The organism is Gracilibacillus kekensis, assembly GCF_900143085.1.
Lineage (GTDB): Bacteria > Bacillota > Bacilli > Bacillales > Amphibacillaceae > Gracilibacillus > Gracilibacillus kekensis.
The window spans coordinates 519045-634387 of the sequence record NZ_FRCZ01000001.1 but is presented as its reverse complement, the minus strand read 5'-3'; the positions used below and the strand labels follow the sequence as shown (position 1 = coordinate 634387).

Below are 115343 nucleotides of genomic sequence, written 5' to 3'. Positions count from 1 at the left end.
CGGAGTTCCTGCAAAAGAAAAAAGAAGGGTTGATAACGATGAGTGAGAGAATATTATTGTCACCACCTCATATGAGTGGAAACGAAAGGAAGTATATTGACTATGCGTTCGATTCTAATTGGGTTGCACCATTAGGTCCAAACGTAGACTCCTTTGAGAAAGAAATGGCTGATTATATAGGTGTATCAGATGCAACTGCGGTTAGTTCGGGTACTGCAGGGATACACCTAGCTTTAGAACTCTTAGAGGTGAAAAAAGATGATCTCGTTTTTTGTTCTAGTTTAACTTTTATCGCATCAGCAAATCCCATTCTCTATTTAAAAGCACAACCAGTATTTATTGATTCTGAACCAGAAACCTGGAATATGTCACCAACAGCACTAAGGAAAGCCTTAGAGGATGCGGAAAAAAATAATAAACTGCCAAAAGCTATTATTGTGGTGAATTTATATGGCCAAAGTGCAGATATGAATGAAATATTAACTATTTGTGAGCAATATAATGTACCAATAATTGAAGATGCGGCTGAATCTTTAGGTGCAGAGTATTATGGTAAAAAGTCTGGTTCATTTGGTACAATAGGGATCTTTTCCTTTAACGGTAATAAAATAATAACTACATCTGGTGGCGGAATGATGGTTTCGAATGATAGTTATTATATGGAAAAAGCAAAATTTTTAGCTACACAAGCAAGAGATAAAGCAATACATTATCAACATAGTCATGTTGGATATAATTATAGATTGAGTAACATATTAGCAGGGGTAGGAAGGGCTCAACTAGAGGTGCTAGACTCCAGAATCGAAAGACGTAGAGAAATTTTTAACAAATACAAAGGTGAACTAACCCAAATTAATGGTATAAAGTTCATGCCAGAACCTAAGGATTATTATTCTACACGTTGGTTAACTACTCTGACACTAAATCCTCAATTAGTTCGTAAAAATTACATGGAACTAATTGATTTATTGAATAAGGAGAATGTAGAAGCTAGACCTATTTGGAAGCCACTACATGAACAACCATTGTTTAAAGATAACTTATACTATCCTCATTCTACTGACAGTTTTTCTAACAAAGTTTTTGACACAGGTATTTGTTTGCCCTCTGGATCTAGTTTGACAAATGAACAACAAGATAAGGTCATTGATATCATCAAAACGGCATTAACTTAATTTCTGAACTGTATTCGACTTTTTGTATTTGAGTACAAATAAGGAGGGTGTAATATTTGAACGTTTTTATTGTTGAATCTCCGCTTCAATTATTAAATGCTATGGAAGCAAAGCAATACTTTCAATTACCAACAGAAACATGTACATTATTACTTAATAATGGAGAAAATCCAAATTCTATGAAGCAAATGTTGAACCTAACGGATAATTCCGAGTGGTATAATGTTGAAAAGGTAGGTTTTGGATCAGGCAAAATAAGTTGGTTAACAAGGATTTTCGGGATGAAGAGGCAGATAAGGTCTTATGAGAAAATTGATAAAATTTTTATTGGAGACTTTAGATCTGATGCGATACAGTGTTTCATAAATTCCTTCTTGCAATCTGATTTATTTGTTTTGGATGATGGGACTGCAACATTAAAAATATATAATAATTTGACCAATCCGAATCGAGTAAAAAAAATAACAGGCTTGAAAGCTTTTTTTAAGAATTTAATGAGAAAATTGTTGGGTATCGGAAATATCTCAAAAAAAATGTCAAAAAGAGAAATGACATTCTTTACTTCTTATAATTTAGAGCCGATGAAAAATATAAGAATAATTAAAAATAATTATACATTTCTGAAAAAGCAGCAGGAAAATAAATCAAAAGTAGATAATCTCTTTTTTTTGGGTTCTCCTTTGACTGAAAAAAGAATAATTAAAACAAGGCAAGAGTATTTAAACCTGTTAAAAAAAGTATTGCAACATTATGATTCAACTAAAGAGTTCTTTTATGTACCACATAGAACAGAAAATGATGATTTCCTTTATGAAATTGAAAATCTCGGATTTCGAATATTAAAACTTGATATTCCTATTGAATTTTATTTGGTGAAAAGTTACGAAATTCCAAATCATGTTTCTTCTTTTTATTCAACAGCACTAGGTAACTTAAAATCTCTATTTGATGATACAGTGGAAATAGATTCTTTCATGATCGATGAATCAATATTGAATACTAATAATAGAGAAGAGATAAAAAAGATTTACGATTATTATTCAAAAATTATTAATGTTTATAAAGTATAGAAAAATAAATTCCCAAAAATGTTTAAAAAATCTAAATTAGCAAGTTAAAGAGTTTAATAGAAAAGTGAGGAGAATACTATTGAATAAAGTGTTGAAGCTTCTGTTTATGTGTATCATTGGGGTTGTAGCTCTTTCGATTAGTAGTACAAATAATACTGTGCACGCCAGTGGTCCTGGGCTAATATCTGTAAAACTAGTGAACTATGTAAATAATCAAACGGAAATTAATTTTGAAGTTAATGGGAATTACTATATTTATAATTCCAATATAGACCTCAAAAATGGGGGTTCCTATACAATAAACAAAAGTGGTGAAAAGCTAATATTAAAAGAAGGATCAAACGTACTTGGTACTTTTACTGAAGAACTTACGTTTAGACCAGAAAGATATAATCCATATCATTATTTGACTATCTTTGAATCAGTTCGATATGGACAAACTTTATCGTACTTGGGCGAAATGACATTTAAAGCCGAAGGAAACTATATAAGACCATACAATAAACTATTTGTTGAAGACTATTTAAAAGGTGTAGTAGGCTATGAAATGTATCCATCATGGAATATTGATGCTTTAAAATCTCAGGCTCTAGCAGCAAGAACGGTAGCATACAGCCATATTGACAGCACTAGTAGTATTCTAGATTCTCAAGCGAATCAAGTATATGCAGGAATTCCTCAAGGATCAATTTATAATACTGCTATAAAAGCTGTTGGGCAAACTAGAGGAGAAGTTTTATTAGATGCAAATAATCGGACAATATCAGCGGTTTATTCTGCATCGAACGGTGGAAGAATTCTTTCTAATGAAAATTATTGGGGCACAGAAAATAGTTGGCACCCTAATTTAACAAATAAGGAAGATATTTATGATAGATTTAGTCAAAATCCATATAATGATTGGAGTTTTCCCATTTCGAAAGTCCAAATAAGTTTCGCGGGGAAAAGTCTTGGTACACCAGAACAGTGGTGGGATGAAATTCGTGAATCGGATTATTCATTTATGAGGAATTTGAAGGCTAAATTATATGGAACAGTTATAGATAAAAAATATGAAATGAAAATCATAGATATCAAAGCTCTGAATTTTGATAAAATAGATTTAAATCCTGATAAGGAATATATGGGAACCATTAAAATTCAATATATATTAAAAAACTTGGATAATAATAGTTATAGAATGACTTCTAAAGGAAGGGTCTATTTATTTGAGACTGAGGTTAAATATCCTTTGACAGCATTTAGATCCATGATCGGCACTTCAAAAATGAAAAGTATTAACATTAAGCAACTATCATTACAAGATGGTAAATACATCTTTAACGGTGGTGGATTTGGTCACGGTGTTGGTATGAGCCAATGGGGTGCTCAAAATATGGCCCAAAATTATAATAAAAATTATAGAGAAATATTGAAACATTATTATAATGATATTTCAATAAAATACACTAGTAAAATACCAACAAAAATTAGTATTACAGATATAAAAACGGACAAGCCTTCTCCACAAAACAGTTATTCTAATATTCAATTTACCGCAAATACTAGTGGTGGATATCAACCAGAATATAAATATTGGGTTCTATACAATGATGAGTGGCATCTATTAAAAGATTATTCGGATTCGAATAGCGTTAGTTGGAAGCCCCAAAAACCAGGAGAATACACGATTAATGTTCACGTAAAAGATAAATACTCTTCAAGCCAATATGATGATTATTTAACAATGAATTACACAATAAATTCTACTAGGGACCCTATTATTTCAGATTTTAGTTCGAATATCCAAAGTCCTGTAGGTACTGACACTAATATTGAGTTGAAGACAAATGCTTCTGGTGAGAATGCATTACAGTATAAGTATTGGGCAGAAAATCTTAAAACCGGTAAATGGGAATTGATAAGGAACTACTCGAATGATCCTAAAGTAGTATGGACTCCGTCTAAGGCTGGTAAATATAGATTGGTGGTACATGTTAAAGACGTAGAATCCCACAAAAGTTTTGATGTATACAAAACAATTAACTTTGAAGTGAAAGAAAATATAAATATTGATTTTAATAGCTACACTGCTGACAAACCGAGTCCACAATCAGTTAATGAAAGAATAATACTTAATGCAAAGGCGACAAGTACTAATCCTGTAGAATATAAATTCTGGCAAGAGAATGTAGATACAGGAGAATGGATCTTATTACAGAATTATAGTAGTGACACGAACATTGGCTGGGAGCCTAATGAAGTAGGAAACTATAAACTAGTGGTTCATGTAAGGGAACAAGGATCCACTAGGCCATATCAAGCGTATAAGGTTCTTAATTATGTTATAGAGAAGCCGAAGCCAAGTATCACATTGTTTGAAACGGACAAAACAAGTCCACAACTAGTAAATGAAGCAATTAAAGTCACTTCAAATGCGACATTTAAAAACCCAGTAGAGTATAAATTCTGGGCAGAAAATTTAGATTCAGGGGAATGGACCTTATTACAGAATTATAGTAGTGAAACGTCTATACAATGGAACCCTAGCGTTGCAGGAAACTATCAACTTGTGGTACATGTTAGAGAGCAAGGATCTACAAAACCATATGAAGCTTACAGAACTATGCATTATGTGATAGATAAGTTGGAACCAATAACTACAACGATAGAAGTAGATAGAAAAAGTCCACAACCAGTAAATGAAAGAATAATAGTAAATGCAAAGGCAACAAGTGAAAATCCAGTAGAGTATAAATTCTGGCAAGAGAATCTAGATACAGGAGAATGGACTCTATTACAAAACTATAGTAGTGACACAAATATAGGATGGAAACCGAGTGTTGCAGGAAACTATCAACTTGTGGTTCATGTTAGAGAGCAAGGATCTACGAAACCATATGAAGCTTACCAAACTTTCAATTATGTCATAGTAAAGCCGAATATTAGTATCACATCGTTAGAAGCTGACAAGTTAAGCCCACAACCAGTAAATGAAAGAATAATAGTAAACGCAAAGGCAACAAGTGAAAATCCAGTAGAGTATAAATTCTGGCAAGAGAATCTAGATACAGGAGAATGGACCTTAATCCAGAACTATAGTACTGATACGAATATAGGATGGGAACCGAGTGTTGCTGGAAATTATAAACTAGTAGTGCATGTAAGAGAGCAAGGGTCACAGCAACCCTATCAAAAATATTCTTTCATAAAATATCATATTACTGAGTGAGGTTTAACGAAGAGGCTCATAAAATAAATATTCATTTATATTTCATTAAACCTATCCAATATTTAGGTTCTAAACAAAAGGAAGGCCTTCTTTATTCCTATAAAGGAGGAACCTTCCAATTTTGAAATATAATCAAACAGCAAAGGTTATGAAAATCTTACTGACACTTTTATGTGATATATACGATAGATACATAAGAAAGTAAGTACTGTTCTATGGAGACTTCTTTCATTAGAATCTTGCGAACGGTTGCCATCTCCGTGATAAAAATGTGAATAGATATCTGGGGAGTGAGTAAATTCTATAATCTTTTAAATTCGTTTGATCAGAAGGAATTGGAATCTATCAAATCGTTCCGCTATTAACCTTTCATTATTCATATGTCAATTTAACTTGAACAAAACTCAAATATCATATTAAGTCAAAAAAATTAAGGAGAGATCGTAAGATAAGTAGAGAAATACTAATTAACATCGGGAGTGAACTTAATGAAATATAAAAAAATAATAATTACCTATCTTTTTGCCTTTATTTCCTTCTTGGTGATAGGAATTCAAGTGGAGGCTTCAAAAAGAATAGTGATTGATCCGGGACATGGGGGATGGGATCCTGGAGCAGTTAACTATAACGTGCAAGAAAAAGACATTAATCTAGAGCTTTCCAGGTTGATTAAAGATAGACTAGATCCTTTTACTGAAGTTATTTTAACAAGGAATGGTGACGAATATCTATCGTTAGAGGAAAGAGCTGATTTTGCAAACGTAAAAAATGCTGATTTGTTTTTAAGTATCCATCATGATTCTAACTATTATTCTAGTGCACAAGGTATTAGTACGCATTTTAGTTCATACAGAGCTAACATTCAGAGTGATGATTATTATGTCAAATATAATGGGAAAACGTATGATTATTTATACGAGAAAAAAGTAAATGGAGAATCCTATATATTTTATAGTGATAATGGAAAAACGAAAAAAGCACATGTGAATAATATTATCGTTTATGATAAAAAGCCTTTTCATAGTGTAGTACAAGAAAGCCAACAGCTATCATTAGATATTGCTGATGCTTTAGCTTCATTAGGATTTAAAAAAAGGTACACCTCATCAGGTAGTAAAGATCATAATTTGTATGTAACTAGACATACAAACATGGCGTCTATACTAATAGAAAATGGGTTTACATCTAATTTAGAAGATTTATTTAAAATTAAAAATAATCAAGAACAAATGGCGCTAAAAATAGCTAATTCCATAATTAATTATTATAAATTGGGTACTCCTGTAATAACATCATTTGGAGCAGATAAAACAAGTCCACAACGAGTAGATGAAAGAATAATCGTTAATGCAAAAGCGACTTCTGGTGAACCTGTAGAATATAAATTCTGGCAAGAGAATGTAGATACAGGAGAATGGACTTTATTGCAAAATTATAGTAGTGACACGAACATAGGGTGGGAACCAAGCGTTGCAGGGAATTATAAACTAGTCGTTCAAGTAAGGGAACAAGGATCTACAAAATCATATCAAACATATAAATCGCTCCATTATGTAATAGAAGATCCAAAACCAACTATTACAAAGTTTGAAGGAGACAAGGCAAGTCCACAGTCTATAAATGAAAGAATAATAGTCAATGCAAAGGCGACAAATGAAAATCCAGTAGAGTATAAATTCTGGCAAAAGAATTTAGATACAGGAGAATGGACCTTAATTCAGAACTATAGTACGGATACGAATATAGGATGGGAGCCGACTATTGCAGGAAACTACCAACTGGTGGTTCATGTAAGAGAACAAGGTTCAACAACACCATATCAATCTTATAAGACTCTTAATTATGTGATCAGTAAGCCGAATATAACAGAGTTTGAAGCAGACAAGGCAAGTCCACAGCTAATAAATGAAAGAATAATAGTCAATGCGAAGGCGACAAGTAATAATCCAGTAGAGTATAAATTTTGGCAAGAGAATTTAGATACAGGAGAATGGACCTTAATTCAGAACTATAGTACGGATACGAATATAGGATGGGAGCCGAGCGTTGCAGGGAACTATAAGCTTGTGGTTCATGTAAGGGAACAAGGGACCACAGAACCTTATCAGTCGTATAAAACGCTCAATTATGTAATTGAGAAGCCGAAACCTGTTATTTCATCGTTTAAAGCAGACAAAGCAAGTCCACAACCAGTAAATGAAAGAATTATGGTCAGTGCACAGGCGACAGATTCTAACCCAGTAGAGTATAAATTTTGGCAAGAGAACCTAGATACAGGAGAATGGACGTTAATCCAAAACTATAGTAGTGACACAAACATAGAATGGAATCCAAGTGTTGCTGGAAACTATAAACTAGTTGTCCATGTAAGAGAACAAGGATCTACAGAACCATATCAGGTTTATAGTACTATCAGTTATACTGTAGATAACCTAGAGCTCAGCATCACATCGTTTGAAGCAGACAAAGCAAGTCCACAGCCAGTAAATGAAAGAATAATTGTTAATGCTAAGGCAACGAGCAAAAATCCAGTAGAGTATAAATTCTGGCAAAAGAATATAGATACAGGAGAATGGATCTTAATTCAGAACTATAGCAGTGATACAAATATTGGATGGAAACCAAGTGTTGCAGGAAACTATAAACTAGTAGTTCATGTAAGAGAACAAGGTTCTACCAATGCATATCAAGCATATGAAGTATTAACATATAAAATAAACTAATAAATTATAGGTGGGTATATATGAAACCCACCTATAATTAGTGTATAGTATAATAAAATCTAATAAGGAAACAATAAATACAGGAACAATTAACTATTTAAATTAAGGTAAAAGTATCTTAAAATAAATTAGATTCACATTTCAAACTAAAAGTATATTTGAAGTGATTATATAAATAATAAATAAGTTAATTTATTAAATTTGGAGGACGAAAGAATGTTCCAATTAAAAGATGTACTAAAAACGATATGGAAAGGCAAAATAGTTATTTTATTAATTATTCTTGTCTCTATAGGTCTAAGTTTTGTTGTAAATGAATTCTTGAAGGAAAACACGTACTCTACTTCATTGAAATTAACATATAATTTTCCAAAGGGAAATTATGAAATATTAAATGAAGAGATTAACGAAATAGTGAGTACTCAAAACTTCACGGATATCATAACTTCAGATGATTTAATGCAGCAACTGATTGAAAATACAGATTTACAAATTAGTGAAGAAAAAATAATAAACTCAATTAGCATTAATAACTCTACAGAAAATAAACTGTTAACTATTACTATAAAAGGAAAAAATCAAAACCAAAATGAATTAATTTTAAAAGAGATAACAGAACTAACCCAAAATTATGTAGGTACACAATTAGATGAGCTATTAACAGAACAAATAAAGGAATATGAACAAAAAGTTGAGAGTGATATGTTGAATGTAACAGAAGCTTATAATGAATTTGAAGATAGTAGTTTCCATCAAAACGAATTGTTGAGCTTATCTTTTATAAAAGATGCTTTAATAGGCGAAATGACTGTTAATATTTCTCAGGAGTTATTGGCTAGTATAAATAACTTAACACCTTCTGAAAAGATAGCTTTTATAGAAATAAGCAGTAAAATCACAAATCATATCAATTCTTATAAAGAATCTTCAACTCATTATACAGACCTTTTAACTTTAAAAGAAAATGGAATTGAAATGCTTGAGATTAGTGATAACCAAATGGAGTCAGTTGAGAGCTCAGTTGAGGATTCTTATATATATTTCATATTCACATTTATCGGTTTCTTTTTGGGAATTTTCTTAGTCCTATTTATGAAATTTTTCAAAGAAGAAATTAGAGTAAATAAGAACAGTTAACTTCATCTAATCTACACAGAATTAAAATAATATATAGAAACCTGAATAAAATAATGAGTAATTGAATAACCTTTATCACAGTGAATAACCGTCTGTAATACCCCCACTTAAGAACGAGAAGAACTTGTGAAGATTTACTTAGAGGGGGATAAAGGTTACTAACATCCTGACAAATAGTTATCTAAAAAAGAAAAAATGAATGATAGATTTAACTTGCTTTCAAAGTTAGTGTGGTAAAGTTATATAGGCCAAAATTTCACTTATTGAAGAAGTGTAACTTGTTGGGGAAAGAGAGCTGAGTAGGCAAATTATCGAAGGAATTAATATGGTTTCATCCTCACTTCTAACTCATCGCTTTAAAATTCGTGTTCGTGTTATAGCTTGAATACTTGAATAGCTGAGGGTCTCTTTTAGTTCCAATGAATCTATTCTATAAACATTTTATTTTCGAAAAATAAAATTATAGTTGAAAAGAAATTATCATTCTAGTATAATTACTCAAGTACTCGAATGATAGGAAATATAAAAAACAAACTCTTTAAAATAAATTGTTAATAGTGATTTGGAGGATAAAAATGGTTTTTATAGCATTATTGGTGTGTTTTTTAATTACGACACTGCTTACTCCGTATGTAAAGAAGTTAGCACTTAAAATGGGTGCAACAGATCAGCCTGATAAAAGAAAAGTACATGAAAAAATAATGCCCAGATTAGGTGGACTAGGTATATATATAAGTATAATTATAGGAAGTTTACTCTTTCTACCTAAGGAAAAAGAGACTATTTTTATATTGGTTGGGGCAACGCTAATTGCTTTAATCGGTGTATTAGATGATATATTTAGCCTTAGCCCAAAAGTAAAGTTTTTAGGTCAAATAATTGTTGCTATCCTAACGATATTTGGTGGTATTAAAATTGAGTTTCTAACACTACCATTTGTTGATAGATTAGAGTTTGGTATAATTAGTATTCCTCTGACTATTCTTTGGATCGTAGGAATAACTAATTCAATTAATTTAACAGATGGATTAGATGGTTTAGCAGCCGGAATTTCTTCCATTGCCTTACTTACGATTTCAACAATGGCGTTATCGATCGGTAATACATTTGTGGCTCTCTTAGGATTTATCGTTGTAGGTAGCACACTAGGCTTCTTGCTTTATAACTTTCATCCAGCGAAAATTTTTATGGGGGATACAGGTTCTTTATTGCTAGGCTACATGATTAGTATATTATCCATTATGGGGCTTTTTAAGAATGTAACATTCTTTTCCATACTAGTTCCTATTATTATATTAGGTGTGCCAATTTTGGATACTTTATTTGCCATAATTAGAAGGATTCTATTGAAGAAACCTTTATCAGCACCTGATAAATTGCACTTACATCATTGTTTACTACGTCTGGGATTTACTCATAGACAGACAGTTCTTCTGATTTATGCTATGAGTTGTATCTTTAGTACAGCAGCAATAATTTTTACTAGATCTACCTTATGGGGATCAACTATTACATTAATATTCTTATTGATCGCGATTGAACTAACAGTGGAGTTGACTGGATTAGTAGGGAAAAAGTATAAACCTATCATTAATTTTCTTTCGAGATTTCAAAGTTAGATAACTAAAAATATACTTTAGTTGAAGCACACGACTGTGAAGCGAAAACTTATGATTCGTCATAAATACAGCACTGCTTGGAGAAGCACCCTTTACTAGGAGTGCTTCTTTTTGTGATATTTCAACTTTATTGGGATATAATAAGGAGATTATTTAGACAAAGGAACACACATCACCAGAAGAAAAGTTATCTAATCCAGGTTTTACTAACTCTGTGGGACAGTTTATAATATGAGTTTTGAAGGTTTGGAACAACAATTTGCTGCGAATGGATATTATACCTTTTTAGCAGAACTGAAAACAATTTTTTTGATTTTTGGTGATGAGAGTGTATTTGTATTTAAATTATTGACCTTTTTAAGCTATTTCTTTTCAGGTTTGTTTTTGTATCTGATACTAAGAAATATAAGAGAAATTGGATCCACAGCACGGCTATTTATTGTTTTATTTTTTATTACATTTCCTGTTAACTCGGCTAAGATTAGTCTAGTAATAGTTAATCATTCAATAAATCACTTTTTATTCTTTTTTGTGCTATGGTTATTTACGATATTCTTGAAAAAGCGGAGTATTATTGTTCGAATTGTGTCTTTATCCTTATTTTTTTTCTTTTTTTACTCCCTCTTTATTAGTATTTTATATTATAACCATATTTATCTGTTATATTTTAATAAAGATTCTATTTGGAATGTTAAGAACCTTATTAAGATAGTTGCTAAGCACACCGTTTTTTTTATTCTACCTATTTTATATTGGGTATTTAAAAATAATGTATTTGTTACGACAGGTTTATATAAGGAATACAATGAAATAGGGCCTATTAAATTAACTAGCTTATTTAAAAATATACTTGATAGCTTTGATTATTCATTTATTGAAGTGATAAAGTGGTCTATTCCAAACACTATCATGGAATGGTTGTTCATGTTTATCATTTTGCTATTGCTGATTACCTTTATTAAAATTAAATCAAAACCAACAATAGGTTTACCAATATTTATAAGAAATTTATTCTTTATAGTACTAGGGGTTGTTGTATTTATAGCTGGTACCTACGCATATCTAGCGGTTGGAAAAATGCCAATGTTAAATGATTGGAATAGCAGACAACAAATACTAGTCCCCTTAGGGGCGAGTCTTATATTGTATTATTTTTTGTCATTGATATTCGATATTTTCCATCTTCAATCAAAAGTAAGAGTGTGTATTTTCTCTGTCTTAGTAAGTATGTTTATTGTTACCAATATAGGAGTATATTACGATTTTGAAAAGGGTTGGTTAAAACAAAAGTCATTAATGGAACACTTTGGGGATGCTGAGATTTTTGAGGAAAATACAACCTTTATCTTTGATGATCAAATACTTTATTTAAATGCAAATAATAGAATATATCGTTTCTATGAATACACCGGTATGTTTAAAAAGGTTTTTGGTGAAACTAGGAGACTTGGGCAAAGCAAAGCGATCAAAATAGACATGTATAGAATGAATAAACTAAAGCACTTCTTATATTTTAATATCAATAATTATGAAATGAGTGAAGAAAAGTATATAGTGGTAAAAGAAGGTTCTTATAAGTTGAATTTTCCAAACTATCTTAAGCTTAAATTCAATAGCGTGTTTAATAAAGATATCTATAAAGAAAATGTGAAGGATATTTTGATGCTTGAAACGGAATCTATCTCTAAATAAAGTGAGACTTATCAGGGAGTTAGCGTCTGTAATACCCACTGATAAATTAATACACGGTCCCGATCATCAGAAGTTAAAGGACGAAGCAGGGATTAATTTAAACAACGAATCGACTAAAATATATAGATAGCAACATAATAATGAGTATATAAAATCTGTCATTGACAAAACTTATTCAATATAAAACGAATTACAATTTAAGTGGGTGGATCCTATGTATAATATTCTTGAACTCGTGATAGCATTTGTATTATCTGCTGTAGTCGCATTTGCTACTACACCAATAGTGAAAAAGCTAGCAATAAAAATAAATGCAATAGATCTTCCTGATGAAAGAAAAAAGCATGAAAGGATAAGAGCGCGACTTGGTGGAATTGCTATCATCTTAGGAGTAGTTGCTGGATTATTATATATACAGCCACAACACCCTTATATGTTAGCTATAATACTTGGTGGTTTGGTTATAATTGTCACTGGTATTATAGATGATTTAATAAGTTTAAAAGCATATCAAAAACTTATTGGACAATTAATTGCATCTGTTATTGTGATGTCTTCAGGACTTTTAATTGATGCAATAACTATTCCATTCATTGGTCCTGTAGAGCTTCATGGATTTTCCTATCCTTTGACAATTCTTTGGATTGTGGGTGTTTCTAATTCAATTAACTTGATTGACGGATTAGATGGGCTTGCTGCTGGAGTTTCTGCTATTGGTTTAACAAGCATATTAATCATGGCGATTATGGATTACCAACTATTAGTGGTATATCTTTGTATTATAATGATAGGAAGTTGCTTAGGCTTTCTTTATCATAATTTTTACCCTGCTAAAATATTCATGGGTGATACAGGAGCATTATTTTTAGGTTATGCAATTGCTGTTATTTCAATGTTAGGGTTATTTAAAAATGTAGCTTTATTCAGTTTTATTATACCTATAATTGTAATTGCAGTACCAATATTTGATACGCTATTCGCTATACTCAGAAGGTTAATAAATAAACAAAATATTGGTGCTCCAGATAGAAAACATATTCATTATCAATTAATGGATATAGGGTATAGCCATCAAACTGCGGTATTAATTATATATGCATTTAGTGGTTTCTTTGGGATTATGGCTATTATCTTTAGCAGCACTACGATGCTAGTATCATTAGTTATTTTTGGATTGATTTTGTTAGGGATACAAATAATAGCAGAGCTTTCTGGAGTAGTTTTAAATGGACAAAAGCCTGTACTAAGTAGTATACAAAGGCTATTGACAAGAAAATAATATAGAGATCGATGAGGATATACAAATGTTAATGGATATACAGTAATATTATCGGATTAGCAAAGGTGATGGTTTGTTACTTTTATCATGCGTGTAAATAATTTTAAAACAACAAGGTATTTCGGAAAACGCCGTAAAGCATTGGGGCAAATATGCAAAGAAAAAGATACAGAAAATGTTGAAGGAAATGGAATATGTGTGCTCTTGACGAGATGCTGGGCTCACTTCAGGGGCGGGAGGCTATTCATGTCGGGGTATTAGCTGTTCTTCGTAAGAAAAGTTCTCAGTTTCACAAGATATAGGCTGATATTCCGTGAACAAACAAAGTCGACAAGCATATTCCACAAAGCGTTTCTTCCATTGCTTCAGCATTATCATGAAGTCATACTAAATCATATCATTACCGGTCTTTAACAATCAGGTGTACGTTTTTATTATAATATAGTAAAATTATATTAGGGTTAGTGAAACTTATCAGTATGTTAGCGATTGTTATCCCTTGCTTAGCTCCTTTGATATACTCGAATCTTGAAGGGGAGTCTTTCCGTCGGTAGCACTGTGATAAATGAAGGTGTATGGACATGATGATAACTTTTACGTATATAAAGGCAGATATTTAGCTAAAGTTCTAGTTCCGTCTACGGTGTGAATAAAAAGTACCCTTCGAGAAGACGGATTTTGTCAATCATACTGTTTCTTTATATAGATCTACCTAAAATCTAATGAATTAATGGCACATACTTATAGCCACTTTATAACATTCCCTCGACGGGTTTACGTTTCTTTATGGGAAGGCTGAATATAGCGTATTATGTATTTGCAGATAAATATGTTGCCGATAAACCGATCAAAATAATTAATAACAGTGATTTGAACAATGATTTTTACTATGGCTTTACCTGAATTGATGATATCGTAGAAGGGATCGAGAAATTAATCCCTTATGTACCAGCAAGTGGTGTCCTACATAAGATTTATAATATTGGAAATAATATCCTATAGAAGTTCATGTATTTTGTTACTTCATTAGTAAAGGCTGTGAGCAAAGCGTAAGGTCGTAACGTTGTATTCAAGAAAGAATTCGAACCTATCAAGTTTGGTGAAGTTCCCGTAACTTACTCTTCAACAGACTGCTTGTAAGAGGACAATTGACTTTATACCAAAATCACCTATTAAACAAGGCTTACAAACAGAGGTTATTATAGTTTTTGCAGGTGACTGACAATATCTTTGACTTTGAACTGGTCAATTTTGTAAAAAGAGATCATGACATCAATGCCGATAGTATCACGACCCATGCGTTAGACGATCAGGAAGAAATGAAACGTACAGGTATTGCAGAAGTGAATGTGGATAGGATCGTCACAACATTAGAGGAGAAGCAGGCATTGCCATAATTGAATTTTGCTGTATCCCCTTTTTACATATATTACCCTCAATGAAGCAATATATAGCAGAAGGGACCAATCCTGATGAACTAGGCATCTTTTTCCATGGTTATGGTTAATTCAGCGCAAAAAGGTACACCTTATCGATTTGAAGGCTTACGATATGAAATTGGAACGATTGATAGTTATTTTAACGTACAACAATTATATTAAAGGGGAAATGAACGATGAAAATAGCTGTAGCAGGGACAGGATATGTAGGGTTATCGAATGCCGTTTTGTTAGCACAACATAATAAAGTAATCGCAATAGACATCTTAGAAGAGAAAGTAGCGATGATTAATAAGAAGAAGTCACCAATTGTGGATGAAGAGATTCAACATTATTTAGAAACAAAAAGGTTGAACCTAGTGGCAACGACAGATGTAAAACGCGCATATGAAAAGGCTGAATTTGTCATTATCGCTACGCCAACGAATTATGATCCAGATCGTAACTATTTTGATACGAGTACGGTTGAAAATGTGATTGAGACTGTATTGGAGATAAATCCAGAAGCAACAATGGTGATTAAATCTACTTTACCAGTTGGATATACTTTAGAATTGCGGGAAAAATATAATACAGATAATATTATCTTTTCTCCTGAATTTTTACGGGAGGGTCAGGCGTTATATGATAACCTGTATCCATCACGAATTGTAGTAGGAGAAAGATCAGAGCGTGCAGAAGTATTTGCAACATTGTTGGCTGAAGGTGCGATCAAAGAAAATATTGACATTCTTTATACAGATTCTACCGAAGCGGAAGCTATCAAATTATTCGCGAATACATATTTGGCAATGCGTGTGGCCTTTTTTAATGAATTAGATACATATGCAGAAGTTCGAGGGTTGAATAGTAAGCAAATTATTGAAGGAGTAGGGTTAGACCCTCGTATTGGAACACATTATAATAACCCATCATTCGGTTATGGTGGTTACTGCCTACCAAAGGATACCAAGCAGTTATTAGCTAACTATCAAGATGTGCCAAACAATATTATGGCTGCGATTGTGGATGCGAATAGAACGCGTAAAGATCATGTTGCTGATAGTATTCTCGCCGAAAATCCCGATGTCGTAGGTATTTATCGGTTAACGATGAAGACAGACTCCGATAACTTCAGACAGTCGGCGATTCAAGGTGTGATGAAACGCATTAAAGCAAAAGGTATTGAAGTTGTCGTCTATGAACCAGCCTTACAAGACAATGATTTTTATGGCTCACGAGTAGTGAAGGATTTCCATGCGTTTAAGGAAGTGGCAGATGTGATTGTCGCTAATCGTTTGACAGATGATATTAAAGATGTAGCGGATAAGGTATATACTCGGGATTTGTTTAGTAGGGATTAAAAAGTAGGGGGAAGGGAGGGAACTGTCCTTATTTTTCACTTATTTTGTCATGCATCCTCCAAATGCTGCCTTGTTCTATTATATTATAAATAAAAAAGATGTGACTAATATGATATGTCAAAATTGGAGCTTATAAATTGGAGATTTTATCTTCGCAATCATTATGTTATGTTTTATTATTTCATCGTTGCTATAGTACTATTCATCGTGTTTCGTGCGAAATGAAGAAAGACATAATTAGACTGAGTCGAAAAAATTTGATAAGCTATTTAATGAGAAAATAATCTATCATAAAGAGTTAATTATAATGAATCAATAAATGTCCAGTATCTTCATAAGGTGCTCTCAAAAGCTGAACTATAAAATACTTTTAAGGTCGATTATTTATTTTAGCTAGAAAATTATGTTAATAATCACGTTGTTCTTTATATAGAATAACATCAATTACTACTTTTCTTGGAGGAATAGAGATGAAAAAAGTAAGAAAGGCTATTATTCCAGCTGCAGGACTTGGTACAAGATTTTTGCCAGCAACGAAAGCAATGCCGAAAGAAATGCTTCCTATTGTAGACAAGCCTACTATTCAATACATAGTGGAAGAAGCTGTCAAATCAGGAATTGAAGATATTATTATTGTAACGGGCAAAGGGAAACGGGCTATTGAAGATCATTTTGATCATAACTTTGAATTAGAAGATAATTTAATGAAAAAAGGAAAATTCGAGTTATTAGAAAAAACAAAACAACCAGCACAAGTTGATATCCACTATATTAGACAAAAAGAACCTCTAGGACTTGGGCATGCGGTATGGTGTGCACGTAAATTTATAGGAGATGAGCCTTTTGCTGTTTTGTTGGGGGATGACATCGTACAATCAGAAATACCATGTCTAAAACAAATGATAGAACAGTATGAGTCGACAGGCGGATCGATATTAGGTGTCCAACAAGTACCAGATAATGAGACCCATCGATATGGAATTGTAGCACCCACGGAAAAAATTGGTAATCTTTATTCTATTAAACAATTAGTGGAAAAGCCAGAACAAGGTACAGCACCATCTAACTTAGCAATTATGGGGCGTTATGTGTTGTCACCAAAAATATTTGGCTATTTAGATTCACAAAATGTCGGTGCTGGTGGAGAAATACAGTTAACGGATGCCATTCAACAGTTGAATCAAACACAAAGCGTCTTTGCTTATGATTTTGAAGGTGAAAGATACGATGTCGGTGAGAAGTTAGGCTTTGTGAAAACGACAATTGAGTTTGCTTTACAAAATGAGGAAATTGGTGATGAAGTGAAAAGGATACTTCAAAATCTCTTAGAACAATCCGAACAAGAAACAAGCTATCCTAAAAGCTAAAACTTATCATATAGAATATAACAGCTTTTCTTTTAGAAGATGAAAAGTAGATTGTTGTTATGAATGATGAAAGCAATGAATAGATATGTATTTTTTTGGTTAAAATGGATTAAAAGCTATTGTCTTCTTCTAGGAGTAAGAGACAGATTCATATGCTTTTAGCTCTTGGTCACCAGTCAAAGAAACTCGAGCCAATTATATCTAGGGTTTATCATTAGGTCGTACACAACGTCCTTTTTAAAATCCTTGGGGGGCGCGTTTCGAGTGAAGTGCTCTCGAAAACTTATCCCATGGAGAATGAGAAAATAAATGGAATTATAGGGGAACTATTTTGAATCGTATTAAATGGTCAACAACCAATGTTAAATAGATTAAGGAAACGGAATATTTAAAAAGAAGAGCCAACATTTTAATATGTTGGCTCTTCTTTTGCTTGTGAATCTTCAGTTGTTTGAGTTTTAGGTTCTTCTAACTCTAAATGTACCTTGAGTTCATGTTGCGCTTCCGCTAGTGATTCCTCATCAAGAATGTAATAAGAATAACTTCCAATATATTCGCTAGCACCATCAAGAATTACTTCATCAATATTTGAAGTGCGAAAATCAGAATACTTTTTTAGAAAGTCAATTCCATCACTTATCTTAAGGTTAGTTTCCACATTACCTCCTAAATCTTTGGCAAGATCATCAACCTTTGTAATAGTAGATGCAGAGGTAATTTCTTTAATGATAGCTTCAACTACTTGCCTCTGTCGCTCATTTCGCCCAATATCACCTCTAGGGTCGTCTAATCTCATTCTAGCATATGCTAATGCGTAACGACCGTTTAGTTCCATTTCACCTTCATAAAATTGAAGTTTCTCCGATCGACCATAACTTTTTTGTTCAAAATAAAATGGAACATCTACTGTAATACCATCTAATGTATCGACTATACTTTTAAAACCTTCAAAGTTTACTGTTGCATAATAGTCAATCGGGATATCAAGTAATTTTTCAACTGTTTTAATTGTTAATTCCTTACCACCAAAGACAAAAGAGTGATTTATCTTGTCTTTCCCTTCTCTCCGAGGAATCTCTACATAAGAATCACGTGGAATACTAAGTAGCTTTAATTTTTCATCATCAGGGTTAAATGTTGCGACCATCAAGGTGTCAGATCTACCATTTTTACCACCTGATGAGTAATCCTCAACTCCCATCAACAATATAGATATAGGATCCTCGCTAATTGTGACTACTTCTTCACGATTATCAGATTTTTCTCCTCGGTCTAGTTCTTCATATGTTTCACTTGCTGCTTGATATGTCTCATATAAAATATATAATCCAGATCCAACGCCTAAGACTAAGATAGCTCCGAATATAAGGAAAAAAAGTTTTAGTCTTTTTTTGTTTTTTTGTTTTTTATTTCGTTTTCGTATTTCCTTGCGTTCCATATGTATTCCCCTTAATTGTAAAATTATTGACTTTGTCTATTATAAAGAATGTTCTATCTTTTGGCAATGTTGTTGCGAATGTTATCAGTTATTGTAACAATAACGTAATAAATACCATTATTATTACACACTTATTCACGATAATGTATGCTATGATTAAAAATGGTGAAATTTATTCTGAAATTGGAGGAGCACGTTGTGGAACAGTTAGAGAAGGACAAGCAATATTTATTAACGATATTGCAAAATGCATACACTAACGGCACGAAAGGTGCAAGTGTTGAAAATATCATAAAAGAAATGAAAAAACAATTGCCAAAAATAATAAAGTCAAATAAGTGATAAAAAGTGTCTATTTAGATGCTTTTTTTTAATAGAAAAGTATAGAAGTACTTCCTACCCTGCGCCTAGAAATTATAAGTCAAACGACACCTTTCTCCCTCCCAAACAGATTATAGAAATGAAGGGAGGTGTTCATATGGCTTCAGCGGAACGTATTGATTCCAGACTGCAATTAACATTTGAAAATGGAGTGGATCCTACTTCAGGTGATCCGATTTATAAGTCGAAATCCTTTAACAATGTCAAATTGGATGCGACAGCGGATCAGCTTTTAGCAATTACAGAAGCAATCACTCCATTGCAACAGCTTGTCCTTTATTCGGTAAAACGAAATGACACAGAATTAATTACAGAAGATTAATTTTTCCATTAATAAACGAAGGAGGTGCCATAGATGAAAAAGATCGAATTGAAATTTGAAAATGAGGAAGGGAAAACAGTAACAATCGGATTAGATAATCCTGTTGAACCTGTGGATGAAGTTGCTGTCAACAATGCAATGGATACGATCCTTGCTCAAAATGCCTTATTTTCCTCAGGCGGAGATCTAGTTGCCAAGAAAAGCGCCCGCATTGTCGAACGTAATGTAACTGAAATAGAAATTTAACAGAGTAAGGGGGGCTTATACAGCTCCCCTTTTTCTTAACGGGATATTGGCTTCGCTTGACGGGATAAGTTACTCCCTTCACGGGATTTAATGGTCTGTTCACTGGATAAGATTACTTATCCAGTGAAGAGCTAAACTTATCCTGTGAACAGGAAGTCATTTTGAAAAGGAGTGGAAAATATGGATGAGACATGGATATCTTTAATCACGGATGTTGGGTTTCCGGTTGCGGTCACTTTTTATTTGTTGCATCGCATCGAAACAAAATTGAATACATTAATTGAATCCATCGTTGCCTTGCCTGAAAAAATGCGCTAACTCACAAATTAACCTCAGCTAACATCTGGTTAGCTGAGGTCATTAAAGAAGGTTGTCAGACGGTCGGTTCGAATGTTTGGCAATCTGTTTCTTTCTCATTGGCAGCACTTTTTCCGGTATGGCTGACGACATAGATGCTACTTGCTATACATCTATTGCCCTCCGCCCAATACTTACAGTTGTTAACCTCACATTTAACGTCTTTCGCCATCTTACCCACCTCCTATAAAGGTAGTGTAAGTCATCTCCCATAAAAAAATGTATGGGTAATCATGGAAGGTTATTTCTGTGGATATTTTGCCAAAATTTCTGCGATTAAAGGATTGCCGCCAGACTGATAATAGTAATTGGATGATTGTTTATAATGCTGTAAGGAATGATAAATATCACCGAGAAGCGCATAACAAAAGTCGACTTCTACTTGATCACCAGCTCGCGTAAAGTAGGGGATGATTTCTTTCTTCATTTTGTGTTGAAATTCCAGAGACCAGCAAGTTTGCTCAAGGATTTGCTGTAAAATATATAATTTATAGGTGTATTTTTTACTTTGATTTAATTGCAGACCACCATTAATGTAAACGATTGCATTTTTAGGATCGCCAATTACAGCAAAAGTAGTAGCTCTCAAGTATAAGTAGGCCATTTTTAAAGCAGGCCGTTTTTCACTATATATCGCATTTCTGCTATATTTTAATGATATCTCATAGTCCTTAATGAAAAAATAGGCAAGGGCAAGTATATATTGGATAAAGGTTTTGTTCATACTTTTAGGGTTGTTTTCTAAAATGTGATGAAGAGATTCAATGGAGCGATGGTAGTAGCCAAGGTGCATATCGTTTATGATCAGAATCACTCGAGACAGTAGAATGTTTTCTACATCCATTGATTCCTGAAATAATTCGATAGCTTTTGTAGCATTATGGTTGGAATCGGAAATTTTAACTGCTTTACTGTAGACAATGGCATGATACAAGTAGATATCACCATCTTTTTGATAAGTTTCCTGGTTAAGTTTCTTACTAACATGGAGATGTGCTAAACAATTTTTTAGTTCATCCTGTAACATATAGAACCTAGCTATCGTCTTATTATATTGATAGGCTTTTTGAGGAGTAAAATGGTATGCTTTCTCTTGGATAACATCAAAAAGAGAACGTGCTTCCTTAAGATTGAAGCAAAGTAAAAAGTGCTGGAAGCTATGAAGAAGGTAGATACTCTCATAATTTATATAATAACTGTTCGGAAGTTTCTTTATTTGTTGATAACAATGCTGCGATTCAGCGATATTGTTACTGGCGATGACTTTTTGCCAAGAGGATAATTGTACATATGTTGGATGTGTTTCATCATGAACAAGTTCATTAATATGCAGTATGCTTTGGATGGCTTTTAGTAGGTGCTCTGGAGGGTGATACTGACCTGATTCAAGTTTACTGATTGTTGCCGCAGAATAACCTGCCATTTTTCCTAATTGCTTCTGGCTCAAGTTCATCTTTTCCCTGTGATACTTAATTAATTGACCTATTTCATACACTTACTTCATCTCACTTTCAAATATTTTTATGGTACTATTTATATAATTCGATAGTATCACCGAAAATCCTGCAAAATATTTGAAAAAAATCATTTATTTACATAAGATTTCAACAAAAAACCCAAAAATAATCAAGAGCAGTAGAATAATAAACGTTTTGAGTCCCATTAAAGGAACGACAAATAATAGCCATGGTACCAAAATAAGAAAACCAACAATCATGATCAAACAAAAATAGAGGAATGCTTTCATGATATTGCTCCTTTTCCCTTTCTTATTATAAAATATGATAAAAGCCCAGAAGCGTGATTTTTGAGATAAGCCTGTGTATGTTTTATAATGAAAGGCTAAGGGGGAATACTTATGAAAAAAATAAATATAACGGAATATCGCGAAGCTACCTATCCAATCGATGATATGTTCTTAAGTCGTTGGTCACCACGGTCGTTCGCCGATAAAGAGGTAGATGAAGCTACATTAATGAGTGTGTTGGAAGCAGCTCGCTGGGCACCTTCGGCAAGCAACAAACAGCCCTGGCGGTTCATTGCTGCGAGGACTGAAAAGGATCGCAATAAGTTCAATTCTTTTATCATGGATGGAAATCGTGCATGGAGTGATAAAGCAACAGCTTTTGTTTTAATCATTTCAGATACAGATGCAGGAGGAACACACGCGTTTGATGCGGGAACAGCATGGGGTTTTCTTTCATTACAAGCAATGAAAAAAGGTTTAATCACACACGCAATGGGTGGATTTTATCAAGACCAGGCACGTGAAGTTCTCAACATACCTGAGCATTATGACATCCATGCCGTAGTTGCTATTGGATATCAAGATGAAAAAGAAAGACTAGAAGAGAAATTCCAGGAAAGAGAAATACCATCCACCAGAAGACCACTTACAGAAACAGTGATGGAAGGTTCCTTTAAATTCTAAATTTCAAGTCCAAACATGGATTTTCGTTAACGAAAATCCATGTTTTTTTGTTTTGTTGACTTACTACATTGCAAGATGTAAGAAGGAGTAAGTGAAATGCAAGAAGGGCGGCGAATCTGCAAGAAGGAGTGCTTGAAATGCAAGAAGAGCGGCGAATTTGCAAAAAGGATCACTTGATTTACAAGAAGAAAAGCAGCTTATCATTTCGATGTGCAAAATGGGCTATAGTAGAATTAGTTGGAAATACGTAATACTGACAACCCGGTTGTTAAGATGTATAAGTTTGTGTCCCTATGAAAAATGTGATATCCTGAAAGGAACATATGTTCTTTAAGGTAAATAGGTAGGTGCTTTTATCAAACTAACTAAGCCTCATGATAAGTTTTTTAATATAATTTAGTGTGTAGAGAAAACATTTCCTAAAGGGAGCGATATCGTGATGACCTTGGCAGAACGTTTGGAACAAAAGGGAAGAGAAGTAGGAAGACTAGAAGGAAGAAAAGAAGGCGCTACTAATGCTCTAGTAAAAACAGCGGTTAAGCTCATTGCAAAATATATAGAAGCCGTTCCTGACGATATAGTTCAACAACTAAAACAACAAAACATTGCCACCTTAGAAAAGATAATCGAAAATGTGTATGAACACAAATCATTAGATGAGATAAAGCAGTACTTGAAATGAGAGGGACATCTACAATGCCCCCCCTTCACTTCTTCCGCAACAACAAAACAATAAAATAAGGTGCACCAATCAGTGCTGTCACAATCCCGGCTGCAATTCCTTCGGGTTCCACAGCATTACGACCAATTGTATCTGCAACAAGTAACAAAAGTCCACCCATCAACATCGCAATCGGAATAAAAAGATGATTCCTCGGTCCAATTAGCGATTTTGCAATATGGGGAGCCATTAAACCAATAAACGAGATTCCGCCTGTTACAGAAACGGCAGCAGCGGCTAAGGCGACAGCTGCAATTAGTAATAATAAGCGTTCCTTTTCAACCTTAACGCCGACCCCAACAGCAACAGGTTCACTGAATGCCAATAGATCTAACTTGCTTGCCTTATAAAAAATAAACGGTACCAGCAAAACAAGCCATGGAACGAGTGCTAGAATAAATGGCCAATCTGTTCCCCAAATTGAACCAGCCAGCCATTTTGCGATAAAATCAACCTTTTGATCAGCTGCCGATGAAATCATCACAACCATCGCACCTGAACATGCCAGAGAAAAGCCGACACCGACCAAAATCAGCTTAATTGGTTGAATCCCGCTACCTTTTGTATAAGAAAAAATATAAATCAATGCAGCAATGAACAGTGCACTCATAAAGGCAACAATCGGCAAGATATAGACAAAATTGCCCGCTTCGATTGGAAAATATAAGAAGAAAACCGCTACACCGACCCCTGCACCGGCATTGATCCCAATGATTCCTGGGTCTGCTAAGTCATTGCGCGTAATACTTTGCAAAATAGCCCCAGATAAGGCTAAGGCCATCCCTGCTAATATCGTAATGAAAATACGAGGTAAACGAACGGAAAAAAGGACAAACTCTTCTTTAAATGTACCTTCTCCAAATATGGTAGGAATAATTCTGTCAAAAGAAACAGAAGAATAACCAATGCCTAAACTCAATAACGCGATTAACACCAACAAGCTCACGAGTACGATAATAATCACTCGTTGTTTTTTAATTCGCTGATCAATCATACTGCTTTCGCCCCTTTCCTAACGATGATTAAGAAAAAAGGCAAGCCAACTATCGACACAATTGCTGCTACAGAGGTTTCATATGGCGCATTAATTGTTCTGCCAACTGTTTCTGCCAAAACCATAAACGTAGCGCCAATCGTTATCGACAATGGAATGATTCGCTGATAATTAGTGCCAACCATTGCACGAACGATATGGGGAATCATCAAACCGATAAAGGCCAAGTTACCCACCAAAGCAACAGCAGCGCCAGCCAAAATACTTATCAATAGAAAAAAGATCGTTTTGATCAGAATAATCGATTGCCCTAACCCAACTGCCACATCTTCATCCAGACTAAGGATCGAGAGTTGCCTGGTTAGAAATAAGGCAACAACAAGACTAATCACAATAAAAGGCAGGATCACTTGTAATTGATTCCAATTGGTACCGATAAATCCTCCTGCTGTCCACATCGATACGTCCTTTGAAATTTTAAAATAAATCCCAATTCCGTCGGCTACAGCATAAAGAAAAGCAGAAACGGCTGACCCTGCCAAAACAATTCGTAATGCTGAAAATCCAGTTGCACTGATTGAGCTAATACCAATCACTAATAAGGTACCTATCGAGGCGCCGATAAAACAGGCGATCATCACCATAAAATAATTAGCGGATGGAAGGAGCGCGATCGTGAATGCAAGTGCCACATTAGCACCTGCTGACACACCGAGAATGCCGGGATCTGCCAAAGGATTCCGCGTGACTCCTTGCATAATCGCGCCTGCCACTGCTAAAGCAGCTCCGACAAAAATGGTTGCTACCACCCTTGGAAAACGGATTTCCTGAAGCATCATGATCGTATCTGACTCCTGCGTTCCGATCAGAGCTAAGCCTACATCTTGTAACGAAGTATCAGCAGCACCAAAGCGCATCGCTAGTAAACTAGCAAGCAATAACAGCAAGATACTTCCGAGTAATTTATAGGAAAAAAATCGATTCGTTGCCATCGTTTTATTCTTCTAAAAAGCTTTCAATGAAAAAATCTAACTGGTTATCCAATGTGATCGGATCATTGAAATAAAAGGTTTCGGCATCCGCTACAAATACCTGATCATTTTGTACGGCAGGGATATTGTTATAGGTTTCTGTCTCCATAAAGGAAGACTCGGTTTCTTCTGTTTTACTGATGACAAGATAATCTCCGACATAATCTGGAAGTACTTCTAATGATAATGTATAATAGCCATCCTCCAGTGCGACTTCTTTTACACTCTCAGGCATCTTAAGTTCCATCGCCTGGTAAAGAATCTCTGTACCGCGTCCCCAGTTATCACCAAATACATATAATTCTTTATCAAAATTTTCAATAACAGTGACGGTAGCATCTTCACCGATTTTTGCTTTAATATCCTCACCAGCTTGTGTTGCCCTTTCTTTGAAATCATCGACCCAATCTTGTGCTGCTTCTTTTTTGTTTAACGCTTTTCCTACTTCAATGTGACGTTCTAAATAATCGAGTGCACCATATGTATACGTAATGGTAGGTGCAATTTCACTCAATTTATCATAATTTTTTATTGTACTTTGACCGATAATTAAATCTGGTTCCAATTCAATAATTTTTTCTAAGTCTTCATCAGAGACGACTTCGACCCCTTCTAAATCAAAATTAGGGTTATCTTTCGCCCAGGTATCGACCCCAACTAATGGCACGTCCAGGGAAAGAACATCCCCTGCAAATCCACCAGTTAACACAATTACGCGCTGCGGGTCGGCAGGTACTTCAATCGGACCATTTTCTGATTCGTATGTAATCGTATCTGCTTCCTGATTTGCACTGGCAGACTCTTCCTGATCTCCACAAGCTGCAAGAAGAAGAATCGATAATAAAAGCAAACTCACAAATTTTTTCATTTTTTTCTCCCCTTTTTATTATTTTTAATTGATATTGAGAATCAATTTCATTTATAATAATAATAGTAAGATAAATCATTGTCAATATTTTCTGAAAAAAATGGAGGCGTCATAATGAATCTATTTGAAGTAACCATAATAGGTGGGGGACCTGCTGGATTATATTCCAGTTTTTATAGTGGATTGAGAGAGATGAAGACGAAAATCATTGAATTTCAGCCGAAGCTAGGCGGAAAAATTCATGTCTATCCGGAAAAAATGATTTGGGACGTGGGCGGATTATTGCCGGTAACCGGTGCGCAATTAATCGATCAATTAGTAGAACAGGGGAAAACGTTTAAGCCAACCGTCGTTCTCAATGAAAAAGTAGAATCGATCACAAAACGAGAAGATGGTATTTTCGAGTTAAGAGGCAGTTCAGGAAAAGTTCACTATTCCAAAACGGTCATCATCGCAACAGGAAGCGGCATCCTACAACCGCAAAAACTGGAAATAGCGGGGGCAGAACGATTTGAGTTAACCAATTTACATTACACAGTGCAATCTTTTCAAAAATTCAAAGATAAAGTGGTCGTCATTTCTGGTGGACGCGATGCCGCAATTGACATGGCCAACGAATTAGAACCAATTGCCAAAAAAGTATACCTTACCTATCGAAGAGATCAGTTAAATGGCCATGAAGCAGCCATCACACAATTGATCAACAGCAGTGTGGAAATCTTTTTTCAGACAATGATTAGCAAACTAAATGCACGGAATGACAAAACAAGAATCGATGAAGTAGAACTAACCAACACGGTAACTGGAGAAACAACGACTGTAGAGATTGACGAAGTGTTAATCAACCATGGCTTCGACCGCGACTCTTCGCTACTGGAAAATAGCGATTTACCAATAGATTTAATCGATGATTTTTACATACCAGGCGACAGCAATGTTCCCGGTCTGTACGCAGCAGGCGACAAAGTAAAATATGACAGCAAAGTCCACCTTATTCTCGGCGCATTTAATGACGCAGCGAAGGCAGTAAACAGCGCCAAAAAATACCTCAACCCTGACGCAAGAGAGGTAGCCATGGTCTCCTCCCATAACGATATTTTTAAAGAAAAAAACAAACAGCTTGTCCAAGAGTTACTAAAATAGTCTGTTCACGGGATACTTTGCTCTCTTCACGGGATAAGCTCTACTGTTCACGGGATAAATGCATATATCCCGTGAACAGCAAGAGTTATCCTGTCAAGCCGGACACTTATCCCGTCAACAACACTACTTATCCCGTCAAACTTCACAAATGCCAATGTCACACGGAATCTCCTAAATTTCCTCAATAAATCTCCCCTGAAGTGAATGACTGTTTTATGTGATCTTCAAAGATCCCAATGATTCCTTTTGGGCATGCGTTTGCCTAATTTCTCATGAATTATTCATAAAAATCTTTCCTTTAATGAAAATAAAGAAGTCCTATGAATAACAAGAGATCGACATGAAAATACTAAAGAGATGGTAAAAAATTCATTGAATTAATTATTGTCTTTTCTTTTATCCTATGATAATCTTAATCTATGAAGTTGATGCAATCGTTTGCGCAAAAAAGTAAACGATGTCAATTTTATTAATTGTAAATAAAAAGGGGCGTAATGATTACGATGAAAAAAATGTTATTCGTTTTATTGATGCTGGCAATAGCCTTTGCCTTAGCGGCATGTGGTGGGTCAGACGAAGAGTCCGGCAATGAAAATGCGGGATCTGGTGAACAGGTGTCGATTGATATTTTTCAAGGAAAAGTAGAATTTAAAGATCAGTTTGAGGATCTTGTTGCACAATATCAAGAAGAAAATCCTGATGTCTCCATCTCAGTAAAAACCGTTGGTGGTGGTACGGATTATGATCCAGTATTGAAAACGGAATTTAACTCAGGTGAAGCACCGGACATTTTTAATATCGGTGGTCCTCAAGGGGTAGAGGATTATCGTGAATACTTAACAGATTTATCAGATACAAAAGCGGCAGATGCGGCATTAGATGGTACGCTATCCACTGTTAAAGATGGTGAAGAAATTCTCGGATTACCATTTAACCAAGAAGGTTATGGCCTGATTTACAATAAACGTATTTTTGAAGAAGCGGGTATTAATCCGGATGATCTTCTAACTTATGAAGATTTAGAAAAAGCGGTTCAAACGCTCGATGGTATGAAAGAGGAATTAGGGATTGACAGTGTTTTTGCTTTCCCAGGTAAAGAAGGCTGGGTCATTGGTGACCATGCGGCCAATGCTTACCTGTCACCAGAATTTGATCAGGACGTAATGAAAGCGTACCAGGCAGAAACACTTGCATTTGAAAGAGCAGATGAGTTCAAACGATTTATTGATCTACAGGCAGATTATTCGGTTGGACCTGTATTAAGTCTTGATTACTCTCAACAAGTGGAAGAGTACTTCTCACTTGAGCGTGTGGCGATGATCCAGCAAGGAAACTGGGTATATCCTTCCATTCAACAAATGGATGAAGAAGTAGCACAAAACATTGGTATTATTCCGATCCCTGTCGAAGGGCATGAAGGCAGTATTCCGGTAGGCGTTCCAAATTATTGGGCAGTCAACAATCAAGGAACAGATGAAGAGATTCAGGCAGCGAAAGATTTCTTAGATTGGATGTATACGTCAGAAGCTGGGAAAACAGCGGTATTGGAAGATTTTAAATTCATTCCTGCTTACGAAGGATATGACACAGACAAAATTGTTGATCCATTGTCAAAAGAAGTATATGAATATTCAGAAGCTGGTAATACAATCGGATGGATCTTCTCTGGTTACCCAACTATGTGGGGACAAGATGCATTAGGTTCTAATATTCAACGTTATCTAGGTGATGAAGCTACATTTGAGGAAGCAATTGATGCAGCCATTGCAGAATGGGAATCAGCAAGACAGTAAAATAAAGAGACACATAGCAAGCAATCATTGCTTGCTATGTGTGTTTAAATCAATAGAATGGAGGGGATGAAGGTGCGAAATCGTGATCTTTCCTTTTGGTTATTTCTCTCTCCGGTATTGCTTGCTTTAGCCCTTGTCGTGATCGTTCCGTTACTTTATGGAACGTTTTACTCTTTTACCGACTGGGATGGACTCCGGGCAACAAGGTTTATCGGTTTTGAGAATTATTCACGTTTAATACATGATACAGCATTTTTAAATTCATTATGGTTTACCATTAAATTTTCAGTAGTAACGGTAATTCTGCTTAATTTCTTTGGTTTATCTTTAGCTTTAATTGTGACACGTAAATTGAAGTCAGCCAACCTGCTTCGAACCGTTTTCTTTATGCCAAACTTAATCGGTGGTTTGATTCTAGGTTTTATCTGGCAATTTATTTTCATCAGTGTATTTTCCGATATTGGAGAAGCACTGGGTATTGCAGGCTTACAGGGCTGGTTATCGACGACAACAACAGGTTTTTGGGGACTTGTAATATTAACCGTTTGGCAAATGGCCGGTTACATTATGATCATTTACATCGCTTATTTGCAAAACATTCCGAATGAACTGATCGAAGCAGCTAAAATTGATGGGGCGAACAGTTTTCAACGATTCAAAAATATTACATTTCCACTTGTGGCACCAGCGTTTACCGTAAGTATGTTCTTAACCTTATCGACTTCGTTTAAAATGTATGATCAGAACCTTTCATTAACAAACGGGGGGCCATTTGAATCGACACAAATGGTGGCAATGGAAATTGTTAAGACTGCGTTCAGTTCTAATGAAATGGCTTATGGACAAGCAAAAGCCGTTGTTTTCTTTCTGATCGTGGCGATTATTTCCTTAACACAAGTCTATTACAATAAGAAACGAGAGGTTGACATGTAATGAAACGAAAAACATACATTGGAGAACTATTTGCATTGTTACTTGGCCTCGTTTGGATCGCGCCTTTCTATTTAATGATCGTCAATGCGTTTAAGTCGAAGAAAGAAATTTTTACAGACGTATTAGGCTTGCCGCAGGAAGTACAGACGAGTAACTTTGTTGAAGCGTTTATCGATCTCGACTTTGTTCGTTCGTTAACCAACTCAATCATTGTTTCTGTCGTAAGTATTGCGATTATCGTCTTTTTCTCATCGATGGCAGGCTATGCATTAGCACGTAATAAAAGTAAATTGAGCTCGATTATTTTACTTATCTTTGTCGGTGCGATGCTGATTCCGTTCCAATCGGTCATGATTCCATTAGTATCACTTTTTGGAAAAGTTGATATGCTAAACCAGGCAGGTCTGATTTTCATGTATTTAGGCTTTGGCTCAAGTTTATCGATCTTCCTTTATCATGGATCCATGACAGGAATCTCGAAATCTCTCGATGAAGCAGCGATTATTGATGGGGCAAATAAATTCCAGACTTTCCGCCATATCATTTTTCCATTATTAAAACCGATTTCAATGACGGTCGGGATTCTGAATGTAATCTGGATCTGGAATGACTACCTTTTGCCATCATTAGTCTTGAACGAAAATAACGCTACAATACCATTGAAGATGTTCTATTTCTTTGGTCAGTATACGAAGCAATGGCACTTAGCACTGGCAGGCTTAACGATTGCGATCATTCCGGTGATTATCGGTTATTTCATCGCACAGAAACAAATTCTAGCTGGGGTATCAGAAGGTGCCGTTAAGTAGAAATGAGGTGGAATCAATGACAGGTGTCTATAAAGTGGCGGAGTGGATCATGCGTTTTTCTGTTATCAATCTATTATGGCTGACCTTTCAGCTGCCGATCGTCTTTTTAGTGCTCGGTGCCTTGTTCACAGAAGGCAGATCGATTCCACTACTATTTACACTAATCGCGATTCTCTCACCGTTTCTATTATTTCCTGCAACAGCAGCAATGTTCGCTTCGGTAAGAGACTGGATAGCAGATCGTGAGCAAAAATCGATAATGCAGGCATTTTCAAGGCACTACCGCGATAATTATAAAGTAAGCATGAAGGTGGGGTTTTTGCTCACGCCTCTGTGGACCATCATTATAGCTGATGTCGTGTATTTACAAGCAAACCATACTGTCTTATTGTTTGCATTTATCGTTTTTGGGGTCGTGCTTTATGTGTATACATTGACCGTGATGTCGGTTATGGTGCATTATGCCATCGCGATTCGTGCTATTTTGAAAAAAGCACTCTTCCTTACCTTTGGCAGTCCGGTCTTATTTTTGGCAACGATCGGTACCAGTTTTCTGATCATCTATGTCAGTGTAAATGGTTTACCTTTTCTACTACTATTTTTCACGGGTAGTATGATCAGCTTTATTACATTTTCACTTTTTTACAGAGTCTATCAAAATATAACGAAATCTGGGGGATAAATATGTTGAAAAAATGGTGGAAGGAAGCAGTGGCATATCAAGTATATCCGCGTAGCTTCATGGACGCAAATGGGGACGGCATTGGAGATATTCAAGGTGTGATCCAACAGCTTCCCTATTTAAAAGAATTAGGTATTGATGTAATTTGGATGAGTCCGATTTATCAATCACCAAATGATGATAATGGCTATGATATTAGTAATTATCAAGCAATTTCAGATGAATTCGGGTCAATGGAGGATTTTGATGCATTGTTAGAAGCGGTCCATGCATCCGGCATGAAATTAATCATGGACCTGGTGATTAACCATACATCGGATGAACATCCATGGTTTATTGACTCACGATCATCAAAGGATAATCCATACCGCGATTATTATATTTGGCATCCTGGGCAAGATGGCAAGGAGCCGAACAATTGGGAGTCGATTTTCAGTGGATCTGCATGGCAATATGACGAGGAGACAGGCGAGTATTATCTCCATGTTTTTTCAAAAAAGCAGCCTGACTTGAATTGGGAAAACCCAAAAGTACGAAAAGAATTGTTTGATATGGTGAACTGGTGGTTAGACAAAGGAATCGATGGTTTTCGTGTCGATGCGATTTCTCATATCAAAAAAGCAGCCGGTTTTCCAGATATGCCAAATCCGGAGAAACTTCGCTATGTACCATCCTTTGACCGCCATATGAACCAGCCAGGTATTGATAAATATTTAAGCGAATTTGCGGAAAAAACATTGCGCAACTATGACATTATGACCGTCGGCGAAGCAAATGGTGTCAAAGTCGAAGAGGCAGATCAGTGGGTTGGAGAGGATAACGGATATTTCGATATGATCTTCCAATTCGAGCATTTAAACCTATGGGGTACAGGTGCAGAGGGTTTATTGGAACTACCTGAATTAAAGAAAACCTTAACCAAATGGCAAAAAGGACTCGATGGTGTTGGTTGGAATGCCTTATTCCTTGAAAATCATGACCAGCCCCGTTCGGTATCGACGTGGGGAAATGATGCAGGCTTACGCCAAACATCGGCAAAAGCGTTAGCAACCTTTTATTTCCTAATGCAAGGAACACCTTTTATCTATCAGGGACAAGAAATCGGCATGACCAATGTCCAATTCGATGACATTAATGATTACAACGATGTAGCAATCAAAAACCTCTATAAAAAAGAACGAGAAGCAGGAAAATCACATGAGGAAATCATGGAAGGCATCTGGAAAAGCGGACGCGACAACTCCCGCACGCCAATGCAATGGTCAACAGCAGACAATGCCGGCTTCACAAAAGGTACACCATGGCTAAAAGTTAACCCGAATTACGGGGATATTAATGTCGAAAACAATCTAAACGATCCAGACTCGATTTACCATTATTACAAAAAGTTAATCAAGCTTCGCAAAGCAAGCAACACCCTAATCTATGGAAGCTATGACCTAATCGCAGAGGACCACCCGCATATCTATGCCTATACACGTACATTGGATGGGGATCGTTTTGTCATCATAGTAAATCTATTTAATGAACAAACTAGTTTTAAGTTTGGATTGGAAAATCTGGAATTAAAGCTAGCAAATTATAAGCTGGAAGACCCCCACGCGACAAGCTTCCGACCATATGAGGCGCGCGTATATCGTTATAACAACTAAAATGATTTTTTAGGATACTCCTTTTTTTGGGGTATCCTTTTTACTTCACGGGATAAGTGGTGCTCTTGACGGGATAACTTCTTCTCTTCACAGGATAACCTTTCCTGCTCACGGGATAAGTCCAGATATCCTGTGAGCAGCGTAAGTTATCCCGTCTAGCGAAGAGTATATCCCGCGAGCAGAGCGGGTTATCCCGTGAAGGATGTGTATTAATAACCATTTCTTAAAAGCTTGATAATAATCATAGAATCATTTACCATAAAAAGTAAAGGGAGGTAGCAGATATGATAAAAAAACTACTAAAATGGACAGTTGTTACGATTAGCACTTTATCATTGTGCGTAGCCACCGTTATTATTATGGCTATCATAACCGATACAGAAGATAAGTCGATTCATCAACAAACAAATGCCGAGAAACCAATCAAAACAGAACTGGAAAGAAAGAGAGATAATCTGCGATACCTGAACAAAGACGATCAGCCTTTAATATTTGAAGGGGAATATGATCTGGATTTTTTAGAGCTGTATAATGAGGAATGAACGAAAGTATCTTGTTATCCCTGAAAATTGCTACCAACCTGCTAATGACTAATCTCCTCTAGGTTCATCAAGTAGTATTCTCCAATATTAATTCTAGCAGCTTTTTCACCCCTCTCTCCAATCGACAAACAAAACAGTTGTTCAATATATTGTACAGTTTAACCCAGACCTCTATTAATATTTTTCATAATTTTAAGTACAATTACCTACAATTACTCTATAAAAAATTCAATATCTTAATTCCACAATGAAAGCTCTCTTCAATAATCCAACAAAAAGAGCCTTAATTCGACACATTACAACAAGTGAATATACCCTAAATCACCTATCTTTTTTCAAATAATTACCATTTTAGCTACCAAACGATTCATTTTACCTAAATCTTTTTACTTTATATTGAAATCGAACTAGGAAAACTGTATCATAAAGAATAGATAATAACTTAATATAGAAAAAGGCAAACCGTTTGAAAGAACGGGACGCAAAGCCTAGGGTCTAAGGGATCCCAAACTTCCTATGATCGCCTGGTTACCTGACAATATTTGCATCGTTTAGGCTATTTCTGTTGTTTTTTGGAAATAGCCATCTTTTTTTGAAAAATAAAGGAGGAATCATACTAATGCGCATTGCTGTTATAAAAGAAGCTTCTATTTACAGAGAAGGGTTAGTCGGAGTATTGTCCAATCAACTGATCAATTATGATGTGGTCGCAATAGAACCGAATCAACTGGAAAAGGTTGACGACTATATCATTGATCTTCTTATCGTAGATATTGACACAGAAACCGACGTCTTCTCACTGATCAAACGGTACTCCGACAAAAATAAGCGAGTAATTATTTGGACAGAGGATGCTGATCACCCAGAGCTCACTAACTTATTTAAAATGGATCTCCATGGTTACTTTTTTAATGGAATGGAAAAGGAAGAATTGATTCATGCGATTAAGAAAATCTTATTAGGCGGCCATTATCTACATGAAGATCTTACTCCAATTCTGTTAGGAGACTACCGCCAAATCCATAAGCGTCAGGTCAAGCGGCCAGTTGGTGTTTTCACCAATCGCGAATGGGAAGTAATGGAGCTTTTAACACAAGGTTACAGCAATAATCGCATCAGTAAACAACTATACATCACAGACAAAACAGTCAAAAACCATATTAGCTCGATCTTGAGAAAACTGGAAGTGCCAGACCGGACAAACGCAGTTATTACAGCATTGAAAAATGAATGGTTTCAAGTATCCTAATACAGTAAAGCCTGTGTATATCCATACATAGGCTTTGTTTATTCATTCGCATAACTTTTTTATCCAAATATTTCACAAAAAAATACCAACCCTTTATAACAAATGAAAAAGATTTATGTTATAATTTCGTTTATGGTGTGTTCCGAAGTACATGCAAAGAATTCATCAGACAAAAATGAAGATTTAAATTCGGAGGTAACAAAGTAATGGAAGAAACGATATCACTGAAAGAAATATTCGAAGTCCTCAAGAAACGTATGTTACTGATTGTCTTACTAATCATTGGTGCAGCTGGAGTAAGTGCCATCATAAGTTTTTTTATTTTAACACCAAGCTATCAATCTAGTACACAATTTATCGTTAATCAGGATACAAATGAAACAAGCGAAGTCAGTCTAAATCAAATCCGATCCAATGTTGAAATAATTAATACATATAATGATATTGTCACAAGTAATCGAATCTTAAGCCAAGTTGTTGATGAAATGAATTTGACAATTTCTCCTGGAGCATTAGGTGAGAAATTATCTCTTTCAAATTCTCAAAACTCCCAAGTAGTAACTCTTACTGCTACAGACTTTGACCCAGAAATTGCGGCAGAAATTGCTAATACAACAGTAGAAGTCTTCCGTGAAGATTTACCGAATTTAATGAACGTAAACAACGTAAGTGTTTTATCTGAAGCAGTCGTCTCAGCGAACCCGACACCAGTGAATCCAAAGCCAATGTTGAACATTGCCATTGCAATTGTACTAGGTGGAATGGTTGGGGTAGGACTAGCCTTCTTATTGGAATATTTAGATAACACGATCAAAACCGAACAAGATGTAGAAAGTAAATTAGAGTTACCGATCCTTGGGGTTGTTTCCCATATCGATGAGAAAGATATGTTGACCAGAATGGGAAACCCTGCAACAATTAACGGTAACAGAGAGAGGGGGAGCGTAAATGGTCAGAGGAAAAAAACAGTCTAAACTATCCAATGTTAGACATTTAATTACCAAGATGAACCCGCGTTCTCCGATCTCGGAACAATATAAAACGATTCGTACCAATCTGCAATTTTCATCAGTTGATGGAGAGCTGAAAACGATGTTAGTTACCTCATCTGGTCCATCTGAAGGTAAGTCTTCAACGACCGCAAACCTGGCGATTGTTTTCGCTCAACAAGGGAAAAAGGTATTATTAATTGATGCAGATTTGCGTAAACCAACCCTACATTATACCTTCCGTATCGATAATCGCAAAGGGTTAAGTAGTGTATTGGTAGGTGAGACGGAGCTGCAGGATTCAATCGCAAATAGTGATGTAGCCGGTTTAGACCTTCTGACCTGTGGACCAATTCCACCAAACCCATCTGAGCTACTAGGTTCTAAAGCAATGGAAACGATGATTTCAAATGTTTCCTTAGAATATGACGTTGTATTGTTTGATACACCGCCAGTCCTCGCAGTAACCGATGCGCAGATTCTCGCCAACATTTGTGATGGTGTCGTTATGGTTGTCAGAAGTAACCAGACCGAATATGACGCTGCGATCAAAGCGAAAGAATTATTGGAAGTAGGCAGTGCGAAGTTATTAGGCGTTGTCTTAAATGACCGCGAACAGAAAAAAGGACATTATTATTATTATGGAAATTAAGTAAAGACCATTCGACAAGATCATATCTGTCGAATGGTCTTTTTGGTTACATTCGCCTAGTTTTCCACAAAAACACTTAAAAAAACGAAAATATCTCGAATTCAGCCTTTTCAAAATATAACGAATATGGTATTCTTTATATAGAACGATCGTTATAAAGAACAATACTAAAGTCTTATATATATGAAAGGGTGGTTCAGATGTTGGATATTAATACCTATATTTTACCGATTAACAGAGAAAGTGTCTCAGACATCGCTTCCTCTATTATGATGGCCAAAGAAGCAGAAAAAACAGGTATAACAAATATTATTGCTGCACCTCGATACATACAAGGTAAATTGGAATCGAACAAAGATACGATTATAAATTTGGTAAACAAATTAAACGAGAAATTATATGCGGAGAATGTTAATGTGGAGTTAATCGCAACTCAGACGATTAGAATTACCGGGGATTTAGAACAAGCGTTAGAAAAGCAAACATTATTATTCCATGGGAAAGATCCAAAATATGTTTTGATTGAATTGATGTACGATCATATTCCTGCCTATATGAAACAGCTTTGTTATGACATCCAGTTAAAAGGTTATAAACCAATTCTCATCCACCCAGAGAAAAACACTGTAATTCAAGATGATCCCAACCATTTGTATAGCCTAGTAAAAAACGGAGCACTGGTACAAGTGAGTGCGAAGAGTTTACTAGGAAAAAAAGGTAAAAAACTTCAAAAAAACACGATGCAGCTATTAAATCATAATTTAGTTCATTTTGTGGGTTCTGATACAGCAGAGACTAAACATTATTATATGGAGGAAGCTTGGCAGACGTTAAAAAGAAATGTATCTATCGATCAACTTTATACTATGCAAGACAATATGAATCTGTTAGTAAATGGACAAATGATACAAGGAGAAGAACCTTTTCCTATTAAAAAGAAAAAAATATTGGGGATTTTTAATGGGTAAGCGGGTGCGTTACTCCGATTTAAGGTTCGCGTAACAGCAAACAATTTAATATCAATAATTTATGTGGAGAAAATAGTCAGAATTTACAGAAAGTAATTCACTTTCGACAAAACTCGGCTGCTTTCTCCTATTTTCATTTCTTTACGTACCTGTTATACTTCTAATAGAGAACTGAGACTAGAGTAGCATACATTGAGAAAGGACATGAATAAAAATGATAGATATTCATTGTCATATTCTACCCGGATTAGATGATGGGGCCAAACATATGGAAGAAAGTGTCTCGATGGCGAAATCTGCCGTTTCACAAGGAATCAACACGATTATTGCCACCCCCCATCATTTAAATGGTAGTTATGATAACTATAAAAAAGATATAATAGAAACGGTTAATCAATTGAATGATAGATTACAAGAAGAAGATATACCCCTCAACATTCTACCTGGCCAAGAAACACGAATAAATGGAGAGATGATCACCGACTTAGAGAATGGACAACTACTTCCACTAAACGATACAAGTGGATATTTATTCGTGGAATTTCCATCCAACCATGTTCCGCGTTATACAAAACAACTAATGTTTGACTTGCAATTACAAGAAGTCAAGCCTATTATCGTGCACCCAGAACGTAATAAAGAAATTATGGAGAATCCGAATATCTTATACGATCTTGTAAGTAATGGCGCCTTGACACAAGTTACGGCTGCAAGTCTAGCGGGTAAATTCGGCAAGAAAGTCAAGAAGCTTAGTTTACAATTGGTTGAAGCTAATTTAACACATTTTATTGCCTCAGATGCACATAATATTACAAGTAGAGGTTTTGTAATGCAAGAAGCACATACAGTGGTGAAGGACGAATTTGGCGCATCCTTGGTTTATTGGTTTATGGAAAATGCCCAGTATTTAGTCAATGGCGATACCGTTGTAGGCGATGTCCCAGACAAGATCAAGAAAAGGAAAATATTAGGTATTTTTTAATTGTAAAGTACTGCGTGGTGATATATGCTTTTTAAAGTGTATTGTAGATGTATGTTTATCAAGAATCTTAACTTTCGCGAAACCCCCCTGTTTAAGGGTGTGTTCTTCGTATAGATATATGTAGATATTGATTTGTTACAAAGGTACATTTTATCACTCATTATGGAGGATTGAAATAAATGAAAAAGGTCACAAAAGCGATCATCCCTGCAGCAGGGTTAGGAACACGTTTTTTGCCAGCAACAAAAGCAATGCCAAAAGAAATGCTGCCGATTGTCGATAAACCAACAATTCAATATATTATAGAAGAAGCAGTTGCTTCAGGTATAGAAGATATTATTATTGTGACAGGTAAAGGAAAACGTGCGATTGAAGACCACTTCGATCATAACTTTGAACTAGAAGATAATTTGCTTAGAAAAGGTAAATACGATCTGTTAGAAAAAACGAAACAACCAGCAGAAGTTGACATTCATTACATAAGACAAAAAGAACCATTGGGATTAGGTCATGCTGTTTGGTGTGCTCGTAAGTTTATTGGTGATGAACCATTTGCGGTGTTACTTGGGGATGATATTGTTCAAGCGGAGACGCCGTGTTTAAAACAACTGATCGATCAATACGAAAACACTGGTGGATCGGTAATTGGTGTTCAACAAGTGCCAGGCAATCATACACATCGTTACGGTATTGTTGATCCGAAAGAACAAAAAGGACGAAACTATTCGGTAAGTAAATTTGTGGAAAAGCCAAAACAAGGTACCGCACCATCTAACCTAGCCATTATGGGACGTTATGTACTATCACCAAGCATTTTTAAGTATTTAGACCAAAAACAAGTTGGTGCAGGTGGCGAAATCCAATTAACAGATGCGATTCAGCAACTCAATGACTCACAAAGTGTGTTTGCGTACGACTTTTTAGGCAAACGTTACGATGTTGGAGAGAAGTTAGGGTTTATCAAAACAACCATTGAATTTGCATTAGAGAACGATGAAATAGGTGACGACGTTAGAAAAATTATCGAAGAATTAGCAACAACGAAAATCAATCATTAAGTGATAAACAGGAGAAAGGGATGGCTTTATGGGGTATAAACAACGGATATTTTTATTAATATTACTGGACTCACTTATTGTCAGTACAGCCGTCTTCATTGCATCATGGATCGTTTATCCCAATACACCATTGAGTGGAATAGAAGTAATCGCAATAACGTCTATTGCATTGCTTCTGTTTCACCATCTTTTTGCGTTTATGTATAAGCTTTATCACAAAGTTTGGTCCTATGCCAGTATCGGTGAATTAATGGCGATTGTAAAAGCCATTACATTTACCATTGTTGCAACTGTAATTGTTCAAGCTTTAGTAAATGACTTTACTATTTACCGGCGGGCACTTATTGTTACTTGGTTATTACATATTATTTTAATTGGTGGTTCAAGATTTGTTTGGAGAATATACCGCGATCGTTTTATTTTTGATAAACGAAATAAAAAACGAACACTAATAGTAGGTGCCGGAGCAGCAGGTGCGATGATCGCTCGGCAATTGCGTAATGAACAACAACATACTGATTTAGTTGCGGTAGCTTTTGCAGATGATGATTTCGCCAAGCATAAAATGCAAATCTATGATCTTCCAGTTGCTGGGAGCACCAAAGAAATACCACAGTTAGTCAGAGATTTAGAGATTGAACATATTGTTATTGCAATTCCTTCATTAGCTAACGGTGCTTTATCAGAAATGGTAGCGATCTGTAATAGTACCAATGCAAAAGTACAAATGGTACCTAAAATAGAAGATATCGTATCTGGTAAACTATCGGTAAGTTCATTAAAAAACGTCGATGTAGAGGATGTATTAGGACGTGACCCAGTCGATTTAGATATTAATTCTATTTCCGAGTATGTCACAGGTAATACGGTAATGGTAACCGGTGCAGGTGGATCGATAGGTTCTGAGATTTGCAGACAATTAACACGTTTTACACCGAAGAAGATATTATTAGTTGGACATGGTGAATTTAGTATATACTCGATCGATATGGAATTACAACAAAAATACCCACAAGATGAAATTGAAATCAGACCTATTATAGCAGATGTACAGGACAGAAGAAGAATATTTGAAATTGTCGAGGAACACAATCCAAGAATTATCTATCATGCTGCTGCACATAAACATGTTCCATTGATGGAATACAATCCACATGAAGCAGTAAAAAATAATATTATCGGTACAAAGAATGTATCAGAAGCGGCTGATGCTTTTGGTGTTCATACCTTTGTGTTGATTTCTACGGACAAGGCTGTTAATCCAACTAATGTAATGGGAGCTACAAAACGTTTAGCTGAAATGGTTGTACAAGACCTAGCATCACGGAGTAAAACAAAATTTGTAGCGGTACGCTTTGGAAATGTACTTGGAAGTCGTGGCAGTGTTATACCACTATTCAAGCAGCAAATTGAGCAAGGTGGACCAGTAACTGTAACACATCCTGAAATGACAAGGTATTTCATGACTATTCCAGAAGCATCACGACTAGTTATTCAAGCAGGGACCTTAGCTAAAGGTGGAGAAATTTTCGTCTTGGATATGGGGGATCCTGTAAAAATAGTAGATCTAGCGAGAAACCTTATTAAACTATCCGGTTACACGGAAGAAGTCATTCCCATTGAGTATACTGGTATTAGACCTGGTGAGAAAATGTATGAGGAATTGCTTGGGGATGATGAAGTGCATCCGGAAGCAGTCTTTGAGAAAATTTATGTTGGAAAAACAATCGAGGTAGAACAGAATCGATTGTGGGAATTGTTAGATAGTTTCAATGATCAAAGTGACGAACTATTAAAAGAATATTTAATGGAAATCGTCTTCGCAGAACAAAAGAAAAGAGAGACAGAAATAGCGAAATAAAGGATTCTATTATAGAACGAAAAAAAACTCAGGTGCCTGTCAACGAATGATTTAGTACAGGTGCTTTGAGATAATATTTGGTAGCTTTCGAGTTTATTTAAATCTTTTAATAAAGTCGCAAACTACTAAACTACAGACGACTTAGGAAGGAAGACAATCTTAATGGAATCAACTAAAGTGAATGACCGTATCTTTCTCTCTTCACCACACATGAGTGATGAAGGTTTTGAACAAGAGTTTGTTCAAGAAGCATTTGATACTAACTGGATAGCGCCACTAGGTACAAACGTGAATGAATTTGAAAATGAGTTAGCCGAGAAAGTTGGTTCGAAATCAGCGGCAGCTCTTTCCTCTGGTACTGCAGCCATTCATTTAGCCTTAAAGGCAGCAGGTGTAGAAAAAAATGATGTGGTCTTTTGTCCAACACTTACATTTTCAGCAACAGCTAATCCTATTATTTATCAGAATGCAATTCCTGTATTTATTGATAGTGATTTTGAGACTTGGAATATGAGTCCCAAAGCATTGGAAGCAGCGTTTAAGAAATACCCAGAAGTTAAAGCGGTTATCGTTGTACACTTATATGGGGTAGCAGCAGACATGGATAAAATCATGGAAATCTGTAACAAATATGATGTGGTTGTAATTGAAGATGCAGCTGAATCACTGGGTACATATTACAAAGGAAAGCATACAGGTACTATCGGGAACTATGGTATCTTTTCTTTTAATGGAAATAAAATTATCACCACTTCTGGTGGAGGTATGTTAGTTTCTGATAACGACGAACGTATTGTCAAAGCAAGATTTTGGGCAACACAATCTAGAGATCAGGCGCGTCATTATCAACACAGTGAATTAGGATTTAACTATAGAATGAGTAATGTAGCAGCAGGGATTGGAAGGGGACAACTAAAGGTACTTGATCAACGAGTAGAAAAGAAAAGATATATATTTGAGTTTTATAAGCGAGAATTGAGTGAGTTGGAAGGTGTTTCATTTATGCCTAGTAATAATTGGAATGAACCTAATTATTGGCTGAGTTCTATGACTTTGAACGGTAAAGTAACACCTTTGGAGATATTCGAAGCACTTGAGGCAGAGAATATTGAAGCTAGACCTATTTGGAAGCCAATGCATATGCAACCGTACTTTAGGGATTATGATTTTATTGGTGAAGGAATGTCGGAACATTTATTTGAGTGTGGTGTTTGTTTGCCTTCGGATACGAAAATGTCAGATGATGATTTGTTTAAAGTGGTTAAATTAATAAAAGGCTTGTGGTGATAGAATGGAGCAATTAGAAAACGATGTTGAACTAGACCTTGATAACGACGATAAGACGCTATCCTCCATAAAAAGATATGTTCAAATGAAAAGAGTATTTGATCTTATAGTGAGCCTATTAATGTTTATTGTTCTGTTACCTATTTCAATCATAATTGGTTTGTGGATTGCTTTAGATAGTGGACTTCCAATACTTTTTAAACAAGAAAGAATGGGATATAAAGGTCGTACTTTTAAAATAATAAAATTCAGAACTATGAAGAACGACTCTTTCACAAAAGATGGAATTACACACAAGGGTGACATGAGAATCACACGAATCGGAAAAATATTAAGAAAATTCAGATTAGATGAAATACCACAATTAATTAATGTAATAAAAGGTGAGATGAGTTTTGTAGGTCCTAGACCAGATATGCCACATTTATATCGTAATACAAATAAATTATATAAATATGTGTTATTAGTACCACCAGGTATAACAGGAAAAGCTACTTTAGAATTTAAGGATGAAGATGAACTGATTAATAATAGTGACAATCCAGAGAAATTTTATAATGAAATTATTTTCCCTGAAAAGGTCCGTTTAAATGTTGAATATATAAAAGAAGCAACTATTTTAAAAGATATGAAAATTATGATAGAAACTGTAGTGAGGGTAATAAAATGAATGTATTATTCTTAATGTTAAACTATCCATTTGATAAAAAAAGAGAACATATGTATAAGGATTTAAGCAGGGAATTTGCTAAACAAGGACATAATGTTTATGTTGCTGCACTTCTAGAGAACAAAAATGGCAACGAAACATTTGTTCAAAAAGAAGAAAATCATCAGATTCTTTGGATTAAAGCAGGTAATTATTTTGAGGTGAACAAGTTTAGAAAAGGCTTAACAGCTTTATTGTTACCACTTTATTTTAATAATGCTATAGATAAACATTTTAAAGGTATTCATTTTGATTTAGTAATTTATCCCACACCTGCCATCACATTATACTACACAGTAAAGAATTTAAAGCAAAAGTATAAGGATGCTAAATATCTCTTAGTAGTAAAGGATATTTTTCCTCAAAATGCACTTGACATCAATATGATAAAGAGAGGGCCTGTTTATTCCTTTTTTAGAAATATAGAAAAGAAGATTTATAATATTTCTGACTATCTAGGGTGTATGTCACAGCAAAATATAGAATATTTAAAAGCGCATAACGATATAAACGAACAAAAGTTTTTTATATTAGAAAATTGGTCATCAGTTTATACTGTCAATAAACCAACAGATAGAGCTTTAGAAAATCTAAAGAACAAGTATGAATTAAATCAAAAATTTGTATGTACTTTTGGAGGGAATATAAGTCCTGCTAACGAGTTAGAGTTTCTGATAGAACTGGCAGATAAATTACATAAAGAAAATATTAATGATGTTCAGTTTTTAATTATCGGTAAAGGAATAGCAAAAAATAAGATTAAAGAAATATTGAAGAGAAAGAAACTTCCAAATGTGAAAATGTATGATTTTGTACCTACCGAAGAATATGATCAATTATTAGCATTAAGTGATGTGGGGTTAGTTAATCTAAATAGAAATTATACAATTCCGAACATACCTTCAAAGACATTGAATCTAATGCGAATTGGAAAGCCTGTTTTAGCTGCAACGGACGCTCGAACAGATTATGATAAATTAATTACAGAAGATGCAAATTGTGGTTTGTGGTGTGAGACCGGAGATATAGGAACATATTATAGAAATTTCATGTCATTAAAAGATTCCAAATCTTTAAGAGAGCAATTCTCTAAAAATGCAAGGCATTATTTTGAACAATATCTTACGACAGAGAAGGCATATCAAAATATTATAAAAAAAATAGGTGAGTAGATGGATATCATAATAATAGGTGCTGCGAGGTCAGGAACAAATATGTTAAGAGATTTATTATGTGAACTCGATGATCTTGCTACTTGGCCTTGTGATGAAATTAATTATATATGGAGATATGGTCAAAAGGAAATAGAACATGATCAATTTACTCCAAATGATGCAACGAATAAAAATAAAAAATATATCGCTAAACAGTTTGATTGGGTAAGGGAAAAATATAATGTAGATAACGTAATAGAAAAGACATGTGCAAATTCCTTAAGAGTGGATTTCGTGAACGAAGTAATACCCAATGCCAAGTATATCTTTCTTTTTAGAGATCCAATAGATGTTGTGGCAAGTGCGGAAATAAGGTGGAAAGCAGAATTAGATATTAAATATCTATTAGCAAAAGCTAGATTTATTCCATTTGCTGATATTCCATATTACGGGTCCAAATATCTATTAAATCGTGTAAAAAAGATTTTTAATAAAGAAAAAAGACTTAGTTACTGGGGACCGAAATATAAAGAGTTTGAAAAAGACGCTCAAAGGATGTCGGCAATTGAAATATCCGCAAAACAATGGTTGGAATCTGTAGAGCAATCAGCACAATCATTTCGAAAAATGCCTAATGATAAATATATTGCTTTGGATTATAATACTTTTGTTAATAATCCAGCAGGTGAATTATCGAGAATATTACAATTCTTAGGTTTAGAACACGATGAAAAAATACTAAAAAAAATTACTGCTAATGTTTCTAACAAAAGTATTGGAAAAGGTTATGACTCTATTAATGAAAAGAAACTGGATCAAGTATATGAAATTGTAGGGAATAAGTATCTTGAAGTTAAGAGTGAATTTTTATAGGATGTGAAATTATGTTTAATGGGAAAACATTGCTAATAACTGGTGGTACAGGTTCTTTTGGAAATGCAGTAATGGAACGGTTTTTACATACAGATATTAAAGAAATTCGCATATTTTCACGTGACGAGAAAAAACAAGATGATATGCGAAAAAAATACAAAAATGACAAATTAAAATTTTACATTGGTGATGTACGTGACGTATCCAGTGTGAAGAATGCTATGTATGGCGTAGACTATATATTTCATGCAGCGGCTTTAAAGCAAGTGCCATCATGCGAGTTTTTTCCAATGGAAGCGGTGAAAACAAATGTAGAAGGAACAGAAAATGTGTTAACTGCTGCAATTGAATGTGGGATTGAAAAAGTAATCTGTTTATCTACTGATAAAGCAGCATACCCAATAAATGCAATGGGGATTTCAAAAGCAATGATGGAGAAAGTATTTGTTGCTAAATCAAAAACGGTGGATCCGAATAGAACATTAATCTGTGGTACAAGATATGGGAATGTAATGGCTTCTAGAGGGTCTGTTATACCATTGTTTATTGAACAGATAAAAAATGGACAACCATTAACGGTAACAGATCCAACTATGACTAGGTTTTTAATGAGTTTAGAAGAAGCAGTTGAGTTAGTCGCTTTTGCTTTCGAAAATGCGGAAGCAGGGGATATTATGGTGCAAAAATCCCCAGCATCTACAATTGGTGATTTAGCGCAAGCATTGAAAGAGTTGTTTGAAGTAGATAATGAAATAAAGGTCATCGGTACTCGCCATGGTGAGAAATTATATGAAACATTATTAACGAAAGAAGAACATGTAGTAGCTGAAGACTTAGATGGCTTTTATAGAGTGCCAGCGGATCAAAGGGACCTAAATTATGATAAATATTTTGAAGAAGGTGATCATCAGCTTTCTACAGAAGATGAATACAACTCCCATAATACATATCGCTTAAATGTAGAGGAAGTGAAGAAAAAGTTATTAGAACTAGAATTTGTACGAGACGAACTGAAAGGGTGGAGATAAAAATGAAAATCCTCATTACAGGATCAAATGGTTTTATCGCAAAGAATTTAATTGCAGAACTTCATAATCGTAAGTACAATGATCTTTTATTGTTTAATAGAGATAACGATTTGGATGATTTAAATGATCACTGTAAAGAGGCTGATTTTGTATTTCACCTGGCAGGAATTAATAGACCAGAAGATGAATCAGAATTTATGGAAGGAAATTATGGTTTAACTTCTTTGTTATTAGATCGACTTAAGGAAAACGATAATAAATGTCCTGTACTAGTTACTTCTTCGACACAAGCTGAACTTGATAATCCCTATGGGAAAAGTAAAAGAGCGGGAGAAGAGCTGTTATTTGATTATGGAAGAAACAATGATGTGCAACCAATCGTATATCGGCTACCCAACGTATTCGGTAAATGGTGTAAACCAAACTATAATAGTGCAATAGCGACATTTTGTCATAACATTGCTAATGGGTTACCAATAAAGGTTAATGACCCTAATGTTATGTTGAAGCTTGTATATATTGATGACGTGATAAATGAATTTGTGAATGCTTTAGAAGGTAATCCCAACACCGTTGATAACTATGGTGAAATAGCTACAATACACAATGTTAAGTTAGGGAGAATAGTAGATTTAATACAAGAATTTAAATCTAGTCGCGACAACCGGTTAATTCCTAATATGGCAGACGATTTTACAAAAAAACTTTATAGCACTTATTTGAGTCATTTAGATTCTGAGGATTTTAGTTATCCATTAGAAAAACATGAGGATGATCGTGGTTCATTTACTGAGTTTATTAGAACAGTAGATCGTGGTCAAGTGTCGGTCAATGTTTCAAAACCTGGTATTAGCAAGGGTGAACATTGGCATCATACGAAAAATGAAAAATTTTTAGTGGTTAGTGGAAAAGGCGTCATCCGTTTTAGAAAGGTTAACTCTGAGGAAGTTATTGAATACTTTGTTAGTGAAGAAAAGTTTGAAGTAATAGATATACCTGTTGGTTATACACATAACATTGAAAATTTAGGTGACAAAGATATGATTACAATTATGTGGGCAAATGAATTATTTGATCCAGAACGACCTGATACATATTATCTGGAGGTTTAATAATGAAAAAGTTAAAGGTAATGACGGTAGTTGGGACAAGACCTGAAATTATCAGGTTATCCGCTGTAATTAATAAGTTAGAAGAATCAGAAGCTATTGAACATACGCTTGTTCACACAGGTCAGAATTACGATTATGAATTAAATGAAGTATTCTTTAAAGATTTCAACCTAGATAAACCAGATTATTTTTTAAATGCAGCAACTGGTACGGCGGTAGAAACTATTGGAAATATCTTAGTGAAAATTGATCCAATTATGGAAGAAGTACAACCAGATGCTTTTTTGGTACTTGGTGACACTAATAGTTGCTTATGTGCGATAGCGGCAAAACGAAGGAAAATTCCTATATTCCATATGGAAGCGGGGAATCGTTGTTTTGATCAGCGTGTACCAGAAGAAACAAACCGTAAAATTGTCGATCATACAGCTGATATTAATCTTACATACAGTGACATTGCAAGAGAATATTTACTTAGAGAAGGCTTACCCGCAGATCAGATAATTAAGACTGGGAGTCCGATGTACGAAGTATTAAATTGGAAAAGAGAAGAAATAGAAAATTCGGATGTTTTAGAAAGACTAGAGCTGAATGAAAATCAATATTTTGTTGTTTCAGCTCATAGGGAAGAAAATATTAATTCCGGTAAAAACTTTAATGATTTAATAGATAGTTTGAATGCTATTGCTGAGCAATTTGAATTCCCGATTATCGTAAGTACTCATCCTAGAACTAGAAAAATGATTGACACAACTAGAGTTGAATTACATCCATTAATCCAAACATTAAAGCCATTAGGTTTCAATGATTACAATAAATTACAACTTTGTTCGCGTGCAGTGTTAAGTGATAGTGGAACAATTAGTGAAGAATCTTCTATTTTGGGTTTTAGGGCGTTGAATATTAGGGAAGCCCATGAAAGACCTGAGGCAATGGAGGAAGCTTCTGTAATGATGATTGGTTTGGATAAGGGGAGAATTTTACAGGGTCTTTCGGTGTTGGAGGCGCAGGAAAGTAATACCTTAAAGCTTGTTAGTGATTACTCCATGCCAAACGTTTCGGAGAAGGTTATAAGAATATTAATATCCTATACGAATTATGTTAATAAAAGAGTATGGAGAGTTTAAGTAATTATTCTGAAATTTATTTTAGTGGAGGTCAATTGTGTGTTAACTTCAATAATTTTAGTAGATTATAATTCAGCTAAGGTTACTCGAAAAATGTTAGAAAGTATAAGGGAATTTAAATATATAAAGCAAATTATTATAGTGGATAATAATTCGCAATTGGAAAACTATGAAGAATTAATCGGATATACTAAAGGTTTAGAAAGATCTAAATCCAAAAAAATCAATGTTCTACGCAGTGATGAGAATCTAGGTTATTTTGGAGGATTAAATCTAGGGATAGATTTTGTACTGAAAAATTATGAAGGTGAAAATGTATTAATTGCAAACAATGATTTACTATTTGAAGAAGATTTCTTTGAGATATTGAATCAAGAGAAATTTAACGTAAAGGATTTAGTAATAGCTCCTAGAGTGAAGACTATTGATGGCCATGAACAAAATCCACATCTGATATCCAAAATAGGCAAAAAAAACATATTGTTATACGATTTTTACTATCTGAATTATTATTTAGGAATGCTCATTTTGAAAGTAAAAAGGAAATTTATGGGTAGAAGAAAGGTGAAACAAGTTGACAAAGGGATGGAGATTTTTGCGGGCATTGGAGCCATATATATATTGACACCTTATTTTTTTGATTGTTATCGAACTTTAGAATGTCCTGTATTTTTATGGGGGGAAGAAATTTTTCTGGCACATCAAATAGAAAGAGTAAATGGGAAGATAGTTTATAATCCTAAATTGAAGGTTAAACATTTGGAAAGTGTAACAACAAGTCAAATGCCGAGTAAAGAGAAGTACCTACTAACCAAAAAGTCTTATAAAATTTATAAGAAATATATGACCAAGTGACTTTTAAATTACTCACTTGACAAACAAATATGTGTTTCATTTTTATTTTTAATCGAGGTAATGTGCTTTGGCTATTATAAATATTAAGAATGAGTAATTTTCTGGAGGAACTATGCTATCAAAAAAAAATATATGTGCAGTAATAGTTAGTTACAACTGTGATGACTTTATAATTAAAAATATAAAGTCATTATCCAACCAAGTAGAAAAGATTTTAATTGTTGATAATGGTTCTACAAAGGAATCAAAGCAGATTCTATTCACACTACAAGAACAATTTAAAATAAAGATAATTGAGAATGAAAAAAATATGGGAATAGCTTTTGCTTTAAACCAAGGCTTGGATTTTGCACAAAAACAAGGTTATAAATTATTACTAACTTTGGACCAAGATTCGTCACTTCAAAGTAATGCAGTGTTAAGAATGTTAGATATTATGAATGAAAATAGTCAAGTTATTTCTGTTGGTCCTAATTATAAACCTTTTAAAAAAGAAAATGCTAATAGATATAAATATGTAAAATATCTAATAACATCAGGTAATTTGACATACGTAAGTAACGCACTGTATGTAGGGGGCTATAACAATAAGTTATTTATCGATGGTGTTGATTTTGATTTTTCATTTAAATTATTAAACCAAGGCTATAAGTTAGTCACTTCTGAGTACTCACATATGACTCATAATTTAGGCGAACCAGTTATTAAAAGAATCTTGTCTAAAAAAATAAAGATAACTGACCATAGACCTTTAAGGCATTATTATATGTTTAGAAATAATATATACATTTTTAGAAAATTCTTTCATGCACTACCCATAATTTGCATAAAAAAACAAATCTTTATTTCATTTTACTTCTGGAAGGTATTAATATTACACCCTAACAAGAAAAGTAATATTGAAATGATAATAAGAGGTATCAAAGATGGATTACAAAATAAACTTGGAAAATATGGGGAATAAAAAGCCGTTTAACAAAATATATATATATTTATTTAATACGATTCTTTTTCTAATGATTTTTATTCCACGAACTGGTCAAGAAATTAAACTAGTATTAATTGTTTTATTATTAGTTATTTTATTTTATAGAACTATATTAGTTAAACAAATATATTATAATAAGCAAATACTAATTTTTACATTTTTATATCTGTTATATGCTGTTCATTCTTCAATCGTTGGTTGGATTAATAATAATCCAGGAGTCTGGGGATTTTTTAGAGTAAATGTAATTTTTATAATGTTACTAATTATTTTAATACTTAATATAAATAAAAAAGCTGAATTTAAAAAGGTTGTTAATACTTTACTGATAGCAGCAAATGCCGTTTCGATATATTCAATTTTGCTTTTTATGGTAAAAGTTGGTTGGTGGCCGGAAAGTTTATTTATATATTTTGATTATACATCTAATGTAGGAATTCATGATGGTTACGTACATTTAACAAACACCAATTTATCAATGTTAATTTTTTTTGCGCCATTTGTAACGTATTTATTAGGAAGTGAAACATACATTGGAAAAAAATATTTAATAATAACTGAAATTTTACTTATTATTGCTATTTTAATTAGTGGTAGAAGAATACTACTGTTATCGTTATTAATCCCGGTATTCCTAATAATAATTAAAAAAATTACTAAAGTTTCTTTAAAAAACTATATATATATAGCTATGCTTATATTATCGATATTATGCGTCTTTTGGGGATTACAGTCAATTGGATTTATAAAACTCACTGAATTAATTGAACGTTTTTTTAGTGCATTCTCACAAGATGGTCATAATGTTCGTATTGAGCAAGCGCAAGCCTTGTGGCACGGATTTGTTCAAAATCCTATTTTTGGAAGTGGGGCTGGGATTGGTGTAACGGATTATATTCGAAATTATGAATCGCCATGGGCGTATGAAATGTCATATAATTTAATTTTGTATAATGCGGGGATTATTGGATTTCTTTTATATCTTTCCGCACATGCTTATTTACTTTATTCGTTGTGGAAAACTAAAAATGATTATTTTTCAAAAGTATTTTTAATTACTTATTTTATTATATTAATAGGCAATGGCACAAATCCGTATTTTTCTTCTTCATTTGACTTTCTTTGGTTCATTTTCATACCATTATTATATTTGAATGTTCAAAAGGATAGAAAAAGTAGTTATATATAAAAAGATATTATCTATCACCAATTAAATAATGTAAATATAATGGATAAAATACCATCTATTATAATGTAATCAAAGAGTTGCTAAAATAATTATATTATTATGCGATCGAGTTTGATAATAAACAAAAGGAGTTAATTATAAGATGAAAGTATCAATAATAATACCAGTTTATAATGCTGAAGATACAATTCGTAATACAATTCAATCTTGTTTAAATCAATCTTATAATAATATAGAAATAGTAGTTATAAATGATGGTTCAAGCGATAGCACGGAAAGTATAATTGATAGTATGAATGAAGATAGAATAGTTTATTTAAAAACAGGTAATAGAGGGAGGTCAGTAGCAAGAAATTTAGGTTTAGATAAAGCATCTGGTGAATTAGTTCAATTTTTAGATGCAGATGATGTATTAAAATGTGACAAGATACAAAAGGCTGTGTCAGTTTTTATGAAAGATTATACAATAGATGCAGTGCATTGTGGAACGGTATATTTTGAAAACGGAAAGATTATTAATCGTATAAAAGCAAACAAGCAAAAAAATCATACTAAGATTTTGTTAAGAAAAAATATATTTACAATCAATTCATTAATATTTAGAAAAGAAATATCAAGTGAATTTCGAATTAATATGAAATATAATGAGGATTGGGAGTATTGGATTTACACATTACAGAATGCCAAGATATTCTATCAAACAGACTATTTAGGTGCTTTCGTTTATATACATGATAAGAATACCATGAAGAATAAAGAACAAATGTATATATCTGAATTAGAACTTATTGTAAAATTAAAAAAAGAGTTTAAAATTTTTTCTTTAAAAAGAGACTTAAGATTAATTAAAAGATTTATAGTTTTGAATATCACTCTTAAACATAATTTGAATTCTTTAATAGATGATAATCCATTAATATCCAGAGGTATACTAAAATTGTTTACATTCATATTGCAATCTGAAATATTTAGGAGTTTAATATTAAACATAATAAAATTGAAAAATAATGTTTACAACCGAAAAAATATTTACTGAAAAATTATGTGAACAGGAGTAATTTATGAAATTGCCAAGATTATTTAAAAGTATTTCAGGTAGTTTAATATTAAAATTAATAGGATTAGTGTCTTCATTTCTAATAAGTGTTTTATTAGCAAGAACATTAGGTCCTGAAAAGTTTGGTGTTTATTCTTATGTTTTTGCTATTATTACAATATTAACTATTCCTACAAATAATGGTTTTCCAAATATGATTGTTAGGTATACCTCGATGTATTCAATAAAATCTAAACACGCTTTATTAAAAGGACTATATTCCTTTTCAAATACAACCAGTTTACTAATTTCATTGTCATTAATGTTTATTGCAGTTTTAATTAATGCTTTTACCTCCAATAACTTATACATGTATATAGGCTTTTCGATGATACCAATACTAGCTTTATGTGCAGTGCGGTCAGCAATTTTAAATGGGTTAGAACGTGTAATATTTAGTCAAATTCCAGACAAAATTATAAACCCAACTGTTTTTATTCTATTGTACTCAATTTATTATATAATATCTGATTCCGACGAAATAAGTTTGGCGATGACTTTTTCATTAAAATTACTAGCTTTAATAATTTCTTTTATTTTTGGAACTATTTTTTTATTTAAATTACTACCTAAGAAGCTTATTAATCTTAAATCTGAATTTGAGAAAAAGAAATGGATTAAGACAGCGATCCCTATGTTATTAGTAGGGGGAATGATGTTTCTGAATAATAGGCTAGACTTGTTGTTAATAGGTTTATTGAAATCGATGTACGAAGTAGGTGTTTATCAGGTTGTAACTAGAGGGGCCGAGGTGATTGTATTTGGACTTTCTGCATTAAATATTGTTTTTTCACCAAAATTCTCCAAGTACTTCACATTAAATGATAGTGTTTCATTACAAAATGCATTTACTACAAGTGCAAGAATCATTTTTTGTATTTCATTTCCAATTGCAACTTTATTTATATTTTGGGGCGAGGATATACTAGTCTCTATTTATGGTAGTGATTATGCAGGAGGAGGTACTGCGATCGCAATTTTATCTGTTGGACAGTTAATAAATTCAATGTTTGGTGCAGTTGGACAGTTATTAATAATGACGGGATATGAAAAGTTGAATGCGAAGGTAATAGGATTTGCTCTTTTGTGTAATTTGATTTTAAATGTACTATTAATTCCCCATTTAGGTATTAATGGGGCGGCGTTAGCAACTAGCCTTAGTATGATAATATGGAATTTCATCTTAGCATACTTAGTATATAAAAAATTAAATGTTTATCCAACTATATTTAAAGGCAAATCTTTTAGGAACTAAATGAAAAAATCCATTTTAGGTGGGGTAGTAAATGTTGAATTCAAAAACATATAAAAATTTAGTATTGGTATATCAAATGGGTAAAGTAGGGTCAACTAGTATAGAAGAAGGAATAAAAGAACTAGGAATAAATGTACAGCATATTCACAGTTTGAAAAAGCCAGTTATGATAGATCAATTCAAGGATTTAAAATCATTAGATTACTATTTTTCTAAGAAGGACAAATTGGTGTATAAATTTAAATATAACTTTTTATTTAAAAATTTATTGAAGACATTTAATAAACGAATTAAAATAATATCAATTGTACGAGAACCTATCGGCAGAAATATAGGAATGTTTTTTCAAGGGATTCACTTTCCTATATTTGAAATAAACAGGACTTATAATAATCGTTCAGAAAATGCTATTAATTTTAGTATTCTTAATCAAATGTTTTTAGATAAGTTTAACCATAGATTTGGTGTTGATTGGTTTGATAATGAATTCAAACAAACTATAGGTGTAGATGTTTATAAGTACCCTTTTAATAAAAGTAAAGGATTTGAAATAATAACTACAAAGCAGTATGAAATCATGATAATAAAAATGGAAAAGATAAACGAATTAGAAGTGGAAATAAACAATTTTTTAGATAGGGATAGTTTTAAGTTAAATAAAGTAAATTCAGGATATAATAAATGGTATTCGGATTTATACTCGCGATTCAAAAGTGAATTCAATCCGTCAGAAGAATATATAAATGAATTATATGATTCTGATTACATGAGGCATTTTTACACAAATGATGAAATAGATAACTTTAAGAATTACTGGTTAAGATAGCAGATAAGTTAAATGAAAGGATTTTTCGAATGAAAAAAAGAAAGCCCGATTTCTTTATAGTAGGCGCTGCAAAATCTGGTACAACTTCATTATATGAGTATTTAAAAAAACATCCAACTATATACTTACCCGAAAATAAAGAACCACATTTTTTTGGGGATAAGAAACCTTCTGAAATTTTTGTTGACAATAAAGAAGCATATTACAAGCTTTTTTGCCACGCGCCAGAAAATTCTGTAATTGGAGAAGCCTCTACTTCATATCTATATTCTGAGAAAGCAGCAATGGATATAAAGAAATTTAATCCAAATGGTAAAATAATTATTTTATTACGAAATCCTGTAGATCGTGCTTATTCGATGTATAGACATCAAGTTCGTGATGGATTTGAGACAAATACTTTTGAAAAGGGATTAGAACTAGAAAAAGAGCGTATTTATAAAGGCATGCCTTATGGTTATCATTATTTTGAAGGTGGGCTTTATTATCGACAAATTAAAAATTACTTAAATGTCTTTGGACCTGAAAATGTGAAGATTATTATATTTGAAGAATTTAAAGAGACGCCAATTAAAGTCCTAAAAGAAATATTTGCTTATCTAAATGTAAAAGATATAAATATTGATAAAATTAGGGTTTATAATGTAAGTAATAAACCGATAAGCTATAAATTACAAAGTTTTTTAGTACAATATCACCCGGTAAAAAGTATATTAAAAATAGTATTACCTTCGCCCTTTAGGAAAAAAATCAAGAGCTTAATTTTAAAAAAAAACATGACAAGCTCTTACGATAAAATTTCTGATACAACTAGAAAGTATTTAATACATAGATATTCTGATGATATTAAAAAAGTTGAAAAAATCTTAAAGAGAGATCTATCAGTCTGGAAAAAATGAAGCATTAATAACATCCATTTAAACACTATATTGAGATTCAACTAGAATTTACTTAACATCTCAAAAATTTACTATTATTTGGTGATGAATGAAATTAAATAATAATAACTAGAGCAATTTATTGTTTATTATAATTCAAAATACGAAAGGAGAAATTAGTTATGAAAAAATTATCACACCTCGACCAACTCGAGGCCGAAGCAATCTACATAATCCGCGAAGTAGCCGCAGAATGTGAAAATCCAGTTATGCTATATTCCATTGGTAAAGACAGTTCTGTCATGCTACATCTTGCAATGAAAGCTTTTTATCCGGAGAAACCTCCGTTTCCTTTCATGCATATTAATACAACATGGAAGTTTAAAGAAATGATCGATTTCCGTGATCGTAAAGCAAAAGAATTAGGTATTGAAATGATTGAACATTCTAATCAAGAAGGTATAGATCAAGGCATTAATCCATTTGATCATGGGGCAAGCTACACTGATATTATGAAGACTCAGGCTCTTAAGCAGGGTCTTGATAAATATGGTTTTGATGCTGCATTTGGTGGAGGACGACGTGACGAGGAAAAGTCACGTGCGAAAGAAAGAGTTTTCTCTTTCCGTAATAAGAACCATGCATGGGATCCTAAGAATCAGAAGCCTGAAATGTGGAAGCTTTACAATACCAAAATTAATAAAGGCGAAAGCATGCGTGTATTTCCTCTTTCTAACTGGACGGAAAAAGATATTTGGCAGTATATCCGTCAGGAAGAAATTGATATTGTGCCATTATATTTTGCGAAAGAGCGTCCAATCGTGGAACGTGATGGCAATATTGTCATGGTGGATGATGATCGTTTGAAGTTAGAACCTGGTGAAGAAATTCAATATAAGAAAGTTCGCTTTCGTACATTAGGTTGTTACCCTCTTACTGGTGGTGTCGAATCAGAGGCAGATACGTTAGATGATATTATTGAAGAAACGTTAGGTGCGGTTTCTTCTGAACGGACAAGCCGTGTAATTGATCAGGAGGCTGCTGGTAGTATGGAACGTCGTAAGAGAGAGGGGTATTTCTAGAATGAAGGGTTTATTGAAGTTTATTACATGTGGTAGTGTCGATGACGGAAAATCAACTTTAATTGGTCATATGCTGTATGATGCTAAGCTATTATTTGCCGATCAGGAAAAAGCCTTAGAACTAGATTCAAAGGTTGGTAGCCGTGGTGGGGAAATTGATTATTCTCTTTTACTAGATGGTTTAATGGCTGAACGTGAACAAGGGATTACCATTGATGTAGCTTATCGTTACTTTACAACAGACAATCGTTCTTTTATTGTTGCTGATACGCCAGGGCATGAAGAATATACACGTAATATGGCAGTAGGAGCATCCTTCGCTGATTTAGCGGTAATCTTGGTGGATGCGACAAAAGGTGTAATCAGCCAAACAAAACGACATGCGCGTATTTGTGCTTTAATGGGAATTAAACATATTGTCCTAGCCGTTAATAAAATGGATTTGGTAGGTTATGATCAAAAACGTTTTGAAGAGATTAAACATGACTTCCAACAGATGACTTATGGTTTTAATTTGGAAAGTATTCAAGTTATCCCTGTATCTGCAACAGAAGGAGATAACATTACCAAGAAATCCGACCATACGCTTTGGTATGACGGAAAAGCATTATTGCCTTATTTAGAAGATATTGAGGTAATCGATGATGCTGCTCAACAGGAATTTGTTATGCCTGTTCAGCGTGTAAGTCGTCCTAATCACACCTTCAGAGGTTTCCAGGGACAAATTGAAGCTGGAAAGATTAAAGAAGGCGATGAGATTATTTCGCTTCCAAGTCAAGAAAGAGCAAAAGTGAAAAGTATCCTCGTTACAGATTATGAAGTATCAGAAGCAGGGGCCGGTCAGCCTGTTACAGTTCAATTGGATCGTGAAGTCGATGTCTCCAGAGGATGTGTCCTTACTACTTCTGAAAATGTACAAGTAACCGATATGTTTTCTGCTTCGATTCTTTGGATGGATGACGCGGAATTAGTAGAAGGTAGAAACTACTTAGTCAAAGTAGGAACCAAAATGTTGCCTGGTACCGTGATGTCGATTAAACATAAAATTGATATTAACACAGGTAAAGAGGTTCTGGCAGATAAAATCTTTAAAAATGAATTGGTAGAATGTGATATTTCTTTATCAGAGAATATGGTTTTTGATACATTTGAAAATAATGAAGCATTAGGTGGACTTATTTTAATTGATCGGGTTACTAATATGACTTCAGCATGTGGTGTGATTGAACATGCCTTGCGTCGTTCTACTAATGTGGTTTGGCAGGAAACAGATATTTCAAGAGAAGTACGTGCTCAACAGAAAGGACAAAAGCCATTAACATTATGGTTTACTGGTCTGTCTGGATCTGGTAAGTCAACACTTGCGAATGAAGTGGAAAAACGCCTTGTAGCAACAGGGCATCATACGATGTTATTAGATGGCGATAATGTTCGCCATGGGTTGAATAAAAACCTTGGCTTTAAAGAACAAGATCGTGTCGAGAATATCCGTCGTATTGCAGAGGTTGGTAAATTAATGAATGATGCAGGTCTTGTTGCAATAACCTCTTTCATTTCACCATATGAAAGTGACCGACAAAATGCTCGTGAAATTATTGGGGATTCCTATGTCGAGATTTTTGTGAGTACGCCACTAGAAGTATGTGAGCAACGTGATGTAAAAGGGTTATACAAGAAAGCTCGTCTAGGTGAGATTCCAAACTTCACGGGTATTTCCAGTCCATATGAACAACCAGAAAATCCAGAGATTGAAATCGATACAAGTGAATATTCATTAGAAGAAGCTACAGATTATGTAGTTAAAGAAATAATGAAATTTTTGGACTAACAGTTGAAAAGCTACTATCAAGTGAACATGGTAGTAGCTTTTATGCTTTAAAAGGGAGGTGATTCCTCATTGACACTTGAAATGGGCTTTGTATTAGTGGTTATTGTTGTCATGTTTGTAGCCTTGTTATTAGAACTTGCTCGTCCTGATATGATAGTGTTTTCTGCTTTAGTAATTTTTGTTTTAACAGGACTATTAACTCCGGAAGAAGCATTTAAAGGCTTTTCTAATCAGGGTATGCTTACGATTGCCTTATTATTTATTGTGGCAGGGTCGGTTCAAAAACATGGTCTACTCGAACAATTGATGAAGCAGTGGTTGAGTAAAAGTAAGAAGGTTAGAGGTTCTATGTTTCGTTTTTACCTGCCGATCTCATTATCATCTGCCTTTTTGAATAATACGCCAATCGTGGTTACCTTTACGCCGATGATCAAGAATTGGTGTGAAGAAAGAGGAATCGCCCCCTCTAAATTTTTAATTCCATTATCCTATGTCACTATCTTAGGCGGTACAATTACAGTGATTGGTACATCCACAAACTTAGTCGTTCATGGGATGCTTTTGGATTATGGGTTAGAGGGTTTCACTTTATTTCAACTAGCAGTAGTTGGTATACCTGTTTTGATTCTCGGATTTATCTATCTGTTTACAGTGGGTTATAAGCTACTTCCGAATAACAAGGGCTTTAGTGAGCAAGTGAAACAGGACAGTCGAGAATATATTGCGGAAATGACGGTGTCTAACAGTTTTGATTTTATTAATGAAACTGTGGAAAAAGCAGGTTTACGTGAATTAAAAGGATTATACTTAGTGGAGATTATTCGTGAATCAGAAAGAGTTTCTCCGGTGAAGTCGACAACGATTGTGCGAGCTGGAGATCGATTGATATTTACCGGGTTAATCTCGACGATTGCGGAATTACAACAATTAAAGGGCCTGCAATTAGAAACAGGCACTCATTTAGATTTAGATGATTTGAAGAATGGTGATGTTCAGTTAGTAGAGGCTGTAGTCTCGCATCAATCCTCCTTGTTATCAAAGTCGATTAAGCAGTCACAATTTCGTTCCAGGTTTGATGCGGGTGTTTTAGCCGTACACCGAAATAATGAACGGATCAAAAGTAAAATAGGAGATATTATCTTAAAGCCTGGTGACGTTTTGTTATTACTAACCGGCTCAGATTTTATACGAACATATCAACAATCAAATGACTTTTATGTTGTATCCTCGATGGAAACGCCGAATCACTTAAATGAGAATCGTAAAAAAGGCTGGTTTTCTTTAATCGTGCTTATTACAATGATTCTAGCGGTAACATTAAATATATTATCGATGTTCAAGGCGATGCTGTTAGCTGTATTCATTTTTATCATTACAAAGATTATCAGTCCAGAGGAAGCAAGGAAGAAGATTCAATTTCATGTATTGCTTTTAATTGCTAGTGCCTTTGGTGTAGGGACGGCTATGACAAAAACAGGACTTGCATCATGGATGGCAAACGGACTTTTAGAAATAGGTGAACCACTTGGCATTATTGCGATATTAATCGCAGTATATATTTTAACCAACATTTTCACAGAATTGATTACAAACAGTGCCGCAGCTGTCTTAATGCTGCCGATCGGTATCGAGATGGCAGAAGTACTGTCCTTAGATTATATGGGATTTGCCGTGACGATCGCTATTGCAGCTTCTGCCAGTTTTATTACACCAATTGGCTATCAGACCAATCTAATTGTGTATGGTCCTGGTGGGTATACCTTTAGTGATTATATCAAAGTAGGTACTCCACTAAGTATCATAGTAATGCTCATCACCGTAACCATCGTGAATATGGTGTGGTTTTAAAAATTAAAGGAGGAAATTCTATGCATACATATATCAATGATTTATTTAAGATTTGTTTAGCCGCCGGAACAGAAATAATGGAAGTCTATCAACAAGACTTTGAGGTGGAAGTGAAGAAGGATGACTCCCCTTTAACGATTGCGGATAAAAGAGCACATAACGTAATTGCAGAAGGTTTGAATAAAATTGATGCGACCATACCTGTGTTAAGTGAAGAAGGTAGAGAAATCCCATATGAAGAGCGCAAGAACTGGAAGCAATTTTGGTTAGTAGATCCTTTAGACGGAACGAAAGAGTTTATCAAGAAAAATGGTGAATTCACGGTAAACATTGCACTCATTGATGAGCATTATCCAATCCTTGGCGTTATTTACGCTCCGGCATTAGATACTTTTTATTTCGGTGTAAAGGGTAAAGGTGCTTATAAGATAACAAATGCTTCTCAAGTAAATGTAGGGAATGCAGAAGAGTTAGTTAATCAAAGTAACCCTTTACCGGAAGTGAATGAGTCTGACGTTATTAATGTGGTAGCCAGTCGTTCTCATATGTCGAAAGAAACGGAAGAGTTTATCGATCAGCTCGATGGAGAAGTAGAGGTTGTTTCATCAGGAAGTTCGTTAAAGTTCTGTTTAGTAGCAGAAGGAAAAGCAGACTTCTATCCAAGATATGCACCAACGATGGAATGGGATACAGGTGCGGGTCAAGCGATTGTTGAAGCAGTAGGTGGTAAAGTAACAAGGCATGAAGACAACGAACGTTTTTACTACAATCGTGAAGATTTATTAAATGGCTGGTTTTTAGTTGAAAGATAAACTTCTATAGAAAGAAGGGTGTTAATTGAAAGGTATCATATTAGCAGGCGGAAGTGGAACAAGGTTGTATCCTTTAACAAAAGTAACAAGTAAACAATTACTACCTATTTTTGATAAACCAATGATTTACTATCCAATGTCCTCTTTAATGTTAGCGGGTATCAAAGATATTTTAATCATTTCAACTCTTGAAGATACACCACGTTTTGAATCGCTTTTAGGAGATGGGAGTCAGTTTGGTATTAATCTTCAATATAAGATTCAACCAAGTCCGGATGGTCTTGCGCAGGCTTTTATACTAGGCGATGAATTTATTGGAAATGATTCTGTAGCGATGATTCTAGGAGATAATATTTATTATGGTAGTGGATTGCGTTCGATTTTACAACGTGCCGCGAGAAAAGAACATGGTGCTACAGTATTTGGTTATCATGTCACAGATCCTGAACGATTTGGGGTAGTGGAATTTGATTCGAATGGAAAAGTGATAAGTGTTGAAGAAAAACCTCAGAAACCTAAATCCAACTATGCAATTACTGGATTATATTTTTACGATAATAGAGTAGTAGATTTTGCGAAGAATGTAAAGCCGTCCTCAAGAGGTGAATTAGAGATCACTTCTATTAATGAAGCATATCTTAACGCAGGCGATCTTGATGTAGAATTATTAGGTAGAGGGTATACTTGGTTAGATACGGGGACACATCAAAGCTTAGTAGACGCTACTAACTTTGTGAAAACTGTCGAAGATCATCAAGGAATTAAAATTGCAGCTCCAGAAGAAATTGCTTTTATAAATAATTGGATAACTGAAGGACACTTAAGAGAGTGTGGACATGCACTTAAGAAAACAGGATATGGCCAGTATCTATTAAAAGTAGCAAATGGCGAAATTAAATACTAACGGGAGGTTACTATGAAAATTACAGAAACAGAATTATCAGGTGTTTACTTAATTGAACCGAAAGTATTTGGAGATCATCGTGGCTGGTTTATGGAAAGCTTTAAGAAAGCTAATTTTGAAGAAGCTGGACTAGACATTCAATTTATACAAGATAATCATTCTTTTTCAGCAACTAAAGGTACACTTAGAGGATTACACTATCAATCAAATCCAAAAGCACAAACAAAGCTTGTTAGATGTACAAAGGGTGCAATTTTTGATGTAGCAATTGATATTAGAAAAGATAGCGAAAACTATGGCAAATGGTATGGTGTTGAGTTAACTGAAGAAAATAAGAAACAATTATTAGTACCCAAAGGATTCGCACATGCATTTATGACATTGACTGAGAATGTCGAAGTGGAATATAAAGTAGATGAAGTATATTCACCTGAAAATGATAGAGGAATTCTTTGGAATGATCCTGATATTGGAATTGAATGGCCACTAGATGTAGAACCTATTTTATCTGATAAAGACAAAAATGCTCCAACGTTGAAAGAAGCTGATAATAACTTTTCAGTGGAGGATAACTAAATGAAGATCCTAGTTACCGGTTATAATGGACAATTAGGGTATGATGTTGTAAGAGAAGGTGTTAAAAGGAACTTGGATATAATAGGTGTAACCAGGAATGATTTTGATATTACGGATGGGGCTGCAGTAGAACATTACATAAAACAAGAAAATCCTGAAGTTATTATACATTGTGCAGCATATACTGCTGTAGATAAAGCAGAAGATGAACAGGAAACTTGTTGGGAAGTAAATGTAGAAGGAACTAAAAATGTAGCAAGAGCTGCAAAAGTTATTGGAGCAAAGTTCGTATATATTAGTACAGATTATGTTTTTGATGGTGAAGGTGAAACACCATTTGGTGAATCAGATCCAGTGAATCCAATTGGATACTATGGAGAAACGAAATACAATGGAGAACGAATTGTACAAGAATTATTGGATAATTATTTCATTGTGAGAATCTCATGGGTGTTTGGTATAAATGGTAACAACTTCATTAAAACGATGCTTCGTTTAGCAGAGGATAGAGATGAATTAAATGTTGTTTCCGATCAATTTGGCTCACCTACCTACACATTTGATTTGGCAAAATTGTTACTTGATATGGTCGGTACTGATAAATATGGTATTTATCATGCTTCAAATGAAGGTTTTTGCAATTGGGCGCAGTTTGCTGAAGAAATATTTGATCAAGCTAATAAAAATGTTAAAGTTAATGCTATCACAACAGAAGAATTTCCGACAAAAGCAAAAAGACCAAAAAATTCACGAATGTCTAAGGACAAATTGCAAAAATCGGGTTTTGCACGTTTACCTAATTGGAAAACTGCATTATCGCATTATTTGAACGAATTAGAGATGGAGGGAAACTAATTGTCTCGAAAAAAAATACTAGTAACAGGTGGCGCAGGTTTTATTGGTGGCAACTTTGTTCAGTATATGGTTGATAAATATTCGGAATATGATATATATAATTTAGATTTGTTGACATACGCAGGTGATCTCACAAAGCATAAATCTATTGAAGAAAAGAGTAATTATCATTTTGTAAAAAAAGATATCGCTGACCGTGATGCAATTATTAATCTGTTTAAAGAGGAACAATTTAATTACGTTGTACATTTTGCAGCTGAGAGCCATGTGGATCGTTCTATCACAGATCCAGGCATATTCATACACACTAATGTAGTCGGTACACAAGTATTACTTGACGCATCAAGAGAGATAAACATAGACAAATTTGTGCATGTGTCTACAGATGAAGTATATGGTGAACTTGAATTCGACCCTACAACTTTTTTTACTGAGGATACACCGTTACAGCCTAATAGTCCGTATAGTGCAAGTAAAGCATCATCAGATTTTCTAGTTCGTGCCTATCATGAAACATATAATTTACCAATCAATATTACACGTTGTTCAAACAACTATGGACCATTTCATTTTCCAGAAAAGCTTATTCCGCTAACCATTTCTCGAGTATTGAATGATGAAAAGGTACCTGTGTATGGAGATGGTAAGAATATTCGCGATTGGCTACATGTCACAGATCATTGTTCTGCTATTGATTTAGTATTGCACAAAGGCCAGAATGGTGAAGTTTATAATGTTGGTGGACACAACGAAAAAACAAATTTAGATGTAGTAAAAACAATTATTGAAACACTTGGAAAATCAGAGGACTTAATTGAATTTGTTAATGATCGGCTTGGTCATGATAAAAGATATGCTATAGACCCAACAAAACTAGAGGAGTTAGGATGGAAACCAACTTATAATTTTGATTCTGGAATCAAACAAACGATAGATTGGTACTTGGATAATAAGGATTGGTGGGAACAAATTATAAGTGGTGAATATAGAGATTATTTTAATAAACAATATAAAATGTAAGTATGAATATCTGATTTTTTGCATTTGAATTATTAACGGTTATTAAGAGCATTAGGATCAGCAACCTTGCAAATACAAATGTATACTTAAGATAGACAGTTATAATTTTAAATGTGTTTATTTGGCGGGTTATATATTTTTTGCCTAAAGCAATGCGTGTGTGTATTTGTTACGAAACAATGGTACATGCGCTTTGTATTTTAAGAGTAATGTGAAATGTTGAGCATTTGTGTAAACCTAACTTTTAATTGAAGGATAAAATGAACTAGCAATTTGATAAGATTCGTTTATAATCAAGGTTTGATTCGAAATAACAGTGTTTTTATTTGCAAGAGTTTTCATGTATAAATGTAGACGGTGAATACTAATTAATCATTCTCTTCCGTTTTAAAATCAATTATCTGGCGAATATCATGAATATCAAGTGCTTCAGCAATCTTTTCAATATGTTGAAAATTAATATTTTGTCGCTTATGATTGGATAATTCACTCAATGTAGCATGTCGGATATCTGTTCTTCGTGAAAGTTCCCTTAATGAAATATTATAGTTTTTTAAGATGCTTTTTATGTTTACAACTACTATTTTTCGCATAGTTCACCTTTATCTATGATAATTTATTGACTTCCTATAGAATTTACCATAATATAAAAACGTAAGTGGTACTCTATTTAGTACCATCAAATATAGTTATGTACCAAAGTTTGTTTTGTAATTCCCTCTTTAACTATTATTTAGGGAATGAGCTATATGTTTTTATAATGCTTTTCTATTCATAAAGATGCTTGTGAAGGAGTTAAGGTTATGCACAAAACACAAAGGAATACTGAATATTTGCAAGATCGCATAGAAATTTTAAGAGAGGAATTAATAAAAATCGGATTACGAGATGGACTAACTGCACCCTCTACAGTAAGACTTAGTGAATTATTAGATAAAGAAATAAAAGTGTATCAGAGAAAAATCCTGAAATAGAAGCAATTATTAAAAAGTTAATATCTTATTTGCAAATAAATTTAACTATTTTTTTCTCAGTCTAAAGAGCAGTTTAACACCTTCGCAATTCTTCTACGGTAATAAAGGAGATATGCGGATATTTGCCACGCTCGATTTTACTGTAATGCTCTGGATCTAATCCTGCTTCTGCGCCAACATAATGCTGCGTCCACTTCGGATCTTGCTCCTGCAATTCCTCACGACACTGTCTAATACTCTGCCCAAGTATTCTCCTGTTAATTTCTGTGTTTTTTTCACAATATTACTCCTCAAAACCCTTCCCATCTATTAATAAAAACCAGAAGTCTCTGAATACTGGGGTACCACGTATTGAAAGTAGGAGGGTAGGATGGTTTTGAATATTTCTATTTTCCACTTCGTATAATTGGGAAGAGGATGACTTATAAAATGAGAGTATTATCCTATACAAGGTAAAACACTTCATATGTTAAAATATGTAATGGATGATATTTCCTTTACAAGTGGGGTGTAAGATGTCGAATCAAAGGGTGCATATCGAAGAAGTAAGTAACTTTTACCAGGAAGTGAGAAGACAAACAGCTTCTATTACGGCAGTATTACAAAATGTGCAAGACAATATCGATCAGCTGATACATATGGAGCGATTTCAAGGAGAAGCAGCTGATGCGGCAATAATCTATTTCGAGGAATTACACCAGACATTGTTGCAGGCCTTCACAGGCGTGTTTGAACAATTAGAAACTAACATAACAAGGCATCTTCAAGAGTTTGATAGTGAAGTAGATGGAAGTAGTCAGGCCATTATCCACACTGCTTACCTAGACTCAGAAGAAGAGGATATACAGGATACCTATAGACAGTTGGAAGATGTCCAAAGGGATGTAAAGCGGATAATAGGAAGCGTTTCTGATCTGACAACTGCCCATCCACCACCAACTTCCAACGTGGCGGATAAGAAAGAAGAAAGTACGCGAGTGATGCGTAAACTGTCACGTAAAGTGGAGGCATATTCCCAATCCTTCAGCAGGGACAATTTACAAATGGAGAGCGCTTTACAAGAAATTAAATCACTGATGGGGAAAGTGACCAACAATGCTGGCAAAAAGGAGATGGACAATAGCATTCAAGCACAATTACCTTTTATAAAATCACTGGTCGCGGAAGCAAAAGAACAATCGGCCTTTAGCCGTATGCTGTGGAGTCAGGAAGACAGGGACAGGCAAACGATTCTAGCTTTGCGGAATCAACGGAATGATAGAGAAACCATAGGATTGCAGAAATACGTTGAGACAACGGTTGCCCAGAGGCAATTAGCGGAACGAATCCAGTACTTTTTCCAAGCCCACCTTCAACAGAATTTTCTGCATGCCAATCGTTGGTGGCGACAGACTGTTACAAACCAAGTAGACGTAACAAAGAAATACTTGTTAAATGCTGGGTCAGTTTCTTACGACTATCTAATGAATCTAGGTAGGATGGAGCGAACATTTTACAATGATGTTATTGCCGGACCTGCCGAAAAGTCATGGGAGAGTTTCAAGACAATCGGAAATTCAGCGGTGGATTCTGTATCCAATTCCCTTACAGAACTGAATGAAAAAAAGTGGGATTCTTTTTATGATTTTGCTAATTATCTAACCATTGGTATACCAGATGCAGTAATAGGTTTTGGGGAAGGTTTGGATCAACGCCGGGAAGCATTTCAAAATGATCCTACTACCTCTAACTTCTTTAATTATGCTACGATGGGGACAAGTGATATGGCAGTCAATGCCGTCAACCCCGAAGAAGCCTTTTCACCAGAACATTGGTTAAATAGCTTCGGAACAGCAACTGTCCTGTTTACCGGTGGTGCCAGTTCAACCTCAAGCCATCTTGTAACGAAAACGAACTTTTCTATTCCAAAACCGCCTGTGACCGTTCCAAAAGTAACTGAGCCGTGGACATTCAATAATGCGTTAGAATGGTTGAAGGATCCATTTCCTGAAGTCTACATTGTACAGGATTCGTTTGGTGGGAATCAGTTTGTGTTTTCGTGGCGTGGTAGTGGGAGAGAAGGGTACGGTTCTGAACACAAAGGTAAATTAAAGGGAAAAGAAGTTTTATTAAAAGACATTAAGGAAAAAGAAATCACTTATACTAAACGAGATCGACAAGAATTTAAACAACTAAGAAATAGATTTAACAGTTCTGTGCGAAAATCTTTTCTACAAATTTTGTCGATGGATGAGAAGAATAGCAAGCAATTGATCGAAGCCGGTTTAACAAAGACAGATATGGAAAATTTAAAGAAAGGTTTTGTTCCAGACGGGTATCAGGTTCATCATAAACTCCCCTTAGATGATGGTGGTACAAACGACTTTGAAAATTTAATATTAATTAAAAATGATCCATATCACAAAGTTCTAACAAATTCACAGAAGAATTTAACTAAGGGTTTAAAAGTTGGAGAATCAATTGAAGTAAATTGGCCACTTCCTGATGGATTTATATATCCTACTTATAAAAAATAGAGGTGAAGATATGATTCTGGATTTATTACTTGAAATTGAAAAAATAAAAAATAGAGATGGAAAATCAATTATGTATCCGGCGAGTGTTGAAAATCTTCAAACTGTTAAAGAATGGATAACAAGAAATATAAATAATAATATAGCAATGAGAGAATACGAGGATTTATTGACAAAAGTAAATGGGTTAGATTTTAATGGGCTTGTTATCTATAATGCGAATCCTGCTGATGAAAATAATGGCTTTATTGGTGCTAACGAAATTTGGCAAGAAAATGAGTGGGAAAACAATTATTTATTTTTTGGAGATTCAAATATTTCATGGTATTGCTTAGATATAGATAATAATAAATTCCTTGAATTAGATAAGCCGAGTGGAGATATCGTGGAGGAATATGAGAGTTTTGATGAAATGATGAATGAAGCTTTGAAGAGTGTTTTATAAATAAATGAAATCCTAATTAGCACTTGCTGGATTAGGTGTTAGAAAGTGTGAAAGGAAATAGATGGCTACAACTGAAGAGATTAAAAGGACGTTGCTACTATGTGGCAACGTTTTTGTTAAGGCATTGGAAAGAAAAAAGTAGCCGAATGATATGTAATCTGTTACATAAAGTGGAGGTTTATTCCCAATCCTTCAGTAGAGATAACCCAAAAATGGAGAACGACTTCTTTAATTATGCTACGATGGGGACAAGTGATATAGCAGTCAATGCCGTCAACCCTGATGGAGCTTTTTCGCAGCACTGGTTGAAAAGCTTCGGACCAACAAGAATCCTGTTTATCGGTGATTTATCACCCATTCAAAAAAGGAGAGTGGATCCCTTTGGCAAATCCTCAAGTGGAGAATGGCTACATACGCATTGCGAATGACCTTTGGAATGAAGTATTACGGCGTGATTTTACGAAAAGGCAAATGAATCTGATTTTACTTATTTGGCGACTATCCTATGGTACAGGTAAAAAAAAGTTGCAGAGTACCGAATCTGATTGCATTCGAACAGGTAGGTATGTATAAGCAAGATATTAAGAAAGAATTACTTTTTCTCAAACAGTGTGCCGTTTTGGATTGGCATGAAAGCTTAATGGATTTTCAGATTAATAAACAGTATCACCTATGGCAAGTTACGCCAAACAAACAGTGGGATCAGGAGAAATTTGATCGGCTAATACATGAAAATCTGAAACGGAATAAAGTGAGTGAGAAAAAACAGGCAGTTAACGTAAGTAAATCACTTACAACTTCCAATCAACCAGTTCGTAAAACACGAACCCTTAAGTTAGTGAAACACTTACCAACAATCGATGAAAAGCCAGTGATGTTCGAGGATGCAGCTTTCGTAAAGAAAGGTATAAAGACAGAAAAGCCTAGAGACATAAAAGAATATAATAATAGTCAACGTGATCATCGTTTTCGTGAGATAATCAATTTTTACAGAAATAATTTACAAAAAGGGGTCACCGAATCGCCCTTTAATTACGAATTGCTCACACAATGGTACAAAGAATTCGGTTATGATCTATTACTGGAAGCGATGAAGATTGCAGCAAATAGAGAAGCAAAAGGGGTGAGATACATTGAAGGCGTATTGAAAAATTGGCAGCAGGCAAATGTCAAAACCGTTGAAGACCTCAAGGTACTTGAAAAACAAACCCAGTCAAAGGAAAAGACTGTCTTTTCTAAGAAAGGAAAATCTACTACGCGAAAGGATATTGTGCCGGCGTGGTATCGTCAACACAAAAAAGAACGCACGCCAATCGCCAGACGGGAATCAGAAGATCAAAAACAGAAAAAAGCAGGAGAGATTGACCAGATGTTACAGGAGTATTTGTTGCACGGGCAGACACCATAAAAAGACAAGTGATCATATGAAGATGACAGTTTGTGGATGTAAAGAGATGTATTTGGATGGATTTTGAATTGGTATGAAATATGAGTCAAATGATTTTCAATTTTTCCACCAAATCGAGAGTTGCCTCACCATAGCTGTGAAAAATGTGAAAATTAGCAAATGACGTGCTTAGCAGTTTATAGTAAAATAAATATAACAACTAATGAAATGTTAACCGCTCATTTATAATGAAAAGGAGAGGTATAATGGAAAAGGATGAAGTAAATAGGATACTTCAAGCCATTAGAGAATTATCAGAAAAAGTAGATCAAAATCGAAGCTCGATTCAGAAATTATCAGAAAAAACAGATCAAAATCATGTTAAATTAACAAAACGCATGGATAATAGGCAAGATAAGATGGACTATATTCAACATAAATTAACAGAGCATGATGAGGAAATTTATAAATTAAAACGAAAAGCACAATGAAATAAATATTTGATCCCTTGAAGATACAATTGTTCACTTACGTGGACCATTGATTAGGTAAGGGTTATTTTTTTGGGTTTTAATGTGAAGTGATGAGCATAATAGAACTGGTGTACAGGGAACTGTCGCGATCTTCGACGGCGCATAGCTAACTCTTAGCAAACAAATAACGAACAACTACATATGAATTGTTGTGAAAAGAGTTGTGTTGTTGTTCAGTCATTGAGCAAAAGCAAACCTCGGAGGAAAACTTCCATCCGGGGTTAGACTTGCTCATCATAATTTGTTGAAGTCAAGACGAAATCTTTATCGCATCTTTTTCCACTTAGCGCTCCTACCTAATCCAGTTGGCTCTATAAGCCCATTGTCTTTTAGTTCATTAAGCACACGATTTATAGTCGATTCACTTACATCAGGACACGATTTACGAATGTCTTCCTTTGTAAAGAAACCAAGCTTATTTTCAATGTACTTCTTGATCCTGGCAGCTTTATTTCCTTTTCCTGTTTGCACTAATCCTACTCTAAACTCCAACTCTTTGTAAGCAGCAACAAATGTACTTAGTATATAATTGATCCAAGGAAAAATGTCATTTTTATTTTCATGCCATCCTTGCGAAGATTGATGCAACGTATCGTAATATCCTTCTTTTGTATTTTCAATTATCTTTTCTAAACTAATGTACCTGCCAACCTCGAAGTTAAACTTATATAGGAGCAGTAAGGTTAAAATTCTTGCCATTCTACCGTTGCCGTCATTAAATGGATGTATCGATAAAAAGTCTAAGATAAATACACTGATTAAAACAAGTGGTTCCACATCCTCTTTGCTCATTCTCTCGTTTAGTTCATTACAGAGTGCCTCCATAGCATCTGGTGTTTCAAATGAAGAAACAGGAACAAAGCGAATGAATTTCTCTCCACTTGGCAATGTTTCGCTAATTACATTATCAACATTTTTCCATTTCCCGCCTTCAGCTGCAATGTAATGATAAAGTTGCTTGTGTAGTTGTAAGATCACATTGTTGTTGATAGGGATTGCCTCATATGACGCATGGACAAGATTTAAGACATCCCTATATCCTGCTATTTCCCCTTCTGAACGGTCAAACGGATCGACTGTATTATCCATTATTCCTTTCAAACGTTTATCTGTAATAATAATTCCTTCAATAGCATTTGATGCTTTCGTCGATTGAATAATTGCTACGTCTTTAAGGGTATTTAGGATTTGCGGTGCTTGTTTCATATATAAATCTTGTTTACCTTTATACTCGTTGATTTTTGAAATCAAACTTACTGTTTCCATTGGTAACATTAGATTCTTTAGGGAGCTATAATCGAACTTTCTCATTTACTTTCCTCCATCGAATTTCTTTATATATAGGATATTAAGTTTACTTAATGCAATGAAGAATACTTTTAAACTTAGATAAACATATTCATATTGTTGCCTAATGAATATGTTTTTATTAATTAGTGTATTTTTGATACCCTTTGAGCCATTATTTTTGTACTTACCAGTAATTTTGAGAATAAACATGTTCATTTTAATCAATAATGAATATGTTTATGGTGTTGATTATATTATTAAACATAGTCATTTGCAATGTATTTGATCTAGATTACCTGTAAAGAAAGACAATTGTTTATAAAATGGAGGACGAAAGTTATCAATATCACTATTTCAGAAAATTAGTAAAATAGATTAGGATGTAAAGGGGAAGGTTATGCTCGAAATTGAGGGTTCTTTTTATTTTATAAAACAGTGCTTCACGGGAGTAAAGCATATTCCCGTGAAGCGATCAGATTTTAGTCATTGTGTATGAGATTACGTCGTTTTACTGTTTTTAAACTGAGGAAATCCAATCAGTATTGCAATAACCCCACAAATCCCAAGTAATACCGGATAGAATGAATACGGCATTATCGCTAAAGGTGATATCGAAGCAAGTCCAGCTACTGCAAGCATTTGACCACCATAGGGTACGATCCCTTGCCAGCAAGCAGCGAAAATATCAAGAATACTAGCCGATTTTCTCGGATCTACGTCGTATTCATTCGCAATATTTTTAGCCAATGGACCGGTCATAATGATCGAGATTGTATTGTTTGCGGTACTGATATCTGCGACACTGACCAGCCCTGCTATCCCGAATTCTGCACCTTTTTTGGATTTAATTCGATTTTTCACAAATTGTAAAAGGTATTCAATACCACCATTGTGTTGGATCATACCAACGATACCACCGATAAACAAGGCGACAATGGCGATATCCTCCATGTTAATAATTCCTTGTGAAATAGCTTGAATAAAGGTTGTACCAGTATAAGAGCCGTCGATTAAACCAATCACCCCAGCAAAAATCGTTCCACCAATTAATACAATCATCACATTTACACCTAAAATGGCTACGATCAGCACAATGAGATAGGGTAGAACTTTAACAAAATCGTACGAATAGTCACCGAGATCGTTGACATGGTTTCCAGCTGTGATCACCCAAAGGATAATTGCGGTGATTATTGCACCAGGAATGACGATAAAAAAGTTGGTTTTGAATTTGTCGCTCATCGATGTGTTTTGCGTTCGAGCGGAAGCAATTGTTGTATCTGAAATCATTGATAAATTATCGCCGAACATTGCTCCTCCAATAACGGTAGCCATTGCTAATGCCATTGGAATATCGGTTTGCTCGGCAATGCCGATGCCGATTGGTGCAAGTGCGACCACTGTTCCCATTGAAGTTCCCATGGTAATCGAGATAAAACAACCAATTATAAATAATCCTACCATTAATAGATTGGCTGGCAGCAGTGAAAGGCCAAGATTTACGGTGGCATCCACCGCTCCCATTCCACGGGCAACTTCTGAGAAAGCACCGGCCAGAACAAAGATAATGACCATTAAAATAATATTTTCATGTCCAGCGCCTTTGGTGAAGATTTCAATTTTTTTAGATAATTTTCCTCGATGGTTCATTGCAATTGCCACCGCAGATGCTATGATAACTGCCACATTCAGCGGCATATTAGAGAAGTCCTGTGTTATGACTCCTGTTCCGATAAATAGTAATATAAATATAAGTAATGGTAATAATGCGAAAATATTACCTTTTGACTGTTGTGTCACTTTTACCCCTCCTGAAATTTAGTGCATGGTCATGCCGCCTGTCACATTGATTGCCTGACCTGTCATGTAATTTGCAAATTTGGATGCAAGAAAAATGACGACATAGGCTATATCTTCTGGTGTTCCTGTTCTGCCAAGCGGTACCTGTGAAAAGTCCTCTTCCTTAATCGCCTGTGCATCCAAGTTTCGTAGCTTGCCACCGATTTCTCGTTCTCGATGTTTCATACTTGTTTCAACAATTCCCGGACAAACCGCATTCACATTTATTTGGTCACTGGCAAGTTCTAATGCCATTACTTTGGTCAAACCAACAACTGCATGTTTGGACGCTACATAAGATCCCATGAAGCGGTAACCATTTTTACCAGCTTGTGAAGCGATGTTGATAATTTTTCCGCCATTACCTTGCTGTTGCATCTTTTTTGCGATAGCCTGACTGCAAAGCTGGACCCCTTTTGCGTTCACGTCCATGGTTTTGTCCCAATCCTCTTCACGAATATCTACAAAAGAATCCATTGTTGAAATCCCGGCATTGTTGACCAAGATATCAATCCGGCCAAAGTGTGAGATCACCTGGTCTACCATATGATCAATATCCTTTTTTTGAGAAACATCCGCTTGAATGTAAAATAGATCGTTATTCTCTTGTTGCGGATATTGGTTTAGGTCGATAACAGCAACTTTCGCATTTGAAGATCGTAAAGCTTCAACAATCGCCTTACCAATTCCGTTGGCACCACCAGTTACTACCGCAACTTTTCCAGTAAGATCCATCGTAAACATTTAAAAACCTCCTTTTGAAACAATGAAGACCCCTTCTACATAAGAAGAGGTCGATAAGTCAATATAGTCTCCTCTTATCTTCTGCTAATGCTACTGGAATTGGCACAATACTTTTTTAAAAAGCTGTTGCCGAGATTTCACAGGGCCAGTCCCTCCATCTCTCTGGATAAGAATCGTATTTAATTGTCAGTAACTATTAATTTACAACCAAATGTTTTTAAAGTCAAGTAAGTAGGTCGGAATAAGGGGGATTGCAACGAATTAATGCAAATTTGTCTATATATTATGCAAAACTGGATGTTGGCTTTCATTGTGTATGCTATAATATGGATGGTATCTCTAGATAATAAAAGGTTTAGAAAAGAGGACTTGTGATTTGAATAATCCGAATAAATCCGTCTATTTAGTAACTGGAGCAGCAGGTTTTATTGGCTATCATCTATCTAAACGGTTATTAGAGCAAGGGGCAAAAGTTGTTGGAGTAGATAATCTTAACGATTACTATGATGTGACATTAAAAGAGACGCGATTAAGCAGTTTGCAAATACATAATAACTTTACATTTATTCAAGCAGATATTTCTGATAAAAGAAAAGTAGAATCCATTTTTGTAGAGTATAGACCACATGTGGTAGTAAACTTGGCAGCTCAAGCGGGAGTTCGTTACTCCATTGAAAACCCTGATGTCTATATGCAAAGTAATGTGATAGGTTTCTACAACATATTAGAAGCGTGTCGTCATTATCCTGTTGATCATTTAATTTATGCCTCGTCTAGTTCTGTATATGGTGCGAACAAGAAAGTACCATTTGAAGAAACAGATTCCGTTGATCAGCAAATCTCTTTGTATGCAGCAACTAAAAAATCAAATGAATTAACCGCCTATACGTATAGTCATCTTTATGGAATTCCAACGACAGGTTTACGCTTTTTTACGGTATATGGACCATGGGGCAGGCCTGATATGTCTTATTATATTTTTGCGAATAAATACTTCGCTGGTGAACCAATTAAAATATATAATAATGGTGATTTTGAACATGATTTATATCGCGATTTTATCTATATTGATGATTTAATAGAGGGTATTGTCAGGGTAATACCTAGAATTCCAAATAGTAGGGTACCACATGACTTATTTAATATTGGCAATAATAATCCACAGAAATTAATGGAATTCATTACAATGTTAGAAAAAGCGTTGAGTAATACATTGGGAAGAGATGTCGAATTTTTGAAAGAATATGAACCAGTTAAACCTGGAGACCTGCCTGAAACGTATGCATCGACAGAACGACTACATAAGGAAGTTGGTTTTAAACCCGAAAAATCAATAGAAGAGGGTTTACAGCATTTTGCTGATTGGTATGTCGAATACCATAACCTGAGGTAGAAAAATGGTGGAGGGAAGCAGATGAAATGTATCATTCTCGCGGCAGGCTATGCCACAAGGCTGTACCCATTAACGAAAAACAAGGCTAAAGCCCTATTGGAAGTGGCAGGTAAGCCGATCTTAAATTATATCATCGAAAAGGTGGAAAAAGTAGCAGAAATTGACGAAGTGTTTATTGTTACCAATGAGAGATTCACATCGAGCTTTGAAGAATGGGCAAATGATTATGGTGGAGCCAAACAGATCATGGTAATTAATGATCGTACCACCTCTAATGACAATCGTTTAGGTGCTATTGCTGATATTGAATATGTGATCGAGCAGCAAAAAATAGACGAGGATATCATGGTATTGGCAGGAGATAACTTGTTTGAGTTTGAGCTTACTGAATTTGTTGAGTTCTTTGAGGAAGTGCAAGCAGATAGTATCACGACCCATGAATTAGATGAGATCGAGGAAATGAAAAGAACGGGAATTGTCGAGGTGAATTCAGAAGGTGTGGTTACTTCTTTTGAAGAGAAGCCAGAAGAGCCAAAATCGAATTTAGCAGGCCCTCCTTTTTATATATACCAAAAAGCGACGTTGCCGTTGATTTCACAGTATTTGAGGGAAGGAAACAACCCAGATGCACCGGGTAATTTTATCCCTTGGTTGATTCAGCACAAGCAAGTATACGCTTTTCAATTTGAAGGGTTACGGTATGATATAGGTACAATTGAAAGTTATCACAAAGTGCAGGATTTATTTAAGGAGGAAAAGAGTTAATGAAAATAGCAGTAGCGGGGACAGGCTATGTTGGTTTATCAAATGCAGTTCTATTAGCACAACATAATGAAGTAGTTGCATTAGATATTATCGAAGAGAAAGTAGAAATGATTAACAATAAGAAATCACCGATTATTGATAAGGAGATTCAGACCTTTTTTGAAACTAAGGATTTAAATTTAATTGCCACAACAGATGTAGAGAAAGGTTACCGAGATACTGATTTTGTGATTATTTCCACACCAACCAACTATGACCCTGATAAAAATTATTTTGACACAAGCACTGTGGAGAAGGTTATTGAAACAGTACTGGATATTAATCCGAATGCCGTGATGGTGATTAAGTCAACAATTCCGGTTGGTTATACGCTGGAATTGCGTGAAAAATATAATACGGATAATATCATTTTCTCACCAGAATTCTTGCGTGAGGGTCAAGCTTTGTATGATAACCTGTATCCTTCACGAATTGTAGTTGGTGAACGGTCAGAGCGGGCGAAAGTGTTTGCTGGATTGTTGGCTGAAGGTGCTATTAAAGAAGATATCGAGATCCTTTTTACCGATTCAACAGAAGCTGAGGCGATCAAATTATTTGCCAATACCTACCTTGCGATGCGGGTTGCCTTTTTCAATGAATTGGATTCGTACAGCGAGGTCCGTGGCTTAAATGCCAAGCAAATTATCGAAGGTGTCGGATTGGATCCACGAATTGGTACCCACTATAATAACCCCTCGTTTGGCTATGGTGGTTATTGTTTACCAAAAGATACAAAGCAATTGCTGGCAAACTATGAGGATGTACCAAATAATATTATGGCAGCAATCGTGGATGCAAATCGTACGCGTAAGGATCATATTGCAAATTCGATACTCGCCAAGAATCCAGACGTTGTCGGTATCTATCGCTTAACGATGAAAACCGATTCGGATAACTTCAGACAATCGGCAATCCAAGGTGTTATGAAACGAATCAAAGCAAAAGGTGTAGAAATCGTTGTCTATGAACCAGCAATGAAAGAAGAAGAATTCTATGGTTCACGAGTAGTCAAAGACTTTGATGAATTTAAAGAAGTAGCAGATGTGATTGTGGCTAATCGATTGACGGATGATATTAAGGATGTACGGGATAAGGTTTATACACGAGATTTGTTTAGTCGGGATTAAGTGGGAAGGAGATGCGTTCTCCTTCTTTTTTTTGGGTTGTAGTTGGGGATTGATGGTAATTCGCGTCAAGCGGAGGGCAATTCCCATGACATTAATGTAAGCAACAAACAAGTGAGAATATAAAAATCATTAAAACAGCATCGTCAGTAACAAAGAAGATAAGTAGGGGGATTAACGGGATAGACTTCAACGGATGAAACTCTCTCTTTATAATTTCATTATTTTTTAATTTGATTTTCATGGTAAGATTTACTTAGGGTATTCTAACGAAAAAAGTAATGGTTGTTTTTGGCGCAGGACCTAAAACGATAAAGTATATCTATTGGTAAACAAAGTAGAAATTCGAAAAAAACATCCAAGCAGATTCGAGTGTTAGAAATAAGGTAAGTAAAAAAATAGGCACTAATCTATAAATTTCTCCCGGGATAGTGTGAGTCGGAGATTTCAGAAAATGTATCCATTTTGGTTATTGTCCTAGTCAAATGATTAAAATTCTAATAAAATAATAAATATAATAACAAAAATAACAATAAGGGTGATTGGATGCCGAAAAAAGTAACTTTACAAATGATAGCAGATGCAGCAGGTTATTCTAAGTATGTTGTATCCAAGACATTGAATAATCAAACAGGTGTCAAAGAAAGTACACGTGAAAGAATTTTGTTCGTAGCAAAACAACTTGGTTATTATAAAACGAGCGAATATAATGCAAAAACAATAACTTCAGAGAATGAAAATCAAGGGTTTGTGCTAGTTGTTATGCCGAACATTAGGCAACAGAATGTTGAGTCGTTTTATTGGAGTAGTGTCTTTAATGGTATTGTCGATTATTTGGAGGAGTTGGAAGTTAGTGTTATCGTCATTTCTAATCATGACAATCTTGTTGAACAAATAAAAGGAGACTCTTTAATAGGTGTGGTTACAGTAGGTTTTGTATCAACGCAGATGTTGTTGCAATTGAGTGATTATGATGTTCCGCTAGTGATGGTAGATCATGAAGACCCACTTGTTAAAGCAGATCGAATTTTTATGGATAATATTACAGGTATTCAACTAATGGCTAACCATTTGATGGGATTAGGGCATACGCGGATTTGTTTTGTTGGGGATATTGATTTTTCGCCTAGTTTCAAAGATCGGTGGATCGGTTTTCGCACGGCATTAGAAAATAACCAACTCCTAGTGACAAAAGATTCACTCTTTGATTTTAATTACAAAGAAAAAATATCACAACAATTAACGGAACGTGTTCGTCGTTGGCAAAATAACAAGAATATGCCTACAGCGCTCGTGTGCGCGAATGACCAAATTGCTACCACTCTTATAGAGGTTTTATCAGTACACAATATTAGTGTCCCTGAGGATGTTTCTGTTACTGGATTTGACAATATTAAATGCAAATCCAACATCAATCCAGAGCTCACAACTATCCATGTCCTAAAGGAAACGATCGGAAGGCGGGCTGTTAGTATGTTGTTATGGAGAATTAAGAATAAACAATATCCAACTGAAAAAATACAAATGTCTTGTGAAGTGGTTATTAGAAGCTCGGTAACTTCTCCTTCTGATGGAATTCAAATAAAAAAATAAAATATCGGATTTACAGACCAATTAAACTATGATAATATATCCTCGTAATAACAAAAAAATAACAAAAATAACAGGAGGGTCTTAATTTGGGAAAAAAGTTATTGTTATTGTTGACGGGGATAGTATTGATGTTTTTTCTAGTTGCATGTAGCGAGGACGATGCTAACAGTGAAAATGAAAGCGGAAACAATGAATTAACCTTGTGGGCTTGGCCAGGTTTTGGATTAGGAGAATTAGCAGAAGAATACGAAGAAGAGACGGGTGTGCATATTAATATTCAAGAAGCAGATTATGGAGACGTACATCAAAATTTAATTACTGCGCTAGCTTCTGGTTCAGGTGCACCAGATATCTCAGCAGTGGATGAAGGATATCTCGACCGAATGAAGGAAAACCAAGACCAATTTCATAATTTATTTGATTTAGGTGGCGAAGAACTTGAAGGAGTCTATCTTGATTCCAAGTGGGAACAAGCTACAAATGCTGATCAGGATTTTTTAATCGGAGTTCCTACAGATGTCGGTCCAATGGTAATGGCATATCGTGAGGATATATTTGAGGAAGCTGGATTACCGACAGATCCTGAAGAGGTCGCTGCTGAAATTGATAGTTGGGAAAGTTATGTGGAAGCAGGTCGTCAGGTGATGGATGAGACAGGGAAATATATGATAAACAGAACATCTGATTTATATTTAGCTATCCTTGAGCAATCAGAAGAGCAATATTTCACACCTGATGAAGAGTTTATTGGTATGGAAAGTGATCAAAATTTAAGAGCATGGGACATTGCCTCAAGTGCAGGTGACATATCAATCAATCTAGAAAGGGACACCGCGGAATGGGGAACGGCTTTGGCGGATGACCAAATTGCTACTGTGTTATTGCCCCCTTGGATGTTACAAAATGTTAAGAATGCAGCTCCGGATTCTGCTGGTAAGTGGAATGTAACCTTTATGCCTGAAGGGTCTGGAAACTTTGGGGGTTCATTTCTAACTATACCTAAGCAAAGTGACCAGCCACAGGAAGCCTATGATTTTGCATCTTGGGTAATGGCGCCGGAACAACAATTGCGAATATTTAAAAATAGTGGACCATTCCCTTCTACCCCAGAGGTATATGATGATCCAGCTATTCAAGAATTAGAGGATGATTTTGTTAACAATAATAACCTAGGGCAAATTTATGCAGAAGCTGCAAAAGAAATTGTAGCAGGATACAAAGGTACTATGCACGATCCGGTCAGTGAACTTTTTCAAGATGGTTTAATATCGATCGAAGATAATGACACCCCACCAGAGGAAGCATGGGATAATGTGATTGATGAAGTAGATCGTCAGCTTAATCGATAATTCACAATTAAAGGAATAGAAGAGGAAGGAATACGGACTATTTTTTCCTCTTCTCTCTTAACTTTCATGCGTAAGCAGGCGACTCCATGAATCATACTACGATCAGTCATCATCGGTTTGTTTTCTGAGTGCTTTCTTTATCTTAGTTGATTCGATTGCTATGTTTCTAGACCGTCGCTCCACACTTTTCTAATATATTGTTAGGGGGTATAACATTGGATACTGTGCAGAAATCGAAGCAGTATAGACCGAAGAGGTATAGTCAAAAAGCAAGTGAAGTGAAATCAGGTTATCTATTCATATCTCCATTCTTTTTATTGTTTGGTGTTTTCGGTGTATTTCCTTTAGTGTTCACTTTGTATTTATCTTTTCATCGATGGGACATATTAGGTGAAACAGAATTTGTCGGTTTCAGTAACTTTTCGTCTATTCTCTTTAATGATCCATTATTTTGGAAAGCGGTTGGTAATACATTTAGTATATGGGCATTATCAACTATTCCCCAGCTAATTGCAGCGCTATTGATCGCCTTTTTTCTTAATCAGGCTTTTCTAAAATATAAATCCTTCTTTAGATTAGCTATTTTTATGCCTAACGTTACCTCTGTAGTAGCAGTGGCTCTTGTTTTTTCTGCTATATTCGGCACCCAATATGGTCTTGCGAATTACATATTATCGCTTTTTGGAATCGAATCTATTAGTTGGAGTGGTTCTTATATAGGCACTCATATTGCCATTTCTGTCATGGTAATGTGGAGGTGGGTAGGATATAACGCCATTATCTATTTAGCTGGTTTACAGGGGATTCCAAAGGATTTATATGAAGCAGCTACTATCGATGGTGCAAATAAATTGCAACAATTATTGTATATTACTGTACCATTGTTACGTCCAATTATTATCTTTACTGTCGTGCAGTCAACAATTGGCGGGATGCAATTATTCGCGGAACCGTTGTTGTTTGGGGAAGGCTCACGATCACAAGGATTAACGATGACACTGTATTTATACCAGGAAGCATTTAATCGTTTTTCCTTCGGTTATGCAGCAGCTATTGCATGGGTGTTATTTTTAATAATTATTATCTTTTCTTTATTTAATCTTTTTTTAACGAGAAAAATTGGATCATCTTAAGGAAGGATAGTATAGAGGAGGGTTATGTATGCATGAGGTAGGAGAAAATAAATTATCGAAAATAGCGCTGTATTTGTTTTTATTTGTCAGTGCTATCCTTTCAATTTTTCCTTTTTATTGGATGTTTGTTGTTGGATCTAATACCACTTCTGCAATTAATAAATTTCCACCTGCAGTGGTACCAGGACCTAATTTTATCGCAAACAGTATAGAAGTGTTTAACCGGATCGCTTTTTTTCAGGCTTTGGCTAATTCGATAATTATTTCAGCTGTAGTCACTATTTCTGTCTTGTTTTTCTGTTCGCTAGCAGGGTTTGCTTTTTCAAAATTACAATTTAAAGGAAGGGACGGCTTTTTTATATTTGTAATTGCCACAATGATGATTCCGCCTCAGCTCAGCTTAATTCCTAACTTTATGATAATGACGAACTTAGGATGGGTTGATGACTTGAAAGCTGTTATTGTACCAGCGATGGTTAATGCATTTGGAGTATTTTGGATGCGTCAATATATTTCCTCGTCGGTGCCTTATGAATTGATTGAAGCGGCGCGAATTGATGGATGTGGAAATTTTAGAATCTTTTTAAATATTGTACTGCCTGCTGTTCGGCCAGGTCTTGCTACATTAGGTATTTTTACTTTTATGATGACATGGAATGATTTTCTGTGGCCATTAGTAGTATTGAAAGACTCTAGTGTGCATACCTTGCAAATTGCATTACGTACACTGAATGACGTTTACAATACAGATTATTCGTTAATTCTAACTGGGACCTTCCTTGCAACATTACCAATTCTTCTAGTTTTTCTTTTGTTTAGTAGACAATTTATTTCTGGTTTAACAGAAGGTGCTGTGAAATAACCAAGGCCAAAATAGCTGAATAGTAGGTGGAAGAATGAGTAAAACGTATGTATTCGCTGATTGGATATTAGAAATGTTGAAATTACATGCTTTTTGGATGCTATACACCCTAAAGGGAGGGATTATTCTAGGAATATTCCCTTCTACTGCAGCTGCATATGGGGTAATTCGCACTTGGAAAATGGAAGGGAATGTCATAAGTGTTGGCAATCACTTCAAAAAATTTCACAAAGAGAATTTTAAAGCATCCAATATTTTAGGCTGGCTTCTTACGGTATCGACAGCTGCTGCGGTTCTCAATTTTTCTATGATTCCTCATTTTAACGAAATAACCCGCCTGATAATGTATACAGTAGTAATTTGTGTTGCAGTGATCGTGGTAATTGAATGGTTATATCTCTTTCCTATTTTGGTGCATTATTCTTTATCGATTGCGAATTATTTTGTAGTAAACATGAGAGTAGGTTTAACATCATTTTCTGCAATCATCATGCAATTCCTTATTATTGGTATATATGGGTTGTTAATCTATATAGCGCCAGCCTTATTTCTGGTATTCGGCATTATTCCCATAGCTTTTGTACAAATCGCAATTAGCAATAACGTTTTAAATAAAATGCAAGTTTCCTAACTATAAATTGAGATAATACAGCGAGGTGTAGCATGAAACAAATTAAATTTAATCATGATTGGTATCTGAGAAATAACTCAGAAGAAGAGCAATACAAGGTGAACCTTCCAGCTTCCGTAATACATACATTACTAGAGGAAGAATTAATTCCGGATCCATTCTACCGTGACAACGAAGATCAAGCATTAATGTTAAGTGCAAATGACTATGTATTCCTCAAAGAGTTTGAAATGGATGGAGCTTTATTAAGTCATGAAAACATTCAATTAAAATTTCACGGTATTGATACTATCGCAAAAATTGAAATTAACGATCAAACCATTGGAAGTACCGACAATATGCATCGAATTTATGAATTTGATGTGAAATCGATTTTGTGTGAGGGCACAAACAAGCTGAAAGTAACTTTGTATTCCCCTGTGGATTATGTACAGGAAAAGAATCGAGAAAATCAGCTTCCAGGAGTGCATCACGCAGTCGAAGGTTTCCAACACTTACGTAAGTCTCATAGTATGTTTGGATGGGATTGGGGGCCGAAAATACCTGATTTAGGTATATGGCGTGATGTAGAATTAATTGCTTGGAATGATAATCGAATTCAAGATGTCTACGTCTCACAAAAGCATAGTCCAAAACAAAGGAAGGTTGAAGTTACCATTTCAACTGAATTAGTAACCGAAGACCGATTTGTAGACAAAACAGTTATTTTGACATCCCCTTGCGGTAAACAAGTTAAAAAGGCCTTTGAGCAATCAGAAACTTCACTTTTTATTGAAGAGCCTCAAATATGGTGGCCAGCAGGCTATGGTGAACAACCACTGTATCAGGTAGAAGTATTGATTTCAAAGAATAATCGTTTACTGGATAAAGTGCAGAAACATATTGGGCTTCGGACCATCGAGGTTAGACATGAACCAGATCAATGGGGAAAATCTTTTGAATTTATAGTAAATGGTTTTCCATTATTTATGAAGGGCGCGAATTATATTCCAGAGGATAATTTATTGCCAAGATTATCAAAGGAACGAACAAAGCAAGTGATAGAAGATTCTGTTGCGGCCAACTTTAATATGATCCGTGTTTGGGGTGGGGGGCATTACCCTGAGGATTACTTTTACGATTTATGTGATAAGAACGGTATCATTGTCTGGCAAGATTTTATGTTTGCTTGCAGTGTTTACCCCATGACCGAAGCGTTTCACCAAAATGTTGAACAAGAGGCAATTGATCAAATTAAGCGAATTCGACATCATGCAAGCCTTGGTATTTGGTGTGGAAATAATGAGGTAGAAGAGGCAATGGAATATTGGGGGTGGCCAGATCGGAAAGATTGGCGGGACAATTATATTACGTTATTTGAAAAAACGTTGAAAGATATTGTAGCGGAATATGATCCACAAACCTTTTACTGGCCATCGTCTCCTTCGTCTGGTGGGGGCTTTATCGACCCTAAGAATCCTGATGTGGGTGATGTGCATTATTGGGAAGTATGGCATGGGCAAAAACCGTTTACTGAATATCGTAAGTACCATTTTCGTTTTTGTTCGGAATTTGGGTTTCAAGCCTTTCCAGGTTTACAAACTGTAGAATCTTTCACTATTCTTGAGGATCGAAATATCTTTTCGAGAATAATGGAAAAACACCAAAAAAATGATGATGCAAATGGGAAAATCTTGTATTATTTATCAGAGAATTTCCTTTATCCTAAAGACTTCAGTACTTTATTGTATACCTCACAATTGCTGCAAGCAGAAGCCATAAAGTATGGTGTCGAACACTGGCGTCGTAATTTAGGAAGGTGTATGGGATCACTGTATTGGCAATTAAATGATTGCTGGCCCGTGGCCTCTTGGTCAAGCGTTGATTATTTTGGACGATGGAAAGCCTTGCATTACTTTGCAAAAAAATTCTATGATCCTATCCTTTTATCAATAGAAGAACAAATGCATGAGGCATCCATTTATGTGACAAATGATCATTTGAATGGAATCACGGGACGAGTGGAGTGGAAATTACGTAATAATAAATCGGATATTTTACAAAAAGGCACTATCGATATTGAGGTTGAAGCACTAACTGCTAAAGCTCTTACACATTTGGACTTATCTGATGAAATTAATGAAGTTACTAGATATGAAACCTATTTAGAAGCGACGTTATATATCGATGGTAGTCCGTACAGTCAGTCAATGGTGCTGTTTTCTAAGCCGAAGCATTTTAAGTTTCTAAATCCCCATATGTCTATCGCAGTAGAAGAAGACGATGATCACTATATGCTTAACGTTAAGGCTCATGCCTTTACAAAATATGTAGAAATTCAGTCAACAGTGGACTTACCTCTATCTGATAACTATTTTGATTTATCAGCAAACGAAACCAAACAAATTACTGTTAAAAAAAATAAGATGCCAGCAGCTATGACGAAACAGACGATAGAAAACTCGCTAGAAACAAGAAGTGTTTATCACATAAGTGCAGACTAGATAAAAAGCTCCTGACAATAGGGGGCTTTTTATTTAGTTGGAAACCAATATTGAGAAAACTTCCGCTAGTTATATCTAAAGACTTACAAAAAATGTAATGAATGATGTGTCATCAAGTAATTATTTCTTACTTTTTCGTTCTAAAAGTATAGGTGCTATATTCAATAAGATAGAAACAATTGTCAAAAACCATAATGCCCTTTCCATACCGGGAACTACATCCATTAAAGCTGCCCAATCTTCCGCTTCTACCCATACCGATACAAGACTATATTCTGCACAAAGTGTTAATGCTGTAAATGATAACGCAATAGCCATAGCAAGCTTATAATCCTTTCCTGCTGAATACATATAAAGATTTATAAGGGTTGCTACGATGGCAATAATCCCTAATATTACCCACATATTGATTCCTCCATCTACTTTTATTTATACCGTGCAAACATCCCAATGTGATTCATTTTTTTTGGCATTCTGGGACAGAGGGACACTGAACTGTACCTGTCCCTCTGTCCCAGTTTATCACAGGACTAACTAAAAGAAAGGCTAAATAATTCGAAAGTAATAGAACATCAAATAGGATAATAGGTATTTGGATTTGTTTTTCTATTTCATACATATAATAACTGGATTATTCTTCTAATTATTATTTATAATTATGTATTAGATAAAGAGTTTAATTGGATTATTTTCTTGTTATGGAGGTGTATATATTGTCAGATTTTCTTAGTGATGCATTCCAGATTATCTCTAACCGATCGGCAGCAACAGAGGAAAAAATAGAACGGTTAAAACAGGCAAAGCGTGAGATAGAGAACGAGAAAGACCAGGCTTACGTGGAAATTAAAAAATTGTTACACCCTTCACTGGATTCCCTGTGGGAAGGAACTGAGGCCAATACATTTGATGAGTCTCGGCAGGAAGCCTATGAATATATGAAAAGAAAGATTCTGTATCAATACGACTATTATATCGTTCAGATAGACTGGGAAATCAGTCAGTTACAACTCCAGCAGAACACCTTAGATTTCGCAAGTACAATTGCCCATCAGGCCGATCGTTTATGGAGCCAGGGGGAAGAAGCAGCGGAAGCATACGGGCGTAAATTGAATGAATTAAAAGGATGGTTGTTCTGATGAACATTCGAGTAGGAAGTACAACGAGCGGCGGTACTGAAATTAAATTAAATTTTCCCTCCGTCATGTCGGAGCTTGCACATGCCAAGTCATGTCTGTCCCGTCTGGATTTACCAAAGCCTGCCAATACATTTAGTAGAAATGAACTGGCGTTTACAGATGAATGGCTTGAACGAGAAGAAATGATTCATTCCTTTTTGTTGCAATATATCGAGACCGTTGAAAAAAACTTGGCCGATACTAGGGAAAGTGTAAGGAAGCTAAAAGAGCAAGATGAAGCAATCGGTAAATAGAGAGAGGTAAGGGAGAGGAAGCGATGAGCACAACTCGAACGCTGGAAACAAAATCGTTAGTCGCAACCGTAGAAGCTCGTGCAAAAGAATACCAGACATTAAGAGAAAAATTGGAAACATTACGAAGTGCTTTTCAAAAGATAGTTGGTATCGATACTTTTACAGGCAAGAGTGCCGATGCGATTAAAGGTTTTTACCGGGCACAAATTGATGTCGTAGAGGCTTGGCTTGAATTTATCGATATGCAGATTTCTTTTTTCAAAGGAATCGAAGGAATGGCAGAGGATTTCGATTTAGGTGGCAAAACTTTGGTAGATGTTCCTTTTCTGGAAAGAGATCTCGCTCAAGGTGTGGCAAGAGCCTTTGATATAGTCGATCACCAGCGAGAGGATTTGCAATCAATTTTTTCACGTGTGAATGACCTCGTCTCGTTAAAGGTATTTTCCATTCATGACTTTGAGGAACGAATGGAAGACGCTGAGAATAAACGGAAGAAAACCAAAAATAGAGTAAATGAATTGGATCAACTCTTGTTGGAACATTACCAACAATCCTCCATCCATGAACAAGTCATCGTCGGTTTAATGCAAGAAATGTTCCGAGCATCCTCCCAAGGTGGTGAGGTTTCACCTGTTTATTTTAATGAAATCATCTACCAGCAAAGCGAAATCCATGCGGCACGTAATCAGGCGAAGGAAATGACGGCTGACTACTTAAACTATCAGAAGGAATTAGAGGAACACCGCGAGCTCCAAAGAGAAATAGAGGAGATGGAGAATCGACCATGGTATGAAAAAACATGGGACACGGTCTGTACCTTTACAGGGGAATTAACGGGATACTATGATGCCAAGCGTGCATCAACAGGTATTGACCCGGTTACCGGTGAAAAATTAACCACTGCTGAACGCATTACCGCTGGAAGCTTGGCAGCTGCGGGCTTCATTCCTGTCGTCGGTTGGGCAGGAAGAGCGATAAAAGGTGGTAAAACAATTCACACACTGTCCAAGGGTGCAAAAGTGACCGATCATGCATTGGATGCCTACCAAAATACCAAGGCATTTGATATACTGAAACAAACCGAGTATGGTATTTATGGGCTGGCCAGCTATAACGGCTTCAGCGAATATATCACCGGAAAAGATATGTTCGGCAATGAATTAAGTGAAGAAAAACGGAATCAGAGCTTAACACAAGGCTTATTTATGCTAGGAATTGGTGGAGCAAGTGTCACCGTAGACCGCATGCAGGCGAACAAAAACATTCACAACATTTTCCCAACCCAGAATCCACCCGGTACCTTACCAAAACTACCAAAGACATGGACCATCAATAATGCGATGACAAGGATGAAGAATCTAATTCCTGAAGTGCGTGTGGTGAGCGAGCCACTAACGGGGATGAATATTCCGATGTTTATGAAGCGAAGTGGTGGGGGTACGGAGAGTTTGGAAGGGTTAGGGAAAGGGAGTAAGGGTAATCGTTTGACTGGAGAAGGTGAAGTAAAACCATTAGTGGGAAAAGGAGAGCAGTATACAAACGGAAGAAAAAATAGATTAAAGCCTAATATTAGATACCAAACTGGAGAACATGATTACTTTTATGAAACTGACAGTGCTGGTAGAATTTCAAAGTTTGAAACAAATAATCTTCAATTAACTACCAGGGAAAATAGACTTTCACATAGCAAAAATACATTAGGAAAAATAAAAGGAAAGGATCATGCAGGTCATTTGGCAGGTGATAGATTTGGTGGATCACCTAAACTTGATAATTTGGTATCGCAATTATCAGATGTTAATTTGAAGCAATATAAGAAAATTGAAGATGAATGGGCTGCAGCTTTAAAGGAAACCCCTCCAAAAGAAGTAACAATCAATCTAGAAGTAATATACTCTGGGAATAATGTGAGGCCGAAAAAATTCTTAGTAAAATACACAATTGATGGTGAGCCGTTCTCTGAAGTCCTTTTAAACTAATCTAAGGAGTGAAAACTAGATGAATACTTTTGAAGATAGATTTAGTGAATTGCAATCTGATATGATATCCATATGTATGGAGTATGTTGAAGAGAGAGCGGATAAAGTATATGTTTACGCTTCATGTGAGGAAAGTATTATTTCAAGCAAGTTTTTTTATTTAATTAATAATAAGTATCTGAAGCCTCATAAAGTGAATGATGCATTTGCGAATGGGGGTGAAAGATACAATATATCTTCGGAACGCCAGTTTATGGTATTAGATATCTTAAATGAAGATATTGAAAAAATTAAAGAATTATGTTTGGATTATGAAAAAGACATGCCTACTGAAATGAAGTTAATATATGATGTTAAGAGTGGCAAATTCAAAGCTGAATACAAGTATGATTTAGTTTATACTAATCATGAAACTAAAACGGCTCGTCAGATTGCTGATGAGTGGTTTGATGAGATACAATATAATAAACTTTAAGGTTTGATTGCTAAGCCGTTTATTATTGAAACTATAAAGCACTTGATTGCCGGTTAGGAAACAAGTGCTTTTTGTTTTTTATTAGACAATTATGCTTTAGATATCATGAAAGATGCTTTACTGAAATTCATAGCTAATAATGGATGGAGTATTGATTTTATATTTGGTTTAATGAGAAGGACGATAAACAGGCGAGATGACATTTTACATGCCAAGAGGACACTATGGTACTGCAAGACCCACAAACTAAAGACCATGACAAAGCTCGTAATGCTAAAGATGGTAACGATACAGTTACATAAATCTAGTGAATAAAGAGTCATTTAATGATTAAAAATGGTGAGTATATTGACTAGGTTGGAGGTTAATTATGGCTAATATTAACTTTAGTAGTTTAACCGATGATGGTAAAGTAATATTTTTTCTTGGACTTTCAGAGAAAGTATTGTCGGTATTTTCTCAAAAGGAAGATCAAATTTTAGCTGAGGAAGTTATAAGCAAATATTGGAAGTGGCTAAAAGATAAAGAAAATATAGGGGATCTACTTTATGAATTATTAGATAATGAAGAAAATGGTATAACAATTATTCAAGAAATGGCAGATAATGAAACAGATATTTTAGCTTGGAACTGTGTTATTGATGCAGTTGCTTATACAAGTAGAAAAGCATTTGAAAGAGAAGGTGTCAAATATTTTCCAGAACCAATTGCTTTAGTAGATGATACGTTAGTAGAACATTTTTTGGATTGTTTTGAAGGATGTATCGAAAAATTAACCACTGCTGAACGCATTACCGCTGGAAGCTTGGCAGCTGCGGGCTTCATCCCCGTCGTCGGTTGGGCAGGAAGAGCGATAAAAGGTGGTAAAACAATCCACACATTATCTAAGGGTGCAAAAGTGACCGATCATGCACTGGATGCCTACCAAAATACCAAGGCATTTGATATACTGAGACAAACCGAGTATGGCATATATGGACTGGCCAGCTATAACGGCTTCAGCGAATATATCACCGGAAAAGATATGTTCGGCAATGAATTAAGTGAAGAAAAAAGGAACCAGAGCTTAACCCAAGGCTTGTTTATGTTAGGAATTGGTGGAGCAAGTGTCACGGTAGACCGCATGCAGGCGAACAAAAACATCCGCCATATTTTCCCAACCGAAAACCCACCTGGTACCTTGCCAAAACTACCAAAGACATGGACCATCAATAATGCGATGACCAGGATGAAGAATCTAATTCCTGAAGTGCGAGTGGTGAGCGAGCCACTAACGGGGATTAATTATCCAGTGTTTATGAAGCGAAGTGGTGGGGGTACGGAGAGTTTGGAAGGTGTAAGGAAAAAGGGTGGAGGTAAAAATCAAGAAATTACAAAGTTTACTGAGGAACAATTACTTACTAAACCACGATATTCTAGAGATCCAGAAAAATGGCTGAAAAAAGGTGGTAAGATAGAGATTAGCGAGGAAGGAACATGGACTTATATTGATTGGGAGGTTCCTCCAAATCGTGTTTCCTATCCAGGAGGCTTTCCTGACTTTAAATCTGCTGGGCTAGTAAGACAAGAAGTTCAAATTGGAGAATTTAAAAGATATGATACTGACTTTCAAAGAGCTGATGAATTAGCTCCAAATGGTGCTAAATTAGACGAAAACACATGGCATCATCATCAAGATTTGACAACAATGCAAGAAGTTAATAAAAAGATGCATAGAAGATTTCGACATATGGGTGGAATGTCATTAACTAAGAAGCAAAAATAATAGGAAGGAGAGAAATAAATGAATATAAATGCTTTTGGTAAAGCGACGAATGAATCAATTAAAGAATTGGAAGAGTATCTAGGTTTTTTACTACCTGAAGATTATAAGAAATTTTTAAATGAATTTAATGGTGGAACTCCGAAAAATAGATATAGTAAGTTTTTTGTGAAAGAATTAAATCAAGAAGTACCATTAGATGTCCTGTATGGTATAGGTGTAAAAAGCACTTTTAACTTAATTGAATGTTATGAAGAATTTGAGGAAGATATGCTACCAAACAGTTTAATAATAGGAGATGATCCGGGTTCAGGATTAATTGTACTTATTACAGATGCGGAAAACGATGGTATTTACTATTGGGATCACGCTTTCTATTTTCCACAATCTAATGAAGAAGAAAATACTTATAAAATAGCTGATAGTTTTATGGAGTTTATTAATGATTTAAGGAATCCTGAATTGTAAAACTTAATATCATTATAATTAATTTTTTTAATGTAGGATATACAAAGGAGCAAAACGCAACTAAATATATTTTTGAAACTATAACAAAAAAACAGCCCTATCGAGAAACAAGATAAATGGGAGGCTGAATACTTAGAGCGTAAATAATAGTTGATTTACTATAACTTTTAAAAAAACTAACTGATCACCCAATTGTCATTATATGAAAATATATATTTGTAGTTGCAAGAAGTATCTATATATTGTTAACCATTCATTATATGCTTTAGTAGAGTCTAATCCTGCATGATCACCGTTTCGATTGATTAATATGTTTGTTTTAAATCTCTTCAGCACAAATATTCCAATATCCTAATTGCAGAGACCTTGATAGGATGGAGTTTTAAAGTGGGTGGAATACAATGGAAAAGCAAGGATGGGTTTCAATTTGGTTAGGGAATATTAATGATGAGGACTCAATCGGAGAGTATGTTGATTTAACGTATGATGAGGATACTATTGAAAAAGCGGTCTATAAGGATAGTGATATTTCAACATTATTAGATGGATGTTCGTATGAAGAAATTGTCATCCCAAAAATACAGAAGAGTATAAACCTAAAAAAATCATATAATGCAGTAATTTTAATGTATAAATTTGAATATAAAAATAAAATTAGTTCAACAGGTGCTTTTGATTTTATTGCTGCTACAAATTATGAGTAAGAAAAATCTGAAGGGTATGGAGAGTTGAATTAGTTTATGGTTAACTCAGAGATTATTTATTTTTCAAGTTTGCTTTGTAATACAGGTAAAGATATTTTAATCAATCAATTAAAAAATGTAGATAATCCACTAATACTCCATTACTTTGCCGCCAATTATAATTGGGATAGCGGATTTGATATACCAACAGTTATTCTAGAAAATGAGGCTTGTGATTTAGGGACAGGTTTACTAATGTTTCATTATGCAGATGGTTATCGTTTGCTAGAGAGTTCAGATGAAATTTTAAGTTCTTCATTAGTGGAATGGAAAGCTTTTTTGACGAAAATTTATAATAAATTGCTAAGCTTAGATTTTAAATCACAAGACATTTCCTTTGATCCTGAATTAACGAAAATACAAAAGTATAAGCTGAAAAAGAATGATCCAAACCTTCCTGACGTTCTAATTAGTAAGTCACCAGGCAAAGATATTGATATACCGAAGATATAATGTAATTAAATTGAAACCTTGATTGGCAAAAAGCCTCTCAAGGTTTCCTTTTTGGTCTCTAAAATATGATTCTAATATATATGTCGGGGTAAACTGCACTTAATCAAATAAATAAAAAGAATAAAGTCTATACAGATGAATCAAAAATTCTACAACCAGCAAAACTTTGGTAGATGTTCCTTTTCTGGAAAGAGATCTCGCTCAAGGTGTGGCAAGAGCCTTTGATATAGTCGATCACCAGCGAGAGGATTTGCAATCGATTTTTTCACGTGTGAATGACCTCGTCTCGTTAAAGGTATTTTCCATTCATGACTTTGAAGAACGAATGGAAGACGCTGAGAATAAACGGAAGAAAACTAGAAATAGAGTAAAAGAATTGGATCAACTCTTGTTGGAACATTACCAGCAATCTTCCATCCATGAACAAGTCATCGTCGGTTTAATGCAAGAAATGTTCCGAGCATCCTCCCAAGGTGGCGAGGTGTCACCTGTTTATTTTAATGAAATTATCTATCAGCAAAGCGAAATCCACGAGGCACGTAATCAGGCGAAAGAAATGACGGCTGACTACTTAAACTATCAAAAGGAATTAGAGGAACACCGCGAGCTCCAGAGGGAAATAGAGGAGATGGAGAATCGGCCATGGTATGAAAAAACATGGGATACGGTCTGTACCTTTACAGGGGAATTAACGGGGGACTATGATGCCAAACGTGCATCAACAGGTATTGACCCGGTTACCGGTGAAAAATTAACCACCGCTGAACGCATTACCGCTGGAAGCTTGGCAGCTGCGGGCTTCATTCCTGTCGTCGGTTGGGCAGGAAGAGCGATAAAAGGTGGTAAAACGATCCACACATTATCAAAGGGTGCAAAAGTGACCGATCATGCACTGGATGTCTACCAAAATACCAAGGCATTTGATATACTAAAACAAACTGAGTATGGCATATATGGACTGGCCAGCTATAACGGCTTCAGCGAATATATCACCGGAAAAGATATGTTCGGCAATGAATTGAGTGAAGAAAAACGGAACCAGAGCTTAACACAAAGCTTATTTATGCTTGGAATTGGTGGAGCGAGCGTCACTGTAGACCGAATGCAGGCAAACCAAAACATCCGCCATATTTTCCCAACCGAAAACCCGCCAGGTACCTTACCAAAACTACCAAAGACATGGACCATCAATAATGCGATGACAAGGATGAAGAATCTAATTCCTGAAGTGCGTGTGGTGAGTGAGCCGATAACGGGGATTAATTATCCGGTGTTTATGAAGCGAAGTGGTGGGGGCACGGAGAGTTTGGAAGGGTTAGGGAAAGGGAGTAAGAGTACGGGTAATGCAAAGCATTTAGATGATGTGCCTAGAATAAAAAAAATTGAAGTTAATTTTAAAAGAAATGTTAAACATGACTCCGAAGAGTTTGCAAGACAATTGAAAGACCAAGAGAAAGGGATGAATGAATTAACGGTTGACGAATATTTGAGAAATAGAGAAAGATATATTGCTGAAGGTAGAGCAATTGAAGGAAATGCTGCCCAAAAAATGGCTAGACAAGAAGCACTTAAAGATAAAATTACTGAATTACGAAAGCAAGGATTTTCAAGAGCCGATGCTACTAAGCAAGCTTCAAATTGGATGGACACTCAAGCTGCCCTTCACAATCCAGATCAAATAGCCGGAGGCAGAGCAAGCGTTATTGGTGGTTTTGGGGATAAAAGAGTTAATTCCTCATTAGGATCTCAATGGAAATATAGAATTGATATTGTTGATGAGCAAATTAGGAAAATGGCAGAGAATATGTCACCCGAAGAACTTAAAAATACTTACTTAAATGTAAAGTTGAACCAATAACAAAAGGGAGGATATTAATTGGATACCTTTGAGAACTTTAATAAATATGAAACAGTTGACGAAAGTATTACGTCAAGATATAAAGAAAAACTTCCTGCTGAACTGATAGAAGTATGGGATAAGTATGGTTTTGGAACAGTATTAAACGGCTTTTTAAAAGTTATAAATCCAGAAGAGTATTTAGATATTTTGGAAAGATGTTATATAAGGTACGAACAGGCAATCCCTATTTTTACCACTGCAATGGGTGATATTATAGTTTGGGAGAAAAATAAATATGTAAATTTATTAAACTTTAGGAAAGGACAAGTTCATGTTGTTGCATCAGGATTTGATTTCTTTCTTGATGATTTAAATGATGATGAATTTATGAATGAAGAATTAATGTGGGAACCTTATCCTGAAGCTAGTAGTAAATACGGTACACCGGAATATGACGAATGTTTCGGGTACACTCCTTTACTAAGTTTAGGTGGTTCAGAAAAAGTTGAGAATTTAAAGAAAGTAAAATTGAAGGAACATATTCTTATTATTACTGAATTTATGGGACCAATTCAGTAATGTCTAAAATTTTGTTGCTGACTTAACTAAAAGCACTTGCTTGCCTATTAGGTAACAGGTGTTTTTTCGGCTCTAAAATATATGTTGGGGTAAAGAATTAATTCCCTCTGTCAAATAGTCGGTGGAAAAAGTAAAAACGTTTCACGACTTACTATTTAATTCCTTTATTAGTTCTTTTGCTTCAGCAACATTATCTACATTTATCACTTCCAGTGGTAGATTATAAGCTTTTTGGATTTCCTTTGCTTCTTGTAAATTTTCAGTTGGTAGCATCATAAGCTCGAATCCGGCATCAACAGATATCAGCATTTTTTCCTTGAGGGAACCAATTGGATAAACCTCTCCATCTTTATCGATTGCTCCAGTTACGGCAATAGGGATATTGTTTTCAATTTCTCCTTGAGAGATCATGGCTGAGAGAATCAAGGATAGGCCTGAGCTATTACCGTACATTTTTTCTCTTTTAAAATATTCCTTAATTGAAGGAGGAGTGGTGTCTAAGTATTCTGTTACAGCCTTTGACATTTTATTAAACTCACTTTGGATAGGTATTCCTAGCATTTTGAAAATTCTAGTATTTTTATTTATATATTTATTTTTATTAGAAATTTTTCTAACTTCGTACTTTTTAGGGTCTGCTTCCACAATCTGGATTAATTCCTGTTTATCATTTACATAGGTAATATTTATATATGAAACTCCCAAGGAATAAATCTCTGTGTCTTCTATTATTTGTTCGGGTTCATTATAAGTGGTTATTATATACGGATAGGGATTTAGAAAAGGGACAGGAAAATCAAATCCAAAAATAAATAAAGCTAAACTTAAAGATATAAGAAAAGGACGCTCTAATACTGATAGTTTCCATATTTTTGAATTAAAAAACAACAAAACGATAAAGTTTGCAAGCAATAAAAATACAAAAAGAAACGTATCAATCATACCAGATAAATAATAATAAAGTTCGGTAAAATATATAATACAAACAAACCAAAAAGGAGCATTTCGATTTTTATTCATCAGCATTTCCATACACATCATTCCGCCTCTCTGAATTTTCCAAACATCACCTTGTTTTCAAAAAATAACTAAATATAATCTGATTATAGCATATTAAAGCGAGCTCTAAACCTAGGTTAAATATACTCCATTATCAAAAATCTCACTTTATTTACCAAAAAAGAAACCAACTACCTATTTTAAACGTCATATACTAAGAGAGGGGGAGGAAAATGAAGAGAAAAATAGTAAGTTTCGGAATTTTATTGGTATTTATCATTTGTTTATTTTTTAGTCTTGACAATCCCGTGTATGCAGATGAAAAGGATCGATTGGATATACAAGTGGATGCAGGCTTAGATGGAAAAGCAAAAGAGGGACAGGGATATCCTGTAACATTAACTATTACAAATAATAAGGAAGATTTTAATGGGGATTTAGTTATTTCCCTTCCAGTGGTTAATAAGGTGATACCTATTGATATTGCTGCTGGGACGACCAAAACGATTTCATTTTCTGTACAAGATATGCAGGAAATGAGAAATTACCAACCAAATTCTAATCAAAAGAAAAAGTTATTTCACTTGTATGATGGGGATTGGCAAGACGGGAAAGAGGTCAGACTTGATTCTAATATCGACGATTTATTTCCTGTATATATTCAAATGGACAAACTAGTAATTGGAGTTCTGTCCGATCGTCCAGATAGTTTAAATTATTTGAAGTTAACCTCATTTTTTGGCAATGAACCCGAAGTGATCAACTTAGATGAAAGTCTCTTACCAGCAGAAGCGCAAGGGTTAGATGTGATTGATTTGCTGGTGGTGAATGACTATTCGATTGCGGCATTACCTGAGCAAAAGCAACAGGCGATTAACGAATGGATACAGCTCGGTGGTAAACTAGTGACAGGTAGTGAACCAGGTCTAAGTCAACAGTTTGGATCACTTGCAGAACTATTACCTCTAACCATCAATGGTGAAGAAGAAGTTCAACAGATTAACGGGTTGGATCATTTCTCAAAAGAATCTATTGAGTCAGGGCAAATAGAGCTATTTAAGGGAGAACTCGATGAAGAAGCGACAGTTTTACATAATGAAAAAGAGATTCCATTAATTATAGAGAATACATTTGGTAAAGGGGCAGTGATCCAGTTTACGTTTGATTTAGGGATGTCTGCACTGGCGGACTGGCAAGGAAACAATTCGTTATGGCAATCATTTGCAACGCATCCGAATAACCAAAACCCTTACATCAATGATTATGGGATGCGGACGGTGGATCGGTTATCTGATTTCACCCGAATGTTCCCGGCATTGGCAAACTTGAAAGTGTCAACACTGGTGCTTTTATTTGTCGCGTATTTATTAATCGTTATACCGATCCTTTATATTGTTCTTAAACGGATGGACCGGAGAGAATGGGCATGGGTTATTATTCCTGTGTTTGCTTTAGTGTCAAGTATCGGATTATATACGGTCGGGGCAAAGGACCGCGGTGGTGCCATCAAAACAAATGTCATGTCTGTGATTTCCTTGGATGAACAAGGAAAAGGGAGTGGAACAGGCGTGATATCAATGTTATCGAAAGGGTCAGGCGCCTACACGATAGCGATGGATTCTGCTTTTAACCCGATCCCTCATACGGATATATATGGCCCACAGCCATCCTATCTTGATCTGCCAGTTTTGGAAACGGAAGAGGATGCATCGAATGTCCATTTCCAACAAGTCGAATTTTGGTCACCTCGTAGTGTAGCATTCGAACAATCCGGAAAGGACTTTGGTAAAATTGAGTCGGAGCTATCGTACGTAAATGATACCATTTCTGGCAAAGTTACTAATAATTTTGTCCATGATTTGCAGGACGTTTATTTAATAAGTGGGAATAAGTACCAGGAAATTGGTGAAATGGCGGTTGGAGAGTCCAAAGAAATAAGTTTTGCCGCCAATAATAAAGACTATTTCCAACAACCAACTGAACAGGTGGCCTATAGCATGTTTGGTCAGCCAGGTCAATTCGGTCAACAGAGTGAGGAACAAGTAAAGTCGGAACTATTATCGACGGCCATTCGCAATGAAATGGATCGTAATGTCAACACGCCAAGGTTAATTGGCTTTTCCGATCAATCTTTCGTTCCATTAACGGTAAATGGTGATGAAACAAATCAAACCAATCATCATTTAGTAATGCAACCAATCTCTATTCATTTGCCGGATGATCAAACAAGTACTTTGTCAACGGAATTACAAATGCCTACTGCGACGGTTGAAAGTGGCCAAATTTATCATAATGGGATGGATTATGGTGAGCGTTTTATTGAAGCAAGTGCCGGCTCTTATCTTTTTACCTATGAAATACCAACAACGTTAAGCGAACGATCATTTCGTATAGATGAATTAGCAATTCGTTTGCAGAATAATCGTAATGGAGTAACATTTTCTTTAAAAAATACTCAAAATGATTCTTTTGAAACTATTGATACATCCACTACTACGTTCAGTGAAAATGCGGATGAAAAGTATCTAAATAATAATCAATTGGTAGTACAAGTGAGTGCGGCTTCAGAGGGAACAATTGAAGTGCCTATCATTGAACTGGAAGGAGTGATCAATCCATGATTGAAATCCAGAATTTAACCAAACGCTATGGTTCATTTACCGCACTGGATAATCTGAATTTAAGTATCGACAAAGGTACGGTTTTTGGCTTTGTTGGTCCAAATGGTGCTGGTAAATCGACCACTTTTTCGATTTTGGCGACACTCTTAAGTCCTAGTGAAGGTACAGCCTATATTAATGGTTATGAGGTGGCAAAAGACGCGAAACAAGTACGTAAATCGATTGGTTATGTACCAGACTTCTTTGGCGTATATGATCAATTTAAAGTACATGAATATTTAGATTTTTATGGTTCGAGCTATGGTATTCCAAGTGCTGAGAGAAAGGCGATCATTCCACAACTGTTGGAGCTCGTTAACTTAACGGAAAAAATAGATAGCTATGTGGACCTGTTATCTAGAGGGATGAAGCAGCGGCTTTGTTTAGCAAGGGCCTTAATCCATGATCCAGAAGTTTTAATTTTGGATGAACCTGCCTCAGGTCTTGATCCACGTGCCAGAGTAGAGATGAGAGGAATATTAAAAGAGTTAAAAAAGATGGATAAAACGATCATTATTTCATCACATATTCTTCCAGAGTTATCGGAATTATGTGATGAGCTGGGTGTGATTGAGCATGGTCAATTGATTGCTTATGGCAATGTTAGTCAAATTGAAAACCAGTTACAAGCACAAAAAGTCCTGCTAGTAACCGTTAAAGGGGATGCAGAGCAGGCAGTAACCTTTTTTGAAGAGGATCCATTTGTGGTTGGAGTTAATTATGATGAAGAAAATCCACAACTTTTACAGTTATCGTATCAGGGAACAGAGGATGACCAAGTGACATTACTGAAACAAGCAATTGAACATGGCATACCGGTCGTTACCCTTTCACAAAAACAAACGAATTTAGAAGATATCTTTATGGAAATTACCAAGGGAGGTGAGTAAGTGAGTCGATTACAGTCGTTAATGATTAACCCAGTATTGAACAAAGAAATTAAATTAAGGTTTCGCTCATTTAAAAGTTTCATTAGTATTTTATTGTTTCTCGCTATTTGTGGAGCGGTTTGTTTAGCATTTATCTATATTGAAACACAGTTTTCACAAGATGGCTTTACTTCTGAAGACAGCAGGAATTTATTTATGCTGCTGTCGATGGGTCAGCTTGGCTTGATCGTCTTTATTACTCCCGGTTTAACAGCAGGTGCGATTAGTGGTGAAAGGGAAAAGCAGACACTTAATATTCTGTTGACGACACAACAATCATCAACATCGATTATCTTAAGTAAATTGTTTTCCTCGATATTATTTTTAATGCTTATGCTTGTGGCATCTTTACCGTTGTACAGTATTGTTTTTCTATATGGTGGTGTTTCACCTCAAACGGTATTGATCATGTTCGGTTTCTTATTGTTGACGATGCTTACGATTGGAAGTATCGGGATTATGTTTTCAACCGTATTAAAGAAAACGATTGTTGCGACGATTACGACGTATGGGATCATGTTATTTTTGCTGGTAGGTACGATCATACTTTTTGTTATTTCCCTTCAATTCATTTTAGGGTTTTCACAAGGGACAGCTGGACAATCGAATAACATGCTACCTTATTTCTTACTCATCTTTAATCCGGCTGTTTCAATGTTTTCTACGTTGCAATCGAATATGTTTATGTATGAATTTGATCAATTAGGTATTCATGTACCATTATGGGTCGGCTACACACCAGCCTATATCATCATGACACTACTCTCTTTAATGATTGCAATTAAAAAGCTAAGGCCTAGTATGAAGGCGAAGTCAAAAAAGGCGAAGAAGGGATAATCTATGGATCAGCAGGACCATTTTTTTCGATTGCTAAAAGAAGTAAAAAGAAAACTATGGAAGCAGGCATTGACTGCTTGGCTCTATCTTGTATTGATTACTTGTGCAAGTCTTGCTTTGCTATGGATTCTGTCTAGTCGCTTTTTGGTCATTCCTTTTTTAGAAAACAAAATCGTGATTACGATCGTAGTTGCGTTTGTCCTTTTATGTTGCTATCTCGTTTGGAAGCGGCCGACCAATGTGGATGCGATTAAGAAATTGGATCAACAAGGCTTAGAGGATCGAGTGATGACCACGTATCATTTCATGGAGGAGACTTCTGCCATTGCCGCTCTTCAACGTAAAGACACCTTAAGCAAAATCAGGCAAGTCTTACCTTTTATTAAAAAGGAGAAAGTTGACTGGTGGAGATGGAAGCCATTCGCTCTTACGTGTGGTCTGTTGGTGCTGTCGTACCTGGGAGTAGCATTTCCTAATGATGTGATGGAATCGGCTCAACACAGGGAAAAAGAAATCGAAATCGTCGAGGAAAATAAGGAAAAAGTGGAACAACTTACAGAAGAACATAAAGAGGTTGGCGAGGAAGCAGAGAAGGAGCTTGCTAAGCTTGTGGAAGAAGTGAAAAACGCGGAACAAGCAGATGAAATGAATAAAAAGTTATTAGAGGCTGAAGCACAGCTGAATGAACTAAAGGAACAGGCTGAAACGAATCAAAATCAAGTAAATGAGTTAACAGAACAAATGAAGCAGCAAGGGTTGGATTCACTCGCACAAGCTGCTAATAATCGTAATTCAGATCAAATTGAGCAAGAGATGGCGGAAATGCGCAATCAGTTAGAGCAATTAAGTGAAGAAGAATTACAGGCATTACAAGAAAAACTGCAATCAGTCGCAAATGCGCTTGGAACAGACAGTGATCATCTAACGGAAGAAACGTTATCGAAGGAAGAGCTAGAAGAGTTGATGGCTAGCTTAGAAAACGATTTGAAGGATTTAGTGGAGGGTTCTGATGATGATGCGATGCTTGCTGATGCCCAACAAGACGTGCAAGAGCTGGCAAGTAATTTCAATCAACAAATGTCTTCTGCCGGTCTCCCTACTAATGGTCCGCTTGCTTTTTCAAATGGAGGTTCTCCATCAAATGGCAGTACTGGGACAAGTGGGCAATCCGGTCAGAATGGTCAACAACAGGGGTCTGGTTCGTCTTCTCAAAATGGAAGTGGATCAAGTAATGGTAATGGAAATGGCTCTGGCAATGGCAACGGATCGGGATCTGGCAATGGCTCAGGTTCAGGCTCTGGAGCAGGTGCAGGTTCGGGAAGCGGATCAGGTACTGGGAATGGTGCTGGTTTAGGAGCTGGTAGTCAGGAGTTATCCGTTCCACAAGAGCTGGATGGTCAGGAAAATCAGGAAGTAGATCAAGGGGAGTTAGGTTCTGGATTAAGCGAAAAACAAGTGGCTCCTAATGCACCTGTTTTGCCTGGTGAAGTGCGTTCCTATGAGGAAGTGTATGGGCACTATGAAAATACCTATCGACAAGCCTTGGAAAGAAACGATTACCCAGACCATTTACAGGAAATCATTAAGAACTATTTTTCTGACATTAAGCCAGCGGAGGAGAGCTAAACATGGAAGAAATGAAGGAAAACGAATTGATCGAAGTAAAGGAAAAGATAGCATTAGTAAAAAATGAAATTAGTCGTTTCATCGTCGGACAAGAGGATGTGGTGGATCAGCTTTTATGGGGAATATTTGCCCAAGGGCATGTCTTATTGGAAGGACTGCCGGGACTCGGGAAAACGATGCTCGTTCGAAAAATATCGGAAGTGATGGACATGACATTTTCCCGGGTGCAGTTCACCCCGGATTTAATGCCTTCTGATATTACCGGAACCAATATGATTCAGCCGAACGAGAATGGCGGACAGTCCTTTGTCTTCCACCCGGGTCCGCTTTTTTCAAATATTGTGTTAGCAGATGAAATCAACCGTGCCACTCCTAAGACTCAAAGTGCATTGCTTGAAGCAATGGGAGAGCATACGGTGACAGTGATGGGCGAAATGCATCAATTACCCAGACCATTTTTTGTGCTTGCTACGCAAAACCCGATCGAGCTTGAGGGAACGTATCCTTTACCAGAAGCGCAGATGGATCGCTTTGTGATGAAAATCAATGTATCGTATCCAACTCGTGATGAATTAAAGGAAATAGCCAATCGAACGACGGGTGCACGTCTTCCTCAATTAGAACAAATCGTCAATGATGCGTATGTGGTTCATGTCCAAACGTTAGCGAAGCAATTATTGATAGCAGATAATGTGTTGGATTATGCGGTTAATCTAACGATGGCGACACATCCTGCAGATGAGCGTGCAACAGAGAAAGTAAGAGAATATGTTGATTACGGTTCAGGTCCAAGGGGGATGCAAAGTTTAATTAGCATTGCCAAGGTTCGGGCATTATTTGACGGGCGTTACAATGTGTCGATTAATGATATTAAAAAGGTAGCACATTCGGTCTTAAGACATCGTCTCTTTTTGAATTTTGAAGGGGAAGCAAGTCAGGTTGATAAAGATGCATTAATTACCGAATTGCTTGAAGCTGTGGAAAGCGATTGATAGCAAAAGAAAGGTTGTGATCAGATGAGTGAGCTCCTGTCACCGGTAGTAACGAAACGACTTTCCAACTTTAAATTGACTTCAAAAAGAATGGTGCGGGGCGGACATAAGGGAGAACGTCGGTCACAACGACTTGGCTCCTCTTTGGAATTTTCTGATTATCGGTTGTACAGTCCTGGCGATGACTTAAGGCAAATTGATTGGAATACATATGCTAGAACAAGCAAGTTTTATATTAAACGATTTTTGGATGAACAAGAGCTTCCTGTTTCCATTTATTTAGATTGTACGAAATCAATGGGGATCGCTAAGGAAAAATGGCTAAGAGCCAAACAACTTGCAGCAGCATGTACTTTTTTGGCTTTGGCCAATTCGGACCGTTTAAAGTTTACAGCGATTGCTTCTCCGTCCAACTCGTATCCTGATACGAAAGGGAAGGCAATGATTAATCATGTCATGGATTGTATCGATCAGACAGCAGTTGCAACTGATGAACAACGATTTGGTCAACAATTGCTGCAAGCGTCTCGTTCGGGGAGAAAAGGGGCACTGACTATTTTGATTAGCGATTTTTTAGATGATCCGGATGATTTGTTTTCAGCACTGAAACAAATGCAGGCGCGGCATCAACAAGTCTTACTTTTACAAGTTGTATTGCCAGAAGAAATCAACCCTGACTACATAGGGGATTTACAATTAATCGATATTGAAACAACGAGAGAAAGAGAAGTGTCGATGTCACAAAAGGTGCTTCATCAATACAAGCAATTATTTCAAAATCATACAAATCAAATCAAGTCGTTCTGTCAGAAACGAGGGATGGAGTTCATTAGTTGTCCGACCTCCCAAAGTGTAGAAGAAACGATTTTTTCATCATTGATGCAAAAAGGATGGCTCAGGAGGTGATGGGATGGGATTTTTGGCACCAATTTCTTTTTGGTTTTTAACAGCAATTCCGATTCTGCTTTTATTTTACTTTTTCAAGAAGCAATTTGATCAACAAAACATTTCATCGATTTACCTTTGGGAGCGAACCTTTCAAGAGTGGGAATCCGATCACTGGTGGCGCAAATTACAGAAGAATTTATTGCTTTTATTACAACTTCTTATTTTACTTTTTCTTATATTGGCGCTCACACGTCCGTATCTCGAAAATGAGTCGGTAAGTGGGGATCATTTGGTGATTGTCATGGATACATCTGCCACTATGATGATGGAACAAGATGGAACAACGAGGCTAGCGGAAGCGAAAGAACAGGCAGAGGATTTAGTAGATTCGCTAGGAAGTGGGCAGCAGGTAAGTGTAATCCAAGCCGGGAAAACGCCCGCTATCCTTGCGACAAACCAAACAGATCACAATAGGGTTCGTGAGCAAATCAGGAATTTGGAGGTTTCTTATCAACATCAAAATCTCGAGGATGCCATTCAACTAGCAACATCTTTCCTTCAACAAGGGACAGGAGAAGTACATATTTTTACGGATCATCTGACTAAAGAACATTTGACTGATCAGAATCTATCACAGCCTGTGGTTGTCCACAATCGTACGGGCGTTTCTGATAATATATCCTTGCAATCGTTCGGCGTGAAGCAAACAGAGGATCAGGTTGCCGCGATTGTGACTGTAGCCAATCAATCTTCAGAGGATACTGATGTAGCGTTAACCATTCGTTTTGAGGATCAGGTGTTAACACAAGTAACCGAATCTATTTCGGCAAATGAAGAACAGACGGTTCGAATTGATCAGTTACCTGTTTATGATTATTATCAAGTCGAAATAGAAGGTGATGGATATCTGCTTGATAATGAGATGCATGCCCTCTTACCTCAACAGCAAGCCCCATCTGTTTATATAGCAGGTGAGGTGAATCCGTTTATCGAACAGGCGCTATTATCCGCAGGGCATGAGATTACATCGGTAACCAAAAATGAAAATGGCGAATACGCTTTTCCAGAACATCAATCAGAGAACATCTATCTGTTAGCAGGTGTGCAAGCAGATCAATGGCCTAGCGGTTCTAAATTGATTATGGCACCAGCTACTGACGGACCTTTTGGTGTGAACGAAAAAGGAAAATTAGAATACGGTTTACAGCAAGCGGAAGAGTCCGACTTGTTAGCCTTTACCAATGTGCAAAACATTTACTTGGAACAAGCTTATCCTGTTGAGGATTGGCATGGGTTACAGCCACTTGTACAAAGCGGTGAGCAGACCATTTTGGCACAAGGAATCTATCAAAATGATCCGATTATTTTCTATGCGTTTGATTTTCAAGATTCGGATTGGCCATTGCAACCGGATTTTCCAATTTTGCTAGCTAATAGTATTGCAGGATTAGCAGAAAGCAGCTCATTAGGATATTATGCACCACTAGAGACAGCTAAAATTCATTTTTCTACTATGGCAAATGAAGCGTCGTTTGAAGCGCTAAATGGTGAAGTGATAAAGCAATTGGAGCTTGGTGAGCGAGAGGTAACTATGCCTGGTAAACCAGGAATCTATCAGCTTCATGAAATAACCAATGCAGGATCTGTTCAGCGGCACTTTGTTGTGCAATTGGATCCTGAAGAAAGAACCAACGAAACAGCGGACTCCTTTTCTATCGGTGTCGAAGGGGAAGAAGCAATGGGTTCAAAACTATCGAAGCGAGAAATATGGCGAGTATTTGCTGCCATTGCATTATTGATACTGTTTGTCGAATGGGAGGTGTATCGACGTGGCATTACAAGTCGATAATCCCTTATGGCTCTTGGGACTGATTTCCATGATCTTTGTTTTATACTTATATGGGCGGTCCCATACATCGCTTGCCGGTGGAAGGAAAGTTATTCTCGTTATTTTGCGTGCCTTGATTTTTACGTTTATGATTATAGCTTTGGCTGGTGTACAGATTTTATGGCCGATTCAAAAAATAGCAACATCATTTGTGGTAGACAGCTCCTATAGTATGGCTGAAGGAGATACCGTATTGGAACAAGTTAATAAAGCGATTCAGGATAAAGCACCAGAGGATAAGACAGCTATAGTTTCTGTTGGTAAAGAAGCGGTAATTGAAACCCCTTTATCTGACAAGGTAAATACGATTGATTCTTTTCAAACAACGGTCAATCCGTCCTATACCAATTTAGCCTCTGGCCTGCAATTGGCAGGAAGTCAATTTTCAGAAGATGTCCGTGGCCGAGTCGTGTTAATGACAGATGGTAATGAGAATATTGGCGATGCGATAAGACAAGCTAGTTATTTGCGCGGACAGGACTATATTGTCGATGTGCTTCCTTTTTCACCTGCTTATAAGGAGGATGTGGCGATTTCTGCTTTTGATGTCCCGGAAAATATTTATTTAGGGGAACAGGCGACGCTTTCGATGACGGTTGACAGCAGTTTGGATACGACAAGTCAGGTTCGAATCATGATGAATGGAGAAAACATTGTCGACGAGAATGTGGAGCTTCAGGAAGGGAGTAACCAGCTGGCATTTAATCATCTAATAACAACCGATGGATTTCATACCTTTCGCGCAGAAATTGTCAGTGAAGCCGATCAGGTAATTGAAAATAATCAGTTAGCGGGATTTGCTGAAACGCAAGGTGTACCAAATGTTCTGATTGTCGAAGGGAAAAACGACAATGCAGCTAACCTGGAAAGTTCGCTAGATGCCTCTGCTATTCAAGTAGAAACGATTCAACCAGAATTACTACCTGGGCAATTGAGTAATTATTTAAAATACGACTCTATCATTCTTAGTAATGTAGCTGCCCATAGGGTTACGGGTCAGCAAATGGAGTTGATCGAGCGTGCGGTCCATGATTTTGGAGTTGGCTTCATCATGACCGGCGGCGACCAATCATTCGGGGTGGGTGGCTACTTCAAAACCCCTATCGAAAAGGTTTTGCCTGTTGATATGGAGTTGAAAGGGGAAAAGGAATTACCCTCCTTAGGTTTATCAATTGTGCTTGATAAATCAGGCAGTATGGCAGGTAATAAAATTGCGTTAGCTCGTGAGGCAGCAGCACGATCGGTAGAACTTCTAAGAGAGAAGGATACGCTTGGTGTCACTGCTTTTGACGGGCAACCGTGGGAAGTGGTTGAACTTGGTCCGATCAATGATAAAGAGGACGTGTTAACTAAAATCCGTTCGATAACCGCAAGTGGCGGTACCGATATATTCACACCGTTATCTCAATCCTATAGTCAAATGGAACCTTTGGATTTAAAGCGTAAGCACGTGATTCTTTTAACAGATGGTCAATCTGCTACAACTATCAATTACCGGGAAATGATTGAGGAATCCTTAAATGAAGGGATAACCTTATCTACGGTGGCGATTGGCACGGAAGCTGATCGAATGTTATTGGAAGAGATGGCACAGTTGGGGGGCGGACGTTTTTATGAAGTATTGGATAACTCCAGTATTCCAACGATTTTATCCAGAGAAACGTCATTAGTAACCCAAACCTATATAGAAGATGATCCTTTTTATCCAGCATTGGTCAATGGGTATGAATGGGGAAGCTATTTTGAAAATGCTGTCCCACAAATGAATGCCTATATTGCGACAACCCAGAAGGGTAGAGCACAACAAATTCTGACGAGTGAAAAAGAGGACCCGATCCTTTCAAGATGGCAATATGGTTTAGGAAAAACAGTTGCCTGGACATCGGATTTGACTGGTGAATGGGCAGGGGGTTGGCCAAAGTGGGAAAATTGGTCACCACTTTGGAATGATATCGTTACTTGGACGTTTCCTCAGTATCAAAAGGAGTCCTATCAAATAACCGAAGAGATCGAAGGAAATCAAGTAACGTTAAACGTAGCAGCACCAGATAATCATACTGCTCATTTAGATGCAAAATTAGTTGAATCTACAGGAGAAGAAGTAGCGTTTGATTTACAGCCAAAAGCGCCTGGAGAGTATCAGGGGAAGTTTGAAGCAAATGAAACAGGTGTGTATTTTCTGCAGATTACAGAGGAAGAGGATGGAGAGGTTGTCAGTTCCTTTAAAACAGGTGTCGTTGTTCCTTATTCAGAGGAATATACCTTCAGACCACTTAATCAACAGTTGATTGAAGAGATTGCTTCAGCTGGTGGCGGGAACGTTTTGGAGAACTTAGATGGTGCCTTTTCTAGTGAAGGCTTGCCACCTCGTTATGATCAGCAGGATATATTTTACCTTTTACTAAGTCTTGCTTTACTATTATTTTTGTTCGATGTAGCTGTAAGAAGGTTCCGATTTAACTTTGCGTTTATAAATAAAGTGAATACGCGACTAGATGATAAGCGCAGTCGAGCAAAAGAAATGACGGAAAAAAGGTCACAGCAACTGAGTCAAATAAAGCAGGCTTCATCGAAGAAGGCGGCTTCTTCAACAAAACAGGTGCCACCTAAGATAACCAAAGCACCAATCGTAAAACCAAAACAAACGAAACCGCCTGAAAAGCCGAGTGCCAAGAGTGAGAGCAGAGAGGAAAGAATGGCTCGATTATTAGATGCCAAGAAAAAAAGGTCGAAATAAACGCAAGAATAGAGAATACGTTAGCAGACAATCAGTAGGGGGATAGAGCTCTTGCTGATTGTTTTTATATGTAAAAATTGAATAGAGAGAATCTATTTTCTTCTAATGAAAATCGCTAAGTCTGATCAAGTTTACCTTTTTCTTAATGAAGCGAGACACGTATGGTTATATGATATTGAATCAAAACTCCAGTAGGCTTAAGTTACCGCGGAATACATGGTAGGCGCTTATCCTATTGGAGTTTAGGATGCAAAGTATTGAGTCCGTTTTACAAGAGTATGATCGAATGATTCATCATTTGATTCATAAGTATAAAATACGTGATACGGAGGGTGACTTTTTTCAAGAAGGATTGATTGCGATTTGGCATGCTTATCAGACCTATGACGAGTCAAAGTCCAAGTTTTCTACGTATGTGTATTACTGTATTGCACGTCGTTTTCTTAATAAAATTCAAAAAGATAACCGAGAGAATGACCAGCTCCAATCATGGCTCAATCAAATCACAACGGATGATTTCGTGACAGAAATGGAGTTGGATGTAGATACACAGATGTTAACCGATATTCAGAAGGTACTTTCTCAAAAGCAGTGGTGCTGGTTTGTTGAGTTTATTTTGCGTGATCAAGCTGTCCAAGATATTGCAGAGAAATACGAGGTGACGAACAATGCTGTTAAGAATTGGGGCAAGTTAGCGAGGCCTAAAATACAGCAGGTGTTGCGGGTGAAAGAGTATGTGGAGTGATTTGTGGATGAGAAGCAATTGTCGATGGTTGCTGTTTCATTAAGTAAATCAGTTTAATCTTATCTTTAAAAATTAATTTATTTATTTTATGGTAAAATGATGTTAAGAACACTCTGAAAGGGTGATGGAACATGTTAGATGAAAACAATGGAAATATAAGATTACCCATAGAAATGATTCAAATATTGGATAAGGGTGTTAATGGTAAAAATATTGATGAAAAAGTACGGTTATCACTTGCGATTGGTATGTTTGTCGATCAAACTGTTACATTAGAAAGAGCAGCAGAGTTAGCCGGGAAGCCATTAGCGAACTTTATTGATATTTTGCGTAATAAAAAGATAGATTGGATGCATTATACTGCTGAGCATATTGAGGAAGACGCAAAAGCTATTCAAAAGTATAAAGAGAATACAGAGTAAATGAAAACAATTATTACAAATACAAGTCCTGTAATTGCTTTATCTATGATTAATAAACTACATTTGTTATGGGAATTATTCGATAAAGTTTATGTTCCTGAAGCTGTTATTAAAGAACTGACATCTAGTTCTCACGAAAGTGATTTTGGTAGAAGTGAGATTCTTAACGCTATAGAAGATCAAAAAGTAATTGTCTATTCGGTGATGGATAAAGAACTGGTTCATAGAATGTATGCAAAGCTACATTATGAAGAATTGGAAACCATAATAGGTGGAAAAGAATTAAACTCTGATTTCGTACTGATAGATGAAAGGGCTACAAGGGATGTGGCAAAAAATTTTTCTTAACACCAATTGGAACCATCGGTGTTCTTAGTTTGGCAAAATTTGAACGGAAAATTGAAACCATCAAACCATTTATCGATATGCTTATTGAAAACAATTATAGAATTAGCAACCAATTATATGAACAAGTTTTAAAAAATGAAAATGAATGGTAGTGAAAAACGAAGCACTTATCCATATTGGACTAAGTGCTTCGTTTTGTTAGTAAATACTATACAGGAAATTGAAAAGTGAATTCAGGTGTCTATAGATTTTTAATTCAAGATTATTTAGCATATAATATACTACAATGATATTTATATCATTCATCCCATTTTATGAATTAAAATCTCTAGAAAATTACTAGATACTGAGGCAGGTTAGACAATGAAAATAGCGATTATTGCTGATGATTTAACAGGTGCATGTGATACAGGAGTTCAGTTAGTCGATTATGGTTTGGATGTAGCAGTAGAGGTTCAAAGGTCTAATATAGATACGAATAAAGATGCGATCATTTTTAATTCCAACAGCAGAGCGATAACAAGTGACAAGGCGTATGCTAGAGTCCATGAAATTTGTAAGCGCATTAAAGATAGGTCATATGATATCGTTTATAAAAAAATCGACTCTACCATGAGAGGGAATATTGGCTCAGAAGTGAATGCTGTAGCTGATATCTTCCAACCAGATTTTATATTTGTTACCCCGGCATACCCTGAAAACGGACGTACAGTAAAAGAAGGTATTCATTATCTTCAAGGTACAAAATTAAGTGAAACAGAAGTTGCCAACGATCCGAAAACGCCAGTGTATGATTCGGATATATTTGAAATAATGAAACAATCGTCAGGTAGACGTGTAAAGCATTTAAGTTATAGGGATTTGCGTAAGGGAGAGGCGCACCTTTTACACCTATTGTCAGAATGGAAACAACAAGATATTACCTACATAACCGTTGATGCTGTTTCGGAAGATGACCTGAAGTTATTAATGAATGTAGTACATTTAGGGTATTCCACTATATTTTGTGGATCGGCAGGTTTGATTAATTATTTGCCTCAAGCATTAGGGTTTGTGAAACAAAGGGTACAAAAGCAAATAATTTCGAAGCCTAGCCCTGTGTTATTTGTGGTGGGAAGTGTTAGCAAAGTCGGAAGAAAGCAGCTTGCGCACCTTTTATCACAACCTGAAGTGGTTGGTGTGGAGCTCGATGTTACAAAAGTAATTGCTGGTGGTGATAGCATGGACATTAAGGCGATTCATTCAGCAATTAACAAGGGGAAGAGTGTTGCGTTATACTCCTCCGCCAATATTGAAGTAACCAAAGCAATCGGTAGGGAAAAAGGAATACCTTTTATTGAAATAAGTGATCTGATCTCAAATGCTTTAGGTGAAATTGCAGTGTCAATTATAAAAACGTCAGACCTTCGGAATATTTTTTTAACAGGAGGAGATACTGCGCAACAAGTGTTTGCAAAGCTACAAATCAACGAATACCAATTGGTCGGCCAATTAGAATTAGGAGTTCCAATCGGTAAAATAGGTAAGGCCGGTGAGATGATTACGATAACAAAGGCCGGTAGTTTTGGAACGAAGGAAGTAATGACAAATGCATTCAAGTTGTTACATCAAGGAATTAAAAACGATAAGGATGTGAATCGATGATACCTGCGATTGGAATTACAATGGGGGATGCTGCTGGGATTGGACCAGAGGTTATCATAAAAGCGCTGGAAGAACCCGAGATTTACGAAATTTGTCGACCGATCGTCATCGGGGATGCAAAAATTTTAAAGCGTGCGGCAACGATTTCAGATTCAAAAGTGGTGATCCATACAATTGAGGATACAGAAGAAGCAAAGAGTCAGCATGGAATCATCGACTGTATCAATTTAGATCTATTACCTGAAGATATTGTATTCGGTGAAGTATCAGCAGTTGCAGGGGACGCTGCTTATCAATTTATAGAGAAAGCAATTACTTTAGCTAAAGCGCGAAAAATACAAGCGATCTGTACCGCACCATTGAACAAAGAAGCATTAGTAAAAGGCGGACACGATTTCTCTGGTCATACGGAAATATTAGCAACTCTAACCGAGACAGCCGATTATTCAATGATGCTGAGCTCACCGAAGTTAAAGGTCATCCATTTAACGACACATGTCGGTTTGAAGAAAGCTATTGATCTGATTAATCCTGAGCGGACACATACTGTAATTGAATTAGCAGATAAAGCCCTAAAACGTGCTGGTTATAAAGAGCCAAGCATCGCAGTCTGTGGTATTAATCCACATGCAGGGGAAAATGGCTTATTTGGTGAAGGTGAAGAAGAAGAAAAGCTAGTGCCAGCTATCCGTGAAGCGCAAGCGCAAGGTATTAATGTCAGTGGTCCGCATCCGGCAGATACCGTATTCTTTCGAGCGGTACGCGGTGACTTTGATATCGTGGTTGCCTGTTATCATGATCAAGGCCATGTCCCGATTAAAGTATTAGGTTTAGAAGAAGGGGTAAATATCACTGTGGGTCTGAATCATGGAATTATTCGAACTTCTGTCGATCATGGCACCGCTTTTGATATTGCCGGTAAAAATATCGCGGATAATCGAAGTATGGTTGCTGCACTGCAATCAGCCGCAGAACTTGCGCCGAAGTAGTTTTGGAGTCCTTCATGGGAATTCTCGTGAAGAGTAACAGTTACTGTAAGAAAATTCACTAATCCTTATATTTTCAATTCCGCATATAAGGATTAGTGATTTCTTTTTTTTGTACAATAAACGAACGTATGTTCTTGATAAAATAAATAATGTAGGATATAATTGAATTATCATTATATTTGGACGTTTAAGAAAAGGTGATATAATAGAGTAAAACGAACAACAGTGACACACGACGGAAATATCTTTCATTTTCTTAAACACGTCATCTTAGACCTTTTAAAAATTAAAGAAAGGGCTTGGTGCAATGGAAATGAAAGCAAAATTATTGAAGCGTGTGTCGTTGGATCGATTAATGGATCTTAAAATTGATTATGCTTTTAAGCAGTTATTCGGAACGGAAAAGAACAAGGCTATAACAGTGGTTTTTCTCAATGCAGTTTTACAAAGAACTGGGCATGAAAGTATAAAAAACATTTCATTCCATAACAACGAGAATGCTGGAGAATATCGTGATGACAAGCAATCCAGGCTAGATATACTTGCAGTTACCAATAATGAAGAGCAAATTAATATTGAGATTCAATTCACCAATAAATATGACATGATTAAACGCTCTATATATTACTGGTCTGGTGTATATAGAATGCCGTTAAAGAAGAAAATGGGATATAAACAGTTACATCCAGTGATTGCAATTAATATAATGAATTTCAATTTATTTCCTCAAACCACAAAGTTTCACACTTCCTATCATTTGTATGAGGACAAAGATTTTTTTCGATTGACAGATGTAATGGAATTTCACTTTTTAGAAATGCCTAAACTTATATATGATTGGAAAATGCAAAGATTAGACCCGTGGAATGATTTGTTGGCCAGATGGATGTTGTTGTTAGGAATAGTAGATCATCGTAAAGGAAAGGTTTACGAAGAAATTTTTCATGAATTGGAGGAGATCGCTATGAAAGATGACACACTAAAAAATGCAATCCAAGGATGGGATGTTTTAAGTGCTACTCGTGAAGAGTTATTAGCATATGAAGCACGCTTGAAATTTGTAATGGATGAAGAAGCAGCCAAGGTAGAGGCAGAATTGAGAGAAAAAGAAGCACTACAAGAGGGTAAGGAAAAGGGCTTAAAAGAAGGCATAAAAGAAGGTAGAGAAATAGGAAGAGAAATAGGCAGAAAAATAGGCAGAGAAGAAGGAAGAGAAGAAGGACGTACGCAAGAACGAAACGCATTGATCGTACGAATGTTGGAGCAAGGGCTAGCACTTGAACAAATAGCAAATATAGCAGGAACCTCTGTAGAAGAAGTCAAAAATCTTAGGAATGAGTTGGCGTAGTTGAATT

Annotated in this window: 105 protein-coding genes, 4 pseudogenes and 2 riboswitches (1 of these 111 only partly in view); of the genes and pseudogenes, 96 read left to right on the top strand and 13 right to left on the bottom strand. The window is 35.6% G+C overall.

What is annotated here, in order from left to right:
• The 13 genes and pseudogenes from BUC25_RS02940 to galU (BUC25_RS02885) form a co-directional block, all read left to right on the top strand.
• A pseudogene (locus BUC25_RS02940) lies at nucleotides 1–46 on the top strand (acetyltransferase) (it extends 586 nt beyond the left edge of the window).
• Nucleotides 39–1175 carry a DegT/DnrJ/EryC1/StrS family aminotransferase gene (locus tag BUC25_RS02935; protein ID WP_073199495.1) on the top strand — a complete coding sequence of 379 codons (1137 nt, stop codon included), beginning with the start codon at nucleotides 39–41 and terminating at the stop codon, nucleotides 1173–1175. The pseudogene BUC25_RS02940 and the gene BUC25_RS02935 overlap by 8 nt, the downstream one beginning before the upstream one ends.
• Nucleotides 1176–1231: 56 nt before the next feature.
• Nucleotides 1232–2245: a polysialyltransferase family glycosyltransferase gene (locus BUC25_RS02930; RefSeq protein WP_073199493.1), complete on the top strand. Its 1014-nt coding sequence runs from the start codon at nucleotides 1232–1234 to the stop codon at nucleotides 2243–2245.
• A gap of 88 nt (nucleotides 2246–2333) precedes the next feature.
• Nucleotides 2334–5456 carry a SpoIID/LytB domain-containing protein gene (locus tag BUC25_RS02925; RefSeq protein WP_244535136.1) on the top strand — a complete coding sequence of 1041 codons (3123 nt, stop codon included), beginning with the start codon at nucleotides 2334–2336 and terminating at the stop codon, nucleotides 5454–5456.
• 488 nt (nucleotides 5457–5944) lie between these two features.
• Nucleotides 5945–8179, top strand: a complete 2235-nt coding sequence (locus BUC25_RS02920; RefSeq protein ID WP_073199488.1) for an N-acetylmuramoyl-L-alanine amidase — start codon at nucleotides 5945–5947, stop codon at nucleotides 8177–8179.
• Nucleotides 8180–8395: 216 nt separating this feature from the next.
• On the top strand, nucleotides 8396–9316 hold the full coding sequence (locus BUC25_RS02915; RefSeq protein WP_073199486.1) for a Wzz/FepE/Etk N-terminal domain-containing protein: 921 nt from the start codon (nucleotides 8396–8398) through the stop codon (nucleotides 9314–9316).
• Nucleotides 9317–9891: 575 nt separating this feature from the next.
• Nucleotides 9892–10935 carry a glycosyltransferase family 4 protein gene (locus BUC25_RS02910; RefSeq protein ID WP_073199484.1) on the top strand — a complete coding sequence of 348 codons (1044 nt, stop codon included), beginning with the start codon at nucleotides 9892–9894 and terminating at the stop codon, nucleotides 10933–10935.
• Between the two features lie 231 nt (nucleotides 10936–11166).
• Nucleotides 11167–12627: a hypothetical protein gene (locus BUC25_RS02905; RefSeq protein WP_073199482.1), complete on the top strand. Its 1461-nt coding sequence runs from the start codon at nucleotides 11167–11169 to the stop codon at nucleotides 12625–12627.
• A gap of 214 nt (nucleotides 12628–12841) precedes the next feature.
• Nucleotides 12842–13906 carry a glycosyltransferase family 4 protein gene (locus BUC25_RS02900; protein WP_073199480.1) on the top strand — a complete coding sequence of 355 codons (1065 nt, stop codon included), beginning with the start codon at nucleotides 12842–12844 and terminating at the stop codon, nucleotides 13904–13906.
• 624 nt (nucleotides 13907–14530) lie between these two features.
• Nucleotides 14531–15128, top strand: a pseudogene (locus BUC25_RS19525) (Rossmann-fold NAD(P)-binding domain-containing protein); the annotation flags it as partial.
• Nucleotides 15115–15303 carry a hypothetical protein gene (locus BUC25_RS02895; RefSeq protein WP_073199478.1) on the top strand — a complete coding sequence of 63 codons (189 nt, stop codon included), beginning with the start codon at nucleotides 15115–15117 and terminating at the stop codon, nucleotides 15301–15303. The pseudogene BUC25_RS19525 and the gene BUC25_RS02895, both read left to right, overlap by 14 nt.
• 218 nt (nucleotides 15304–15521) lie before the next feature.
• Nucleotides 15522–16688 (top strand): nucleotide sugar dehydrogenase, encoded by a 1167-nt coding sequence (locus BUC25_RS02890; RefSeq protein ID WP_073199476.1) that lies wholly within the window; start codon nucleotides 15522–15524, stop codon nucleotides 16686–16688.
• 470 nt (nucleotides 16689–17158) lie between these two features.
• Nucleotides 17159–18055 carry a UTP--glucose-1-phosphate uridylyltransferase GalU gene (gene galU, locus BUC25_RS02885; RefSeq protein ID WP_073199474.1) on the top strand — a complete coding sequence of 299 codons (897 nt, stop codon included), beginning with the start codon at nucleotides 17159–17161 and terminating at the stop codon, nucleotides 18053–18055.
• A 409-nt stretch (nucleotides 18056–18464) separates the two neighbouring features.
• Here galU (BUC25_RS02885) and BUC25_RS02880 read toward each other — a convergent pair whose 3' ends face one another.
• The gene (locus tag BUC25_RS02880; RefSeq protein ID WP_073199472.1) at nucleotides 18465–19493 is read right to left on the bottom strand and encodes an LCP family protein; all 1029 of its coding nucleotides are present in this window, start codon (nucleotides 19491–19493) and stop codon (nucleotides 18465–18467) included.
• 198 nt (nucleotides 19494–19691) lie between these two features.
• On the opposite strand from BUC25_RS02880, the gene BUC25_RS19260 reads away from it, so the two are divergent.
• The 4 genes from BUC25_RS19260 (at nucleotide 19692) to BUC25_RS02865 (ending at nucleotide 20760) form a co-directional block, all read left to right on the top strand.
• Nucleotides 19692–19835 carry a hypothetical protein gene (locus BUC25_RS19260; protein ID WP_170862631.1) on the top strand — a complete coding sequence of 48 codons (144 nt, stop codon included), beginning with the start codon at nucleotides 19692–19694 and terminating at the stop codon, nucleotides 19833–19835.
• Nucleotides 19836–19971: 136 nt separating this feature from the next.
• Nucleotides 19972–20196, top strand: a complete 225-nt coding sequence (locus tag BUC25_RS02875; RefSeq protein ID WP_073199470.1) for a DUF1659 domain-containing protein — start codon at nucleotides 19972–19974, stop codon at nucleotides 20194–20196.
• 33 nt (nucleotides 20197–20229) lie between these two features.
• Complete coding sequence (locus tag BUC25_RS02870; RefSeq protein WP_073199468.1) at nucleotides 20230–20442, top strand: DUF2922 domain-containing protein; 213 nt, start codon at nucleotides 20230–20232, stop codon at nucleotides 20440–20442.
• A gap of 180 nt (nucleotides 20443–20622) precedes the next feature.
• Entirely contained in the window at nucleotides 20623–20760 is a 138-nt protein-coding gene (locus tag BUC25_RS02865) for a YvrJ family protein (RefSeq protein WP_073199466.1), read from the top strand.
• A gap of 55 nt (nucleotides 20761–20815) precedes the next feature.
• On the opposite strand, the gene BUC25_RS02860 is transcribed toward BUC25_RS02865, so the two are convergent.
• Both BUC25_RS02860 and BUC25_RS02855 read right to left on the bottom strand, forming a co-directional pair.
• Nucleotides 20816–20971 carry a DUF1540 domain-containing protein gene (locus BUC25_RS02860; protein ID WP_073199464.1) on the bottom strand — a complete coding sequence of 52 codons (156 nt, stop codon included), beginning with the start codon at nucleotides 20969–20971 and terminating at the stop codon, nucleotides 20816–20818.
• Nucleotides 20972–21040: 69 nt separating this feature from the next.
• Complete coding sequence (locus tag BUC25_RS02855; protein ID WP_073199462.1) at nucleotides 21041–22294, bottom strand: helix-turn-helix domain-containing protein; 1254 nt, start codon at nucleotides 22292–22294, stop codon at nucleotides 21041–21043.
• 363 nt (nucleotides 22295–22657) lie between these two features.
• Between BUC25_RS02855 and BUC25_RS02850 the strand changes: the two genes are divergently transcribed.
• Nucleotides 22658–23230 (top strand): nitroreductase family protein, encoded by a 573-nt coding sequence (locus BUC25_RS02850; protein ID WP_073199460.1) that lies wholly within the window; start codon nucleotides 22658–22660, stop codon nucleotides 23228–23230.
• A 439-nt stretch (nucleotides 23231–23669) separates the two neighbouring features.
• Entirely contained in the window at nucleotides 23670–23912 is a 243-nt protein-coding gene (locus tag BUC25_RS02845) for an RpnC/YadD family protein (RefSeq protein ID WP_073199458.1), read from the top strand.
• 25 nt (nucleotides 23913–23937) lie between these two features.
• Here the strand turns inward: BUC25_RS02845 and BUC25_RS02840 are convergent, their stop codons facing one another.
• The 3 genes from BUC25_RS02840 to BUC25_RS02830 are packed head-to-tail and all read right to left on the bottom strand — an operon-like array spanning nucleotide 23938 to nucleotide 26844.
• Nucleotides 23938–24945: a FecCD family ABC transporter permease gene (locus BUC25_RS02840; protein WP_073199455.1), complete on the bottom strand. Its 1008-nt coding sequence runs from the start codon at nucleotides 24943–24945 to the stop codon at nucleotides 23938–23940.
• The gene (locus tag BUC25_RS02835; RefSeq protein ID WP_073199454.1) at nucleotides 24942–25937 is read right to left on the bottom strand and encodes a FecCD family ABC transporter permease; all 996 of its coding nucleotides are present in this window, start codon (nucleotides 25935–25937) and stop codon (nucleotides 24942–24944) included. The genes BUC25_RS02840 and BUC25_RS02835 overlap by 4 nt, the downstream gene beginning before the upstream one ends.
• Nucleotides 25938–25941: 4 nt before the next feature.
• Nucleotides 25942–26844: an iron-hydroxamate ABC transporter substrate-binding protein gene (locus BUC25_RS02830; RefSeq protein WP_073199451.1), complete on the bottom strand. Its 903-nt coding sequence runs from the start codon at nucleotides 26842–26844 to the stop codon at nucleotides 25942–25944.
• A gap of 114 nt (nucleotides 26845–26958) precedes the next feature.
• Between BUC25_RS02830 and BUC25_RS02825 the strand changes: the two genes are divergently transcribed.
• From BUC25_RS02825 to rfbB, 36 genes are all read left to right on the top strand, one after another.
• Nucleotides 26959–27987, top strand: a complete 1029-nt coding sequence (locus BUC25_RS02825) for an NAD(P)/FAD-dependent oxidoreductase (protein ID WP_073199449.1) — start codon at nucleotides 26959–26961, stop codon at nucleotides 27985–27987.
• A gap of 503 nt (nucleotides 27988–28490) precedes the next feature.
• Nucleotides 28491–29780 (top strand): ABC transporter substrate-binding protein, encoded by a 1290-nt coding sequence (locus BUC25_RS02820; RefSeq protein WP_073200470.1) that lies wholly within the window; start codon nucleotides 28491–28493, stop codon nucleotides 29778–29780.
• Nucleotides 29781–29852: 72 nt separating this feature from the next.
• Nucleotides 29853–30713 (top strand): carbohydrate ABC transporter permease, encoded by an 861-nt coding sequence (locus BUC25_RS02815; RefSeq protein WP_073199447.1) that lies wholly within the window; start codon nucleotides 29853–29855, stop codon nucleotides 30711–30713.
• The gene (locus BUC25_RS02810) at nucleotides 30713–31522 is read left to right on the top strand and encodes a carbohydrate ABC transporter permease (protein WP_073199445.1); all 810 of its coding nucleotides are present in this window, start codon (nucleotides 30713–30715) and stop codon (nucleotides 31520–31522) included. Before BUC25_RS02815 ends, BUC25_RS02810 begins: the two co-directional genes overlap by 1 nt.
• A complete protein-coding gene (locus BUC25_RS02805) occupies nucleotides 31509–32204 on the top strand; it encodes a YesL family protein (RefSeq protein ID WP_139251754.1) in 696 nt (231 codons plus the stop codon). Before BUC25_RS02810 ends, BUC25_RS02805 begins: the two co-directional genes overlap by 14 nt.
• A gap of 2 nt (nucleotides 32205–32206) precedes the next feature.
• Nucleotides 32207–33856 (top strand): glycoside hydrolase family 13 protein, encoded by a 1650-nt coding sequence (locus tag BUC25_RS02800; RefSeq protein WP_073199440.1) that lies wholly within the window; start codon nucleotides 32207–32209, stop codon nucleotides 33854–33856.
• Nucleotides 33857–34140: 284 nt separating this feature from the next.
• Complete coding sequence (locus BUC25_RS02795) at nucleotides 34141–34398, top strand: hypothetical protein (protein WP_073199438.1); 258 nt, start codon at nucleotides 34141–34143, stop codon at nucleotides 34396–34398.
• A gap of 446 nt (nucleotides 34399–34844) precedes the next feature.
• A riboswitch (cyclic di-GMP riboswitch) is annotated at nucleotides 34845–34934 on the top strand.
• An 83-nt stretch (nucleotides 34935–35017) separates the two neighbouring features.
• A complete protein-coding gene (locus BUC25_RS02790) occupies nucleotides 35018–35647 on the top strand; it encodes a response regulator transcription factor (RefSeq protein ID WP_073199436.1) in 630 nt (209 codons plus the stop codon).
• Between the two features lie 206 nt (nucleotides 35648–35853).
• Nucleotides 35854–36621: a YveK family protein gene (locus BUC25_RS02785; protein ID WP_073199433.1), complete on the top strand. Its 768-nt coding sequence runs from the start codon at nucleotides 35854–35856 to the stop codon at nucleotides 36619–36621.
• Nucleotides 36596–37288: a CpsD/CapB family tyrosine-protein kinase gene (locus BUC25_RS02780; protein WP_073199431.1), complete on the top strand. Its 693-nt coding sequence runs from the start codon at nucleotides 36596–36598 to the stop codon at nucleotides 37286–37288. The genes BUC25_RS02785 and BUC25_RS02780 overlap by 26 nt, the downstream gene beginning before the upstream one ends.
• Before the next feature lie 200 nt (nucleotides 37289–37488).
• Complete coding sequence (locus BUC25_RS02775; RefSeq protein WP_073199429.1) at nucleotides 37489–38256, top strand: CpsB/CapC family capsule biosynthesis tyrosine phosphatase; 768 nt, start codon at nucleotides 37489–37491, stop codon at nucleotides 38254–38256.
• A gap of 214 nt (nucleotides 38257–38470) precedes the next feature.
• On the top strand, nucleotides 38471–39238 hold the full coding sequence (locus tag BUC25_RS02770) for a tyrosine-protein phosphatase (RefSeq protein WP_073199426.1): 768 nt from the start codon (nucleotides 38471–38473) through the stop codon (nucleotides 39236–39238).
• Nucleotides 39239–39417: 179 nt separating this feature from the next.
• A complete protein-coding gene (gene galU / locus BUC25_RS02765; protein WP_073199424.1) occupies nucleotides 39418–40296 on the top strand; it encodes a UTP--glucose-1-phosphate uridylyltransferase GalU in 879 nt (292 codons plus the stop codon).
• A gap of 28 nt (nucleotides 40297–40324) precedes the next feature.
• Nucleotides 40325–42157, top strand: coding sequence for a polysaccharide biosynthesis protein (locus BUC25_RS02760; RefSeq protein ID WP_073199422.1), 1833 nt, complete (start codon nucleotides 40325–40327; stop codon nucleotides 42155–42157).
• A 177-nt stretch (nucleotides 42158–42334) separates the two neighbouring features.
• Complete coding sequence (locus BUC25_RS02755) at nucleotides 42335–43444, top strand: DegT/DnrJ/EryC1/StrS family aminotransferase (RefSeq protein WP_073200468.1); 1110 nt, start codon at nucleotides 42335–42337, stop codon at nucleotides 43442–43444.
• A gap of 4 nt (nucleotides 43445–43448) precedes the next feature.
• A complete protein-coding gene (locus BUC25_RS02750; protein WP_073199419.1) occupies nucleotides 43449–44114 on the top strand; it encodes a sugar transferase in 666 nt (221 codons plus the stop codon).
• Nucleotides 44111–45325 (top strand): glycosyltransferase family 4 protein, encoded by a 1215-nt coding sequence (locus BUC25_RS02745; protein WP_073199417.1) that lies wholly within the window; start codon nucleotides 44111–44113, stop codon nucleotides 45323–45325. Before BUC25_RS02750 ends, BUC25_RS02745 begins: the two co-directional genes overlap by 4 nt.
• Nucleotides 45326–46180, top strand: coding sequence for a sulfotransferase family protein (locus tag BUC25_RS02740; RefSeq protein ID WP_073199415.1), 855 nt, complete (start codon nucleotides 45326–45328; stop codon nucleotides 46178–46180).
• An 11-nt stretch (nucleotides 46181–46191) separates the two neighbouring features.
• The gene (locus BUC25_RS02735; protein WP_073199413.1) at nucleotides 46192–47208 is read left to right on the top strand and encodes a polysaccharide biosynthesis protein; all 1017 of its coding nucleotides are present in this window, start codon (nucleotides 46192–46194) and stop codon (nucleotides 47206–47208) included.
• Between the two features lie 2 nt (nucleotides 47209–47210).
• The gene (locus BUC25_RS02730) at nucleotides 47211–48320 is read left to right on the top strand and encodes a capsular polysaccharide biosynthesis protein CapF (protein WP_073199411.1); all 1110 of its coding nucleotides are present in this window, start codon (nucleotides 47211–47213) and stop codon (nucleotides 48318–48320) included.
• A 2-nt stretch (nucleotides 48321–48322) separates the two neighbouring features.
• Nucleotides 48323–49447 carry a non-hydrolyzing UDP-N-acetylglucosamine 2-epimerase gene (wecB, locus tag BUC25_RS02725; RefSeq protein ID WP_073199408.1) on the top strand — a complete coding sequence of 375 codons (1125 nt, stop codon included), beginning with the start codon at nucleotides 48323–48325 and terminating at the stop codon, nucleotides 49445–49447.
• Between the two features lie 39 nt (nucleotides 49448–49486).
• Nucleotides 49487–50302 carry a glycosyltransferase family 2 protein gene (locus BUC25_RS02720; RefSeq protein ID WP_073199406.1) on the top strand — a complete coding sequence of 272 codons (816 nt, stop codon included), beginning with the start codon at nucleotides 49487–49489 and terminating at the stop codon, nucleotides 50300–50302.
• Between the two features lie 112 nt (nucleotides 50303–50414).
• The gene (locus BUC25_RS02715) at nucleotides 50415–51266 is read left to right on the top strand and encodes a glycosyltransferase family 2 protein (RefSeq protein WP_073199404.1); all 852 of its coding nucleotides are present in this window, start codon (nucleotides 50415–50417) and stop codon (nucleotides 51264–51266) included.
• Nucleotides 51229–52479, top strand: coding sequence for an O-antigen ligase family protein (locus tag BUC25_RS02710; RefSeq protein ID WP_073199402.1), 1251 nt, complete (start codon nucleotides 51229–51231; stop codon nucleotides 52477–52479). Before BUC25_RS02715 ends, BUC25_RS02710 begins: the two co-directional genes overlap by 38 nt.
• Nucleotides 52480–52621: 142 nt before the next feature.
• Entirely contained in the window at nucleotides 52622–53515 is an 894-nt protein-coding gene (locus tag BUC25_RS02705; RefSeq protein WP_073199400.1) for a glycosyltransferase family 2 protein, read from the top strand.
• A gap of 25 nt (nucleotides 53516–53540) precedes the next feature.
• Entirely contained in the window at nucleotides 53541–54830 is a 1290-nt protein-coding gene (locus BUC25_RS02700) for a flippase (RefSeq protein WP_073199398.1), read from the top strand.
• A 31-nt stretch (nucleotides 54831–54861) separates the two neighbouring features.
• Nucleotides 54862–55656, top strand: coding sequence for a putative capsular polysaccharide synthesis family protein (locus BUC25_RS02695; RefSeq protein WP_073199396.1), 795 nt, complete (start codon nucleotides 54862–54864; stop codon nucleotides 55654–55656).
• Nucleotides 55657–55685: 29 nt separating this feature from the next.
• On the top strand, nucleotides 55686–56555 hold the full coding sequence (locus BUC25_RS02690; protein WP_073199394.1) for a sulfotransferase family protein: 870 nt from the start codon (nucleotides 55686–55688) through the stop codon (nucleotides 56553–56555).
• 161 nt (nucleotides 56556–56716) lie between these two features.
• A complete protein-coding gene (cysD, locus tag BUC25_RS02685) occupies nucleotides 56717–57616 on the top strand; it encodes a sulfate adenylyltransferase subunit CysD (protein WP_073199392.1) in 900 nt (299 codons plus the stop codon).
• Nucleotide 57617: 1 nt separating this feature from the next.
• Entirely contained in the window at nucleotides 57618–59444 is a 1827-nt protein-coding gene (gene cysC, locus BUC25_RS02680) for an adenylyl-sulfate kinase (protein ID WP_073199390.1), read from the top strand.
• Nucleotides 59445–59513: 69 nt separating this feature from the next.
• Entirely contained in the window at nucleotides 59514–61292 is a 1779-nt protein-coding gene (locus tag BUC25_RS02675; protein ID WP_073199388.1) for an SLC13 family permease, read from the top strand.
• 20 nt (nucleotides 61293–61312) lie between these two features.
• On the top strand, nucleotides 61313–62104 hold the full coding sequence (cysQ, locus tag BUC25_RS02670; protein WP_073199386.1) for a 3'(2'),5'-bisphosphate nucleotidase CysQ: 792 nt from the start codon (nucleotides 61313–61315) through the stop codon (nucleotides 62102–62104).
• Nucleotides 62105–62129: 25 nt separating this feature from the next.
• Complete coding sequence (gene rfbA, locus BUC25_RS02665) at nucleotides 62130–63008, top strand: glucose-1-phosphate thymidylyltransferase RfbA (RefSeq protein ID WP_073199384.1); 879 nt, start codon at nucleotides 62130–62132, stop codon at nucleotides 63006–63008.
• 12 nt (nucleotides 63009–63020) lie between these two features.
• Nucleotides 63021–63584 carry a dTDP-4-dehydrorhamnose 3,5-epimerase gene (gene rfbC / locus BUC25_RS02660; protein WP_073199382.1) on the top strand — a complete coding sequence of 188 codons (564 nt, stop codon included), beginning with the start codon at nucleotides 63021–63023 and terminating at the stop codon, nucleotides 63582–63584.
• The gene (gene rfbD / locus BUC25_RS02655; protein ID WP_073199380.1) at nucleotides 63585–64439 is read left to right on the top strand and encodes a dTDP-4-dehydrorhamnose reductase; all 855 of its coding nucleotides are present in this window, start codon (nucleotides 63585–63587) and stop codon (nucleotides 64437–64439) included.
• Nucleotides 64440–65459, top strand: coding sequence for a dTDP-glucose 4,6-dehydratase (rfbB, locus tag BUC25_RS02650; protein ID WP_073199378.1), 1020 nt, complete (start codon nucleotides 64440–64442; stop codon nucleotides 65457–65459).
• 368 nt (nucleotides 65460–65827) lie between these two features.
• Here the strand turns inward: rfbB and BUC25_RS02645 are convergent, their stop codons facing one another.
• Nucleotides 65828–66052, bottom strand: a complete 225-nt coding sequence (locus BUC25_RS02645; protein ID WP_073199376.1) for a helix-turn-helix domain-containing protein — start codon at nucleotides 66050–66052, stop codon at nucleotides 65828–65830.
• A 210-nt stretch (nucleotides 66053–66262) separates the two neighbouring features.
• On the opposite strand from BUC25_RS02645, the gene BUC25_RS02640 reads away from it, so the two are divergent.
• Nucleotides 66263–66433, top strand: a complete 171-nt coding sequence (locus tag BUC25_RS02640; RefSeq protein WP_073199374.1) for an aspartyl-phosphate phosphatase Spo0E family protein — start codon at nucleotides 66263–66265, stop codon at nucleotides 66431–66433.
• 73 nt (nucleotides 66434–66506) lie between these two features.
• Here the strand turns inward: BUC25_RS02640 and BUC25_RS19100 are convergent, their stop codons facing one another.
• Nucleotides 66507–66647, bottom strand: coding sequence for a helix-turn-helix domain-containing protein (locus BUC25_RS19100; RefSeq protein WP_170862628.1), 141 nt, complete (start codon nucleotides 66645–66647; stop codon nucleotides 66507–66509).
• A 301-nt stretch (nucleotides 66648–66948) separates the two neighbouring features.
• Here BUC25_RS19100 and BUC25_RS02630 point away from each other — a divergent pair, with 301 nt between their 5' ends.
• From BUC25_RS02630 to BUC25_RS02610, 6 genes are all read left to right on the top strand, one after another.
• Nucleotides 66949–68949 carry a T7SS effector LXG polymorphic toxin gene (locus BUC25_RS02630; RefSeq protein ID WP_073199372.1) on the top strand — a complete coding sequence of 667 codons (2001 nt, stop codon included), beginning with the start codon at nucleotides 66949–66951 and terminating at the stop codon, nucleotides 68947–68949.
• A 10-nt stretch (nucleotides 68950–68959) separates the two neighbouring features.
• The gene (locus tag BUC25_RS02625; RefSeq protein WP_073200466.1) at nucleotides 68960–69391 is read left to right on the top strand and encodes a YrhA family protein; all 432 of its coding nucleotides are present in this window, start codon (nucleotides 68960–68962) and stop codon (nucleotides 69389–69391) included.
• A gap of 47 nt (nucleotides 69392–69438) precedes the next feature.
• On the top strand, nucleotides 69439–69819 hold the full coding sequence (locus tag BUC25_RS19255) for a hypothetical protein (protein WP_170862612.1): 381 nt from the start codon (nucleotides 69439–69441) through the stop codon (nucleotides 69817–69819).
• Nucleotides 69734–69964 (top strand): replication protein, encoded by a 231-nt coding sequence (locus BUC25_RS19820; protein WP_084543333.1) that lies wholly within the window; start codon nucleotides 69734–69736, stop codon nucleotides 69962–69964. Before BUC25_RS19255 ends, BUC25_RS19820 begins: the two co-directional genes overlap by 86 nt.
• Nucleotides 69897–70799, top strand: a complete 903-nt coding sequence (locus BUC25_RS02615) for a DnaD domain-containing protein (RefSeq protein ID WP_084543332.1) — start codon at nucleotides 69897–69899, stop codon at nucleotides 70797–70799. Before BUC25_RS19820 ends, BUC25_RS02615 begins: the two co-directional genes overlap by 68 nt.
• A 245-nt stretch (nucleotides 70800–71044) precedes the next feature.
• Nucleotides 71045–71269, top strand: a complete 225-nt coding sequence (locus tag BUC25_RS02610) for a hypothetical protein (protein ID WP_073199366.1) — start codon at nucleotides 71045–71047, stop codon at nucleotides 71267–71269.
• Nucleotides 71270–71575: 306 nt separating this feature from the next.
• Here BUC25_RS02610 and BUC25_RS02605 read toward each other — a convergent pair whose 3' ends face one another.
• From BUC25_RS02605 to BUC25_RS02595, 3 genes are all read right to left on the bottom strand, one after another.
• Complete coding sequence (locus BUC25_RS02605) at nucleotides 71576–72622, bottom strand: Fic family protein (RefSeq protein ID WP_073199364.1); 1047 nt, start codon at nucleotides 72620–72622, stop codon at nucleotides 71576–71578.
• Nucleotides 72623–73099: 477 nt separating this feature from the next.
• Entirely contained in the window at nucleotides 73100–74401 is a 1302-nt protein-coding gene (locus BUC25_RS02600; protein WP_073199362.1) for a Na+/H+ antiporter NhaC family protein, read from the bottom strand.
• A gap of 18 nt (nucleotides 74402–74419) precedes the next feature.
• Entirely contained in the window at nucleotides 74420–75184 is a 765-nt protein-coding gene (locus tag BUC25_RS02595) for an SDR family NAD(P)-dependent oxidoreductase (protein WP_073199361.1), read from the bottom strand.
• A gap of 71 nt (nucleotides 75185–75255) precedes the next feature.
• Nucleotides 75256–75357: riboswitch (SAM riboswitch) on the bottom strand.
• A gap of 203 nt (nucleotides 75358–75560) precedes the next feature.
• Between BUC25_RS02595 and BUC25_RS02590 the strand changes: the two genes are divergently transcribed.
• The 9 genes from BUC25_RS02590 (at nucleotide 75561) to BUC25_RS02550 (ending at nucleotide 86556) form a co-directional block, all read left to right on the top strand.
• Nucleotides 75561–76577, top strand: coding sequence for an SDR family NAD(P)-dependent oxidoreductase (locus BUC25_RS02590; RefSeq protein WP_073199359.1), 1017 nt, complete (start codon nucleotides 75561–75563; stop codon nucleotides 76575–76577).
• 21 nt (nucleotides 76578–76598) lie between these two features.
• Nucleotides 76599–77342 carry a nucleotidyltransferase family protein gene (locus BUC25_RS02585; protein ID WP_073199358.1) on the top strand — a complete coding sequence of 248 codons (744 nt, stop codon included), beginning with the start codon at nucleotides 76599–76601 and terminating at the stop codon, nucleotides 77340–77342.
• On the top strand, nucleotides 77342–78508 hold the full coding sequence (locus BUC25_RS02580) for a nucleotide sugar dehydrogenase (protein ID WP_073199356.1): 1167 nt from the start codon (nucleotides 77342–77344) through the stop codon (nucleotides 78506–78508). The genes BUC25_RS02585 and BUC25_RS02580 overlap by 1 nt, the downstream gene beginning before the upstream one ends.
• A gap of 543 nt (nucleotides 78509–79051) precedes the next feature.
• Nucleotides 79052–80098, top strand: a complete 1047-nt coding sequence (locus BUC25_RS02575) for a LacI family DNA-binding transcriptional regulator (protein WP_073199353.1) — start codon at nucleotides 79052–79054, stop codon at nucleotides 80096–80098.
• Nucleotides 80099–80184: 86 nt separating this feature from the next.
• Complete coding sequence (locus BUC25_RS02570; protein WP_244535111.1) at nucleotides 80185–81447, top strand: ABC transporter substrate-binding protein; 1263 nt, start codon at nucleotides 80185–80187, stop codon at nucleotides 81445–81447.
• A gap of 224 nt (nucleotides 81448–81671) precedes the next feature.
• Nucleotides 81672–82580, top strand: coding sequence for a carbohydrate ABC transporter permease (locus BUC25_RS02565; RefSeq protein WP_244535135.1), 909 nt, complete (start codon nucleotides 81672–81674; stop codon nucleotides 82578–82580).
• 28 nt (nucleotides 82581–82608) lie between these two features.
• The gene (locus BUC25_RS02560; RefSeq protein ID WP_073199351.1) at nucleotides 82609–83442 is read left to right on the top strand and encodes a carbohydrate ABC transporter permease; all 834 of its coding nucleotides are present in this window, start codon (nucleotides 82609–82611) and stop codon (nucleotides 83440–83442) included.
• Nucleotides 83443–83476: 34 nt separating this feature from the next.
• Nucleotides 83477–84073: a YesL family protein gene (locus BUC25_RS02555; protein WP_073199349.1), complete on the top strand. Its 597-nt coding sequence runs from the start codon at nucleotides 83477–83479 to the stop codon at nucleotides 84071–84073.
• 32 nt (nucleotides 84074–84105) lie between these two features.
• Nucleotides 84106–86556 carry a beta-mannosidase gene (locus BUC25_RS02550; protein ID WP_073199347.1) on the top strand — a complete coding sequence of 817 codons (2451 nt, stop codon included), beginning with the start codon at nucleotides 84106–84108 and terminating at the stop codon, nucleotides 86554–86556.
• A gap of 120 nt (nucleotides 86557–86676) precedes the next feature.
• On the opposite strand, the gene BUC25_RS02545 is transcribed toward BUC25_RS02550, so the two are convergent.
• The gene (locus BUC25_RS02545; protein ID WP_073199345.1) at nucleotides 86677–86961 is read right to left on the bottom strand and encodes a hypothetical protein; all 285 of its coding nucleotides are present in this window, start codon (nucleotides 86959–86961) and stop codon (nucleotides 86677–86679) included.
• Nucleotides 86962–87269: 308 nt separating this feature from the next.
• Between BUC25_RS02545 and BUC25_RS02540 the strand changes: the two genes are divergently transcribed.
• The 11 genes and pseudogenes from BUC25_RS02540 to BUC25_RS02490 all read left to right on the top strand — a co-directional run bounded on the left by BUC25_RS02540 (nucleotide 87270) and on the right by BUC25_RS02490 (nucleotide 96284).
• A complete protein-coding gene (locus BUC25_RS02540) occupies nucleotides 87270–87692 on the top strand; it encodes a YwqH-like family protein (RefSeq protein ID WP_425292863.1) in 423 nt (140 codons plus the stop codon).
• Nucleotides 87692–87985 (top strand): YwqI/YxiC family protein, encoded by a 294-nt coding sequence (locus BUC25_RS02535; RefSeq protein ID WP_073199343.1) that lies wholly within the window; start codon nucleotides 87692–87694, stop codon nucleotides 87983–87985. The genes BUC25_RS02540 and BUC25_RS02535 overlap by 1 nt, the downstream gene beginning before the upstream one ends.
• 23 nt (nucleotides 87986–88008) lie before the next feature.
• Nucleotides 88009–89964: a T7SS effector LXG polymorphic toxin gene (locus BUC25_RS02530; protein WP_073199341.1), complete on the top strand. Its 1956-nt coding sequence runs from the start codon at nucleotides 88009–88011 to the stop codon at nucleotides 89962–89964.
• A gap of 19 nt (nucleotides 89965–89983) precedes the next feature.
• Entirely contained in the window at nucleotides 89984–90439 is a 456-nt protein-coding gene (locus tag BUC25_RS02525) for an immunity protein YezG family protein (protein ID WP_073199339.1), read from the top strand.
• 370 nt (nucleotides 90440–90809) lie between these two features.
• A pseudogene (locus BUC25_RS19815) lies at nucleotides 90810–91175 on the top strand (Imm6 family immunity protein); the annotation flags it as partial.
• 561 nt (nucleotides 91176–91736) lie between these two features.
• Nucleotides 91737–92204, top strand: coding sequence for an HNH endonuclease (locus BUC25_RS19810; protein ID WP_084543380.1), 468 nt, complete (start codon nucleotides 91737–91739; stop codon nucleotides 92202–92204).
• An 18-nt stretch (nucleotides 92205–92222) separates the two neighbouring features.
• Nucleotides 92223–92669: an SMI1/KNR4 family protein gene (locus BUC25_RS02510; protein WP_073199337.1), complete on the top strand. Its 447-nt coding sequence runs from the start codon at nucleotides 92223–92225 to the stop codon at nucleotides 92667–92669.
• 401 nt (nucleotides 92670–93070) lie between these two features.
• On the top strand, nucleotides 93071–93373 hold the full coding sequence (locus BUC25_RS02505; RefSeq protein ID WP_073199335.1) for an immunity 22 family protein: 303 nt from the start codon (nucleotides 93071–93073) through the stop codon (nucleotides 93371–93373).
• A gap of 36 nt (nucleotides 93374–93409) precedes the next feature.
• Nucleotides 93410–93865: a DUF4274 domain-containing protein gene (locus BUC25_RS02500; protein WP_073199333.1), complete on the top strand. Its 456-nt coding sequence runs from the start codon at nucleotides 93410–93412 to the stop codon at nucleotides 93863–93865.
• A 139-nt stretch (nucleotides 93866–94004) separates the two neighbouring features.
• Nucleotides 94005–95723, top strand: coding sequence for a polymorphic toxin type 15 domain-containing protein (locus BUC25_RS02495; RefSeq protein WP_342039386.1), 1719 nt, complete (start codon nucleotides 94005–94007; stop codon nucleotides 95721–95723).
• Between the two features lie 18 nt (nucleotides 95724–95741).
• Nucleotides 95742–96284: a T6SS immunity protein Tdi1 domain-containing protein gene (locus tag BUC25_RS02490; protein WP_073199329.1), complete on the top strand. Its 543-nt coding sequence runs from the start codon at nucleotides 95742–95744 to the stop codon at nucleotides 96282–96284.
• Nucleotides 96285–96425: 141 nt separating this feature from the next.
• On the opposite strand, the gene BUC25_RS02485 is transcribed toward BUC25_RS02490, so the two are convergent.
• The gene (locus BUC25_RS02485; protein WP_073199328.1) at nucleotides 96426–97316 is read right to left on the bottom strand and encodes a S16 family serine protease; all 891 of its coding nucleotides are present in this window, start codon (nucleotides 97314–97316) and stop codon (nucleotides 96426–96428) included.
• Between the two features lie 200 nt (nucleotides 97317–97516).
• Here BUC25_RS02485 and BUC25_RS02480 point away from each other — a divergent pair, with 200 nt between their 5' ends.
• The 14 genes and pseudogenes from BUC25_RS02480 to BUC25_RS02415 all read left to right on the top strand — a co-directional run bounded on the left by BUC25_RS02480 (nucleotide 97517) and on the right by BUC25_RS02415 (nucleotide 115336).
• Complete coding sequence (locus tag BUC25_RS02480; RefSeq protein ID WP_073199326.1) at nucleotides 97517–99904, top strand: hypothetical protein; 2388 nt, start codon at nucleotides 97517–97519, stop codon at nucleotides 99902–99904.
• Nucleotides 99901–100833 (top strand): ABC transporter ATP-binding protein, encoded by a 933-nt coding sequence (locus BUC25_RS02475; protein ID WP_073199324.1) that lies wholly within the window; start codon nucleotides 99901–99903, stop codon nucleotides 100831–100833. Before BUC25_RS02480 ends, BUC25_RS02475 begins: the two co-directional genes overlap by 4 nt.
• On the top strand, nucleotides 100834–101709 hold the full coding sequence (locus tag BUC25_RS02470) for an ABC transporter permease (protein ID WP_244535108.1): 876 nt from the start codon (nucleotides 100834–100836) through the stop codon (nucleotides 101707–101709).
• A 3-nt stretch (nucleotides 101710–101712) separates the two neighbouring features.
• A complete protein-coding gene (locus BUC25_RS02465; RefSeq protein ID WP_073199322.1) occupies nucleotides 101713–103335 on the top strand; it encodes an AAA family ATPase in 1623 nt (540 codons plus the stop codon).
• A 2-nt stretch (nucleotides 103336–103337) separates the two neighbouring features.
• Nucleotides 103338–104327 carry an AAA family ATPase gene (locus BUC25_RS02460; RefSeq protein WP_073199320.1) on the top strand — a complete coding sequence of 330 codons (990 nt, stop codon included), beginning with the start codon at nucleotides 103338–103340 and terminating at the stop codon, nucleotides 104325–104327.
• A 24-nt stretch (nucleotides 104328–104351) separates the two neighbouring features.
• Nucleotides 104352–105233, top strand: a complete 882-nt coding sequence (locus tag BUC25_RS02455) for a DUF58 domain-containing protein (protein ID WP_073199318.1) — start codon at nucleotides 104352–104354, stop codon at nucleotides 105231–105233.
• Nucleotides 105234–105237: 4 nt separating this feature from the next.
• Nucleotides 105238–107064: a vWA domain-containing protein gene (locus tag BUC25_RS02450; RefSeq protein ID WP_073199316.1), complete on the top strand. Its 1827-nt coding sequence runs from the start codon at nucleotides 105238–105240 to the stop codon at nucleotides 107062–107064.
• On the top strand, nucleotides 107045–109840 hold the full coding sequence (locus BUC25_RS02445; RefSeq protein ID WP_073199314.1) for a VWA domain-containing protein: 2796 nt from the start codon (nucleotides 107045–107047) through the stop codon (nucleotides 109838–109840). The genes BUC25_RS02450 and BUC25_RS02445 overlap by 20 nt, the downstream gene beginning before the upstream one ends.
• 247 nt (nucleotides 109841–110087) lie before the next feature.
• Nucleotides 110088–110585 carry a sigma-70 family RNA polymerase sigma factor gene (locus BUC25_RS02440; protein WP_073199312.1) on the top strand — a complete coding sequence of 166 codons (498 nt, stop codon included), beginning with the start codon at nucleotides 110088–110090 and terminating at the stop codon, nucleotides 110583–110585.
• Between the two features lie 131 nt (nucleotides 110586–110716).
• Nucleotides 110717–111007 carry a UPF0175 family protein gene (locus BUC25_RS02435; protein ID WP_073199310.1) on the top strand — a complete coding sequence of 97 codons (291 nt, stop codon included), beginning with the start codon at nucleotides 110717–110719 and terminating at the stop codon, nucleotides 111005–111007.
• Nucleotides 111008–111507: pseudogene (locus BUC25_RS02430) on the top strand (PIN domain-containing protein).
• 211 nt (nucleotides 111508–111718) lie between these two features.
• Entirely contained in the window at nucleotides 111719–112999 is a 1281-nt protein-coding gene (locus BUC25_RS02425; RefSeq protein WP_073199308.1) for a four-carbon acid sugar kinase family protein, read from the top strand.
• Nucleotides 112996–113988 carry a 4-hydroxythreonine-4-phosphate dehydrogenase PdxA gene (gene pdxA, locus BUC25_RS02420; RefSeq protein WP_073199307.1) on the top strand — a complete coding sequence of 331 codons (993 nt, stop codon included), beginning with the start codon at nucleotides 112996–112998 and terminating at the stop codon, nucleotides 113986–113988. The genes BUC25_RS02425 and pdxA overlap by 4 nt, the downstream gene beginning before the upstream one ends.
• 313 nt (nucleotides 113989–114301) lie before the next feature.
• Entirely contained in the window at nucleotides 114302–115336 is a 1035-nt protein-coding gene (locus BUC25_RS02415; protein WP_073200454.1) for an Rpn family recombination-promoting nuclease/putative transposase, read from the top strand.
• The last annotated feature ends 7 nt before the right edge of the window (nucleotides 115337–115343 follow it).

Excerpts from the sequence above, each read along its gene's own strand:
- BUC25_RS02735 (WP_073199413.1), top strand. The coding sequence starts at position 46,192 with ATGTTTAATGGGAAAACATTGCTAATAACTGGTGGTACAGGTTCTTTT.
- BUC25_RS02865 (WP_073199466.1), top strand. The coding sequence starts at position 20,623 with ATGGATGAGACATGGATATCTTTAATCACGGATGTTGGGTTTCCGGTT.
- BUC25_RS02550 (WP_073199347.1), top strand. The coding sequence starts at position 84,106 with ATGAAACAAATTAAATTTAATCATGATTGGTATCTGAGAAATAACTCA.
- pdxA (WP_073199307.1), top strand. The coding sequence starts at position 112,996 with ATGATACCTGCGATTGGAATTACAATGGGGGATGCTGCTGGGATTGGA.
- BUC25_RS02750 (WP_073199419.1), top strand. The coding sequence starts at position 43,449 with ATGGAGCAATTAGAAAACGATGTTGAACTAGACCTTGATAACGACGAT.
- cysQ (WP_073199386.1), top strand. The coding sequence starts at position 61,313 with ATGCATACATATATCAATGATTTATTTAAGATTTGTTTAGCCGCCGGA.
- BUC25_RS02585 (WP_073199358.1), top strand. The coding sequence starts at position 76,599 with ATGAAATGTATCATTCTCGCGGCAGGCTATGCCACAAGGCTGTACCCA.
- cysC (WP_073199390.1), top strand. The coding sequence starts at position 57,618 with ATGAAGGGTTTATTGAAGTTTATTACATGTGGTAGTGTCGATGACGGA.
- cysD (WP_073199392.1), top strand. The coding sequence starts at position 56,717 with ATGAAAAAATTATCACACCTCGACCAACTCGAGGCCGAAGCAATCTAC.
- BUC25_RS02785 (WP_073199433.1), top strand. The coding sequence starts at position 35,854 with ATGGAAGAAACGATATCACTGAAAGAAATATTCGAAGTCCTCAAGAAA.
- BUC25_RS02860 (WP_073199464.1), bottom strand. The coding sequence starts at position 20,971 with ATGGCGAAAGACGTTAAATGTGAGGTTAACAACTGTAAGTATTGGGCG.
- BUC25_RS02615 (WP_084543332.1), top strand. The coding sequence starts at position 69,897 with ATGGTACAGGTAAAAAAAAGTTGCAGAGTACCGAATCTGATTGCATTC.
- BUC25_RS02580 (WP_073199356.1), top strand. The coding sequence starts at position 77,342 with ATGAAAATAGCAGTAGCGGGGACAGGCTATGTTGGTTTATCAAATGCA.
- galU (WP_073199474.1), top strand. The coding sequence starts at position 17,159 with ATGAAAAAAGTAAGAAAGGCTATTATTCCAGCTGCAGGACTTGGTACA.
- BUC25_RS02890 (WP_073199476.1), top strand. The coding sequence starts at position 15,522 with ATGAAAATAGCTGTAGCAGGGACAGGATATGTAGGGTTATCGAATGCC.
- BUC25_RS02415 (WP_073200454.1), top strand. The coding sequence starts at position 114,302 with ATGAAAGCAAAATTATTGAAGCGTGTGTCGTTGGATCGATTAATGGAT.
- BUC25_RS02610 (WP_073199366.1), top strand. The coding sequence starts at position 71,045 with ATGGAAAAGGATGAAGTAAATAGGATACTTCAAGCCATTAGAGAATTA.
- BUC25_RS02690 (WP_073199394.1), top strand. The coding sequence starts at position 55,686 with ATGAAAAAAAGAAAGCCCGATTTCTTTATAGTAGGCGCTGCAAAATCT.
- BUC25_RS02605 (WP_073199364.1), bottom strand. The coding sequence starts at position 72,622 with ATGAGAAAGTTCGATTATAGCTCCCTAAAGAATCTAATGTTACCAATG.
- BUC25_RS02775 (WP_073199429.1), top strand. The coding sequence starts at position 37,489 with ATGTTGGATATTAATACCTATATTTTACCGATTAACAGAGAAAGTGTC.
- BUC25_RS02820 (WP_073200470.1), top strand. The coding sequence starts at position 28,491 with ATGAAAAAAATGTTATTCGTTTTATTGATGCTGGCAATAGCCTTTGCC.
- BUC25_RS02510 (WP_073199337.1), top strand. The coding sequence starts at position 92,223 with ATGAATATAAATGCTTTTGGTAAAGCGACGAATGAATCAATTAAAGAA.
- BUC25_RS02900 (WP_073199480.1), top strand. The coding sequence starts at position 12,842 with ATGTATAATATTCTTGAACTCGTGATAGCATTTGTATTATCTGCTGTA.
- BUC25_RS02530 (WP_073199341.1), top strand. The coding sequence starts at position 88,009 with ATGAGCACAACTCGAACGCTGGAAACAAAATCGTTAGTCGCAACCGTA.
- BUC25_RS02645 (WP_073199376.1), bottom strand. The coding sequence starts at position 66,052 with ATGCGAAAAATAGTAGTTGTAAACATAAAAAGCATCTTAAAAAACTAT.
- BUC25_RS02875 (WP_073199470.1), top strand. The coding sequence starts at position 19,972 with ATGGCTTCAGCGGAACGTATTGATTCCAGACTGCAATTAACATTTGAA.
- BUC25_RS02485 (WP_073199328.1), bottom strand. The coding sequence starts at position 97,316 with ATGGAAATGCTGATGAATAAAAATCGAAATGCTCCTTTTTGGTTTGTT.
- BUC25_RS02700 (WP_073199398.1), top strand. The coding sequence starts at position 53,541 with ATGAAATTGCCAAGATTATTTAAAAGTATTTCAGGTAGTTTAATATTA.
- rfbD (WP_073199380.1), top strand. The coding sequence starts at position 63,585 with ATGAAGATCCTAGTTACCGGTTATAATGGACAATTAGGGTATGATGTT.
- BUC25_RS02920 (WP_073199488.1), top strand. The coding sequence starts at position 5,945 with ATGAAATATAAAAAAATAATAATTACCTATCTTTTTGCCTTTATTTCC.
- wecB (WP_073199408.1), top strand. The coding sequence starts at position 48,323 with ATGAAAAAGTTAAAGGTAATGACGGTAGTTGGGACAAGACCTGAAATT.
- BUC25_RS02560 (WP_073199351.1), top strand. The coding sequence starts at position 82,609 with ATGCATGAGGTAGGAGAAAATAAATTATCGAAAATAGCGCTGTATTTG.
- BUC25_RS02880 (WP_073199472.1), bottom strand. The coding sequence starts at position 19,493 with ATGGAACGCAAGGAAATACGAAAACGAAATAAAAAACAAAAAAACAAA.
- BUC25_RS02845 (WP_073199458.1), top strand. The coding sequence starts at position 23,670 with ATGACCTTGGCAGAACGTTTGGAACAAAAGGGAAGAGAAGTAGGAAGA.
- BUC25_RS02625 (WP_073200466.1), top strand. The coding sequence starts at position 68,960 with ATGATTCTGGATTTATTACTTGAAATTGAAAAAATAAAAAATAGAGAT.
- BUC25_RS02630 (WP_073199372.1), top strand. The coding sequence starts at position 66,949 with ATGTCGAATCAAAGGGTGCATATCGAAGAAGTAAGTAACTTTTACCAG.
- BUC25_RS02915 (WP_073199486.1), top strand. The coding sequence starts at position 8,396 with ATGTTCCAATTAAAAGATGTACTAAAAACGATATGGAAAGGCAAAATA.
- BUC25_RS02830 (WP_073199451.1), bottom strand. The coding sequence starts at position 26,844 with ATGAAAAAATTTGTGAGTTTGCTTTTATTATCGATTCTTCTTCTTGCA.
- BUC25_RS02480 (WP_073199326.1), top strand. The coding sequence starts at position 97,517 with ATGAAGAGAAAAATAGTAAGTTTCGGAATTTTATTGGTATTTATCATT.
- BUC25_RS02460 (WP_073199320.1), top strand. The coding sequence starts at position 103,338 with ATGGAAGAAATGAAGGAAAACGAATTGATCGAAGTAAAGGAAAAGATA.
- BUC25_RS02455 (WP_073199318.1), top strand. The coding sequence starts at position 104,352 with ATGAGTGAGCTCCTGTCACCGGTAGTAACGAAACGACTTTCCAACTTT.
- BUC25_RS02760 (WP_073199422.1), top strand. The coding sequence starts at position 40,325 with ATGGGGTATAAACAACGGATATTTTTATTAATATTACTGGACTCACTT.
- BUC25_RS02935 (WP_073199495.1), top strand. The coding sequence starts at position 39 with ATGAGTGAGAGAATATTATTGTCACCACCTCATATGAGTGGAAACGAA.
- BUC25_RS02450 (WP_073199316.1), top strand. The coding sequence starts at position 105,238 with ATGGGATTTTTGGCACCAATTTCTTTTTGGTTTTTAACAGCAATTCCG.
- BUC25_RS02535 (WP_073199343.1), top strand. The coding sequence starts at position 87,692 with ATGAACATTCGAGTAGGAAGTACAACGAGCGGCGGTACTGAAATTAAA.
- BUC25_RS02795 (WP_073199438.1), top strand. The coding sequence starts at position 34,141 with ATGATAAAAAAACTACTAAAATGGACAGTTGTTACGATTAGCACTTTA.
- BUC25_RS02770 (WP_073199426.1), top strand. The coding sequence starts at position 38,471 with ATGATAGATATTCATTGTCATATTCTACCCGGATTAGATGATGGGGCC.
- BUC25_RS02745 (WP_073199417.1), top strand. The coding sequence starts at position 44,111 with ATGAATGTATTATTCTTAATGTTAAACTATCCATTTGATAAAAAAAGA.
- BUC25_RS02545 (WP_073199345.1), bottom strand. The coding sequence starts at position 86,961 with ATGTGGGTAATATTAGGGATTATTGCCATCGTAGCAACCCTTATAAAT.
- BUC25_RS02525 (WP_073199339.1), top strand. The coding sequence starts at position 89,984 with ATGAATACTTTTGAAGATAGATTTAGTGAATTGCAATCTGATATGATA.
- BUC25_RS02475 (WP_073199324.1), top strand. The coding sequence starts at position 99,901 with ATGATTGAAATCCAGAATTTAACCAAACGCTATGGTTCATTTACCGCA.
- BUC25_RS02500 (WP_073199333.1), top strand. The coding sequence starts at position 93,410 with ATGGTTAACTCAGAGATTATTTATTTTTCAAGTTTGCTTTGTAATACA.
- BUC25_RS02435 (WP_073199310.1), top strand. The coding sequence starts at position 110,717 with ATGTTAGATGAAAACAATGGAAATATAAGATTACCCATAGAAATGATT.
- BUC25_RS02840 (WP_073199455.1), bottom strand. The coding sequence starts at position 24,945 with ATGATTGATCAGCGAATTAAAAAACAACGAGTGATTATTATCGTACTC.
- BUC25_RS02870 (WP_073199468.1), top strand. The coding sequence starts at position 20,230 with ATGAAAAAGATCGAATTGAAATTTGAAAATGAGGAAGGGAAAACAGTA.
- BUC25_RS02640 (WP_073199374.1), top strand. The coding sequence starts at position 66,263 with ATGCACAAAACACAAAGGAATACTGAATATTTGCAAGATCGCATAGAA.
- BUC25_RS02835 (WP_073199454.1), bottom strand. The coding sequence starts at position 25,937 with ATGGCAACGAATCGATTTTTTTCCTATAAATTACTCGGAAGTATCTTG.
- BUC25_RS02555 (WP_073199349.1), top strand. The coding sequence starts at position 83,477 with ATGAGTAAAACGTATGTATTCGCTGATTGGATATTAGAAATGTTGAAA.
- BUC25_RS02810 (WP_073199445.1), top strand. The coding sequence starts at position 30,713 with ATGAAACGAAAAACATACATTGGAGAACTATTTGCATTGTTACTTGGC.
- BUC25_RS02715 (WP_073199404.1), top strand. The coding sequence starts at position 50,415 with ATGCTATCAAAAAAAAATATATGTGCAGTAATAGTTAGTTACAACTGT.
- BUC25_RS02710 (WP_073199402.1), top strand. The coding sequence starts at position 51,229 with ATGGATTACAAAATAAACTTGGAAAATATGGGGAATAAAAAGCCGTTT.
- BUC25_RS02505 (WP_073199335.1), top strand. The coding sequence starts at position 93,071 with ATGGAAAAGCAAGGATGGGTTTCAATTTGGTTAGGGAATATTAATGAT.
- BUC25_RS02800 (WP_073199440.1), top strand. The coding sequence starts at position 32,207 with ATGTTGAAAAAATGGTGGAAGGAAGCAGTGGCATATCAAGTATATCCG.
- BUC25_RS02575 (WP_073199353.1), top strand. The coding sequence starts at position 79,052 with ATGCCGAAAAAAGTAACTTTACAAATGATAGCAGATGCAGCAGGTTAT.
- BUC25_RS02695 (WP_073199396.1), top strand. The coding sequence starts at position 54,862 with ATGTTGAATTCAAAAACATATAAAAATTTAGTATTGGTATATCAAATG.
- BUC25_RS02440 (WP_073199312.1), top strand. The coding sequence starts at position 110,088 with ATGCAAAGTATTGAGTCCGTTTTACAAGAGTATGATCGAATGATTCAT.
- BUC25_RS02850 (WP_073199460.1), top strand. The coding sequence starts at position 22,658 with ATGAAAAAAATAAATATAACGGAATATCGCGAAGCTACCTATCCAATC.
- galU (WP_073199424.1), top strand. The coding sequence starts at position 39,418 with ATGAAAAAGGTCACAAAAGCGATCATCCCTGCAGCAGGGTTAGGAACA.
- BUC25_RS19810 (WP_084543380.1), top strand. The coding sequence starts at position 91,737 with ATGAAGCGAAGTGGTGGGGGTACGGAGAGTTTGGAAGGTGTAAGGAAA.
- BUC25_RS02595 (WP_073199361.1), bottom strand. The coding sequence starts at position 75,184 with ATGTTTACGATGGATCTTACTGGAAAAGTTGCGGTAGTAACTGGTGGT.
- rfbC (WP_073199382.1), top strand. The coding sequence starts at position 63,021 with ATGAAAATTACAGAAACAGAATTATCAGGTGTTTACTTAATTGAACCG.
- BUC25_RS02425 (WP_073199308.1), top strand. The coding sequence starts at position 111,719 with ATGAAAATAGCGATTATTGCTGATGATTTAACAGGTGCATGTGATACA.
- BUC25_RS02740 (WP_073199415.1), top strand. The coding sequence starts at position 45,326 with ATGGATATCATAATAATAGGTGCTGCGAGGTCAGGAACAAATATGTTA.
- BUC25_RS02910 (WP_073199484.1), top strand. The coding sequence starts at position 9,892 with ATGGTTTTTATAGCATTATTGGTGTGTTTTTTAATTACGACACTGCTT.
- BUC25_RS02465 (WP_073199322.1), top strand. The coding sequence starts at position 101,713 with ATGGATCAGCAGGACCATTTTTTTCGATTGCTAAAAGAAGTAAAAAGA.
- BUC25_RS02780 (WP_073199431.1), top strand. The coding sequence starts at position 36,596 with ATGGTCAGAGGAAAAAAACAGTCTAAACTATCCAATGTTAGACATTTA.
- BUC25_RS02825 (WP_073199449.1), top strand. The coding sequence starts at position 26,959 with ATGAATCTATTTGAAGTAACCATAATAGGTGGGGGACCTGCTGGATTA.
- BUC25_RS02790 (WP_073199436.1), top strand. The coding sequence starts at position 35,018 with ATGCGCATTGCTGTTATAAAAGAAGCTTCTATTTACAGAGAAGGGTTA.
- BUC25_RS02705 (WP_073199400.1), top strand. The coding sequence starts at position 52,622 with ATGAAAGTATCAATAATAATACCAGTTTATAATGCTGAAGATACAATT.
- BUC25_RS02730 (WP_073199411.1), top strand. The coding sequence starts at position 47,211 with ATGAAAATCCTCATTACAGGATCAAATGGTTTTATCGCAAAGAATTTA.
- BUC25_RS02905 (WP_073199482.1), top strand. The coding sequence starts at position 11,167 with ATGAGTTTTGAAGGTTTGGAACAACAATTTGCTGCGAATGGATATTAT.